Here is a 90,048-nt window from a genome sequence, read left to right on the forward strand (position 1 = left end):
TCTACTACATTATTAATAGGGCGTATGCCGATTAAGCGGAGCTTGTTTTGCAGCCATTCGGGGCTTTCGGCCACCGTTACTCCCTTCACCGTTACACCGGCATAGCGCGGACAGGCTTCGCTGTTCTCTACCGTTACGCGGATATCCAGGTCATGGTTTTCTACCTCAAAAGCATCTACCGATGGGCGATTCAACGTAGCCGAAACACCATTCTGCAATAAATAAGCATACAGATCGCGAGCCACACCATAGTGCGAGCAAGCATCGGCACGGTTGGGGGTAATGTCTACTTCAAGTACGTAATCGCTCTTTATGTTGTAATAATCCTTGGCCAATGTTCCGGGCACAGCCTCGGCAGGCAGTTCGATGATGCCTTCGTGACCGGTACCGATCCCAATTTCATCTTCGGCACAGATCATGCCGATAGACTCCACACCACGGATTTTTGATTTCTTGATGGTAAAACATTCGTCGCCATCGTAAAGTTTAGTGCCCAGTGTAGCTACGACTACCTTCTGTCCGGCAGCTACGTTGGCAGCTCCACATACGATTTGTGTTGGTTCACCGTTACCCAGATTAACCGTAGTAACGTGTAAATGGTCTGAATTCGGATGTTCCTCGCAGGTCAGCACTTCGCCAATCACAAGGCCTTCGAGTCCGCCTTTAATGGTTTGAACTTCTTCCACACCGCCCGTTTCCAGACCAATGGAAGTTAGCGCAGCCGCCACTTCATCGGGAGTCAAATCGAAGTCGACGTACTCTTTCAGCCAATTATAAGAGATATTCATATCATTAATTTTTTATTGTTTCTCAAAAAGACTCGCAAAGTTAATAAGTTTTTTTGGTTGGGGAGAAAACATTCACAATAAATCGGGATAAATCAAACAAATTCATTGGAAAACCCTACTTTTGCACAAGAACTAAAAAGCAATAGAATGAGAACAAAAGACTGGAAGGCTATTAAGCCTGCGAAACTACTGGTGATAGGCGAAGATTCTAACCTACAGTGGTCCGAAACCGTACCCGAATATGTGATGTTTGCCGATTACTACTTTCGCCGCTTCCCCGAAGATCATGGCGAGCGCAGTCGCAACGTAGAAGCCCGCAATCTGTTCAACTACATCACCAAGCTAACGGGCAACCGCGTTTCTCCGGAAGAGGTGTATATCACCAACCTGTGCAACGACGAAGTAGAGCCCTCGCCCAAAGGCAAACGGGTATTCATCCCCGAAGCAAAAGCACTCAAAGGTATCGAACACATTAAATGGATTTTGTCTGAAAATCCTACTATCGAATATGTATTGGCCATGTCACTGCAAACGAACTACTGGTTGCAGAAAGCCGGCTTTTACGAAGGCGATGCAGCCTTCTTAAAAGCTGCCGAACCTCGCCGTGTAGGGATGGAAAACGAGCAACCGTTTTACCAACCCGTAGATGGTAAGGCATTTATGGCCGTATGCGGCAAACTGTACGAGGCAAAGGACTTTCCGGTGAAGATCGTCCCCATCCTACCGGCAAAAGACTATCCTCTATCGATACAAAACATGGAGCGTTACGGAGAGGCATACGATCGGATAAGCGGATATTTCAGATAAATCACGAGAGGCAATCCGGTAGTATTTAATACGAATATTATCCATAATAAAAAGAGTACGTAATTAACAGCTAGTTAAATACGTACTCTTGGTGTATAACAGTACGTACTCTTGCATCCAATGAGTACGTACTCTTGCCCGGCTTGTTATTTGTTGGATTTTAACGAATGTAAAATTAGTCTATTTGAGAAAAGACACAACTGTTAAATGGCAATCTTTGCACCGTCGTAGCAAGCTTGAAAGAGTTGTGCCAACTCCTCTTTGCTAGGCTGACGAGGATTGAAACCCGTACAAGGATCTGCCAATGCATTAGTAGCAATATAGTCCAGGTTTTTCTCCCAAGTTGCTTTGTCTACACCATATGCCGAAACAGAATCAATAACTCCTATATTGAATCGCAATGACTCTATTTTTTGAGCAAATTCTTCAGCAGTATTCAGTCCGCAGGCTTCTGCCAACTTATTGTAACGATTGGTCACTTTACTATTGAAACGTATCACATTGGGTAGTACGATAGCATTGGCACAACCATGAGGAATGTGATACATACCACCTAATTGGTGAGCCAAAGAGTGGGCAATACCCAACCAAGAGTTGGTAAATGCGAAACCACCCATGGCAGATGCATCATGCATATTTTGACGAGCCACCAGATCGGTGGGGTTCATGACCACATTCTCCAGATTATCAAATATTAATTCCATTCCCCCTTTGGCCAATGCATCAGCGTAATTGTCGTCAATATTCGATACATAAGCTTCAATGCAGTGAGTGAGAGCATCTAAACCGGTATGAGCCGTAACACTTTTAGGCATTGTTTTACAAAGGTCACCATCAATAATAGCAATATCAGGAGTCAACTCATAAGAAACAACGGGGTATTTAACGCCTTTTTCGCGGTCGGTGATAACAGCCAATCCGGTCATTTCAGTTCCAGTACCGCTTGTCGTTGGAATGGCTACGAAACGTGCCTTGTCGCGCAAAGCAGGAATAGAAAAGGGCACTGCGGCTTCGGCAAATGTAAGTTCAGGATATTCATAAAACACCCACATCATCTTTGCCGCATCAATGCAAGAGCATCCGCCTAAACCAATAACCCAGTCGGGTTGAAATGCTTTAAACTCTTCAGCACCTTTCATTACCGTATCAACAGAAGGATCGTCTTCAACACCCGCAAATACGGTACTTTCAATGCCGGCTTCTTTTAAATAAGACAAAGCCCGATCAAGCACACCATTGCGCTGAACAGAACCTTTGCCACACACCACAATTGCCTTTTTACCTTTAATTTTTTTCAATTCTTCAAGAGAACCTATACCGTGATAGGTCTCGGCTGTAACATACAATTTGCTCATCACTTTAATTCTTTAAATTAATTTTTATGATGCAAAGGTACGCGACATGCGCTGTAGAGAAGTTATAAATTAGTGCCTATTACTTATAAATATGCGCCAACTGGTATTTTAATTCGGAAGGTGTGCAATTTGCTTTCGAAGCAATAAACTTATTGAGTGCCGACTGTGAGTCGAAACCTAAATCAAAAGCTATCTCTTTGATAGAATAATCAAAGAAAACAAGCAGGCGTTTGATTTCGAGCAAAGTACGTTCATGTATAACGGCCAAAGCCGTTTCGCCAGTGTATTGATTACATATCGAATTAAGCTTCTTGGTGGTTATTCCAAGTTGCCCGGCATAGTTTTGCACCGTGCGACATACACGAAATTGCTCCTCTACTAAATCTTTGAACTGCAGAAAAATAGTAGCTTCTTCTGTTTCGGACCGCGAAGGCTCACGATCTGTTCCCAACTCCATTAGTTGCAAAAGAATGATTTTTATATAGAACTTGATTTGCTCTTTCTTCGCGATAGAGAGATTCTCGTAAAGTTCCTTAATCTGTAAAACAACTTTACAAATAGATAAATAATCATCTGCCGAAGGACAAATATAATTAAGTCGCTGCTGAAGAGAAATAGTATAGGCACTCAGTTCTGTCTTCAGTACTGCCGAGCAAAACAACTCGTCGCAGAACATGATGACATATCCTTGTGCATCATCCGAAAAAGTGATTTGATGAAACTGCTTAGGAAATAAAACGGAAATAGTGCCGGCACTCATGTGATAAGTATCAAACTCGATACGATGGACTGCCGAACCTTTATCAAGAACAACTATCTGATAGTAATCGTGGCGATGAGGAAGTGTTTCGTCATTGGGCGATTCATGACAAAGCCTTTCTAAATTAAAGGCTATACAAGGTTTATGGGCCGCCTGAAAATAAGACTCTAACGTATACAAAGGTAAATCATTCATAAACAATAATTTGATAGACAATTACAATAAACAGCTACTTACTCAGGGGAAATCACTTCATTCTCTTCAGCTTTACAATTTCACCCAGGGCAGGAATGGCAACCTTCACATTACGCTCCTTGGCTTCGGCAGCAAATACTTTGGGGGGATCGTGCAGGGGTTCGTCCGAAAGATCGAACGTTCCATAATGCATGGGTATGGTTAATCCGGCTTGCATTTCCAAAGCAGCAGTCAGCGACTCGGAAGGCGAAATATGATTGGGGCGCATAAACCAGCGAGGTTTGTAGGCACCAATCCCTACCAATGCGTAATCGGGTGCACCAAAGTAATCGGGAACTTCAGAAAAATGGGGAGAATAACCCGTATCGCCACTATAATAGAGAGATAGCGATTCGGCTTGCAGCATGAAGGCACCCCACAAACGCTGTCCACCATCACGAAAAGATCGCTTACTCCAGTGCTGAGCAGGCAGAAAGGTAATTTTCAATTGTTCATCCTTGAGCTGCTGATACCAACTCGCCTCAATGACCTCGAGATCGGGAAACCAGCTTCGGATAAGCTGCCCGGTGCCCAAGCCGCAGAACAGTTTCATCTGCGGATTATTAAGCAATAGGCGAGCCACGCTTTTTCGGTTTAAATGATCAAAGTGATCGTGACTGATTAATAAATAATCAATATCGGTAAAGATGTCGGGATGGGCAGGAAATTGACTTTGCCGGCGCACAAAAGGAATGCTGCCAAAAACCGGATCGAACATAATCCGCTTGCCCGACAATTGCAGGAAGAACGAATTATGTCCGAGCCATATTAGTGAGTCGCCCACCACACCATCGAGCGATTGCAGGTAATTGACTTGAGGATTCCACTTCTCATCACGCTTCTCCTTGCGTTGCGGATTGGGAGAGAAACGCCACTTCAGTACGCTACCCATACCGGGGCGAAAACGATGCTGACGATTAAAAAAACGTCCGCGTACCGTCGGATTACCTCTCCAATGAGGATTGACTGTTGTCAACCGGTCATTTCTTCTAAAACAAATATGTTCGCCCATATAATTTATGTATCAAGAAACACCCGCAAAGATAACCGATTTATGTGTATCTGAAATGAAAAATAAATTAAACAGGGTGAATACCGTATAACGGGAGCTGCCAGCCTAAGCTAAACATATTGAGCAAGAAAACAACCAAGGCAACGACCCATACAATAAATAAAGTCCACTTGACACCGGTATTCATCGGAGACCAATGAAATGTTTGCTGCAAAGCCGTATAAAGAATACTCAAGATAGGAATAGCAAGTAGTGCAATACCGGCCATACTACCTCCTACCACCATCAGTGGAGAAACCGATTCCAAAGGAGCCCAGTCTACCAAAGGAAACATATGATACAGAACGGTTCCACCCCCGGCTAGCAGCATTACAAAAGCAACAAGCAAAAGCAGAAAAAGAAGAGCCATCACAAATAGCACCGGACTAAAAATGACCGCCAAAACAATCAGACAAGCCTTCAGTACAACGCCGGCTACCTGCACCAACGTATCACCCAGTTTCTGAAGAAAAGTACGCGGTTTGTCAGACTTCATATAATCGTTTACACCATTGGCCACCTTCTCAAAGCCATCGGTAACCGTTTTGCCGATATTCTCTACGGTAACCGCCTGCCCCCGCATATGAAGTTTATCGGTAGCCGTACGCGCCTCGGGTATTACAATCCAGGCAATGATGTACAGAAATAACATGGGGCAATAAGGCACAAAAAGCAAACAGATAAACAACACGCGCACCAAGGTGACATCCCAATCTAAATAGGCCGCTATGCCGGAAGCAACACCTCCCAAAATTCGATTGTCGGGGTTGCGAAACAAACGATGGCGGTAAGTGGTGTGAGTACCCTGTGCATTTGTATCGGACGCATTACCTTTCTGGTCGGATGAACTGTCTGAGGTCGGTTCGTCATCAAAATCTTCGGGCTTACCCACCCGCGAAATCACCTCTTCCACATCGGCAATATTGATAACTTGCGAACCCGCATTTATCTTCTCGCCGAAAAGCTCGGAAATACGATTTTCAATATCGTCGACTATTTCCTCGGCTCCTTCTTGTTTGCGAAAATGCACTTTGAGGTTGCACAGGTAATTGTCTAATAAACGGTAGGCGTCTTCATCAATATGAAAGACGGTTCCACCCAGGTTGACTGTTAATGTCTTTTTCATGGTTATATCTTTATTTATAGAATTATTTGTTAGCAATATGAGTCACAGTTTCATTCAATTCACGCCACGAGTTTTCGAGTTCGCAAAGAAACTCCTCTCCTTTCTCGGTGAGTGTATAATACTTTCGAGGAGGTCCCAGAGTCGATTCAACCCATTCATAACTCAAAAGATCGTCATTTTTAAGACGAGTAAGCAACGGGTATAGTGTGCCCTCGACTACAATCAGCTTTGCCTCTTTGAGCTTTTGAATAATATCAGAAGCATAGGCAGGCTCCTTGTGGAGCAATAGCATGATGCAATATTCGAGCATCCCTTTGCGCATTTGCGATTTTACATTATCAACATACATAAGCTTTTTCTTTAATACGCCACAAATATATGTATTATCATAGTACTATGTTATGCAAAGTACTATATTTTAATAAAAATTAATCTATTAACGTTCATTCGGTTTATTATCCATAGAAATAATACGTATCTTTGCTGCCTATAGATATAAACAAAAAAATATGTTGACTATTCGAAAAGCAAGTACAGACGATTGCAATTTTATCAACACGTTGGCTTCTATTGCATTTCCGGCTACCTATCGAGACATTCTATCGCCCCAACAGCTCGACTATATGATGGAGTGGATGTATGCTCCCCACCGGATAGAGAAACAAATGACAGAAGAAGGACATGTTTATTTCATAGCTTACCTAAATGACGAAGCTTGTGGCTATCTGTCGGTACAGCCGCAGGAGAATGCAATATTTCATTTGCAGAAAATCTACGTGCTGCCTTCTTTTCAAAAGAAAGGGATTGGGCAGTTTTTATTCGAACAAGCTGTTCGATACATCAAAGAGATACACCCCGAACCTTGTTTGATGGAGTTAAATGTGAATCGCAACAACAAAGCAGTATATTTCTATGAGCGAATGGGCATGAAGAAGCTGCGCGAAGGCGATTTTGACATTGGAAACGGGTATTATATGAACGATTATATCATGGGATTGGAATTATGGAATTAAGAAAGGAAACAGTTCGTGCAATAGTGAATTCCCGCTTGCCGGAAATGACAGAAGAGGGACGACTACTTCTAGAAAATATACTGATTTGCAAAGAGATACAGAAAGGCGAATTGGCTCTCAATGAAGGAGATATATGCCATGACATTATATTTGTAGGAAAGGGAATGTTGAGGCAATTTTACTACAAAAACGGAAAAGATGTAACAGAGCATTTCTCATACGAAGGATGCACGGTTATGTGTATCGAGAGTCTGTTGAAGCAAGAACCTACCCGGTTGATGGTAGAAGCCTTGGAGCCATCTACCATTTATCTGCTTCCCTATCGTACGTTGCTAAATCTGATCGAAAGATCGGCCGAAATCAATCTGCTGTATCGTCGGATATTGGAGTATTCGCTGATTGTATCGCAAGTCAAAGCCGATTCCTGGCGATTTGAAACAGCACGCGAACGCTATCATTTATTGCAAAAGAATCATCCGGAAATCATTAAACGGGCACCTCTGTCACACATTGCATCTTACCTGCTCATGACACCCGAAACGCTAAGCAGGGTACGCGCAGGGATACTTTAAAAGATGAAGTAAGGTGTTAAATGGATTTCTTATCGCTTGCGGTATTCGCGAGGCGAGAGTCCCACTGCATGCTTAAAATACTTACCAAAAAAGGATTGGTTGGCAAAATGCAAGGACTCGGCAATCTCTTGTATACTCATCTCGGACGACATAAGCAATGCCTTGGCTTCGAGAATCACAAAGTCATCAATCCATTTTCCAGCCGTTTTGCCACTCACCTCTTTCACAACACCCGACAGATGCTTGGCTGTGAGACAGAGTTTATCAGCGTAATAGCTAACGGATCGTTGGTTTCGGTAATTTTCGGCTACTTCACGTAGAAACTTCTCCATCAACTCCTCTTTCCGAGTCATGACCCTTAACTTTTGAGGCATGCAACGCTGATAAATATGATGAAGTTCGTAAAAAAGAGAAAGCAAAATATTTTGGATAATCTCTTTGCGGTAGATATTGTGAGACATGCGTACTCTACTCCAAAGAAAAGAATGATATTCCAACAAACAATCTACATCATCCTGAGCCAAGGCAAGTGTGGGGCTTTCTTTTACATCAAACATAAATGTGAGCATCTGTGTGATACGGGGAAACGTATCATCGACAAAGCCCTTGGAAACCACAATAAAAACTCCGGCAAAATCATCGCTCTTACTGATATTCTGAACAATCTGATCGGGAAGGGTAATTAACAACGTATGAGCCGTTAAGGTATATTCTTGTAGATTAATGCTAACCTTATAACTTCCCTTCAGGCAAAGGCTTACCACAGACGCATTCATACGACTGGGGTAGCCTCTTACCGGAAGTTCGGAAATATCATCGAAGATAGCAAAATCGTTATCAATAAAATCGATGTTTTGCAAACAGCGTACATGGTCTATCTCTACCAATGGGATGGCGTTTATATCCATATTTTATCTTTTTGCACAAAGATACATATTAATCGATTAATTCATAATCTTACATCCAATGAAAAAGGTACGAGGTTGTGTCGGTCCGTAAAAATAGCCCGAATCACGGAACTCTCCTTTATCGAGATCTTTCTGGAAACTATTGAATATATCCTCAAATCCGCAGCTAATTTATAACTGATTCAAATAGCGATTTAATTCACCTAATAGTTCCTACTCGTAGCTTTTCCCCCTGCTTTTCTCCTTGATTTCAGGTTATAGGGCATAGCTTCCCCTTTCCCCAGTTAGCTGAAGGCATAAGTAATCCCACGAAAAGTTGTTTTTACGGACTCCAAAGCAACTTGTATGGTTTGTCGGAATAAATATTGAGTACCCATTGTCTGCCTGTCTTTACCCATTTCGCAGGAACTGTAATGAATCGAAAGATAAATCGTTTGACTCGGCTTACCGGTTCAATATCTTCAAACACGGCTGCAACCTTCTCAATAAGGTAAGCATAAAAGTTTTTAGCCATGGCTGTAAGTAGCAGGAATACTGTATTCTCTTTGAGGAATGAACAGGGAAGATGACTCCACCCGAAATCGTTATTCATCATGTCGAATGTTCTTTCACAGGCTCCACGAGCATTGTAGAAGAGTACAATGTCTTTTTCAGAACTTTCATGGTCATTGGTTAAGATGCACCGATAGGTGTATTCACCATCAAATAGGTCCAATTGGTTGTCCTTACGCTTTTGCCTTTGAATAACAAGTCGGTAGTTTTCTTCTTGCAAAAAGGAAGTAAAAGGTATGGAGGTCACTTCATAATTCTCGAAGTTGATTTCTTCTTTTTTCCAATCTGTGATTTTCGTCATTTCTTCATACAGAGACTGACATTTGCCGGCTCGTATGTAGAACTTGTTGCAGTAGCCATGTGTCATACGGATAATCTCTTCCGAATAAGAACCACAGTCCATCCGGCAACGGTCTATGAATATTCCCCTATCGGCCAAACGACGAAAAGTCCGTTGGAGCGTATCCGCTTGACGAAAACGGACATTTGCGTTTGCGGCCCGATTTTCCACACCAACAATGTTACCACCAATAGTTGCCGTGCCGGGGAAATAACCACGTTTTTTCTTGTAAGAATACTGAGTGTCATACTTTTCTGTGGGAATAAACTGGTGGTCGAAGTCCAAGTTATAAAGCGTGTTTGGCTTGAGTTGTTCTGTTTGAAGGAGCATATCGAGCATCAAACTATTAAGCTGTTCCGCCTTATTGAAAGCATAGCTTGCTCCTTTTTGGGAAGTATAGTGGATATCCAATTCTGCGAGTTCTTTTATGCCTCTCAATAAAGTATCCGGACTGGGGATTTCAGTATCCGGGCGTAATTCAAGATGTTTGCCAAGGTGTTTGCCGATATCTTCGATGTGGTCACCGCCGCAATAGTAGATCCAAAATAGGCTCGAAATAATTTCGCTATATTGGTAACCGGCGTAGGAAGAACGTAATCCTAAAGATTTATCGATCACGGAATTCAGTCCTAAACGAGAAAATTCATCCATTGCGTAAAATATACCCCCAAAAGGAGTGATATTATCTGATTTTATGGCTATTTTTGTTGTCATATGCACAAGTACCTTTATGGTTTGTTTGGTAGCACTAATTTAGGTGAATCTTGTGACATAACCAAACCTTGAGGATGTTATTCATCCTCAAGTGTTTGGATTCTCTGAAAATAATATGACTGCGGATTTAAGGTATATTTTGTATTCCACCGTTTAGCTGTAGTTTAATGTGATCGTTAAGCAAAAAGGTATAATTCAGTTTCAGGTTCAAATCGCAAAATTGCGGAGTTGTTTCCATACGGTCTTCGGCAATATAGCCGGCCATATGAGGCACAATCATCTTACCGGTATACGTACCCGAGAGCGAGAAATCAAAGTGCTTTGTCGGCGCAGAGGTAAAGGTAAAGTAACCGTAATAGTCGGGCGTACGGGGCATACGCTTCGTGGTCAACGCAACACCGTCTATCTCTTCGCGCCAAACCACCTCTTGGGTGTAGTGACTGCGTTGAGCGGTAAAGCCCAATTGAAATTGAGCCTCGCGACCATGAGCCAACTTAGCATCGAGATTCACACCATACACACGGGCTCCGTGGGCGTTGCGACGCTCTTTAATCTCGTCACCATTTTTATCTTCGCCAATATTGGTCAACGTAAACACATGGCGCAGATCTGTATAAAATCCCTCGACAAGCAGGTTCGATTGCCAGTGTCCGATGGGCAACGTCCAATCTATCGAACCGCTGAAGCTGTTCGAACGCTCTTCGCGTAACCCGTCGGCCAATCTGATTTGTATCCCTTTCCCTCCAACGGCTGTCACATGCAAATCTTCATCATAGGCTTGCGGTGCACGAAAGCCGGTCGAATAGGTTAGCCGCGCTTGCAAATTATCGACAGGTTTATAAAGGAAGTTGATACGCGGACTCACAATAAGACGATCAATTAAGTTATGCTTATCCAGGCGCATACCGACCAGCGTGGTAAACTTATGCATACGCCACTCGTTCTGCAGAAAAGTACCGGCTATACGCACATCCTGCTTCATATCGCGGTGGTAACCGGTCATGACATCGTGAAGCGAGTTGCTCTGATACTCAACACCGGCGGTAAAGGTGGCAGGTGCAAAAAGGCAGCGATCCATATTACCTACATACATGGCACCGGCTACCCAAGTCAGATCGTCGGTTTTGCCATAAGCATTGAGATTCTTCCCTGCGCCATAATAACTATTGCGATCGGTATGCTGCACCGAACCGTAGACCGACATTTTATGCTTCGCTTCATTCCAGTAACGATCGTAGCTCAGACCACCGCTATTGATGACATGCTTTGTTTGTTCGGTTATATCCGACTCATGAGGTTGCAAATCAAACTTATTTCCACCCCGGCGAAACTCATTTGTAGTATGGTACTCAATGTTTATACGGCTGGAGTACGTAGGGCGATAATAGGCACGAAGTCCGAAGGTATTCATATTTAGTTTACCCAACTCTGAAAAGCCGTCACCATCAGCATCATAAGGGTTGCGATTGCGATAGGTTTCGTACAAAGCGATACCGTACGTATTGTCTTTAGAGACCAACGAAACATTGCCTCCCATGTACTGCTCCCACGATTTTCCGTTCATATTTGATAAGGTACTGGCTACCTGAAAAGAGTTGTTAATAGGATCTTTGGTGATAATATTGATCGTACCACCCACGGCATTGGCACCAAACAAGGCAGAGCCACCACCACGTACTACCTCGATACGCTCAACCATATTGACAGGGATCTGCTCCAGTCCATACACACCCGACAGAGCACTGATAACCGGACGGCTGTTGATAAGGATCTGCGAGTATGGACCTTCCAACCCGTTGATACGCACTTGTGGAAAACCGCAGTTCTGGCAGTTATTCTCTACGCGCAAACCACTCTGAAAGTTAAGCGACTTGGCCAAATCGGTAGAGTTAATGGCATCAAACAGTTTACTGCTCATTACATTGACTACCACCGGAGCTTCGCGCCGACTCACTTCATTGCGGTTGGCCGATACAACTACCTCGTCGGTAGTAAAAGCCTCCTCGATCATACGAAAATGGACTACGGTTGCAAACTCTTTGCTCACCGTCACTTTCTTATCTTGTGTTTTATACCCCATGGCTTGCACACGCAGCGTATAGTCGCCAACGGGAAGTTTGCGGAACTCGAATTGTCCCTGCTCATTGGTTACTGTTCCCCCATCGCGCCCAAGAATCTGAACCGTAGCAAACGGAATATTTTCATCGGTTCCTTTCACTATGACGTGTCCGGAAATCAAATTACCCTCTTTAATAGGGCTTACAGCAAGGAGGTTTATGCACACGAAGGTGAGCACAAACATAAATATGTAGTGTTTCATTAAAAGAAATACGTTAGAAATGAATAAAATGAAAAGTAAAAATTGGTTTATGAAACACTGTAATACGGAGGTGCACGAAGAGAGAGTACCCGGAGATGGGCTTTTGTAGCCACAGGCACCCGAACCGGCGTTTCAATATAAGCCAACAATGAAAGTATCGGCTTAAAATGAATAGGGGCATCGGCCTCTAATGTCTGGAAAACAGACAAACGGTCAAGAACCACCAATTCGGTTTTGCTGTGACTGTGTTTTTCTTTACTGGGGTGAGAGTGCGTGATCATCACACCGTTCACATAGTGAACGTGAGTAAACAAGGTAATCCCTACCTGATAGGTTGCAAACAAGGCAAGCAACAGAAGTGGATACAGAACTCTTTTTATACTTCTCACCGATGAATCGTTTTTTCTATTTTTGAGAATGCAAAGATACGTATAATTGTAACAGCAGCCTAAAGAGAGTACTTTATTTTTTAACAAATACCTATAAATAGGTAGTCAATTGCTCTAGATAAACCTGATCGATTTCGTCAAAACTGTTCAGTTGATCACTATCAACATCAAGCACTCCCCATATCACCCCATCTTTAAATAAAGGAATAACAATCTCGGAACGAGAACGAGAGCTGCAAGCAATATGACCCGGAAAAGCATCGACATCGGGTACAAGTTGTGTAGCAGCACTTTCCCAAGCTACTCCACAAACACCCCTACCCTTACGAATACGCGTACAAGCTACAGGACCCTGAAAAGGACCCAGTACTAATTCATCTTGATTGACAAGGTAAAAACCAACCCAAAAGAAATCGAATGCTTCTTTTAGAGCTGCCGCCACATTGGCGAGGTTCGCAATCAAATCTTCTTCTCCTTCAATTAGAGACTGAATTTGGGGTAGCAAAGAGCGGTATTGCTCCTCTTTACTACCCGATAAGAAGTGTAGGTCTTCAGACATAATTTTTACTTTTTATTAGAGTTTCTGCCGTACAGATAGATATAATCACGTTTGGCTGCGGGAGTAGTCCATTCTTCGGGGATAAACTTCCACTGGTTGAGCGCACGCGGATTCAGAACTTTCTTCTCCGAAATATACTGCATCATATAAAAACGAAGATCCTTATTGGTTGAAAAAAGAATCCGGTCTTTCAGTTGATCCTGAGGAATACCCGCGCCTTTGGTCAATAATTCACCCCCACCATTACCCCTATAGGAGTTAGTAACAACCTTGTATATCTTGTCCAAATAGAACGGAGAGCCATCGGCCATACTAATGATGTTTATCTTTTCGCCTTGCGGCTTTGTTACGTCTACTGTATAGATAATACCTGCTGCCGAGTCGAAATTAAAGCTAAAGTTTTGAAAAGCGGCCTGTTCACCCATCCCCTCGGTTGGAACTTCTTTGAACCAAAGCAGATGATCTTCGGGCGATTTCATTTGATTCGTCCAGATATAATAAGACATTTCAAGAAAACCTTTAATTTCTTTACCCGATAGCTTCATCACATAAAGCATATTCTCGTACTTGTAGAGATTGAACATATCACTCACCCGAACATCGCCCTTCTCAATGACAGCATCAAAAGCCAAGGGAGCCGAGAAAGAAATGTCGGCTTTCGACAGATCGAGTTGCAGGGAGTGAATAAAATCGACAAATCCCGACGGGCCAAAGAAAGCAGAACGAGTCTTAAGTTCTTCGGTGAAAGTGCCGATTTTCTTAGAAACAAACGCCTGCACTTTATTTTGCTGCTCGGCAAAACGGGTCATAAATGCTTCACTGACGCCATAGTCTTTGACATCAGTCAGTTTACCACTGATCTCCTTACTCTTTACTTTACCGTTTTTAAGTTTAAAGGTTACGTCTATATCAGCCACGACAATACCATTAAAAGCGGGATCTACGACCAATACAGAATCTCCGGCTATATTGGCAATCTTTTTACACTCACGGCTATGGTCATGCCCCATCATAACAACATCAAAACCGGGTACATTCCGGGCGACATCCAATGAAGCATTTTCATTATATCGGCCTCCGATAACTTGTGCTTCCTGCCCTGAATGAAAAAGACCGACTATTAAGTCAGGCTTCTCCTGCTCACGAATCACCTTCATCCAGTAGCGGGCTGTTTCCTCCATATCATCGAATTGTAAACCTTTCCAAAGATTCTCGGGCAGCCACACCGGAATACCGGAGGTAATCATTCCAAGTATAGCGACTTTAACCCCTTTGCGCTTCACTATCACATAAGGTTTTAAGTAAGGTTTGGCTGTGCTTCGATCAATAATGTTGGCTCCCAGAATAGGAAAATCGCAATCCTCGATCCAACGATTGAAAACAGAATGTCCGGTTTCTACATCATGGTTACCCATATTACCCGCTACATATCCCATATAGTTCATCATTGATGCACATACATGTGGTGAAATGGTATCTATGTAGTTGTAGTAATAAGCTGTAGGCTGACCTTGAAGAATATCTCCGTTGTCGACCAGCAAAAGATTATCCTTATATGTTTTACGTTGTTCCTCCACATAAGCATATACACGGGCTAAACTCCCTGCCCACTCTTCTTGGGTGATGAAGTTATATGAATAATAATTACCATGTATATCGGAAGTTTCTACGAGTTTCAGTTTTACTTCACGCTCTTGTGCAGGCAAAGCAAGCGCAGAACAGAGCAATAGGGCATAAATTGTCGTTAGTCTTTTCATCTGTTTTAATTGGCACATTGATTATTTAAAGGATACGAAAACACAAATCGAGCCCCTTCTGTATAATCCGGATCGATCCAGATTCTTCCTCCCCATTTTTCAACGGTTAGCTTGCAGATAGAGAGTCCCAATCCGGTACCTTGCGCATATTCATTTAATTTTTCAAATCGTTCGAACACTTGTTTTTGTTTCTCTTTCGGTATACCACAACCGGTATCAGATACAGAGAATAAAGCACTATGAGTATGTTCGTCTATCTCAAAGCGCAACGTAATAAAGCCGTTGGAAGTAAACTTACCGGCATTGGTTAGCAAATTAATAAGTACTTGCTGCAACCGCTGTATATCAACGGTTAGCATATAGGTATCAAAATCACTGGAAAACACAAACGTATTGTCTGCCGAATTTCGGGTTACATCCACCGAGGAGAGAATCTGTCGGCAAAGCAATACAATATCGCAACTCTCTTCCGACAGTTTCACACGATCGGCCTCCAAACGCGAAAGATCAAGAATATCATTAATTAAACGAAGCAATAAGTCGGAATTGGTCTGAATGATCTCAAAAAAACTACGTTGTTCCTCCTCCGAGTTTCCACCCACAGACAAGACATTAGAAAAACCCACGATAGCATTTAAGGGAGTACGTATTTCATGACTCATATTGGCAAGGAATGCGCTCTTCAAATGATTAGCCTCTTCGGCGCGTTCTTTGGCTTCGCGCAATTTTTTTTCAGAATTCAGCAATTCGTCTTTCAACCGTTTGGTTCGATAATAAAAGAACAAAGAAACACATAATCCGATAACCAACGTGAGGAGAATGCCGTAAACAGTCCATAACTGATAAGTATATTGTTGATAAAATGTAAGAGGCTCATTTACTATCGTTACAGGAAAAGGCAAATTCGTCAGGTTCAATTTCAACTCTGTTGCCTTATTATAATCGATCTCTGCTGCACTCTGAATCACTTTTATATGGTTGGCACTGTCGTTTCCATACATCTCTAATCGTATGGCTTCACGAGCCATGTCCTTACCCAAATCGCAATAAACAGGCATCACACCTCCCACTGCCCAATAGCCCATACTTACACTTGAAGGTGTAAATACGGGAAGCGTAGGATTAGCTTCCATCATAGCGTAAGTTGCATTACGCATAAAGTATCCTTCGTTCTTATCAACACGCCAGGTACCAACCATTACAACCGTATTGGGAGGCAATTGCCTGAATCGGTCAACAATAGTATAAATAGTATTGGAACGGCCATCTAGCAGGATTAACTCTAAATCAGGAAAATCACGCATGGACTTACGCACCAGTGCTTGCATAGAAACACCACCATACGTATTATCGGAAAGAAAAGCGATGTGACGTGTTTGAGGATAGAAATGTTTAATCATTCGGATATTGGCCGGTATGTCATACTCATACACAAAACCCGACTTCACTTCCTGATGCCCCATTTCGCCCGAAAGGATATCAAGAGACTCGGGCATCCAGGTTTCCAATGTATCATTCGGTGTAGGCAACATCACTGAGTTTCGACTAATTAGGCTACACATAACAGGCACCTTTCTGGCAACCGAGTCATCCTGCGACAAATAAGCCGCCCAAGCTTCCTGCCCTAACAGAATAATCAATTTAGGAGCTTGCTCTCCCGTGTGTTTAGACAGAATATCAGCCATCATGGATTTCCATTGAGGAGCCTCCGAAAAGCTTTTGCAGTTCATGTTTTCGGTCTCTACATTCCAATGTCCACCCAAACGAGTGTATTCGTCCATAAAATTGGAAATAGTTAGTGTCGTTTTGTGAGAAGCGGGATTATATGAACTAATAATCAGGACGGATTTATCGCTGACGATTGCTTGCCCCTGCAAAGGACAATAAGAACGAGCGATTATTAAAAGAAAAACGATAACAAACTTGCCCTTTATTGACATATTAAACTTCACTTTTTATATTTGCGATGTTATTTTCCGATTGGCAAATATACGGATTTTTAGTGATTTTGTGAGATTAAGTATGTACATTTGTCGATTATTTTAGTAGTATACGTATGGAATTATTTCACAAAATGATTTCCGTAGCTTTAGGCATAACGGAAAAACAGATTAAAAATACGCTAAGTCTTTTAAATGAAGGAGCAACAATACCCTTTATCAGCCGATATCGTAAAGAAGTTACGGGGGGACTTGACGAAGTACAAATCGAAAATATCAAAGTACAGAATGACAAATTATGCGATTTGGCCAAACGAAAAGAAACCATTGTAAATACCATTGGAGAACAGGGTAAATTGACTCCCGAACTGCAAAAACGAATCGAAAACAGTTGGGATGCAACCGAGCTGGAAGACATTTACCTACCCTATAAACCCAAACGCAAGACACGAGCCGAAGCTGCTCGTCAGAAAGGATTGGAACCTTTAGCTGTTACCCTGCTGCTTCAACGTGAGAGTAACCTGACTGCCAAAGCTGCAAGTTTCGTTAAAGGAGACGTGAAGGATGTAGACGACGCACTAAAAGGCGCACGCGACATCATAGCCGAACAAGTGAATGAGGATGAACGGGCACGTAATATGGTACGTAACCAGTTCAGCCGTCAGGCTCAAATAACGGCCAAATTAGTCAAAGGAAAAGAGGAAGAAGCGGCTAACTACAGAAATTATTTCGACTTTGCCGAACCGTTGAAGCGGTGTACATCGCATCGATTGCTTGCCATGCGCCGTGCCGAAGCAGAAGGTTTACTGAAAGTATCGATTACCCCCAATGACGACGAATGCGTAGAGCGTCTCGAACAGCAATTCGTACGAAGCCGCAACGCATGTGGAGAGCAAGTGGCCGAAGCGGTACAAGATGCTTATAAACGCTTGCTCAAACCCTCCATCGAAACCGAGTTTGCCGGAATGACCAAGGAGAAAGCCGACGAAGAAGCCATTCGCGTATTTGCCGAAAACCTCCGTCAGCTACTACTGGCAGCACCTTTGGGGCAGAAGCGCGTCTTAGGTATCGATCCCGGCTATCGAACCGGCTGCAAAGTAGTGTGTCTCGATGCACAAGGAAACCTGATTCACAATGAGAATATTTATCCCCATCCGCCTGTAAGCAAGAGTAAGGAGGCTGCGGCCAAACTACGTAAAATGGTAGAGGCTTATCAAATAGAAGCCATTGCCATTGGCAATGGAACAGCTAGTCGCGAAACAGAATCGTTTGTCACCAGCCAGCAATTTGATCGTCAGTTGCAGGTGTTTGTGGTAAGCGAACAAGGAGCCTCCATCTATTCGGCCTCTAAGATTGCCCGTGATGAATTTCCGGAATATGATGTCACCGTACGCGGTGCCGTTTCTATCGGTCGCCGACTGATGGACCCCTTGGCAGAGCTCGTGAAAATCGATGCCAAGTCTATCGGTGTAGGGCAATACCAACACGATGTGGATCAGCCTAAATTGAAGAAATCGCTCGACCAAACGGTAGAGAACTGTGTCAATCAGGTGGGCGTTAATCTCAATACTGCCAGTAGCCATTTATTAACCTATATATCCGGATTAGGGCCGCAACTGGCGCAAAACATCGTGAGCTACCGTAGCGAAAACGGAGCCTTTGAGTCGCGCAAAGAGCTAATGAAAGTACCCCGCATGGGTGCCAAGGCATTTGAGCAATGCGCCGGTTTTCTTCGTATACCCGCAGCTAAAAACCCGTTGGACAATACGGCGGTACACCCCGAAAGCTATTGCATCGTAGAGCAAATGGCGAAAGACCTGAAATGTAGTGTAGCCGAACTGATAGCAAGCAAAGAGCTACGTCAAAAGATAGACGTATCGGCCTATATCACCCCCCATGTAGGGCTACCCACACTGAAAGACATCATGCAGGAACTCGATAAGCCGGGACGCGATCCACGCAAAGAAATCAAAGTTTTTGAGTTCGATCGAAACGTACGCACCATCAACGACCTACACGAAGGGATGGTACTTCCCGGTATTGTGGGCAATATAACCAACTTCGGTGCCTTTGTAGACATCGGTATCAAAGAAAACGGATTGATTCACCTTTCTCAAATGGCCGAACGCTTCATTTCCGACCCTACGGAAGTGGTATCCATTCATCAGCAACTATTGGTTAAGGTGCTGAGTGTGGATATGGATCGAAAACGGATTCAGTTGACCTTAATTGGTGTTGAATAAGAAAAAAGATGCAGATCATTTATCTGTTGGTTTGGGCACGCCGCTCAAACCAACAGATCATGCATCCCACCAAGATAGAAAGGAGCACCGTACATACGATTGACCCTTCAAACCCAAACGAACCGCCACTCAACCAAGTATGCTCCGATAGCCTTAGATCGAGCAGCGATGAGGTAAACTGATTGCCACTGACCCCGTATCCCAGTATCGGTCCTTGAATCCAGTTCCAAAACAGATGAAGAGAAATGGGAAACCAAAGGTTGCGCGTATAAAGAAAAGAAACGCCCAACATCATCCCCGCCAATACAATATTGAGCATCGGCAATAGTGCCATATCGGGGTTGAACAAATGCATAGCACCAAATAGCACAGAAGAGAGTACAAGAGCTAAAAAACGGTTCATACGCAAGCGCAACAATCCACCCAAAACAAATCCACGCACAATGATTTCTTCCAATAATGCAACCAGAAAACAGTAGAAAAAATCGTTCAATAATTGCATCGGATAGAAATGGAATCCGACGATTGTGACTGCTCCCAGCAAAAGAGAAAGGGTAAAGCCAACACCATAAAGCGTAGTTGCCACTAATAAACCATATAAAAGATCCTTGCCACGTCCGTTCAAGCTTAACCACCATTTACGTTTCATTTCTATAACTTTGTTAATGATTTGACAAAAATAGGCATAAAATCCCTATATTTGCCCAAACGATTATCACAAATTATGAAACTGAACCATTTACTCATCAGTCTGGCGCTTGGTGCAAATAGCTTTTTTGTAACAGCACAAGTCAGCAAAAACTACTATGTGGCCAAACCCGGAACCTTGATTTCGATGATGACCGAAGCAGAGGCCAACGCTATAACAAATCTGACATTAACGGGAAAAATCAATGCGATTGATTTCAAACACCTCCGCAACGAATTCAAAAACCTTGAAGTACTCGACTTATCCAATGCCGATATTAAGATGTACGTAGGGAAAGACGGTACTTATCCGGAGAAGACCTATGTTTATATGCCAAACTTTATTCCTGCCTATGCCTTCTGCCGCATGGAAAACGGACAGCCCAAAGGTAAGTCCTCTCTAAAAAAGATCATTCTTTCCGATAAGACGAAGAGCATTGAAGATGCTGCCTTCAAAGGATGTGAGAATCTCAAGATATGCCAGCTCAGGAAGAAGACGGCTCCCAACCTCCTATCAGAGGGCTTAACCGATAGCATTACAGCCATCTTTATCCCGTTGGGTAGCAGTGATGAATATCGCCGGAAAAACAATTGGGAAACTTTTGCTTTCATCGAAGGCGAACCACTCGAAGCAAACATACAGGTAGGTTTGATGGGAAGCCTCGAGAGCGAAATCATCAAAGCAGGGATGCAGCCCAAAGACATCAATTTCCTCACAGTCGAAGGTAAATTGGACAATGCCGACTTTAAGCTCATCCGCGATTATATGCCCAACCTCGTTTCGATCGATCTGTCAAAGACAAATGCTACGACCATACCCGACTTCACATTTGCACAGAAGAAATACTTACTCCGGGCACAGTTACCCAACAACCTGAAGGTAATCGGTCAAAGAGTTTTCAGCAATTGCGGACGTCTATGCGGAACCATCGAGCTGCCTGCCAGCGTTACTGCCATTGAATACGGTGCTTTTATGGGTTGCGATAACTTGCGATATGTCGTGGCATTGGGCAATCAAATCACCACACTCGGAGATAATATTTTCGGAGAAGGAGGTAGCAATAAACTACTCTATAATAAATAATGTGAATCAATGATGGTATTTTGATACCATACATACCGCCCCTCGGCTCCGGGAAAGGCGCGAGGTTTGTAATCAGCATATATCGAAAAAACGAGGTTTCCGCCTCCAAACGCATCTTTTGGGATGATTGCATTTGGAGAGCGGAAACCTCGTTGGTTCGTCGAAGCATCTCTTTTTCAGGACGATGTTTGTTGCAAGAGAGATGAGAGGCGTGCCGGATTATTCGAACGGATTTTCGGGTTCTCCTTCGTCCCCATTCTCGCCTCCTCCGGGTATATTCGACTTGGCTTTCTGCTTGAGTACCTGTCGTTTGTAGCGAACGATTTCTGCGTTGGTCACGTCTATAAAGACCTGATAATCGGCCGCGCCTTCGAGCAGGGCGTAGGCATTGATGTATTTCACGATTTCGCGGTAGTATTCGTCCACCAACAGTCGGGCAGCTTTCATCATCCCTGTTTCCTTGGTCGAGGATTCTTTGGTACGGGCACTCAGGGAGGTGCGTACTTTTTCGTTGGCGGTTTTCATGCCCGCTACCATGGGTGCGAGCGAGAGGGCGGCTACCTGTGCACTGCATTTGCCTTCGAGGTCGGTGATGAGATTGGTCATCAATCCGGTTTGCCGGTCGAGCTGCATGGCGGGTTCAATCCTGTAGTCCTTGAGGAGTTGTGCAAGTATGCGTGCGGCCTCTTGCATGGTGGTGTCGGGTATGTTGAGAAAGGCTTTAACTGCATTTTTCAACCCCAGATAGAGGGCATCTCGTTGCGAATCGGCTGTGGCTATTTCGTCGGTGATGAAGCTCTTGCGCGAGGTAACCAGCGCGGCATCTTCCTTCTCGATAGCTGCCTGATAGGCGGAGAGTTGAGAGGTTAGTTTGGCTTTTACTTTGCTGTTGGCGTTGATGCGTGTCAGCATTTCGGTGTGGTAAGAAAAATGGGCACCGTTGTCCATTTTAGCAAGATAGATTTCAGAGATTTCAATCATAAGATTAGAATTTAAATGGTTAATAAATAAAGTTTTTATTTTATTAGAAACATCGAAATGAGCGTAATCAATGATAAAATGAGAGAAATGAGGAGCGCTATTTTTTTCTCTCTCCTGACGAAATAGCTGATAAAACAGTAAATCGTAATGGAGAGTTCCAATAATATAAACGGTATTGTTAGCAGTTCAACAAAGAATGAGATAAAAGATTTTGCTTCAACAAAATGATAGTTACCATTGAGAAAAAGAAATAGAAAATAGCTACTTACAATGACAGTAAGTATAAGTATATGCTTGGCATTGATCTTGTTTTTCATTGTTTTTATCTTTTAAGATTGAAGTTAGTTTTTCATAATTACCGTATTTGATAGTACAAATGGCTTTAGTTCATTGTGTTGCAATAAATATGAGGTTTTTTCTTGTAAAACATTAATTATCAGTATAATTTTATTTTTAATTAACTCTTCGCGAGCAGACGAAATACGTATTTAAATGAATTAAAGAGAAGAACGCGGCATTCTTATTCCTATTAAAAAAAAGAAGGCAAAAAACGCCGCGTTCTAATGTCTTTTTATTTTTTTTGAGCAAGGAACGCAGCATTCTCATGCGTTTTTATTTTTGGGGGATTAAGAATGCAGCATTCTCGGGTCTTTTATTTTTTTCTGAACTAAGAACGCTGCGTTCTAATACCTTTTTGTTTTTTTGGATCAAGAATGCAGCATTCTTAGCTTCACCGTTTAAGGACAAGCAAAAAGGTTACGATTTTCATAGCTATCACTTTTAACTAGATATTGGTGATTTAGCAAATTAAAGCATCACAGATTATTTTCTACAAGTTTGAAAAAGCAAGCAGAACAGAGTTAAATACATAGGTGTTAGCATATACAAAGAATGAACATCAAAATAAAGTGGGATAGCGTCGATTTTGATCGGAGCATATAACTATCGCCGATTTCCACCTTTTTCATTGAAGAAAACGGTGGAAACCGGCGATAGTTAATAGTAGAAAAACAGATGGTGCTTCGGTAAGAAGCGTTCTTATCTATTTCAGACGGAAACGAAGCGTGCCGCCATGTATCAATTCATCGTGTGTAATCCGGAAGCGATTGATCTTCTTATTGCCCAACCGAACCTCTTCGATATACAACGATTCGGGACGCTTGCGGTCTGTTTCGATGATTAATTCGGTTTCCTTATAGTATTCGGGGCTCAGGCGAATGGTTACCTTGTCGAACACAGGGGTAGTCAAGGTATACTCGGGCGAACCGGGACAGTCGGGATAGAAACCGATCATATTGAATATGGCCCAGGCGGACATGGTTCCGGTATCATCGTTGCCGGGGATACCGTCGGGCTTGGTCGTAAAGTGCTTGGCCAGCAATCGTTGGGTTTGTTGTTGCGTACGCCACTCCTCGCCTTTGAAATAGGAGAAGAGATAGGGATAGGCAATATCGGGCTCATTGGCAGGATCGTACAAACCTTCGTCGAATACCTTTTGAAGCTTATTGACAAAGGCTTTCTTGCCTCCCATCAGTTTGGCCAGACCGTACACATCGTGGGGCACGTAGAATGTATAATTCCACGCATTGCCTTCATGGAAACCGGGACTCGGCTCAAAATTCTCGCCTTGTTTCGGATCGAACGGTGTGTAGAACGATCCGTCGGGCAGAAGCGGACGAAGCATACCAAACTCCTTGCTGAAATAGTTGCGATAACCCAACGAACGATTGTAGAACAGCTTGGCATCGTCTTTCTTGCCCAGCGCGGCAGCGAAACGAGACAGGGCATTGTCGGCAATGTAATATTCGAGTGCATGAGAAACCGAATTGTCGAACGGCTCGCGCAGCGCAACATAGCCTTTTTGCAGGTAATCATCGTTGTCGGGACGCATCAAATTGTCCGCACCTGCGGCAGTGGCCGATTTGTACATGGCTTCGTAGGCCAGATCGACATCGAAATTGCGCAACCCTTTCAGGTACGTATCGACAATGACCGGAATGCTCGGATCGCCCTCCATGGTCAGTGTTTCGCGACCGTAAAGCTCCCATTTGGGCAACCAGCCGTGTTCGCGATACATATCGAGCATCGTGCGCACCATATCCATCTGACGCTCGGGATAAACCAGCGTGAGCAGTTGATGCACGTTGCGGTACGTATCCCAGAGCGAGAATACCGTATAGCGATTGCCCTCGGCGGTTAGAATCTCCCCACTCTCCATGGCGGGATACTGTCCGTTTACGTCTTGCAGAATATTGGGATGGATGAGCAGGTGATAGAGGGCGGTGTAAAACACAGTCTTCTGATCGTCCGTTCCTCCCTCTACGCGAATGCGAGAGAGATCATCGTTCCAATGAGCCACAGCTTCGGCATGCACCTGCTCGAAGTTCTTTTTGGACTGCTCCTGTTCCAGATTCAAGCGTGCATTCTCTATGCTGACAAACGAAACACCCATCTGCACTTCGATCTGTTCGCCCTCTTCGGTATCGAACGTGAAGAAGGCACCGATATCATCGCCTGCCAACTCTTTGCTGTACTTGGTGTAGAGTTTGAGCTTGCCGTTATCGGCATCCCACTGTGCTTCGACTCCGGTCATGGGGCGTTGTCTTTTCCAATAACCCGTACGCAGAGGTTTCTTGTTGACCCGCATCACAAAATAGATCGGGAATACCGCCTGCGGGTTGTAACAGAAAGTGCCCAGCACCTTCATGCCTTCTACCTCGTAGTCATTGACGCGTCGCAGCATTGCTCCCGTTTCATTGGTCAACCCCTCGCCCAGATTCAGCAAGATGTGGCTCTCTCCTTTGGGGAAGGTAAACCGTGAGATGCCGGTACGTGGGGTAGCCGATACTTCGGTTTTCACCTGATACTTGGTCAGGTAGTTGGTGTAATATCCGGGCGATGCCTGTTCGTCTTTGTAGCGGCTGCCGTACTCCTTGTAGTCTACATTCAGCTTCCCGGTGGTGGGCATCAACAGCAGCGAGCCCAGTTCGGGGCAGCCTACGCCACTGAGGTTTACGTGCGCATAGCCCGTAAAGAAACTGTTGTGATACTCGTAAGGAGTCGACCACCAACGGGCGTCCTTATCGTACTTATTGTCCGAAGAGCCCATCACGTTGAAGGGCACTACAGACATCATCCCATTGGGGCATACAGCTCCGGGATTGGTGGTTCCAAAGTTCGTGGTTCCGATAAACGGATTCACGTAATTGGTAGGAATAAACTCCCCTCCTCCCTGCCCAAAAACGGAGCAGAGAGAAGCAAGGAGGCAAAAAGGAAGTGTTAAGAAGAATCGTTTCATTAAATAATGCTGGTACGTTTCGTAAACTCAATAATTTCGGGGATGTAGCCAAAAGCAAGTCCCGTTACCGTATCGGCACAACCGTAATAGATAGCGATGCGCCCCGTTTCAGAGTCATGAAGGGCAGCACACGGGAAGCATACGTTGGGAACATCGCCCGTGCACTCGTAAATCTTTTGTGGAGAAATCAAATAAGGGCCCGAACGGTATTTCACCTTCCAAGGTTGTTCCAGATCGAGCAATGCCGAACCGAAGCTGTACACAAAACCATTGCACGAAGCCAACACACCGTGATAGATCAGCAACCAGCCTTCGGATGTTTCGATCGGAATCGGACCTGCACCAATCTTGGTACACTGCCAAGCACTCTGTTCAAACGGAGCAGGCGACATAACATGACGGTGATGCCCCCAGAACTCCATATCGGGCGATTCGCTATAGAAGATATCTCCGAAAGGTGTATGTCCGTTATCGCTCGGACGGCTCAACATGGCAAAGCGTCCGTTGATCTTACGGGGAAACATCACTCCGTTGCGGTTAAAGGGAATGAATGCATTTTCGAGCTGGTGGAAGGTTACGAAATCATACGTATAAGCTACACCAATCGTTGGACCGTGATAGCCGTTGCACCAGGTTACATAGTAGCGATCTTCGATAAAGCATACGCGCGGATCGTAGCCGTATACCCACTCGCCTATCTCGGCATCGTTGCACTCGAACTTCAACGGTTCTTCATTGATCTGCCAGTTGATGGCATCTTTACTAAAACCTACGTGCAAACGCATACGACGATTCGTATCATCGCAACGGAACACACCGGCATACGCACCGTTGAAGGTAACCACGGCACTGTTGAAGATACTATTCGATGTAGGCAACAAATCGCGAGGGATAATAGGGTTGGCAGAGCAACGCCATACTACTTCGTTCGAGCCTTCGGGACGATCTTCCCAAGGCATAGCGGGCAGGGCTTGGCCTGCAATTTTAATAGATTCAGTCATTTTTAATTAGTTTGTTTTTATAGGTTTATTTTTTTTCGTCTTTATACGTAAACGGAACCAGCCACGTGATAATAAAGGCCGGAATGGTAGCAATAAGCACATAGATGAAGAAGTCGCGATAGCCCAACCAGTCGCTCAGGTAACCACTCATCATACCGGGAATCATCACGCCCAGATTCATAATGCCCGAAGCAAAGGCGTAGTGTGCCATTTGGTGCTTGCCGGGAGCTACCTGCTGCATCATAAACAGGGTAAGTCCCACGAATCCGAAGCCGTAGCCGAAATACTCGAACGCAATGGCACTGCCGACGAGCACGATGCTATCGGGTTGATAGATGGCAAGTAGCGGATAAACGGCAAAAGGGATATTGAAGACGCAGCAAAGCGTAAAGAGTGTTTTCTTCAATCCGCGTCCGGCAATAAAGTAACCGGCCAAGAAAGAGCCTAACACAAATGCACCTGCACCAAACGAACCGTAGTAGATACCAATTTGCTGCTCGGTCAGTCCCAGTCCACCTTCGGCAACGGAGGCTTTGAGAAACAACGGCACAATCTTCATCACATACCCTTCGGCAAAACGATAGAGGATGATGAACGCAATGTACCACACAATGTATTTCTTGGCAAAGAACGTACAGATAACCTCCCACAGCGCGCGCATGGTATCACGAAAAGACTTCACCTCTTCGACCGCACCACCGCCCGAAGGAAGCATACGTATGTGATACAACCCCAGCAGCACCATGATAGCACCGCAACTGCCCATGATAATCATCCAGGCATTGGCTTCGCCTACGATACCGATCAGGTATCCGGCCAGGTAAACCAGTCCGCCGGTAGCCACAATCTTTGCCAGGTTATAGAAAGCCCCCTGCCAGCCGATATACTTCGCTTGATCGGCTTTGGAAAGCACACTCATATATACACCGTCGGTAGCCACATCGTGTGTGGCTCCACTAAAGGCAATTACTGCCAGTAGGGCAATGGAGTAACAGAAGAAATCGGGCAGATGCAACGAGAGCGCTACCAACCCAAACATCACACCGGTGGCAATCTGGGTAAGCACAACAAAGTACTTCTTGGTTTTGTACATTTCGAGGAAAGGACTCCATAGCGGTTTCAAAGTCCACGGAAGCATGATAAGCGATGTCCAGAAAGCAATCTGGGCATCTGACACGCCCATGCCTTTGTACATTAAAACAGCCACCATGTTGAGTACCACAAAGGGCAATCCCATGGCGAAATAAACAGTAGGTACCCAGGTTACCGGGCTTTGATTCAATTTATGTGTTGACATGTATTTATTATTGTTCATTGATAGTCTCTTAGCGAATCACAATCTCGTCGGTAAATATAAATCCACCTTTCTTGTCGGTATGAGCCACGTAGCGTACATAACGTGCATTAATCTCTCCTTTCCATCCAAACTCGCGGAAAATCAGCCTGTCGTACTCGCGCGATAAGTCATTATCGATGCGGCACAACGGTGCAAACGTCTTTCCATCTTCCGAGGTTTCGATCTCTACATATTCGGGCATCCATACCCACGGTCCGCTAATCTGCATCCAATCGGCACTGATGGAGTGTATGGGAGTAGCGGCACCCAGATCGATGGTCACGTCCATACCCTGCTCCAAGAAACCTTGCCAGCGCTGATCGCCATACGTCCATCCGCCTCTCAGTCCGTTCACCAAAGCCTGATTGCCTCCGGCGGGATATTGGGGCGAGAAGGGTGTGTTGTAGGTAACGGGCTTACCTACCGCCAAGTGTTCGACAGGTTGCAGGCTGACGGCTCTTTCGCCTTTTTCTTTCGACAGATCGAAAGGATGATATCCGCGCTCTTTCAAATCCTCTACGGCTACAAGCGCACGACGATGGAAATCGGGCCATGACTTCTGTTCGAGCGGTGTCCATGCCACCTCGGCCAATGCCAACAGGCGGGGATACAGCATGTATTCGGCATATTCGGGCGTACCGATGTATTCGGTCCACAGATTGGCTTGTACGCCCAGAATCAGTTTTTTCTGTTCCGTAGTCAGTGAATCGGGAACCGGGTTATAGCTGTACACCTTCTTCAAAGGCACATAGCCACCGATGCTTTCGGGTTCGCTCGTCGGGTCGTCTTGCGAATGGTCGAAATAGCAATATCCTCCCGGTGTCATGATGGCGCGATGTCCCGAACGGGCAGCAGCAATGCCTCCCCCTTCGCCACGCCATGACATCACGGTAGCATCGGGAGCCAATCCGCCTTCCATAATCTCGTCCCAGCCCAGCAACTTACGTCCGTTCGCGTTCAAGAATACTTCGATGCGGTGAATCAGGTAGCTTTGTAGTTCGTCTACATTTTGCAGTTTCTCGGCTTCCATCCGTGCCTTACACTTCGGACAGGTTTTCCAACCACCCTTGCCGGCTTCGTCTCCACCGATATGAATGTATTCCGAGGGGAAAAGTGCCATCACTTCCGTCAACACATCTTGCAGAAAGGTGAATGTCTGCTCGTTGCCGATGCAGAAGTCCGAATTGACATAAGGCTTCTCTGCACACGACAGCTCGGGATAAACCGCCAACACCTCTTCCGAGTGTCCGGGCATCTCTATTTCGGGAATCACCGTAATATGGCGGGCAGCCGCATAGGCTACCACCTCTTTGATATCTTCCTGTGTATAATAACCGCCTTGGGCTTTCGGATCGTCTTTCGAGCAGTATTTACTGCCTCCTTTCCACCACTCTTTCCAAGATTCGTAAGGACGCCAGGCAGCCACATCGGTGAGTAGCGGGTACTTCTTGATTTCGATACGCCACCCTGCCCCATCGGTGAGATGCCAATGAAAGCGATTCAATTTATAAGACGCCATGGCATCGAGCTGCTTCATCACAAACTCTTTGCTCCGGAAATGACGAGACACATCGAGATGCATACCGCGGTAGGCAAAACGAGGCGTATCACTTATCTCCATGGCAGGAACAACCGACGGAGTTTCGGCCAAACGAATGAGCTGCAACAACGATTGTACGCCATAAAACAGACCGGTTTCGGTAGGCGCGGCAATCGTTATCTTCGATGTGGTAACCGACAGTGTGTAGCTCTCTTCGGTCGGATAGGCATCCGACGGTTTAACAAGCAATAAACTGATGGTCTGCTCTTTTCGTTCCTTTTTCGTTTGAGGCAAGTCCAGTGCCGACCCTTTGAGCAACACAAGCAGATGCTCGCGTTGCTCTCCTGTTAGGTTGGTATACAGACGTGTTTTCTGACTCAACGAAAAACTGCCTTGCCGCCAGTCAACCTGCGAGGGTTGAGGAATGAGGTTCAATACCGGCTTCTGTCCCGAGGCATCCCATGCAAGGAAGCCGAAGAGCAGTGCCATAAAAATCGTACGACAGTGTTTCATAGATCTATCTGTGTTTTATGATGAGTTATTTTTTTATGGGTGTAGCTCCCATTACAAACTCCAGCGTACCTCCATTCACAATATCCTGATGGGTGAAGAAGGGAGTCTCCAACGGCTTACCGTTCAGGGTCATCGACTGAATGTATTTATGAGCGCGGCTGTTGTTTTTAGCGATCACGGTAAACTTCTTACCTCCTTTGAGGTTGACCGTTACCTTATCAAACAACGGACGACCGATCGAATACACCGGTTTTCCGGGGCATACCTGATAGAAACCCATTGCATTCAAGATGTACCAAGCCGACATCTGCCCGCAATCTTCGTTGCCCGACAATCCGTTGGGATCGTTAAAGTAAAGGGTCTGCAATACGCTATCTACCAATTGCTGTGTTCTCCAAGGTTGATCCACATAATTATACAGATGCGTAATGTGGTGGCTGGGTTCGTTACCGTGTGCATATTGTCCGATCAGTCCGGAGATATCGGCCGAGGTAGCGTCGCCTTCGAGAGCCGAATCGGCAGTAAACAAAGAGTCGAGTTTACTGATAAATCCCTCGCGGCCACCCATAAGCTGTACCAAACCGTCTACCTGATGAGGTACAAACCAAGTCCACTGCCAGGCAGTGCCCTCGCAGTAATCATCGTTACGGTGAGTCGATGCACGGGGACTGAACGGAGTACGCCAAGCACCTTTGCTATCGAGTCCGCGCATAAAGCGGGTTGAAGGGTCGAAGTAGGTTTTGTAACCTTCGGCAAATTTCATGTATTTATCGCGATTCGGTATATCGCCCAAACTGTCGGCCATGGCTGCAATACACCAGTCGTTGTACGCATATTCCAATGCTTTGGCTACCGCCTCATTGTCTTTATCGCATGGCACATAGCCTATTTTATTTTTCCAATATTTAGCCTGCGGCATCAGGTGGGGCAGTACCAATGGCGGACATTTGATACCGGTCGTATCGTATTCGGCCACGCGCAAACAGGCTTTATAAGCCTCGTCCACGTCAAAATTGCGATATCCTTTCATGTACGCATCGGCAATCACCGACACGGCATGGTATCCGATCATGGTTCCGGTATAGTTTCCGGCAAGCTCCCACATAGGCAGCACACCACCCTCGCGTTGTTTTTGAATCAACGAGCGAATGAACACCTCGTTCAAATCGGGGTCGATGATGGTCATGAGCGGATGATAGGCACGGAACGTATCCCACAAAGAGAAGATGGTGTACATCGGCTCGTTTACATCGCCTTGATGCGCTTTGAGATCCATGCCCAGATAGCGACCGTCGGCATCGGTAAATAAGTTAGGCTGCACACCTGTATGGTATAATGCCGTATAGAACATCGTCTTTTGATCCTTGTCGGCAGTCTCTACATCGATTTTCGATAAGTACTTGTTCCACGAATCTTTGGCTTGCTTGCGAACGCCCTCGAAATCCCATTCCGGAATTTCGGCCTCTACATTGCCTTTGGCACCTTCCATATCGACTGCCGAAATACCCACTTTCACCAATACCTCTTCGCCGGCTTTGGTGTTGAAATGCAGCAATACTTTGGCAGTGGGCAGTAACTTACCACCTTTGTCGAGTGCCACCGAATCGGTAAGCAACGTATAGGTAAAGGGTTTGGAGAATTTAGCATAGAAGTTGATATACTGATCGAACGCCCAGTAAACCGTTTTCTTATGACCGCGTATTTCGGTATCACTAATCACCTCGATTTCCATCTCTTCGTTCTTCTGACGTTGCAAGCTGTAATCGAAGTCGAGTATAAAGCCGGCCTCTTTGCTCTCGGGGAAGGTATAGCGGTGGATAGCCGCACGCTTGGTTGCCGTTAGCTCGGCTTTGACTCCATAGCGGTCGAGCAATACCGAGTAGTAGCCCGGAACGGCCACTTCGTTGGCATGCGAAAAGCCCGAAGCATAAGCCATCTGCTGACTCTCGCTTCCCATCGAATGTGTTTCTTGTTTGCCTACGGTGGGCATCAACAGCACATCGCCGTAATCGCCGCAACCGGTACCGCTCAGGTGGGTATGCGAAAACCCGTTGATCGTGCTATCGGCATAGTAATAGCCCGAGCAGGCATCCCACTGATAGATACGGGTATCGGGGCTGGGTTGAATCATCCCATTGGGAACAATAGCACCGGGAAACGTGTGTCCGTGTCCGCCTGTACCAATAAGCGGATTCACATAAGTCGTGTAGTCGGGAGAGCTTGACATCTGAGAGCAAGAAGCTGCCCCCAGTAACAATGAACATCCCAAAAGTGTAGTAATCAGTTTCATATATCTGTTTTAAGTTAGTACTAGACGCCCTACCACTATTTACAGAAAAAGTGGTATATATATAATACAACTGAAAGGAGAAATATACTATTCCTCTTCTTAAAAAAGTTAGAATGGTAACGGGCCATCATTCCCTATTCCGCCAAACGGACTAGCCGCTTGCGGTGCATAATCGGGGCTGGGAGGCGGTACGCTCGAAGCATTGTTCATGCGCGAACCGAGTACCGGTATTTCGCCTTCGGTAGGCATCGGAATCACCATGTCATCGTCGGGATTCTGGAAGCGTGCAAATTCGCCCTTAAAGCGCAACAGCACATCGCCCGTAGCACCGTTACGATGCTTGGCGATGATGATCTCGGCCATACCGCGCAAATCGTTTCCACGATCATCCTGATAGATTTTATAATACTCGGGACGGTGGATAAAGCACACCATATCGGCATCCTGCTCGATGGCTCCCGACTCACGAAGGTCGCTCAACTGCGGACGTTTGCCCTCCACCCCTTCTCGATTCTCAACACCACGATTCAACTGCGACAGGGCGATGATGGGAATATTCAACTCCTTGGCAAGCCCCTTGAGCGAACGCGAAATGGTACTTACCTCTTCCTGACGACTACCGAAAGCCATACCACTGGCATTCATCAACTGAAGGTAGTCAATGATGATGATCTTCACGCCATGCTCGCGTACCAGTCTGCGCGCTTTGGTTCGAAGCTCGAACACCGAGAGCGAAGGGGTATCATCGACATAGAGTGGTGCATCAATGAGGTCTTTTAGTTTGTAGTCGAGCTGTTGCCACTCGTACGAGGCCAACTGTCCGCTCTTGATTTTCTCACCGGGAATTTCGCACACGTTGACGATCAAACGATTCACCAACTGTACGTTGCTCATTTCAAGCGAGAACAGCGCTACGGGATGTTTAAAGTTCACAGCAATGTTTCGTGCCATCGATAGTACGAAGGCCGTTTTACCCATGGCGGGACGAGCGGCGATAATAACCAAGTCGGAATTTTGCCATCCGGCCGTCATCTTATCGAGCTTTGTAAAACCACTCTCCAAACCACTCAAACCATCGGTTCGGGCAGCTGCTTTCTGCAACAACTCATAAGCCTCGGCAATAACGGGATTAATCTGTGTATAATCCTTCTTCATGTTTTGTTGCGAAATCTCAAACAGCTTTCCTTCGGCCTCTTGCATGAGGTCGTCTACGTCGAGTGTTTCGTCAAAAGCTTTGCCTTGAATGTTGCTGGTAAAGGTAATCAGTTCGCGCGCCAGGTATTTCTGTGCAATGATACGCGCATGATATTCGATGTGAGCCGAAGAGGCTACCTTACTACTGAGTTGCGTGATATAGAAGGGGCCGCCCACTTCGTCGAGCTCGCCTCGTTTGGCCAGTTGCTCTTTCACCGTCAAGATATCGACCGGCTTTTGGTTTACTGCCAGATCGGTGATAGCCGAGTAAATCAGTTGATGCCTGCGTTCGTAAAAGGAGTCGGGACGCAGAATTTCGCTCACCTGCGAATATGCATCTTTTTCGATCATCAAAGCACCCAGCACAGCTTCTTCGAGTTCGGGAGCTTGCGGTTGTATGCGCCCGTAATCACTTACCGGTTGTGCCTTGGGTTTACTGTTACTGCGACTATTATATTTTCTTTGTTCGGCCATTGTCTATTTATTACGAATTACGAATGACAAAGATAGAACATAAAAATGAAGAATGAAGAATGAAGAATGAAGAATTTGTTAACTTTGCACCGACTATCTATCATTCACCCTTTAATTGCCCAACGAGCATGATTTCATTTCCGAATGCCAAAATAAATCTGGGACTACACATCACCGAAAAGCGTCCCGACGGATACCACAACCTCGAAACAGTTTTCTACCCCATCCCACTCGAAGATGCCTTAGAGATTCATCCGTTACTCAACGCCAACGGGCGCTCGTTCGCTTTTCATCCTTCGGGGCTCGAAATTGCCGGACGCGTAGAAGACAATCTCGTTGTCAAAGCCTATCTGCTGCTCAAAGATACATTTGAATTACCCCCCATCAACATTCACCTCTTTAAGCACATCCCGTCGGGTGCAGGGATGGGCGGTGGCTCTTCGGATGCTGCTTTCATGCTCAAACTACTCAACGAACGTTTTTCACTGCAACTCACCGTTGAGCAACTCGAAGACTATGCTGCTATATTGGGTGCCGATTGTGCTTTCTTTATCCGCAACAAACCGACCTTTGCTTCGGGTATCGGCAATGTATTCTCGCCCATCGATCTTTCGCTATCGGGCTATCAACTCATCGTAATCAAGCCCCACGTATTTGTTTCAACGCGCGATGCTTTTTCGAAAATCACCCCGCAACAACCTAAATTTGCATTGCAAGAGGTGATAAAACGCCCCGTGAATGAATGGAAAGAGTATTTAGTCAATGATTTTGAGGCGAGTGTATTTCCGCAGTTTCCGGTGATACGAGAGATTAAAGAAGAGTTGTATCGCCAAGGAGCCATCTATGCCGCCATGAGCGGATCGGGCTCTTCGGTATTCGGACTGTTTGCGCCGGAGGTAACATTGCCCGAAGGGAACACATGCTACCAACTTACATTGTAAAACACCTTTATCAGAAAGTCAAGTTTCAAATTCCTGCGTATAACAAACCTATTTTTCCCTGTTTGCAAGAGTAGTATATTAACGCAGCGTTAACTACGTACTTTTACCCACCAAGAGTACGTATTCATTGATACCAAAACTACGTACTCTTGCATACAAGGAGATAGTAAATTAACATTGTTAAAAATATCATGAAAAAAGGCTCCCATTCCATTATTCTCAATTGCTAAAGAATAATAGAATGGGAGCCTTATGATAGAACGGTTGTATTCGTTCGTTATTTTGCCAGTTCCGGATTGGCAGCTATCGCTTCTTTCGGAATGAGAATGGTATAACGATCATCGTCTTGCTCTAAAACAAACGTTTCGCCTTTCAATACCTTCTCGATACGCGGACGAGTAGTACGACGAAGATCGAACCAACGATGACCTTCGAAAGCCAATTCACGGGCACGTTCGTTAAGAATTTCAGCAATCAAGGCTTCTTGAGTCAATGCGTTCACTGCCGCTTCTTTAGCTGCATATGCCTCGGGGGTATAGCGTTTCTGCATCAGTTGCAGCAAGCGGGCACGGGCTTCGGGCAACTTATTCAGATGGGCAGCAGCTTCGGCAGCAGTCAGGTACAATTCGCCTACACGGAAGGTAGAGGAAAATTCGCTTGCACCTACCTTCAAGCTCTTACTTGCTCCATCGGCATTGGGAGCCGAGAAGCAAAGTGCCAAACGACGGTCGCCTTGCTCGTACATTGACAAGAAGTTGGCCGGTGCCAATGCAGCATTGTTATCGCTACTCTCCATTCGCTCCAAAGCAGTAATGTTCTCTACCGACTGGAAGTTATTTGGCAATACAGGAGATGCGGCATTCAAATCTTCCAACGCCGATTTATGACCGAGTACAGATTGAGCAGCATCGTAAGCCGACTGCCAGTCCGCCTTATACAAGGATATACGTGCCTGAAATGCTTCTACCGCGTCTTTGGTAAAGCGATACGAAAACTGAACTTCCCAACTCTCTTTATTCATCAAGGCACGGGCATTGTTTACATCCGACTGGATTGAGGCATACACCTCTTCGACCGTATTGCGGCTCAAAAGGCCTTCGAGGTCATTGTCCAACTTCAACGGAACCGATTTGGTGGTAAGTGCACCGGGCTTAGTGTAGGGTTGGCCATGTAGGTTTACCAGCATAAAATGCATATAGGCGCGAAGCAGGTAGGCCTCGGCAGCTAGTTGATCAATCTCGGCGGGAGTACCCTCGGTAATCTGCTTTTGATTTTCAATAACATGGTTAGCTACGAAGATGACATTATAAAACCCACCCCAGTCCAATTGATTGGTAGTAGGCGCAGGAGCTACGTCGTTCCAACGCTCCCAATCGGCATATCTTTGTTGATCCCAGTTATTGGCAACAACTTGCATCTCGTCGGAACGAAATCCAACAGTCCCTCTCTGCATCGGAACTCGTTTGTAGGCACGTGCCAGCAATGCCCGATATTCTTGTGCCGTAGTAGGGATAACACTCCCTACCGGCTTTATCTCCAGGTATTTCTCGCAACCCGAAAGTGCGAGCAAACAGCTAAGCAGTACAACTGTATATATTTTTCTCATATATATCTTTTATCCATTAAATAATTAAAAACTCAGGTTCAAGCTAAAAGTCACCGATTTGGGCATAGGCGCAGCATACGTATTGCCCATCGACTCGGGGTCGAGGAAGTTGTTATAGTTAGAACCAAATACAAACAGGTTACGTCCTTCGACTGCCAAAGAAGCAGTATTCATACCCAACATACGACTTACCTTCTCGGGTAGACGATAGCCCAGACGCAGATTTTGAAGGCGCATATAGTTCACCTTCTTGATCCAGATATCGAGGTTGCGATACGCGCTGTAGGCGTCTTGGCGGTCGTAGAACATATACTCATCCAAACGATCGTTGGATGTAATCATAGCCGGAAACTTGGTATCGGTATTCGTGGGTGTCCAGCGGTCGAGTACATCGCGATTGGAGTTTTGTCCTAAATCGTGATTGATGATATTGTACGAAGGTGTAGTGCGCACATATCCTCCGAAGTTGAAAGAAAGATTCGCACTCAGCTCCCAGTTCTTATAGGTAAAGGTATTGATCAATCCACCGGTATAAGGTGCATCGGTCGAACCTACATACGTGTACAAGTCGCGGTGCTCTTGCGTAGTCAGTTCCGACTCGCCAAAGCCCCACTCTACCAATTTGAAGAACTCTTTGCCCGATACGATTTCACCTTCTTTGTTGTAGTATCTCAGGTAGCCTTCGTCATCGAGTCCGGCCGTTTTGAGTGCATAAAGTGCACCTACGGGACGACCTTCGCGACCGGGTATCATCGAGTTCTCACTCAATGTCTCCTTCAGTACGGTGTTCTTGTTGTAAGCGAAGTTCAAGTTGGTGTACCACGAGAAATTCTTGGTGGTGATGTTGCGGGTAGTCATTGCCACCTCTATACCTTCATTGCTCATACTTGCCCAGTTGATGGCAGTAGAAACGAATCCGGTTTCGAGCGGAAGCATTTTCGATCCAATCAAATCGACACCTTTGCGATAATAGTAGTCAACACTTAAGTTGATCGCTTGATTCAATATAGCAAGGTCAAACCCGGCGTTGTACGAATGTGTCTTCTCCCAACGTAACTTGGCATTGGGGGCTCCATTGATATTGATCATATCTTCCGATCCACCAGGCAAGATACTTTCGACACTGTAATTACCCAATAAGAAAGGCGAAGTATTCTTATCGATATTTCCCTGCAAACCATACGACGTACGCAGCACGAAGTTATCGACCCAACGAACCTCTTTCATAAACGGCTCTTGAGAAACACGCCACAAAGCACTTACAGAGTAGAGAGGCAGAAAGCGGTATTTCTTATCGACACCAAAGAGATCGGAACCGTCGAAACGGATACTTCCACCCAAGGTATACCGATTCATCAACGAGTAAGAAGCGGTTGAGAAGAACGATGCGTATGCATTCTCCTTGTATGTGCGGCTATAAAGAGGAAACTTCTTAGCCTGTGTTTCGTCGGGGAAGATAACCGGTTTAGAAGTCAACGTCTTACGATCGAATCCATAGGTAGCAGCCATCAGTGTTTCGTACCATGTTTTGCGTAATTCGGAACCGACCATTACTTCGAGCTCGTGAATATCTTTGAAGCTATCGCGGTACTCTCCCATCGCTTTCCAAGTAATTTGAGAGTTGCTGTTTTCGTATGACTTCTGCTGACCACCTTCGGGCAGGAAGTATTTGTATCCACCGTTTACCTTATCGGTATACTTACTGCTCTTCATATCCGAACGCATCGTGTAACTATCCTTGTCGGCAATCTGCTGCTTAGAAGTTTTATCTAACTGCAAACCCAACTGAGAGATAAGCTTCAACTTATCATTGAAACGCAACTCGGCATCGAAAATAGAAGAGAACGAATTGATGGTTTCTTCGTTGGTTGTATTGCGTCGCTCTTCAAAAATATTGAAAGGCAAATCGTTATCCGTTGTATTCTGAATATCGAAATCGTATACATAGTTACCATCTGCATCGAAAGGCAATTGGTAAGGATTGGCCTTGCGCGAATACATCAATGGATTATTCAATCCGTATTTATCGGTCATATATGTAGAGTTGTTGCGTCGGTTGGCAAACAACGAAGCACCCAGTTTCAACATTCGGTTTACCTTATAAGAGGTTTTACCTACAATGTTGAAACGATCCATGCTTACACCCGGCACATTGCCGTTCTCTTTCATATAACCTACCGAGGTATAATAGGTCACCTTTTCGGTACCACCCGACAGATTCACGTTGTACTCTTGGTTGAATGCATCCTGAAACAGAATGTCATTCCAATCGGTATTGATACCTTTGAGGTTGTTGATATCACGTTGTGCATTGGCACTCAACGCATCCCAACCGTTCTTCTTAAAGGTATCCAATTCTTTGTAGCCTACAAGAATGTGGTTAACCCCTCCCTTTTTATTCTCCGGCGAATATCCACCTTGGATCATATCGAGTTCAAGACCGACTTTTTCTTCGGCAGTGAGTAGGTTCAAGCGGCTGATATCCAACGTAGGAGTATAAGTCATCTTGGCCGAGAAAGATATTTGAGGCTTGCCTGCTTTACCACTTTTAGTGGTAATAACGATCACACCATTGGCAGCACGAGCACCATAAATTGCAGTTGCAGCAGCATCTTTCAAGACAGTGATATTCTCAATATCGGCAGGGTTCAAGCCGGCGATAGAGGATTGACGCATATTGGTCACATCATTTAAATTGTCCATTTTAGGAATATCGGTACCTTCGAGTGGAATACCATCGAGTACCCACAAGGGGTCTTGTGTGCCGTTGAGCGAAGCCGTACCACGAATACGGATCTTTGCAGGAGCACCGGGAGCACCCGAGATACTATTCACCGAAAGTCCGGCTACTTGTCCGGCCAATGCCTGGTCAATGCTTTTCACACCACCCAATACATTGTCCGATATCTCCAGTTTCGATACGGCTGCCGTTAGCTTGCGACGCTCTACGGTTTGATAACCGGTTACCACTACCGCATCGAGCATATGAGCCGAGGGGTGTAGGGTAACCTGATAGCTATTCTTGCCCGGTATCAACTTTACTTCGAGGGCATCGAAACCAACATAGCTACAATAGAAACGGGTAATGCCATCGGGAAGGGTGATGGTAAACTTACCATCGATATCGGTGATAACGCCTGTTGCACTAGAGGCGCTTCCGGTTTTCTTTATATCATCGGCCAATACATAGACCGTAGCACCGATTAACGGCAGGTTATCCTCGGCCGAGAGAACTACTCCCTGCACAGTGCGACCAGCGGCCACGGCAGAGAAAAAGGTTCCCATAAGGGCGAGAAAAAGAAGGATGAAATGTTTTTTCATTCGTTAATATGGTTTATTAAGTGATTTTTACTTTAGACCCAACGCGGTATTGATGCGCAGAATCATATCTTTATAGTGGTACTTTGTAGCCACGTCTGTAGTACCAAGACGGCTTTGTAGCAAGTCCTTCACACGCAACAGCTCGCCACGTTTTACCGAAATGGCATCTGATACGCGGCTGATCTGTGAACCGTAGAAGTTCAGTTCTCGACGAGCTCCCATACGGTCGGCCGATGCAGAACGATGAGCGTGTTCGTCGCAACTACACAAAGGTGTCTGATGGTCGAGCAAGAAATGGCTATCGGCGAGTTTCTTGTTGATCTTCACCCCTTCGGTTTCTGCTGCGGCAGTAATGAGGGCATCAACAAAATTCTTTTGCAAGGCACGAGTCATCACATCGGGCAAGGCTCCACGTTCGGTAGTAGCGAAAATACGACGGTGCAAACCATCCATCAGTTCGACAGCAGTGAATGCTTTCTTACCGTTGACCGACTCGTTTTCGAGCATACGCATCAAACGGTTGTTGCCCAGCAAATCCCAAAGAATATACGATTGTGCATTCTTCAATACCTGCGTCGGTGCGTTTTCGATTACGCCTAGCGGAGTGTTGCGCAGCAAATAGGTGTATTCGCCTACCTCAGTATCGAACAACCAAGTAGGATAGGTCAATACCTCATCGAGCAAAAACTGCAAAGCAGCTTGCTGGCGTTCGCGCTCTACAAACGTATAGGTTTTGGTTCCATCGCCTACAACGGTATTCTCCAGATACATACCGCCAATGTTGGTCAGTACGTGGTAAAGGTAATTGTTCCACTGGTTGATAACGGCATAGTACAGGCGAGAAGCCTCTTCGTACGTTTGTCCCGGTTCGCCCGTGGTGGTCCATTGAATAATCTGAGGCACAATACGCTTAAGGTTGGCAATGCCCAGTTGCGAAGAGCGGATGGCATCATCACCCAAGTCTTCGTTTTGGGCACGGGGATCTACCGCATCGCGTACGTCCTGTGCTTCGCTATATTTATAAAGGCGATCCGTGTGACGGCTAAGCAAGTCATGCAATGCTTTCTTCTCGTCTTCGGGTGTCTCCTTACCGTACCAACGGTAACCGTACTCAATGGCAAACATATCGTAAGGACCGATGTTGGGCGAAAGGGCAGTAACCCCATCACCAGGCTGAGCCACATAATTGAAACGGGCGTAATCCATGATCGATGAAGACGTAGAGTTCATCTTATCGGTAAACGTCTTGGAACGGAGCGAGTCGGTAGGGAAAGCCCATGATCCCATCATGTTATGACGTAGACCCAGCGAATGCCCTACCTCATGGCAAGCGACGAAACGCATGGCATCTCCCATCAACTCATCGGGCAATTCCGTTTTACGGGCATCGGGACGCACCGTACCAGTTTGTACGGTAATCCATTCCTGAAGCATCGACAACACATTGTGCCACCACATAATGTCGGCTTCCAGTATCTCGCCCGAACGGGGATCGAGGATAGATGGGCCCATAGCATTGGCTTTGGCGGATGCTGCATAGGTTAGAACGGAGTAATTCACATCGTCCATATCAATGCTCATGCTGTCGGTTATTTCGCGTGCCTGAATGGCATTTTTAAAGCCTGCACGTTCGAAAGCTACCTGCCAATCTTCGATACCTTGTTTGATGTATTTACGCCAACGATAAGGTGTAGAGTTCTCAATATAGAACACAATGGGTTTCTGCGGTTCGACCAGTTCGCCACGCAAATAGGCTTCGCGATCTTCGGGTTTGGGTTCTAAACGCCAGCGGGTGATGAAGTCTTGCTTCTTCACGCGTTGCTGTCCGTCGCTAAAGCTAAGCAACGGATTGGTGAAATAACCCACACGAGGATTATCCAGTCGGCCGGCCATAGGATGCTCAGGCAACAACAACAGAGAAGAGCTTACCTCTACGGTAACGTATACACTGGTTGTGCCCTCAGTTACTTTCGTAGTGAGTTCCGAGGTGGCTACCACGTTGTTTTCGAATGTCTTAATGGAGAGAATGCGAGACAAGTTTTTAATAGACGACGTGCCCAGATTGATATTGGTAAAGACGTTGTTGATACTCGTTTCCGTACCATCGTAAATGTCGGTTACCTTAACGACCATTGCAGTCGAATCATTGTTCCATGCTTCGATCTTGAATCCGGCAATAAGCGGCGAGATAAAGTTATCTTTCACCGACCGGCTAATAGCGTCATTGGCAGGTGACAAAGGCAACGGACGGCTCTGACGAATAAGCAACTTACCCGTAGCACGATCCAGTTCAAAGCGCACCATCTGGTTTTCGTAGTTGGTACCACGATTCACACCGGCCTCATTCAACTCGGAAGGAACACGTTGCAGTTTGTTTACGACCAACATATCACGCCCAAGCAGACGAGCAGGAACCTCGAAGTAATAGTCATTCTTCTTCTGGTATATATTAAACATACCTTTTCGAAGAATGGCATCGCCTCCAGTCAATTTCTCATAGTCGGTCTTGGATGGAATACTGTCTTTTGAATCACTCTTTTTTTTCTTCTTACCGAACAAGCCCGCTGTGTGGGGTGTTGATTGTCCGGCATACAAATACACATTTGGTCCGCACATCATCGTGCCGGTAACCACTGTGGTAAGCAGGATTGTTTTAAATCTCATCAAATTGTTATCTTTTTACTCTAATACCTAAATTCTACACTATTGAACAAAATGTTCGCAAAGATAGTAAAACTATCGATATAAGTGGCAAATCGTTCGTCATTTTGACGTTTTTTCGATTTTATAGCGAGGTATTTGTGATAAATCGCTATCTTTGCATTAAAACAATTCTATATAAAACAGACTCCATATATGAGTGAACTTTTAGTTTATAAAGCCTCTGCCGGATCAGGTAAAACCTTTACATTGGCCGTAGAATATATCAAGTTATTGATCCTAAACCCACGTGCTTATCAACAAATACTGGCAGTAACCTTTACGAATAAAGCCACTGCCGAGATGAAAGAACGCATCCTTAGCCAGCTCTATGGAATACGAGTGGCAGACAAAGATTCGGAGGCTTATCTGGCACGCATCATGGACGAAACGGGAAAGAGTGCAGACGAGGTACGCCAAGCTGCCGGACTGGCCTTAAGCTATATGCTCCACGACTATAGCCGCTTTCGCGTAGAGACGATCGACTCGTTTTTTCAATCGGTCATGCGCAATCTTGCACGCGAACTCGAACTTAGCCCCAACCTCAACATCGAACTAAACAACACCGAGGTGTTGAGCGATGCGGTTGACAGTATGATCGAGAAACTTGGTCCGACCTCGCCCGTACTGGCTTGGTTGCTCGATTATATTGACGAACGCATAGCCGACGACAAACGTTGGAACGTATCGGACGAAGTAAAGAGTTTTGGACGAAACATATTCGATGAAGGGTATATAGAACAAGGAAACGAACTGCGGGAGCGTTTGCGCGACCCCAACACCATACGTAATTACCGCAAGGAACTGCGCGAACTCGAAGCGGCGGCTTTGGAGCAGATGCAAGGATTTAATGAGCAACTGGAAAGTATCCTGGCCAGCCAGCAACTGCAACCCGGTGATTTAAAGAATGGAAGCAGAGGCATTGCCAGCTATTTCAAAAAACTACAAAACGGACAGTTGAGCGATGATATTGTCAATGTAACCGTCGAGAAATGCCTCGAAGACGAAAGCAACTGGGCTGCCAAAAGCTCCAAACGCTATACTGACATTTTGTTGCTAGCCTCGTCGATCCTTATGCCTCTGCTACAAGATGCCGAAGAGTTGCGTCCGCGCAACAATAAGATCGTAAACAGTTGCCGACTCTCCTTGCAACACCTCAACAAGGTGCAACTATTGGCCAATATAGACGAAGAGGTACGCCAACTTAACAAAGAGAACAACCGCTTCCTGCTATCGGATACCAACGCGTTGCTGCACCAGTTGGTCAAGGATGGCGACTCCTCTTTCGTGTTCGAAAAGATCGGTGCCAATATTCACAACGTGATGATCGATGAGTTTCAAGACACCAGCCGCATGCAATGGGGAAACTTCAAGCTATTGCTGCTCGAAGGATTATCGCAAGGAGCCGACAGCCTGATTGTAGGCGATGTAAAACAGTCGATCTATCGATGGCGAAATGGCGACTGGGGTATCCTGAATGGGCTGAACGACCGGATAGAACATTTCCCCATCCGGGTGGAGACCCTCAAAACCAACCGACGAAGCGAAACGAACGTGATTCACTTCAACAACCAAGTATTTACGGAAGCGGTTCAGTACCTGAACGAGCTTTACCGCCAACAATTAGACACCGATTGCGAAGCACTGCAAAGGGCGTATGCCGATGTAGAGCAGGAGTCGCCCAAATCGGAAAGCAAAGGGTGTGTCAAAGTCTCTTTCCTCGAACCCGACGAAGAGCATGATTACACAGAGCAAACCTTGATCGCTTTGGGCAACGAGGTAGAACAACTACTCGAAGCGGGAGTGAAACTGAACGACATCGCCATATTGGTGCGTAAGAATAAGACTATTCCGCGTATTGCAGACTATTTCGATAAGGAGCTTCACTTCAAAATCGTGTCCGACGAAGCGTTCAGGCTGGATGCATCTTTGGCCATCTGCATGATGATGGATGGGTTGCGCTATTTGTCGAACCCCGAAAACCGGATTGCTAAAGCACAACTCATGCTCAACTACGAGCTAAAGATAAAAAGAACGCCTACAGATACCACTCCATCCGATATAGATACCATACTGACAGGAGCTACAGAGCATTATTTACCTGTCGCATTCACCGAGCAACTAAGCACTTTGCGCCTGATGCCGCTTTATGAACTACTCGAAGAGTTATTTACCCTTTTCGAGATGAACAGCATAGCCGATCAGGATGCGTATCTCTTTGCTTTCTTCGATGCAGTAACTGATTACCTGCAAAGCAATTCGTCGGATCTGGATAGCTTCATCCGCTTCTGGGACGAAACACTCTGCCGTAAAACCATTCCCAGCGGCGAACTGGAAGGTATCCGCATCTTCTCCATTCACAAATCGAAAGGGTTGGAGTTTCACACCGTCCTCCTACCCTTCTGCGACTGGAAGATGGAGAATGAAACGAATAATCAATTGGTGTGGTGCGTACCCACTCAGGCACCGTTTAATGAATTGGACATCGTTCCGGTAAACTATTCGGCACAGATGAACCAATCGGTGTATCACGATGACTACTTGCACGAACGCCTGCAACTGTGGGTCGATAACCTCAACCTGCTTTATGTAGCCTTTACACGAGCGGGTAAAAACCTGATTGTGTGGACGAAGAAGAATCAGAAAGGAACCATGTCCGAGCTTTTATCCAATGCCCTGTCGGCCATTGCCAGCAATGAACACCGCGAATATGACGAGGAGAAAACCTATGAACAAGGCACCATTTGCCCTTCCGAACCGGAGAAGGAAAACACCTCGACCAATAAGCTAACGCAGAAACAGCGGAAGCTACCGATCAGCATGGAGTCGATGCGCCACGATATTGAGTTCAGGCAGTCGAACCGATCGGCGGATTTCATTCAAGGAATTGACGAGGAGGAGTCTGACGACCGATTCATCAACGAGGGACGCTTGCTGCATACGCTCTTCTCGGTGATTGAAACCGAAGCGGATATCGATCCGGCCATTGACCGATTGGTGTTCGAGGGTATCATCGGTAATCAGGAAAAGGCCGATAAGATACGCAGTCTGACATACAAAGCCTTTGCACTGCCACAGGTGAAGCATTGGTATTCGGGCGAATGGCAGTTATTCAACGAATGTGCCATCATTTACCGCGAAAACGGACTCTTGCAAACCCGTCGCCCCGACCGGGTAATGATGAAAGACGATGAGGTCATAGTGGTCGACTTTAAGTTTGGAAAGCCAAACAAGAAGTACAACAAACAGGTGCAGGGATATATTGAACTGCTTCGACAAATGGGATATAAAAACATCACAGGACACTTGTGGTATGTGAAAGACGAAACAATAGAACAGGTATGAAAACATTTCTCCAACTGGTCGCCCACGACCTTTACAATAAGATAGGCAACGATTTATCACGTATAGCCATTGTGTTTCCCAACAAACGAGCGAGCCTGTTCTTTAACGAACACCTGGCAGGCGAGTCGGAACACCCTTTATGGTCGCCGGCATACGTCAGCATCAGTGATCTGTTTCAACAGTTATCGCAACAGAAATTAGGCGACCCTATCCGTCTGGTATGCGAACTATACACGGTATTTCGTGCAGAAACCGGGAGTGAAGAGTCGCTGGATGATTTCTACTTCTGGGGCGAATTGCTTATCAGCGATTTTGATGATGCCGATAAAAACCTGGTAGAGGCAGACAGACTGTTCAGCAACCTGCAAGAGCTAAAAAGCATCATGGAGGGATTCGACTTTCTCGATGAAGAACAAGAGGCTGCCATCCGTCAGTTCTTTCAGAATTTCTCTATCGAACGCCGTACGGAACTGAAAGAAAAATTCATCTCACTTTGGGATAAACTGGGCGATATCTATCACCGCTATCGCGAGAACCTCGCCGCTCGGGGTATTGCCTACGAAGGAATGCTGTATCGCAACGTAATTGAGCAGCTCGACACCGACACCTTGAAGTATGATAAATATGTCTTTGTCGGCTTCAATGTGTTGAATAAGGTAGAAACAGCTTTCTTTACACAACTGCGCGATGCGGGCAAAGCGATGTTTTACTGGGATTACGATGTGTTCTATACACACCGCAAGGAGTTTAGGCACGAGGCAGGCGAGTTCATCAACCGCAACCTGTTGTTATTTCCCAACGAGCTGCCCGGTAGTTATTTCGACAGCCTGCGTCACCCCAAGCAGGTACGGTTCATCTCTTCGCCAACCGAAAATGCACAGGCGCGTTACTTGCCGCAGTGGGTGCGCGAGCACCTCACGGACAATGAGAAGGAGAACGCTATCGTGCTTTGCAACGAAGCATTACTACTCCCCGTACTGCACTCCATTCCTTCCGAAGTGCAGAATGTCAATATCACAATGGGATTTCCACTGGCACAAACTCCAGTGTATAGCTTTGTCAATGCCGTACTGGAACTGCAAACCAATGGCTATCGCTCCGATACCGGACGGTATACGTACCAGGCGGTGCAGGCCGTTTTGAAGCATCCCTATACCCGCCAAATCTCTACTCAGGCAGAGGTATTGGAACGGGAACTGACCCTGACCAATCGCTTCTATCCGCTTCCGAGCGAACTGAAGAAGGATGATTTCCTAACGCTACTCTTCACTCCGCACAATGGTAACCGCCAACTATGTGCTTACCTCATCGACCTATTGAAAGAGGTATCGGTTCTGTACAGACAAAAAGAGGAGCACGACGACATATTCAATCAGCTTTACCGCGAGTCGCTCTTCAAGAGCTATACGATGGTAAACCGGTTGCTGAGCTTGATCGAAAGCGGAGAGTTGGAAATACGTATCGACACGCTCAAACGATTGCTGAATAAGATATTGACCGTAGCCAATATTCCGTTTCATGGTGAACCGGCTATCGGCATGCAAGTAATGGGAGTACTTGAAACACGTAACCTCGATTTCAAGAACCTGATTCTGCTATCGCTCAACGAAGGGCAACTGCCCAAGGGAAGCGGCGACTCGTCGTTCATCCCTTACAACCTGCGCAAAGCATTCGGTATGACTACCATCGAGCACAAAAACGCGGTGTATGCCTACTACTTCTATCGGTTGATTCAACGGGCAGAGAGTATTACACTGATGTATAATACCTCGTCCGACGGACTGAACCGCGGTGAATGGTCACGCTTTATGCTACAATTCTTATTGGAATGGGAGCATGACATCAGCCGTGAGTACCTCGAAGCAGGGCAGTCACCACAAAGCACTACCGAAATCCGTATCGAGAAGACACCAACAATTCTCGACCGTCTGCGTCGCTCATACGATATCACGTTGAACCCCGAAGCAGTGCTTTCTCCTTCGGCACTCAATGCGTATCTCGACTGCCGTTTACGGTTCTATTTCCGGTATGTAGCACGACTGAAAACGCCTGATGAGGTGAGTGCCGATATTGATTCGGCACTGTTTGGAACGATCTTTCACAAAGCAGCCGAATTGGCTTATACCGAGCTGACCGCCTATAATGAAGAGATAAGAAAAGAAGACCTCGAACGCTTATTGCGCAACGATGTGCAACTGCAAAGCTATGTAGACACTGCTTTTAAGAAAGAATTTTTTCATGTACCCCCACACGAGAAACCGGAATACAACGGGTTGCAACTCATCAATTCGAAGGTCATTACATCGTACCTGCGACAGCTGCTCCGCAATGATTTGCAGTATGCGCCATTCCGGATGATAGGTATGGAAGAACACGTTGAGGAGGAGATTTCGATCTCCACCCCGGAAGGTGATCTGCGCCTGAAGATAGGAGGTACTATCGACCGATTGGACAGCAAAAACGATACCCTGCGCATCGTAGACTATAAAACAGGAGGAAGTCCCAAAACTCCGGCCAACGTGGAGCAACTCTTCACTCCCGCCGAGGGACGACCTAATTACATCTTCCAGACGTTTCTGTATGCGGCCATCATGAGTAGCCAACAATCGCTAAAGGTAGCTCCTGCCCTACTCTATATTCATCGTGCCGCTTCCGAGAGCTACTCACCCGTAGTAGAGATGGGCGAACCGCGTCAGCCGAAACTACCGGTCGATAACTTTACCATACTGGAAACTGAGTTTAGAAACAGACTACACACACTACTGGAAGAAATATACAATCCGGAAGAACCTTTCACACAAACGGAGAATACGAAAGCGTGCGAGTATTGCGATTTCAAGGCACTGTGCCGGAAGTAGCGGTACGCATCTTCGACCAAGAAACAAAAAGCCCTTGTTCATAAAGAAGAATGAACAAGGGCTTTTTGTCTATTAAGTAGAAAGTACCTCTTCTCGGCTGGAGGTATTTATTTTTTCAAGGGAATAGAGAAATAGAAAGTAGACCCTTGTCCTTTCTCAGAAACAAACCACAGTGAGCCGCCATTCTTAATAACAAAATTCTGGCAAAGGAGTAAGCCTAGCCCCGATCCCTCTTCATTATTCGTTCCAAAAGTACTGAAGTGCGTATCTGTATGCAATAATTTCTTTTGATTTTGCTCATCAATACCACATCCATTATCCTTTACACTGACAATAGCCATTCCATCTTCCTCTTTCAGAGTCACTATTACTTCAGTTTCTTCGTTACTAAACTTAATTGCATTGCTCAGTAAGTTGCGAATAACTGTTTTAACCATATCAATATCAGCATATACCTGCAAATGATCGGGAGCATTAAGACGAATCTCAATTTTCTTTAATCCGGCCACCATAGTAAATATCTCGGTAACGCCCTCAAGCACCTCAACCATATCAATATCCTGATACACTACCTTTAGCTTGCCTATCTGACTCTTTGTCCACTTCAGTAAATTATCAAGTAGTGCAAAAACGTCTTCTGTCGTTTGATTGGCCATCGTTAGCAGTTCGTACATTTCACTACCAATAGTAGAACTAGGTAGATTAAGGATCAGCATATTCAAGACCATCTTGATAGAGCCTATCGGCGAGCGAAGATCGTGTGCAATGACCGAATAAAGTTTATCACGACCAATAATTGTTTTTTGAAGCTCTTCGGTTTGCGCCAAGATAATGCGTTTGGCTGCAACGAGCGAAATCTGATGCGTCACACGGATAATCAACTCCTCTTTATTGAATGGCTTGGAAATAAAATCATTTCCACCCACCTGAAACCCTTTTACAATATCAGCGGTACTATTAAGAGCAGTTAGAAAGATAATAGGTACCTCGGCTGTTAAGGGGTCATTTTTCAGCTTGGCAGCAACCTCAAATCCACTCATGTCGGGCATCATTACGTCCAACAGAACCAAATCGGGTTTATCTTCTCTTACGCGCTCTAGCGCTTCGTATCCATTGTTGGCTGTTATTGTCGCAAATTTCTCGTTTGTCAGTAGCACTTTAAGTAATAACACATTTGACATCACATCATCAACAATAAGAACCTTATATTCTGAGGGATTTATTTCCATGTTTATCTTTGTTTAGTATAGCTTTAATTTATTCCTATAAATTATTTTTAAAGAAGTCAATCATATGTACGAGTCCTTCATCAAGTTCAACCGTAGGTTTCCAGTTTAACTTTTCCATAGCCAATGCAATATCGGGCTTTCGTTGCTTAGGATCATCGTGTGGTAGTGGTTTGAATACGATATTTGATTGAGAATGAGTGAGCTTAATCACCTTTTCGGCCAGCTCCAAGATAGAAAACTCATGCGGGTTACCAATATTGACCGGTCCGATAAAATCATCACCGGTATTCATCATACGAATCATCCCTTCAATCAAATCGTCTATGTATTGGAAGCTTCGTGTTTGACCTCCTGTTCCATAGATCGTAATATCATTATTTTGTAATGCCTGAACAATTAAGTTGGAAACGACTCTTCCATCATCAGGCAACATTCGGGGGCCATAAGTGTTAAAAATACGAATAATCTTGATCCGAACATGGTTTTGGCGATAATAGTCCATAAATAAAGTTTCGGCACAGCGCTTACCTTCATCATAACAAGAACGAAAACCAATGGGGTTCACATTGCCCCAGTAGCTCTCAGGTTGCGGATGGATAATCGGGTCGCCGTATATCTCGCTAGTTGAGGCCTGCAATATCTTGGCATTCTGCCGTAAAGCCAGCCCCAACATATTCATAGCACCCAATACAGATGTTTTGATGGTTTTAATCGCATCATACTGATAATGAATTGGAGAAGCTGGACAAGCCAGATTATAGATTTCATCAACCTCTGTATGATAAGGCAATGTAACATCGTGATTAACAAACTCAAAACGTTCGCTTTCAATCAAGCTACTAATATTTCTCATTGATCCTGTAAAAAGATTATCAAGACAAATAACATAATGTCCTTCATCAATTAACCGCATACATAGATGCGAACCAATGAAACCAGCACCGCCACTTACTAAAATTCTCTTCATCATTCATCTATATTTATTAAGTCACACAAAGACCTTCCCAAATCATCTCACATATCTTTTGGCAAATGTAACCGATTTGCTTAAAATATCAAAACATCTGAATCAATTATTTCGAGGATAATACACAATTAGTCAAATTATCCAAAGAGCGGGAATCAAATAGAAAAAATCCGTTGTTCTACAGTTGTTGGCTATTCGTATCCGGTACGCTAAACTCGCAGTTAGAAAACAAATCGGCCAAACCGGATATTTGCTTTAATCTTAACAATTCATCGCGATCCATACCTATGTTTTTCATAATCCATTGGTCGGACATACCTGCCCTAGTTAATTCGGCAACAATGTGACACATCAACTCCACATTGTGAGTGCCCCGGGCTCTATTATGACGAATCGTCGAACTCATTCTATTCGATAAGTCCTTATCAATAACAACTACGGGAAGCAATCCATTTTCTCGATCGTAAAGACGCCTTGAATTTTTCAAAACGGTATAACGATGAAATCCGTCTACCAGAATATAGCGATCGGTTTCTTTATCATAGTAGCAAACACAAGGCATCGTGAAACCATCCGTCCAGATAGAAAGCTCCAGAAGCTTCATCTCGGTAGGAGCCACTACATTCGGATTGTATTCATTAGCAAATACTTTTTCGACCGGCACAGCCTTCACATTATACACCGGACTTTTCATTGGATTATTCATGTGTTATCTTTTTGTATTGTTTCATAATCTGATTCTGTATTTCTTTTTCTTCTTTCGTAAGTGAAAACCCCATGTATTTACAGACATGATCATTCTTCAGAATACAGATGCACATTCTATTATACGTAGGTAGTTCGCGAAACTCTGGAATATTAATATCATCTTGATACTCCATACAAACGGGCTTCTTCGTCGTTTTATAGTTACTTTCGCTCATTATCTTGATGGGGATTTGTGCTTCAACCAATTTCTGAATTGTATCATCACTTAAACATCCTCCCCTAGTTCGCCAAAAACGAATGCTAACTGATAATTTACGCAAGTATTTGTTGCGAATACTTTCGGGCAGTGTCGATAGTAAAAAGTACATAAACTCACGCCAGGAGTATCCTTCGGGAATTTTGACAGTTTGCCACCCCATAACATGAGTACCACCATAAATAGCCGTAAAGTTAACTCCATTGACCCGCCCTAGCATCCTTCCCCACGTATCAGGATCAATAGCCCGATATAGCGAGAGGCTTTCTTGCGCCTCGCCAATAAAAGGGCTGGCCACACGTTGGCGCTCAAGATTGACACCTGCCATATAATAGAGATCGTAAAGATGATTATAATCCCATTGAAACTTCCCGTTGGCAGTCCAGATATCAGTTGTCTTCCAGTCAAATATGGGATAAGCATTATAGATATCGAGTCCTATTTTTGACGTCCAGCGGTATGTATGATAGGTTTGGTATTTACGACCCAGATAAACGGCTCGCCAACGATTGAAACTCTCTTGCGTGCGAATACCGACCAGAAAACAAGTACGTACGGCACCATGTTTCTTATGCAACCATTCGGCAAAATGCTTTTGAAAGTCATAATCCCACATAGCCGGGGTATAAAAATCAAAATCAACCTTAGTCATACAGTTCCCGGGCATCTGACGCACCCAGAGATCTTGCTTACTATCTTCCCAAGGACGCCAAAATGTCTGATACATGGAAGTACAAGTGGGTACACGAAAAGGAACGCAGATACGATAAACATTCAGTATATCGCTATGCTCTTTCAAAATACGATCGATATAATCAATTGTCATTTTATACTGTATCTCATAATCCATATGAAACACATTAAGGCGTACATTCAACCGATGGCGGCGAATATAATCAATACATAAGTTCAACAATACTCCACTATCTTTTCCTCCCGAAAAAGAAACACATATATTATCAAACTCATTAAAGATGATACGCAACCTTTCTTGCGACAACTCATATACATTCTTATCTGTGTGGTTTTTCATTTTCATGCTTTTCTGCGTGTGTCAGATGTAGTTAATGCGCAACTTAGCTACACTGTTGTAGGCTACGAGGCAAAAATAACAAAAAAAGGAAGACTAACAGTTTTATATGAAGCAAATATTTCACCTAAAATCACTATTTGAAGAGTTATCGCAGAAAAAGAATAAATTATTGAACAACAAATAATTAGTAAAACCGATTCTATCTCTATCTGCTTCTGAATTTATTATAATAAAGTTCAATGCTTATACCTTTAAATTAGAGTCATATCAAGTAAGAATAAAAAAACAACTAATTTTATCAGCCATTACATTTCACGAAATGCGAAAGTTATTTAATTCTAACTTTGGTAAACAGATACTAGAAGCTATTTATTCAAACGTAAACGAGTGGAAAAGCAAGGCATGATGTAAGAAGTATATTACAAAAAAAAACGAGCAAATTCTTTTCACAAGAACTTCTCGCCGCTACATCAGAAAAGCCAAAAAGGCTTTTCTTTTTTTATCAATTTTCCTGAACTAAACAATCTTTTTTCTTACCTAAAAAACTTCAATAGACCTATTCTGTTATCCTTAATTGTATCTTTTACCTTAAAACTATTATTCCTTATTGAGGGAACCTAATACCACGTTTTTTTCTTAAATACCTTATAAATTCTAATTACCTTATTTTTTTTAAAACTTATACCTTAAATTTCTTTTTTACCTTTTAAACTAATAGCAATTTCTCAACTGCGATGCAAAGATACAACAACTTTTCGTGCACGCAAACGCTTTTAACTTTTATAACATTCTTTTATAGTTATAAATCCTTCACATCACTCAACTCAACTAGCTTATTTACAATAGCATAGATAGTCAATCCGGCCGCACTATGTATTTGTAATTTCTTCGAAATATTCCTTCGGTGGGTAATCACTGTATGGATGGATAGAAAAAGTTTTTCGGCTATTTCTTTATTCGTCATTCCTTTAACTACACACACCACAATCTCCTTTTCACGCTGGCTGATTACCTCTTGATTATCGTTTGGTTCGACAGGAGAAATATCTTGCAAGTGATTCATTTTCGTTCCCAACACCTCCAGGGTATCGAAAATGGAGATAGAATCGTCGTATTTGCTAAGCAAAGATGCGTCAATAAAAGAACTGACCAATGCCACTACACGAATACGTTTCGTACCAATTTCTTCGCGAAATCGAGCCACATCAAAGTAATCGCCAAAAGCAGGATTTACAATCAGTATATCGGGACAGTGCGACCGCAAACAATCACTCAATGCCTCAACAGAAACTAATTCAATAGTTTGTACTTTAAGATTGGGCAATCGCTTCAGCGCTGATGCCAATCCGCTACGAATAATGACAGAGTTTTCGGCTATCGCAATACGAATAGTTTCATTACTTTTCATCGTTGCGTACCCTCCTCTCCAATTTCAGAATAGCAGGAACAAACAAGAGGTCTTCTACCTGAGAATGTGATTCAAGTTCTTCTTCGCAAGCATAAATATCGAAGAGAGCCGCATGAAGCAGGTAGTTGGAAGCTGTCGAAGGGCAATATTTGATAATGATATTCTTCAGCTCCGTGAGTCTTTCGCCCACCTGATCGTGGTGTTGTGAGAATGTACTAATCTGAAAATTCTTAAGCACCTTGCCTTGCAATAACGCATCCACATAAGTGAATACCGTTTTATTCTCATACTCCATATGTTTACGTACTGCATGCATGTATTCATCAAAGAATTTAAGAATCAGAAAAGAAACATCATTCTCGGAATAATCGAGTGCTTCAAGCAATTTGCGTCGGATAGCGGGCAGGCAGAAGTCGAGAAAGTACGTATGCGCCTGACGCAGGTAATCGACCAATGCGGGAATAGAGATAGCATCGGGATCATCGGTATTCATACGCGAGAACCCCTCGGCCATAAAATTAACCACTACCAGAAAGGTACGGGAATCCACTCCATTCATTTCACACACTTCTTTCACCGTTTTATCACCAAAACCAAGCGATACCCCAAAGCGACTCATGACCTGCAACAGCGCATAATTATCGCTGATGAGATCCATCATCTTGTCGGTCGACTTATACTTCTGCAATTGATCCATCGATAGTCATTGTTTTAATTACGCATACAAAGGAACGAATTTATTGGGAAATCCGCAATCACTATAAGTAGGTATTATTTAAAAACGGATTGATATACCCTTTGTGCAGTCGATACGCAATCACCTTGCACAGCGGATGGATAGACGTTCGAAGCATTAGCCCACGTTTCCTCCATTATATAAAAGTCAATATCGTTTACAGATTTCCCGACCAGTTTCTGTTGCATCGAATCGAAGTATACTTTCCAGCGTTGATAGTAAAGGTCTTTGAGTATTCCACTCCATTCTTTGTGTGCATAGTCACGTAACTGTCCGTTGTTGGCTGCATGACGGTTGCCCCATGTTGTTATCTGCACACGGGCATTCCACTCGTAAAGTTTTTTCTCATCAGGAGTATTTCCTAAGGATCGTGCTTGGTTTATCCATTTACTTACACTAAATTCCGAGCGTGTTGCCAATAGCTCGTCTTGTAGCAGAATCAAATCCAGAAATCTATCGGAAGCAGCTTTAAAGACTTGCTTATCTCCTGCCCGATAGGCAGCTGCTACTGCTTTTTGTATCAATCGACCTTTTTCGGCAATCGCTTGTCGAAGGATATCAACAAGGTCGTATTCGAAATTATTGTTTCCCCTATATTGATCGGCAACCGATACCATAAGCCCGGCAGCTCGGATAACGTCTTGCGGATCGTAGTAGTCGGCCGTTTCGGCAAAACTCGAAACTTGATTCACTACTTCAGCAGGACGAGCACAAAACACCGACTCTTGTGTACCTTGTTGCGTGGAAGCTTTTGGACAATTATAAATAGATTGCCCTAACAGCTGCCATGCTTGTTGTAAAACCGAGTCAGAGCAACCATAGCGTGCCGTTACATAGTTTGACAACCACGTTTGCTTGTCAAAACGCTCGGCTCTCCAAGGCAACTCCATGACCAATTCGTACATCACCGGATTGTTTTCGATCCCTTCGGGAGTCATACCAACTCCTGATAATGTGCTACCTGCATGCTCATGCGCTTTAGCGTCATAGAAACCGTCAATAACATAATCCATTTTACCGTGCAAGCCCACATTGGCTCCGTAGTTAAGCAACATGCAATATACCCACTCGTGCTTACCATACCCTTGCTTACGATACCAACTTGAAGCAGGATCTCCCCATTGCGGACGACCTTCACTAAAAAGATCGAGGACTAACATATCTCCTTTTTTCAAATTATCAATCATAGCTGGTTGCGGATTAGCTTGCCATGCCTGTACCACCCATACAGCCCTAGAGTTAGCTGTCTTCATAGCTTTCATAATGGCTTTTCCTGCTGCATCCAGATCAACCCCAGATACACTACCTCCTTCGTGAAAGGGATCGATGGCATAGTAATTAGCCTTACCAAAGAGTTTCTCCATTTCTTTGTAATATAGGTTAGCTATTTCTTCAAAGCGTGGATCAGTGGGTTGTATAAAAGCCGGGCGAGTATATCCGCACCAAACACCTGGGTCGGATACCTGAATACCTAATTTTTCATGGGCATTGTTTGGAACCATCCCAGCATATCCGGGTAGTACGGGTTCGATGCCGTATTCGCGCATACGTTTCAATATTTTCTTTTGCAGTACCACCTGCTGTTTATACCAGCTATCTGGGTTGGGTCCGCCCCATCCTTCGAGGTTATTCATCAACCACCAGGCAAAAAAGCCTGGTCCGGAAATGAATTGATTAATTTCCGTCGGACTATACCCCAACTTCTTTAGTACGTTATACCATACGGTTTCTGCACCTGTAAGCGCCAGTGGCAAGTTGATGCCGTGCAGTGCCATCCAGTCTATCTCTTGCTCCCAACGCTCCCAGTCCCAGAAAGCCATAGAGTACGAAAAAGTACAGTAATTCAAATCATAACGATGCCGCAACGACGTTTCGTGTCGCTCTTTTTGAAGCACGGCAGGAAGAGTTTCGGGCAAACGGGCTTTCATTCCGTTCCACGATAAGTGAATGCCGGCATGATACTTTAAATACCAATTCAGACCGGTAGCCAGACTCACGGCGTTATTACCGCGAATCACCACTTTATCGCCACGTTGATCGAGTTCGAAGAAATCCGTATCGGATTTGACCTGTTCAATAATGAATTTTCTGGAAGCGCCCTTGTCTATACGCTCCAACAGTCCTGTAAGCGGTGATGCGGATGAATAAAAGAGGATACAGATGCATAGCGCAGCAAAGCAAATGAGTTTTTTCATAATCGTATGATGTGTTTGTTATTAAAAAGGCTTTTTCAAATCACAAAAATAACGATTATCTATCTATTTCTATTCTTTTTACCCCAAAAAAGAGCAGTATCACTTCACTTTTATGCCCCATAGTATCTGACATTTCATTTTTTGCACTTCACGCCAATAATAAAATCCCCCACAGGAAATTTTACATAAAATGACATATTCGCTTTTTCGCTTCTTTAAAAGTTTCAACAACGAAGTACATAAAAACTTATCCGGTTCCGATACCCGAACCCTAATAATTTCCTCTCCTACTGTAACAGAAGAAGGGAGCCAATCTATATCAACGATTCCCAGCAGAGAATAGCAGTAGAAAGCGGAACGCTCATATGCATACCATGCCCCCTCTTCCTGGTACAGAAAAATGCATCCAACATTTTGTTTTTCATTTTGCAGCATTTCTTCAAGATCCATTTCATACTAATATTAATTGGTGAGTGGTTCTAGAAATTGAGCTATTACTATCCTGCGTGATGAGGTTAACCCACTGTTAGAAGCCGTCATACGGAGTTGCACCAACTCCATTGATCGACCTGCAGTAGAATGGGTATTAGGATATTCAGCACCGTAGTTACGCACATGCAGATAAGCATGCGAGCTGTACTTACTGGTTAGTTCAAATACCCCTCCGCCTATCGCTCCCGGCAATGCACCGGGAGTCGATAATGTCGAATGCAGGATTGCTTTCGACAAGTCACGAGGAGAGAATATTTTTATTTCCCAATTTCGATCTTCGGTACGTAACAAATCAATTACAAATGAATTGGTGTTTTTCATGTTAGAGATCGACGGATTCCATCCTACACGAACTTCCTGCGATAGATTATCGCAGACAAGAGTCAGCGTGGTTTGTACCGATGTAACTACCGGACTGAAAATGCCCGTTATCTTATACTTATTTCCTCCCAACGAAGTAACCGAAGTCTGCAACCAGTTACAGTCTGCCGGAATACGAACCACCGGTTGCACTCCACGACTAGAAAAGACGGTTACCATATCCGCCGTTTCCGTTGCCGCACCATACAGGTCGAAACTATTGTTCGACAGTCCCATTAAGTATTGCCCATCGGCTACAAGGATAGGAAAATCTATATCCTCGTCGGTCAGCTCCACCTTTAGTGAGTTAGAGGGTGCCGAAGCTACAGCCGTCTGCACATCCGCATAACCCGGACCGGTTACTTGGGTAATTGTCACTATATATCGATGATTGCGCACGATATTTACCGGAGTTCCTTGTGCATCGGTCATTACTATCTTATAATAACCCAGTTGCCCTTTATATTGAGCGGAAAGAATCACACTCATATAATCAGTCTTTGTGCAGTTCCGTTCATAGATATATAGAATAGGCTCCGTGCCATTGCTCCACCCTTTTTGATAGTCAAGGTAAGGACCATCCGTAGCGGGGTGAGCGATGCCGGGAGTAGCAACATCGCCCGTACAGTCTGCAGGGGCAAGAAATCCGTGACACGCACCGTTGTGTACCGTGATGCCTTGGAGCGTCAGGTCGTTCAATCCATTTCCCGCCTGTGCAGTCCCCTTACGCACTTGCACACATGCGACAGCTCGCAATAGCTTGACTCCCTCCGCTTTAGTCACCACACTAATTCCATTAAGAACAGAGCGTCCCCACATAACTAGCGGCATCACATTAGATAATAGGGTTCCTGCACCTGTATTCACAGTGCTGAGCGAAGCTGTCTGCAACGAAGAGATAGCTGCAAGCTCAGATGCTCCCGGAACAAGGCTCGCAAAGTTCAGACGATCCGTCATACCGTCAGGCGTACGCCCATTTGCCACCAAGTGGATGATACGTTTATCGGGCGTGGCATCCAATCGTACTGAAAAGCTGACACCTCCTACAATTGTTCCCAGATCGGCCGTCTCTACTTTGTAGCGGTTCATAAATTTGCCGTCCTTATCAAACACCAGTACATCCATGTTTTTAATGTCAGTATCCGTATAAGGAGTACCCGTACGAGTATAGACATGTACCGGTTCGGGCTGAGGCAGATTCACAGAAAAGGCTACTTCAACCTTCCCATAAGAGGTTTTGCCGGTCTCATTGTCTTCGCTGCTTTTGCACGAAGTAAGCAGGAAACACACGATGCTTATTAGTATACTCAGTTTTATTTTCATGCTATATACCTGTTTCATTATTCAAATTTAATTCTATTTTCGCTCCCCCCTATAGTCATCCGAATAGGTATGCACAATAGTAGGCAACCAATAGGGTTTCACTTCCGGCCGAAGAGGTATGTTAACCGATTCTGCTGCGCGTGTACTCCGTGCAGCTATACCCGCCCATACACTGACAGAAGCAGAGTGTTTCACTCGGTCATAGGTAATGGTAGCCACTTTGGTATATCCTCCGGTAGCATAAGTACTATTTCCTTTGGTTGTTGTAATCATTACAGAATGTCCCTGATCATATAACTTCTCTCCACCATTATTATTGAAGTTGGTACCACTCTGCACCATTGTACCTCCTTTATAGGCAGTCATGGTGAAGGTCATTTTATCCGGAGCCCTTCCGGCGGTGTACCAAGTAGCATACACATCCAACTTAATCTTTCGGGGTGAATTGGCATCACCTTCGAGCACCGGCGCATTAAAGAAAGTCGTTTCTCCTTGTCCTCCAGTAGCATCACCACCCCATTGCAATAGCTGTCGGGCATTGTAAGTAACAGCTGAGGTAAAGCTCCAACCAACGGGATGCTTATCGTAAGTAGTATTGTTGGTACCATTTCCCGATAAGTTATTACCGGCAAACTCCACTGCAATGTCCACATCATCTCCGAGCCATTTAAACTTCAAGACAAAGAAATCAAATGCAGGAATGGTTACAATAATATCCTGATAAACCTTGGCAGTAACAGAATAGTCGGGACATTCGGCATGATGAAATGTCAGAAAGCCTTCACGCGGTTCATCATTAAGTTCCCGATCGGTAGTCATAGTCAGCGTCTGCGAAGCATTGCTCCAAACAATACCCGAATGTATCCAACTGCTCCATGAATCGAACACAAGATTACGATTACCACCATATACCGATATATCCTGCGAATTAGTCACGGCAGTCTGTGCAGTCCCTGTAGGTGAGGCTGCATTGATTGTATTCTGATCCATATAAATGAAGCAGTTGAGTAATGAAAGCGTATCCGTATCGAGTGTTGTCGTATTCTTGACTACCAACTGGGCATCTCCATAATACGTATCGAAATTGCTCACATTGGTCGTTGACGAACGAGTAAACGTCACAGGGGTTGTTCCTGCTACTCCATTTTGAACACTCGCACTTGCTTTAGGAGTAGTAGCCAAAAACTTCCATCCTCCTCCCACACTGGTTACATTGATTGAACCCGTTTGATGAAGATTAGGACACAATACGAGCTTGTGCACGTCGATCTTTATCGTTCCCTTATCTGGGCGCTGGGTTACCGGTATCTTTTTGGTTACATTATTTGCCTTAATAGTAATATAAGAGGTACGCGGGTTATTATCCACATAGGTGTTAATATCGGCCGTTATCTCAACTGCATTACCGTCCAGTTTCCTCACAGAGGTAATCCAAGCTGCATCCGGAGCTTTCGAAACCGTATAAGTCTCCGCATTCGTATTAACATGAAGCGTATCTTTGAAAGAAAGATTAATGGAGGTTTTATCCGTAAAAAGCTGTGTTTGCGATAAATCAGCGTTAATCTGCGTATCGACCCAATCAAGTATTTCGGTAGTCACATCAAGCTTCCCACCCAGAAACAGACGTACCAGTAAAATGCCATTTACACGAGGCACCCGGGGAATGATTACATCTGTTTTCTCAAAACGGGTTCCGCCATCACAAGCCAAATCCACACTCAGCCGTAAGTTATGCGTAGTCGTATCGATAGGCTGTGCACTCAAATAGTCGCTTCCCTTATGCGCCGGAATCACAAAACGCAGTGTATCGCTTAACTGATGACCCACTTGAGTCGGATTGTTTCGTACCTGAAAGGATCCGATCATGGGTTCGGTACTTACCGTTGGCTGATTCCGGTCGGGATATAAGCCACCATTCCAATTAAGCGTAGTGGGCACCTGCGTCAATTTGAATGTATGTGTTCCATTCACATCCAAGCCGCCGGCATCGGCTATTACTACTTTGACCAGTGCCACATTACGCGACAAAAGGGCTGTCTCGGATGATACATTCTCCTGTCCTGCCAAAATATGCTGTCCACTCAGGTAAGCCGTACGTAGCTCAGGCACAGCAGGCAATATACCGGAAACAGGAGTTGTCTCCCACATTTTCAATACATTACGATCTTGCCCTCTAATGGGAGATATAATCTGTCCGTTAATGTCTGCCTCGGCACTCACTAAAGCGATGTTCCAAGTACCTGCAGCAACAGGCATCTTCAAGCGATCCGGAGCATAAGTGATGTCGGGTATCTTTTGACGGAACTGGTTCACAGCTGCCCCCTCTCCATCGAATAGATAAACCTGCGTGTTATTGATAACAGCTTCCGGTGCTCTCGTCATATTGAAAGTCAGCGATGTATCCCATACCTTTTCGCCAGATACTTCTTTCTCGTCGGCACAAGCCCAGGCCAGTACAACAAGCAGAGACATGCTCCATAATGTTTTATATTTTCCTGTCATCGTTCTTTCTTTTTCATTCAAAACCGTTATTCTATGATTTGTCAGAACCTTCGATTACAAACGTTTCGACATTCTAACAGACTTATTTCCTAATGGTAAACTCGGCCGAACGCTCTGCCTCCGAGACTCCCACCGGTTGTGCACCAACAGGTTGATTAACCGACTTAATATTCAGTTTCACCTGTTTTTCAAGAGTATCCGTACTGAAAAGTACCACACCATTCACATTGGCAGAGCTATGATTTCCATCGCCACTGATACGCAGTTCGTGCAAATTCGTGAATACATAATCCTTACCCTCTTTGGCTGTTGCCTCAGATACCGGCACACAGTTAACAATCACGTCACTTCCAGTGGCATTCGTTTGCAAAGCCCCATCCGAAGCACGCAACAGTGAAACGGTAAAGAAGCCCGAAACCACATTGTTATTAACACGATGATCGCCCAGAGAAGCAATAGCTATCTTAGCCGGCTGATCAATTACCATGCCGCTACAACTCAATAACTCACCATCGAAAGAGACATTCGATCCGCTTAGGTTATGAATCTTATTGAAGTTGACCACCACCGTTTTAGGCAGTTCGTAGCGCGTGTCTTCGAGCGTTTTGGCATAGAACAAACCCTTTTGTCGACCATTTTCGAATACCACACGAGGGGTCAGCCCTTTGTCAAAGTCGAGTGCATCGGCAGTGCCTTCTCCATAGATTCCATCGACAACAATATGCGCTCCTGTGGCATTAGTCAATGGGGTTCCATCAGTCTTAAACAGTCCTAACTCATACAGAATATCTTGACCACCCTCTTCTCCTTTTTCAGTACGTATCAATTTAACCAATGACTGCTGGTCTTCGATCACAGCCTTACCCGCCGGTTTTACCAGATAGCTATACTGCACTGCCGATAGATTGAGTTCAAACTCCTTACTACCTTCAATCAAATCGTTTGCTTTTACGGGCACCTCAATATCTTGTTTAACCAAATACCGGTCTGCCGTTCCAGGCGAAGGCGTAAAGGAGAGTTTGCCCTTGACCGGCGTAAAGTTGGAAGCTGTAGTGGCCGACAACTCACGCGTGGTATAATCCACATTTACCGGTATGGGTGCTCCTTCTTTGGTAGTGGCATACCCTGTCAGTGTAACGGTAAATACAGCTGTAGCCGTACCGTTCACTGGTTTGGTGATCTTCACATCCGAAACATAAAGTCCATGTCCTAACTTTACTAACCGATTGCTTGCATCTACGAATACCACCTCTCCGGATGCTGCTGTCAATGCTTGTTTAAAAATAGTAGGTTTATTGTCTGTGATGTAACGGTCAAACTCCTTTTCGCCCTGAGCAGAATACATACTAATACGCCCTTCATCGGAAGAGAGCAGAAGTACCTCGCCGTTATTAAACACTTTCGCCTGATCAAAATTACCGTCTACGGTACGGTCGAACTCTGCTTTCCCAGTTGCAGAGATCCTCACAAACGTTCCACGACGTCCATTTACATCGTAGGTAGTCACTACCGACTCGCCCGTCACCGGGTTCATTCCCATACCACGCACACCACCATTGCTGCTGCCTGAGTAAAGAGATGTTCCATCATTGCGCAATAAGGCATAATGTCCCCTACTTCCGCTTCCTCCCACTAAAATATTGCCATTGCGCCCCACCATCAAGTGGTTAAGATTTGCCACCCCTTCTTGGGTAGTAGGTATCAATGTTTTCGCAAAAACGATATCTCCTTCGGGACGAAGTTTATAAACAATACCGCCATTTGCTGTAGCGTTGCCAATTACTATAACAGAACCATCGTTGATATTAGCCTGCATACCGGTTACTTTAAACTGACCGGAAGGAAGTGTCGTAATATAGAACGGTTTTCCTTTATCATCCAAACGAACGATGGCAGCTTTTTCCTTCTCCTTACCTGCCGAGAAAGCGGCACATACATATTCAGTACTATTGCCCAACACGTCAAACAGATCACAATATCCGCTCTCTGCATGCTTATATTCGTAGAGTACTTTGCCTGCTTTATCGACTTTCAAAATAACTCCTTGCCGGCCATTAGTACCCATAGGCTCTGTACCCGACAGCATCAGCGAGCCGCTTCGGAGCAATGCCCCATTCAACAGGTCGCTACCTTGCGAACCTATATATAGATTTAAAGCCATTTTACCACCACGGTCTATAATCACCGCTCTTCCGCTTAAGGTGATTCCTTTTCGTCCTTTGGCATTGTTCACAACAGACTGCCCCACCAGCAAAAGTTTATTATCATCCAATTCCTTCACTTGGTTCACCGTAGTGAATCCGATAAGCGGAAGCGAGAAAACAACCTCTCCCACACGATCGGCCCAGGTGAGATTATATTTCTGTCCCTCTTTGCCTATCATTGCTACTTCGTCACCGGCTAGCAGGCAAACTTGCTGTATTTTGTTGTTTGTGCCATAGCTCTTATCAAAAACTACCGGCATATACTGTGCTTTCATTGGCAAGTATGCCAAGATGCCCAATAAAAACAACATCAACACTCTATGAATTTTTGTATTCTCCATATATCGTTTACTTTTTAATTATCTATCGCTTATTATATATTTCAACGCGTCTTGCACGACGGTTTACCTGTATCCAATCAATGCCTCTCTCCATCCAATAAGAAGAACCAACCTCTTCTTTAATTTCATCGGTTGAGAGTTTTATACGTCCACGTCCGTAAATACTAAACTGTCCCGAAATTCCGTTGTTTCGTAAAAAATCGGATACCTTCCGGGCTCTGCGCTCAGACAGCGCATAATTATAGGCATCGCTACCTATTTCATCGGCGAAGCCATCGAATACTAACTCATTAAAACGATAACCGCCCATTTCCGATACAAAATTCTGCAATAACCGAAATGACTCGCTCGTTAGCTCGGCAGAATCAAAATCGAAATAAAGCGTCATCAGCAATCCTTCCGGTGCATACTCTTTCAATCCTACCGATTCGGGCTTAGCGGTTTCTGTCATTCCGCTTAATAGTAGCTGACCACCCAAAATGGCAGCCTGTTCACTCATACCATAAAACGGAAGCCCCTGCTGAATACCCAGTTCATCGGTTGTTTGCAGATAGTACAAATCGTCTTTGGAACCCTGTTCACGATCCGAGACGAAGTAAGCCGTACGCAAACTCAACGGACACATATAGTAATCATTGTAAACCGAATTGACCGGAGCAGGAAAATGGTTGATACTGCCGGGAACCACCCCTTCTTTATCATAAGCAGCACTGAAAAGATCGTAGCCACCGAATCCGGGCAAGCCGTTAGAAGCAAACAGCAATCGCCCTTTGTAAAGCACTGGAGAAATCTCATCTCCTTCGGTATTCACCTCAGGGCCTAAGTTAACCGGTACGCCCCATGAATTTGTGTACTCATCATAGCGAGATAAGTAAAGATCGAATCCACCATATCCACCCGGGCGATCGGAAGTAAATAGTAACGTTTTTCCATCCTCAAGCAGGAACGGATGTGCATAAGAAGCCGTGGCTTCCTGCGGAAAGATAGGTTCGTATTTAGTAAAGCGATGCTTATTGTTTTTTAAGGTAGAATAAAACAACTGGGTACAAAACGGACGAAGGTTCTTATCTGCCACCTCCACCGTTGCTCTTTTCTTATTATAGGTAATCACCGTAGCGACCATTTTCTGCATATCGGGTGTAAAGGCTACGGGACCATTCTGAAGATCGGCCGGGATGCGACGGAAATAGTCATAATAACGGGGAGTTTTCTGCGAAGATTCTCCCGGAGTATTACTTTCATGCAATTCATAATAGTGTGAGCGATGAAAGAATATTTTGCCCGGATCGTTTAATTGACTATAACTTGTAGCATAAAAGGGTTGTTCGCCATAATTTCCTACCCAGAACTCTGCGTTCGTCGTGTTAAGCCCCAGTCTAGTAGCCGAAAAGCCGGGATCATCTTTTATAAAATGCCTCATTGAAAGTGCCTCAAGCGTATTCTGGTAGCGCTGATAACGACTATATATATCTTTATAAGCATTGTTCAGACACACTGCTTCGGCTCTACGCATTTCTCCTTGAAAACGAAGCGCATCTACGTAATTACACACATCGTCTACCAATAGCAAATCGCCCCGAAGCTCCATTGCTTGGGCATAATGCTGCTCGGCAAAAGCATAGTCGCGTACCATAAAGTACAGACGCGCGGCCTTCAGATGCAGAGCTGCCCGGTGGTTGTTGTCTGTTTCTCGTTGGATAGCAGTTTCGTATTGCCCCATCGCTTTATCAAACTTTTGCCTGATAAAGTTGCGATCGGCTCGCCTTTCTATTCGGCTTAACTTCCGCTCCTGCGCTATGGAGAGAGTGCTTCCTCCTATAAACGAGATAAACAGAGTAGCCGCCAGTAGAATCTGTAACTTCTTCCTTATCATTTCAGCAACTTTTTTATCCATATCATTAACGGAATATATTATAGGTCATGCTCACACCAAACTTGGTGGGCCCGATCCAACTTTTTGTATTCTTTCGTTCCAACGGAAAATGTACATACTCTCCGCCCAAATTGAACTTATCGTATTGCAGATGAGCATATCCAAGACCAAGATTTAAGTCCAGTCCCCAGCGGTTGCCAAATGCAAACTTATAACCGGTGGATATACCTCCGGATACTCCCCATCCCTTGCGCCGATAACTTTGCAACGGATCGCCATGCTCCAAGAGTCCTATATTGAAGTTGCCATACATGGCATAGGGTCCCACGTAAAAACCATCCCACGAGTCGTTGGTGTAGAAGTTTCTCGGATTGACGTAGTAGCGCAGATCAACACTGGCCTGCAACGCCCGAAAGACCTCTTCATTTTTCTTAAACATATAAGGCATCCACAGCACCTCACCATTAATAGTCAGCTGACGTGTCAAGGTGTATTCTATACCTACATTGGGCGAACCTGTCAACCAAAAGGGAATGTTCACCTTTACACTCTGTGCCTCTGCTCTGAGGGCCAGACAGCCTAAAAAAGCAACAGCCAGAAGGTATCGTATCATTGATTTTATTTTCATTCTATTATTCATTCTATATATTATTCCAAGTCTGTATCTCCACTCTGAATATCTTCATTCCAACCAACAATCGACATCTTAACAATAGTATAAGAGTCGATTTCGATAATAATTCGTTGGCCATGAAGTAATCTCAGCGGGGTTCCGGTCTGTTTATCCGTCACCTCTACGGGCATACTGCTCACGATGCCTCCACCGGCATTCAAGAAAGTGAGGTTCAACCGTATATGCTCATCTTGAATACTGGGAAAATAACGATGATCTATTTCCAGAATACGAGGATCGGACTGCGATGGAATCTTGTCCGAATGGTACATCACATCGCTAGTCGATAAGCGTGTGGCGAGTGTATCGTCTTTCAGATGTTGTTTGGTGGCCACTCCTTCGGCCAATAGCTGAACATTAGTAATTTCAGACACATTACCGGGAAAGTTTTTAAAGCGTATCGTAATGCGCCCTGTATACCTTTGAGCGTGTAGGGTATCTACATAGAGATAGCCCGAGTGAACAATTGATGGAGTGAATTTCTGAAAGAACAGATCTGGGGGCTGGGCATAGGCCGACACACCGAACACACTTTCTTTCAGTGTAAAGGCAGACTGCTCCAAGGATGGTGAGTCTACAAACGAAAGACTGTCGGTGTTGGTGTAGCAATATACCTTATAACCGCCGGGAGGTAAACGAAAGCTGAATTGCCCCATAGCAATGCGGGGATCTTTGTCCCACGGAGAAGAAGCATAACGAGCCTTCACCAATACTCCTGCGTCGTTGTAAACCATCACACGGCAATCACTGATGGTTTTGTCTACAATTTCGGGCACAAAAACAATGTAGTTAGTTTCGTCCTCAAAATAATCATACGTACACGACGTGAACGAAAGGCAGACTGTAATATAGGTATATAATACAATGAGAAGCCTGTTTTGTCTCATGCGTTGTGGTTTATTCATTCGTGTTACCGGGGCATATAAGCAACACCCTACACACCCCGGAACTGAACATAAGTTACTTTATAATATGATGTTAGAATCAACAATGTTGCTATCCCATGGAGCAGGAGCGCTAACAGTGATAGTAAGACCACCATATTCGGTAGGATTCACCGGAACCTCCGTAGTACCTCCGGTTTGCAAAGTCAGGTTTACCTCGCGAATTACATTCGGAATAAAGTTCTCTTTCACTACACCCGACCAATACACAGTAGTTTCTGCTGTCAAAGCCGTACCATTGGCAAGAATATGTCCAACTTTACCTTTGCCCGATACAACAATGAAATACTGTTGTGCAGCAGTAGCCAAGCCTGTAGTAGCACTATTATTTGCACGACCTCCGTTGTTCGGAAATACAACAATATCTCTCCACATAGTGAAGTTGCCACCAAGAATGGTTGTAGGAGCATAACCCGTAGTAGGATCGGCTGTTTTAAATACATCGGCTCCGGAAATAGACAAGATGTTGTCAGTTGATGAAGTAGCACTTACACCACCGGCGTTGCCAGCAAGAATTTTCATATTATCGGGTAAGCGATGAAGCAAGATAGAGGCATCTTGTGCAAAGTCTACACCTTTGTCTACATTTTCATTTACTACGCCATCACCATCTTTGACATTCAAGCGCAAACGCATCAAAGAGACTTCTCTTTTCAAAGTGATAGCAGGTACTGTCGTAGTAGTGTTGGCGGTGATAGTCACACCGGTTGCTTCTCCCATAAACACTTCAGACGGTTCAACATAAGCTGTTTTCGCCGCTAGTGCACTCCCCAAAAAAGCAGGGAAAGTGCCGGTTTTCTGCTTAATCAGCATACCGGTAGCCAACTTCTGACGCACTGTCCATTTAGTCCACTCGGCAGCCGTAGCCCCATTATCCAGAGAGGTCACAACAGGATCTGTCGAACTCTTAGCATTGGCTACTAACACAACCGTATAGGTACCAACAGGTACATCGGTATAAGTAAATGTAGACTGAGTAGCGGATGGAGTAATCACATCCGAGAAACGGACCGTATTGGCAGCATCATACAAGAACAACTGTACCTGATGAATGTTGCTCCATGAAGTAGCCGGAATAGCCGTAGACTGCGGTGCCCTTGTGTTCGTGTTCGAATTTTGAAGTGCTAACTTAATGGTAAAACTAGACTTCTCACCATCTTCCGTACCGGGTACTTCGTTCTTGTCACTGCAGGCAGTCATTGACAAACCCACCAATAATAGAGACCACAATAAAAATGATTTCTTTTTCATAAAACTTTTTTTAATTGATACTTGTAACATAGTTCTCTCTTGTTTTTTTATATTTGTCTTAATCAACAATCACTGCTCTGCTAAGTGCTGCATCATCGTAGAACATATTATCAACTCCACCTTTGTACTCAATCCGTAACTGAGAAGGATTGACACCGAATTCTTTCACCAAAGTGTCACGAACAGCCTCTGCGCGTTCCTTGCTCAAACGCATATTAATGGCATCACTACCGGTCTTATTGTCGGCATAGCCCACGATCGTAAATACCTTATCGGCCGGAGCGTTCTTTATAGCCTTAGCATAATATTCCAGATTCACCCGTCCTTGCTTACTCAACGTGCTCTTACCCAATGGGAAGACGATAATGCGCGACGTGCCTACAAATTCTTTCTCCACAATTGTTTGAGCCGGCTTTCTGCGAGCTTCATCCAAAGCATTCTGTAGCGCCTGTTTTTCTCTATCGGCAGCTGCCAATTGCTCACGAACACGACGCATCTCTTCTTCGCTGATACCTGTGGATACCACCTTGCCGCCCGAAGTCCACCCACGTTGTTTGAAACGATAGGTAAGACCCGCAGTCACTGCAAGTAAGCCTTCCTTACCATTGCCACCTACTTCAGAATCGAAACGGTCGTGCAACAATGTACCTCTGGCCTCGAGGTTTAACGAAAAGGCCGACGAAAGGCGGAACTGATTGATTAAACCCACGGTAGCTGCCAGTTCATTCGTCTTAGGTTTGTCCCAAGAGTGCATCACGCCCACACCTACATAAGGAATGAAATTGTACACGCGCTTTTCATTATACCCAAAAAGCACATTGGAAACATTAAATAAGATATCGCCATGCATATGTGCTACATCCCACTGCTGGGCATACGCACCTTTGGCATTTCTGGCGCCTGTAGCATAACTACCCGGAATATAACCGAAACCTTTGATTTGTAAACCGCTATACTCCAAGCGAAGTCCTAATCCGGGAGTAAACCATTTACCAACAGCGATGTCAAGCGCAGGGGCAATACGCTTGCCGAAACTTCCTTGACTATCACCATCACCAAAATAAACCTGTCCGCCTCCGCCGACTTGTATAAACCAATTATCCCAAAAGGAATTGGTCTCTACTTTGTATTTATCGGATGTTGTCGATGTCTGAGCTTCTACAGCACCAGTTCCTATGCCCAATAAGGCCAGTAGTAAGTAAGTTGTCTTTGTTTTCAGTTTCATGTCTTTAATAGATTAATTATGAATACGTAATGGATAACATAAATCGCATTTTTTATTTTGTGAACCTCCGTTACTTTGTAGGTAACGGAGATTCGCAAAATAAAAGGCCATAATATGACCATAAATGCGACATATTACAATCATGGTACAGTACAAGTTATAGTCAACCTGTACGAAACCCAGTTTCACTCTCCTAAAAAAGAGGGTGACGCATCCCTTATTGTTTTTTTTTGATTATTTTTTGATCTTTTCGAAAAAAGTTGTTATCTTTGCCTGCGTATTAGATTATCCGTTACCTACAAAGTAACGCTGTTTTATAGTATTTAGAATCAGTCAATTAAGGTCGTGTCGACTGCTTCAAAATGAGCCTGTCAGAAAGTTAATAACCCCTTGATTAACTTTCTTTATTCTTGCGTCGCCTTGAGCTTTAAAATATGTTTCGGTAATTTTCAGCGACGAGTGTCCCATGCATTCACTAATTAACTTCTTATCAAAACCTAAGAAATTAGCTAATGACGCCCAAGTGTGTCTAGCTTTATAAGAGCTCAAACCAGTGTTCAGTCCCAGCAAGCTACTTAAAAAAGACAATGATTGATTAAATTCGCGTAATGCGTTCTGATACTGTCGGTATCCTTCCCAACCTGAAGCCGTTATAAACGGGAACAAATAAGGCGAATCCGGATTTACGCTCCGATATTTTTCAATAATCGCCATCGCTTCGGGATCTACAGTTACTGACAACTCACTGCCGGTCTTCTGCCTGCGATACAAAATCACCCCGTTCTTTAAATCACATTTTCTCAGATGGACCAAATCAACAAACGGCATGCCTTGCAGCATCAGCAGCAGAAGAAAAATAGAACGGGTTTCTTCCAAATTGCCCCGGAGCACACGCGAAGGAGCAATCAGTTTTCGCAATGCTTCAGGCTCTAAGCTGCGATCGCGCTTCGCATCGACTCCGGTATGCACATGCTTAAAAAGACGAGGCATATAAACCACCAACCCATGATCTACCGCCTGATTATAAACCGCTTTGAGCATGCGTAGATAAGTAGAGATGGTATTCTCTTTTAGCTGCTCGAACCGCAACTGCCTCTCGAAACCCTTTAACCACTCACGATTAAGTTTGCTAAAGGGCATCTTATTGCTGCGTTCGTACTTCCGAATACGGTTCAAAGTGCTCTGATAAACATGGGCAGTGCCAAATCGCTGCTCATTTCGTTGCGCTTGAATCAACAACTCCATAAAAGACATCAAATCTTTTGTTCTCATAAAGAAATCTATTAATCACCCGTTGGCGGAATTAATTCACTAAAAAATGTCAGGAAATAAGTTGTGCATATCATTGATTATTAGTATTTTAATGGTGATCAAACTATTAATATACAGCTCAATTATGCACAACTTATATGCAATATTCGCTAAATTTCTTGATATATGCAAGATGTTTTCTGCTGATTTAGTAAACGAAAAAGGGAATATACCTCGCAGAGGAGTCGTCCCGAAGTTCTCTGACTTAGAAGTGATCAGTTTAAGCCTTGCTGCCGAATCAATAGGCATAGATAGTGAAAGCTTTTTGTTTTCTAAATTAAATGAATACAAAGATGATTTTTCTTCTCTCATATCCCGTCGTCAATATAATGATCGCAGGAAGCTCACTATCGGCTTATGTAATCAGGTGCGTGAAAGAATTGCATCAAAAGTTGATGGTGGAGAAGCTATTTTCTGTATTGATTCTATGCCAATTGAAGTCTGTCGTCCCATAAGGTCAAAACGTTGTAAAATGGGAAAGAATAATTATGATAAAGCTCCCAATTATGGCTATTGTGCTTCACAGGGTAAACATTATTACGGATATAAATTACATTCTCTCTGTGGGTTGAGCGGTGTCATACACTCTTTTGACCTGACAAAGGCGAGTGTTCACGACATTCATTATTTGAAAGACGTAAAGTGTAACTTTCAGAATTGCACCATCATCGGTGATCGTGGATATATTGGAGCAGCCATACAACTTGATTTATTTGAAAAAGCTAATATCAAGTTGGAAGTTCCATATCGGTCGAATCAAAAAGATTGGAAACCTGTATTTAGTCCATTTGCTAAAGCAAGGAAAAGGGTTGAAACGCTTTTTGCACAATTATGCGATCAATTTATGATAATCAGAAATTACGCAAAACAAACAGAAGGATTGTTTACCAGAATTACGGGGAAAATTAGTGCACTTACAATCCTTCAATATATAAACAAGATTAATAACAAACCCATTGGACAAATTAAATATGCACTAATTTAATTCCGCCAACGGGTTATTAATCATATATTTAAACAAATTATCACTTAGATACAAGTACTCAAAATCACGCGTATACGCGAGGGATACTTGATATCAATGCAAAAATAGAATAAATTATGAACCAACATAGCCTATAAAAAATGTCCTTTTTTTCATTGTAACATAGTATAAACCATTTTTAGAGGCTAAAAAACGAACAAAAAACACAAGATAGAATAGCATTATTTAAATACTGAAGAACCCTATAATCAAACTCTTCAATACAAATCAAAAAGAATAGAATTGAACCGAAAAACATAAATAAACCATTTGGAAAATAAGAAAAGTAGTTAATATTTATTACAATAAAAATACTGAAAAATTATTCTGTAAAAGACCTAAAAACGGATATAATATGACAAATCGGCTATAGGTGTAAATAATGTTAATTATTTGCCCGAAAAAGAACTTTCCGAACAAATGGGGATGGAATTATTTACATGCAATCATGATATTTCAAAGAGATTTAAAATACGAATCCTTCAGCATATTTAAAAGACAAAAAAACCGACCAAGATTCATCTTTTAGTCCTCATTATCAACAGATTTAAATGGCACCTAAGCATTACCACAAACAACAATTAGGACTATCTTGTGTTATTACATAAAGACATGGCAAGCGTCGATATGCAAGAGAGAGAGTTTTAACCCTCAAATCAAATTTATGAAAACAAACAAAACAAGGACAATATCCTACATTTTATTTGCTTTATTTTTTATGTTTGCATGCATCAATAGAAAGCCTTCCTCTAACAAAATAGAGATGGGCAAGCAAACGAAAGAGTATACCAACCTCTATTCCAATAATCTACAACAACACCCCTCACGGATGAGACAAACGCATTCTCCTCCCCTATTTACAGAGAGACAGAAAAGAGTATAGGTTCAAAATTTCGTCTCTTCCCATACACCATGTAGATAACACCCACGTTACAAAAAAATAGAATGTATAGCTATATGATAAATACACAAATACGTTTAGAAACCCCGTCATGACACATAGTTATTAAGAAAAACAATAGATACAAACAAGACAAAATTTAAAATCAGGCACCTGAGCATTATGGTCAATACACAAAAAGTGATTTTGAGGCATATTCCTAAATCACTTAACAATAGAAATTTTATTGAATATTCGATTCCAACAAACGTTATTATGGCAGAAAAAGGTTATTATCTATTTTCTCGTCGTTTTAACATTGTTAATTGTTTCCCCTCTCTGTATTACCTAGTATATAAAACTACGTACTCTTAGCATAAATGACTACGTACTCTTGGTGCCCAAGAGTACGTAGTTAACACACACTTAAAATAGTTCTTTTGCAATGAACAAAAAGCAATAATCAGTGCCATTTAAGCAAAAGAGCCAAATAGCTAATAATCAACATGTTGATACAGAACAATGGATTGATTTGATACATCATACCTACGATTTTATAGACCTGCCTTGCCTGAATGTAAAATATCGTTTTATGATGAAAGTTATGAATTTATTAATTTCACCGCTCCTTTATCTTACGACTTCTCCTTTTCCATCGAGCTCTTATCAAGCATGTACTTTTACAAAAAGTAAGAAAGCACTTGCCCTTTTTCACAACAACTATGCTAATTATTAAGTAGTTAAAAGTACTTATATTATAAAAAACCTCTCTAATATAGCATTGCATTTTGATATTATTTCATACTTTTGTACCCCCATAAAAATGGATAATAATTTAAAGACTCTTTGAATAAAATGAAAAAAATCGTATTTGTAGCTGCCATGTTCGCATTAGTAAGTGCCTGCAGCAAAGATGACTCAATAGTAGATCTACCTACAACTCCTACAGAGAAACCCGATGCCGGAAGCGACGAAAAGGAATCGGCTATCATACCTCCTACTACGGAAGACTTGAAAGCCTACTTCAAAATAACCACCGACCAAACAGCCGCACAAGCAACACAATTTATAGCAACAACCACCGGAAAACAAACAGTGAACGGAAAGGTCGTCGATGTAACCAAAAGCAACGTACTGACTCGCAATGACGAAGAAGGCAAACTCACCGTAATGATAGAGGGAACAATAAGCGGCAAAGCCTTCAGTCAAGAATATTCTTTCGAAGAACTGGTGAAAAAACCGGGCAGTTACCACATGGCTTCACGGGCGCAGATCAAGTGGAAGAGCCCGTTTAGTAATGCCCCCGAAGCCACACCTATCGCTTTCGATGAGCTATATAGATTAAAGAATACGGATAAGTTCACCGCCCAATACCTCAGCCAATGGGCCGAATTCTACTCAAGCACTCCCGATGGAAACAATAGTTACACCTATACGGACGAAGACATCGCGAAGACACAACTCTCTGACGTGAAATACAGTGATGGAAAAATCTCTTTTATCCTCACTTACAATGGCGTAAAAGGCAATGCTTCGGCCAAAGAGCGTCCTGCCCTTAGTTTTGATAAAAATGAGTATTACAAACGGAAAGTAACTCTCAATACGGAGAACATCAAACAGTTCTACATGCAAGGTGTTTATGAAAACTTGGAATCGTTCTATGGAAACGCCATCCGGATAGAAGATTCGGGAACGTTTATAGCAGAGTTGGTTCCTGACAGCAAGCATTTCGACAGAAATAGCAATGCGATCAGTTGCCAACTTTCTATGTCGACCTACCAAAACAGCAATGATGAATTGGCCCGGTTCGAATATAGGTTCGAAGGTTTCAAACCTCTTTCGGATTTAAAAGAAGAGTGGCTGTTGGCTACGACAATAGATCTTAACGAGTATATGAAAAAGCGATTGGGCAATGTGTCTGATGGTAACGTACTGACAGAGATCAATAAGCTGCCTATCGCTTATTGGATTAAAATGGCACAAATGGCCGTGCGTCGCAATGATTCCCTACTTAAACTCTATGTCGGAAAAGGTGAACAGAATAATACTGAGGTCGAAGCATGGATGCCCGAAAGCCGTCGGGTGATACACTCGGATATTCTATTATTGGCTCCTTACTTCGAAGTCGTATCGGCCCGGAAGAGTGGTAATCGCCTTTATTTACAGGTTGCCATGACGAATGTCAACGAAGTCTCTTTGACCGATGTTGTTGCTCCGCTGGAAGTGATACTTTAACAATCATTGCCAATTTAACAATCATTGCCAATAATCTTTAAAAATAAAGTATCTTTGTCGTAAACCATTAAATTTTTATTGTAGATTTGCCCAATCTCAATGACAGATATTGATCTCGATGACAATGAAACGAACAACAACCATACTGACTCTCGTGCTTGTACTGCTCATCGCAGTGCATCCGGTTGTTGCGTTTCATTTTTGCTCGGATAGTTTAGCTTCCGTGCAACTCAGCCCACAAGACATTCACAATTGCTGCTCGAACAAGAAATCGGCTCATAGCGATAAGAAACAAAGCCATATCGACAGCAAATGCTGTCATACCTCTGTGGTGGAACTCTCGACAGATAGCTTTCTGACGCAGCACAATCAAGAACATACAGACATTGTAAAATCGTTCTCTTACACCTTCTTGATTGTAAAAAACATCTTCTTAGAAACGATAGACAGGGATTATCTTGCTTTGCGACACAAGCATCTGTCTGAGCATTTCTACGAAACGGGAAGAGTTCTTCTTACCCGTATTTGTGTGTATATTATTTAATTCACTCCCCTTATTCGGATTAATTTCCCGGCTGATAACATTTTCTTGTTATCAACAGAACAATGGCTATCAGCCAATCGTTTAATCATATAATTATACATACAGATATGCTAAATAGAATCATTAAATTCTTTTTAGACAATAGGTTAGTAACATTACTCTTGTTGCTTATCCTTATTGTCGGCGGACTATCGACCGCTCCGTTCAACTGGCATGGGGGCATCATTCCCCGCAACTCTATTGCCGTTGACGCCATACCGGATATTGGAGACAATCAGCAGATTGTAGCGACCGAATGGATGGGACGCTCTCCGAAAGATATACAGGAACAGATTACCTATCCGCTCACCACATCACTACTCGGTATTCCGGGAGTAAAAACCATCCGCAGCACTTCGATGTTCGGAATGTCGTTCATCTATATTGTTTTCGACGATGATGTAGAGTTTTACTGGAGTCGTTCGCGGGTATTGGAGAAACTCAACTCATTACCATCGGGCACACTCCCCAAAGACGTACAACCCTCGTTAGGGCCCGATGCTACGGCTTTAGGGCAAATATTCTGGTACACCCTCGAAGGTCGTGACCCCAAAACGAATAAACCTACCGGTGGTTGGGATCCCGATGAACTGCGTACCATTCAGGATTTCTATGTGAAGTATTCGCTTTCGACCGCCGAAGGGGTATCCGAAGTAGCCTCCATAGGCGGATACATCAAGGAGTATCAGGTAGAGCTCAATCCGGATGCCATGCGCTCGTTCAACGTTTCGATTATGGATGTGATGGGGGCTATTCAAAAGAGCAACATCGACATCGGTGCAGAAACGATTGAGATTAATAAAATCGAGTATCTCATTCGCGGATTGGGATATATAAAGAATACCAAAGACCTCGAAGCAGCCGTTATTACCGCCCGCAACGGGGTACCGGTTACGATAGGTGATGTGGCTTTCGTAACAACAGGTCCTGCCCCACGGCGTGGTGGACTTGATAAGGAGGGGGTTGAAGCCGTAGGTGCGGTTGTAGTAGCTCGTTATGGCTCTAATCCGCTCGATGTAATCGACCAGGTAAAAGCCAAAATCAAGGAGATAGAACCGGGACTTCCTCAAAAGGTATTGCCGGATGGAACGGTATCTAAAGTAACCGTAGTTCCGTTTTACGACCGCACAGGGTTGATTAAGGAGACCATCGGTACACTCGAAACAGCGCTTTCGCACGAGATCATCATTGTCATCATCGTTATCATCGTACTGGTATTTAACCTACGGGCCTCGGTTGTTATTTCGAGCTTACTCCCCATTGCGGTCTTGGCTACGTTTATACTGATGAAGTTTACCGGCATCAGTGCTAACATCGTAGCGCTGTCGGGTATTGCCATCGCCATAGGCGTAGTAGCCGATGTGGGAGTGGTCTTTGTCGAAAGTATCATCAGGCATAAAGAGATGCCTCAAAACCGGGATGTACATTCGGGCAAGCCATTGATGAAGCTCATCTACACCTCGGTAAGCGAAGTTTCTACAGCGATTGCTGTGGCCATGATTACAACTATCTTGAGTTTTATTCCGGTATTTGCCATGGAAGGTCAAGAGGGTAAACTGTTTGCTCCGCTCGCCTATACCAAAACGTTTGTACTCGGCTTTGCCTTTATCTTAGGCGTGGTTATATTGCCTACACTGGCTTATCTGGTCTTTTCGATACGGGTAAACTCGGATAAGGTCAAGAAAGTAGCCAACTACCTGTTGGTCATTGCAGGAGTGGTGCTATCGGTTGTCTTTGGTAGCGTCATTGCATTGGGTCTGACCGCTATCGGAGTCAACAACCTGACGGCTCATTTGTGGAAAAACAAACAGATGAGTACCTATCTCAATGTATGCATCACCCTCTTGATTGCTGTCTATTATCTCTCCGAAGAGTGGTTACCACTGGGGCCCGAGCATGGTTTCTTTAAGAATATTCTTTTTGTAGCCCTCGCCGTAGGTAGTATTCTGTTGATGCTCTGGGTGCTTGTACTGTATTACGAACGCATCCTACGGTGGTGTCTGGCACACCGGAAGGTGTTCTTGATGATTCCGGTGGCGACCATTGTGTTCGGACTGATGGCATGGATCGGATTTAATCGCACATTCGGCCTATTGGCATCGGGACTGGAAAGTCTCGGTTGGAAAGAGGTTCGGCAAACTACAGCCTGGCAAGGTGCCTCTCGGAAGTTTCCCGGTATCGGTCAGGAGTTTATGCCTACACTCAACGAAGGCTCGTTTCTGTTGATGCCTACCAGTATGCCTTATACCGGTGTGGAGCAGAATCTCGAACTGATCGGTACGCTCGATAAACGCATCTCTAATATTCCGGAAATAGATCAGACGGTAGGCAAATGGGGACGAGTAAACTCTGCCTTAGACCCCGCTCCGATTCAGATGTTCGAGAATACCATTAATTATCGTTCGGAATATGCTCTTAACGAAGATGGTAAGCGGGAACGCTTCAAAGTGGATTCCGACGGAGCCTTCGTACTCATCAACGGGAGCAAGTATCAACCTTCGGATGGATTCCGGCTGATACCTCCCGACAGCTTGATACCCGATAAAGGAGGCGACTACCTACGTCAATGGCGACCCGAGATACGCAGCACCAACGATATCTGGCAAGAGATTATCAACGTCAGCCACCTACCGGGACTTACCTCTTCGCCCAAGCTTCAACCCATCGAAGCTCGCTTGGTCATGCTATCGACAGGCATGCGTGCCCCCATGGGTATTAAGATATACGGCCCCGATCTGGATGCTATCGAAACGGCAGGAAAGGATATCGAACAAGCCCTGAAGGGAGTGACATCGATTATTCCATCATCCGTATTTTACGACCGTGCCGTAGGTGCACCTTATATTGAGATAGAACTCAACCGCCGCAACATGGCTCGCTACGGCATAACGATAGCCGACCTGCAAGAGGTTATCTCGGCAGCAATCGGAGGTATGACGCTTACCACGACCATCGAAGGGCGCGAACGTTTCCCCGTACGGCTTAGGTATCCTCGAGAACTCAGAGGCAATCCCGAACAGCTTGCCAAGTTGTTGGTAGCTACACCTGCGGGCATACAGATACCACTGGGCGAAGTAGCAGATATCAAATATGCCAAAGGTGCTCAGATGATTCAAAGTGAAAATACCTTCCTGATGGGCTATGTGATCTTTGACAAATTGCAGGGACATGCCGAGGTAGATGTGGTACACGAGGCACAACGGGTACTGGCACAAAAGGTTTCCGACGGCGAATTGGTACTCCCCAAAGGAGTCAGTTATAAGTTTGCGGGCAACTATGAGCAGCAAGAGCGTGCCACCAATCGGTTGATGATCATCGTTCCGTTGGTACTACTCACGGTATTGCTGGTGCTCTACTTCCAATTCCGAACGGTAACAGCCTCCTTGATTCACTTCTCGGGAGTATTTGTAGCGTTCGCCGGAGGCTTCATCATGCTATGGCTCTATGGACAGGATTGGTTTCTGAACGTCTCCTTTGCCGGAGTCAATCTGAGAGAGCTGTTCCAGATACACCCCATCAACCTGAGCATTGCCGTGTGGGTAGGTTTCATTGCCCTATTCGGCGTAGCTACCGACGACGGAGTACTGATGGGTTCGTATATTCACGATGTGTTTCTGGAACGTAATCCGCAAACCAAACAACAGATTCGGGAGGCGGTTGTACATGCCGGTCTTAAACGAGTACGTCCGGCAGCCATGACTACTGCCACCACACTGATCGCATTGCTACCCGTACTCACCTCGACAGGAAAGGGAGCCGAGATAATGATTCCTATGGCCATTCCGACCTTCGGAGGTATGCTTATTCAATCCATGACAATGTTCATTGTACCGGTGATGCAGTGTATGTGGAGAGAATCGGCACTAAAAAGAGAACAGAAAAAGGGAGTTAAACCAATAGATACAACCCAGGATGAAAAAGAAGAATAATTATATGAAATACATAGGCGTATGGTTCTTCGCTTTAGTTGCCATACACTCTACTGCCGCTGCACAAAGCGATTCGCTATCGCACTATTTGGAACTTGCAGCCCGCCATAACCAGCTCCTGCAATCGGACTTTACAACCTATAAAGCCTCTTTGGAGAAAATTCCTCAAGCAGGTGCGTATCCTGACCCGCAGTTGGAGATGGGCTTTTTCCTCAAACCGATGGAGATCATTGACGGCAAACAAGTAGCCGACTTTAAGCTGATGCAGATGTTCCCGTGGTTCGGAACCCGAAAAGCAGCCCGCAATGAAGCTACCGAGATGTCAAGAATGGCTTATCAGAAATTTCGCGAAACACGTGACAAGCTCTTCTTTGAGGTAAAGAGTCAATGGTATGCACTCACTACCATGCACCGAAACCTGCGTAATATCCAGGAGAACAAGGCATTGCTCACTACATTGAAAGAGTTGGCAACCAGTCGCTTTTCCGCCTCGGGTGGAAAGACGGCTACTACTCCGGCAGTTCCCTCTACTCCTGCCCCATCTACCCAACAAACCGCCTCTGCCATGGCAGGCATGGGTGGAGGAACGACGACTTCGATTCAGCCTCAGCAAACCACCGGATCGGGCATGGGTGCTTCTATGGGATCGGGTGGTTCGGGTATGGGAGGCTCGGCAATGGGCGGAAGTTCATCGGGCATGTCGGATGTATTAAGAGTACAACTGGAACTCAATGAACTGGACAACGAGCAGCAAATGGTACTGACTCAAATCACTGCTGCACAGGCTAAGTTTAATGCCTTGCTCAACCGGGAGCTAAGCACTCCCGTCAGCGTTCCCGAAGAGGTTGAACAACTGATTTTCCCATTCGACGACGAAGCCATTATGGAGACAATCATTCGTCAGAACCCTATGCTGGCAATGCTTGCTGCCGAGTCTGACGCATACAAAGCCAAACTATCCATGGATAAAAAGATGGGACTGCCCATGTTAGGCATCGGTTTACAATACTCCGTTATAAGCAAACGCATGGATATGGGAATACCCACGACCCAAATGAACGGCATGGATATGGTAATGCCCATGGTATCGGTTACCATACCGCTCTATCGCAAAAAGTACACTGCACTGCAAAACGAAAGCAGACTGATGAAGCAGGCGGCGGATGAGAAATACGCCAATACCCTCAACACCATTGCTTCGGAATATGTAACGGCCAAGCAACAGTTGCTGGATGCCGCGCGCAAAGTAACCTTGTATCAGCAACAGCGAAAACTGGCCGAAACTACGTACGACCTGGCTGTAAAGGAGTTTGCTTCCGGACAAAACAGCATGACAAACGTGCTCGATATACAACGGCAACTGCTGGACTATGAGTTCAAGCAATCCGAGTCTATTGCTACGTACAATACGGTTATTGCCATGCTCAACACACTAATTTCAGAACCTCAAACAGATTAAAAAGATGAAAAAGATAAAAGAACTCGCAAAAAATAAAATAGCTCAGGCAGCGTTATTCATTGTTATCGGTTTATTGGGAGGATGGTTGTTCTTCAGCTCTCCCACACCCGAAGCACACAACCACGACGTAGCCAAAGCATCCGCAGAGAAACAAGTTTGGACCTGCTCCATGCATCCACAGATTAGAAAAGATGAACCAGGCGACTGCCCTATTTGCGGCATGGATCTCATCCCGTTGCGTAACAGCGGAGGCGGTTCGGGTGGAGAAGTTCCCGAGAACGCCATGCAAATGTCCGAAGAGGCCATTGCACTGGCCAATGTGCAAACCTCTATGGTGAGTCGTAAAGACCCTGTCAAGGAGATCCTCCTATATGGAGTCGTTGCACCCGACGAACGAAACCTACAATCGCAAACAGCCCATGTAGGCGGACGCATTGAACGGTTGTTTGTCGATTTTACCGGCGAAACGGTACGCAAAGGCGAAACACTCGCCACCCTCTACTCGCCCGAAGTATTTACCGCACAACAAGAGTTGCTCGAAGCCCTCAAACTCAAAGCAACACAGCCTCAGCTGGTAGAAGCAGCCCGTGAGAAACTCCGCCTGTGGAAACTGACCGATGAACAGATTGCCAAGATAGAGACTTCGGGCATAGTGACACCCACCGTCGAGATTAAATCCAATACCAGTGGCATTGTCATGAGCAAGCGGGTGAGCCAAGGCGATTATGTATCATCGGGTAGCGTCTTATTTGATGTAGCCAATCTCTCGAAACTCTGGGTGATGTTTGAAGCCTATGAAGTGGATTTGGCCTTTCTGCGGACAGGCGACAAACTAAGTTTCTCGTTGCAAGCCATTCCCGGCAAGGTGTTTAACGGTACTATTTCATTTATAGACCCCATACTGGATAAAACTACCCGTACAGCTAAGGTGAGAGTCGAAATAGCCAATCCGAATCTTGAGATAAAACCCGAAATGTATGCCACAGCTACGGTAACAGCCCGGTTGAAGCAGTACAACAATCAGATTGTGATTCCCCAAAGTGCCGTACTCTGGACAGGCAAACGATCCATTGTCTACGTCAGTCTTTCGGGCTATGACACTCCGGTATTTCAGTTAAGAGAAGTAGAACTGGGCCCCTCGCTCGGCGACGCTTATGTAGTTCTTAGCGGCTTGCAAGATGGCGAAATGATTGTAAGCAACGGTGCCTTTGCCATAGATGCTTCGGCACAACTCGAAGGTAAGCGCAGCATGATGAACGACCACACGAGCAAGAAGATGACCGGACACGAAGGTCATGCCATGCACGGTATGGAGCAGTCAACGCAGGGTAAGGAAAAGCCAACCCAGGGCACAGAAAAGCCAATGCTCAGTACTGAATCTGCCCAACAAGGACACGCCATGCTCACCGTAGAAGGAAATTGCGAGATGTGCAAAGAGCGTATAGAGAAAGCTGCACTAAGTGTAAACGGTGTTTCGTCCGCTACATGGAATGCAACAGATAAGATGCTACATCTTAATTTCGCTTCCGGAAAAACCAATTTAAGTGCCATCAGCAAAGCCATAGCCAAGGCTGGTCACGATACGGAGAAAGACAAAGCCGACAAAAAGGTCTATGACGCTCTTCCGGGCTGTTGCAAATACAGGTAACTAACGTCGGAAACCTGCTAACCTGATCGTTTAACAATCGGTATGGTCTACCCTTCAAGCGCAATTCCTACTGCCTGCTTGATACGGTCGGCCATACCGATTCCTCCTTTTATATTCCCTGCCAGCACCAGACCGGGATATTGTTTTTGTAGGGCATCAATCGTGGTAAGCCTGTCGGCACTACTAGAATCGTATTGAGGAATCGCCCTCTCATGCCGAAAGATACGAATCAAATCGGGGGTTACATCAGTCGGATAATTCAGCATCTCGTGCAGAGTTGTACGAATCACTTCAGCTACTTCGGCATCACTCTTCTTCACCAGTTCGGGGTGTCTCATTCCACCCAAGAAGTAAGAATACAAAACTCCCCCTTGAGGAGTCCTTTCTTCGAAACAGGCCGATGGAAACAAGATACCTAAAACCGGTTTCTGCTCACAAGAAGGTACCAATCCGCCAAAGGCTTTGTATTCCTTTTCATACGTATGACGTAATCCTACACTGACTTGCATAACGGGGGCATACGTAAGATTACTGATCCGGCTCATCTGCTCAGTCGGTACAAAAGGCAACAGTGCAGGCAGTGCAAAGGCAGGCGTGGTGGTTATCACCTTTCGGCAGCGAATGTGATGAGCCACTCCATCTGCATCTGTAAAACGAACCAACCAACCTTGCTCACAAGGCATTAGGGAAGTTTCGGTAGCACCTAACGAGAAGCGTTGATTGCCAATAGCCTGCTCCAACGCATCGACCAAACGGCTAAGGCCTCCACGGGTAGAGAATACCTTCCGGGTAGCCAGTCGGTCGCGTTCGCTACGAGACGAAAAAGACTTTGCCACACCACCACGTATGAAACTTCCATAGGTCTGTTCGAGTTGATACAGTTTGGGTAAGGCATGACGGGTAACCAACCGCATGGGATCTCCGGCATAAACACCGGAAATAAACGGATCGACAGCATAGCGCAGATAAGAGACTCCTAAGCGGCGTTGAACTAACTCGCCGATGCTTTCGTCGGGATTGGTACCTTTCGCGCGAAAGGGCTCGCCCAATATACGCAGTTTATCTTTGGTACTGAACAAGGGAGTAGCAATGGCACTCAACAATCCCGAGGGAAGCAGATGAAAACGACTGCCCTTCCAGATAAGACGTTGCTTGGAGGCTTCGCATGCTGTCTCCAAACCGCAAATGGGAGAAAGATCCGCAAACAACTCGGCTACTTCGGGGTGAGAGATTACCCCCGTATTAGGACCACTTTCGAACGTAAATCCCGCTTCGTGGTACGTGCGTATCTGTCCGCCCGTACGCGATTGTTGCTCGATTACCTCGACATCACACCCTTTACGGTTGAGGTAATAGGCCGTAGTCAGTCCGGTAAGCCCCGCACCAATAATGACGGTATCTCGCAACCGGTGGATGTCTGTTGCTGTTTGATTCATTGTTATAAAGGTTTTGAATAAGAGTGAGGTGTATGAAGCATCAGTTTATCGAGCGAAGCAGCTACGTTGCGTACAAATGCAGAGCCTTCCGCCGTCATCTCCAGATAGGTATCGGTATAACGAATCAGTCCATCATGAGCAAAAGCCGACAGTTTCTGTTCATCATAGGCCGTAGCAGCCTTTAAGGCAGACACCGATACATGCAACCGCTCGGAAAGAGCCTTCCAATCGATACACTCATTGCACATCAACGCCTCAATCACCTCTCTGGTAAGCTGTTCGGTTGGAGAGAGCGCATAGCCTTTGGCAATGCATAGTTCGCCCCGACCCATGGTTTCGATATAGTGCGGAATATCTTTCGTATTTTGAGCATAAGCCGATTCGAGTTGGCTGATGCCCGTCACTCCTAACGCATATACCTGTGCGGTAGTGCGCCGGGTACAATATCCTTGAAAGTTACGATGCAACTGTCTGTTTTTCATAGCCAGACTCAGCTCGTCATCGGGACGTACAAAGTGATCCATCCCGATTGATTGATAGCCCGATGCGTGCAACAAGCCGGCAGCCGTATCAAACATCGCTCGTTTCTCCCGGCTATCGGGCAAACCCGATTTCTCCAGAATCAATTGTCGTTTGTTGACCCAAGGCACGTGCGCATAACCAAACGCAACCAGTCTGTCGGGCGATAAAGCAATGGCTTGCTCTATGCTCCGGGCAAAGCTATCCACTGTCTGTTTAGGCAAACCGTACAGCAGATCGAGATTGATACTTGCTCCCTTCTCGCGTAGTAACGCAAAGATATCTTCCATCGGCAACAGAGAGGGGCGACGGTTCACAATTTTCAGTACCTCGGTATTAAAATCTTGCACACCGATACTGAAACGATTGAAGCCACACCCGGTAAGTTGCTGCCAGTCTGCCTCCGAAAGATAGCCCGGATGGCACTCAATGGCTATCTCCGGACGATCAATCACCGGAAACGATGATAGCAGATGGTCATTCAACTCCTTAATCAAAGCAATGGGGATGGCTGTGGGGCTTCCTCCTCCATAGTGTATCTGTGCAATGGGGCGATTCTTATCCAACAAGGGAAGAATCAGCTCCATCTCTTGATGCAGGGCCTTTACGTACGACTCGACGACTTCAGTTCGTGCCATGGGATACGAGTTGCATCCACAATAATGACATAGATGCCGGCAGAAGGGGATATGCAGGTAAAACGACAAAGCACTGTCCGAAGCGTGGTTCGATTGTTCCACAGCTTCCAGATAGCGACTGTTGCTAAACGGTTCAAAGTAATTGGCCGGCGGATAGCTGGTGTATCGAGGCACCGGCACATTGTATTTATTAATTAGTTCGGTATGCATATACAGTTATGAATAAGTAGGTTGAGATTCTTTTTTAAAGAAACAGAAAATATAAAGCAACGAAACGAAAGCCAATACGACTTCGAAAATAAACAGGCCGTGATAACCCACTCTATCGGCTACCACCCCACTCAGGAAGGCCATCAACAAGCCGCTCAGGTGTGTAAGTACGGTTTGAATGGTAAAGTCGGTTCCCTCGCATCCCTTGCGCACACAATCCATGGCAGTGGTATATACCACAATAGTCGCCATTCCGTAAGCACTCCAAAGTAGCACAATGCCTACCGAAAGCATCGGCAAGGAAGGTTCCGTCCAAGAGATACACATAAAATAAATCGTGGTGAGCAGAATGAACACCGCAAAGAGTATTCTGGAACGGTATCTGCCTATTTTACGCACCAGCAAGCCTGCCAAGAAAGACGATACAAAAGCGGCTCCCGTACCTACGATACCTATCAGAAGTCCTATCTCCTTCATCGAATACCCCAGATCGACCATGTAAGAGCGCAATACCGATAAGATGCCGATAATGCTGGCATAATAAAGCAGCAAGAATCCGATCTGCTTCCAGATACTGCGACGGGCAAAGAACCAGATAAAATCGGTAAGTTGTGCCCTCTTGGCAGGCTCTTTGGCAGCTATGTTCATACGCTTATTGCTCAGTAGGGGGATAAGCGCCAATAGAACAAACACACCCAGGCAGGGCATCACCGACTGCCAACCATAGCGTTGAAGCACCAGAAGCAGTACTCCTCCTCCGATGAGCGTTCCACCGAAACTACCCATCGATTGCATACTATTGACCAAGCTTTTATCTCGTTTGCCAAACGAAAGCACGGCAAGTGTATCCGTACCGATGTCTTGTGTAGCCGAGGCGATAAGCGATAGAAACACCAACCCGATGATGAGGTATAGGTCTGTCTTGATATCGAGTAGCCCCACCGAAAGGATCAATAAGGCATACACTATTTCGGACGTAATGATACAGCGTTTATAGTCTTTCATCGTGATGCACTGCCGGTCGATAATCGGTGCCCAGAGAAACTTCAATATCCACGGAAGCTTGATAAGCTGCAACAGAGCAATGGACGAAAGCGAGTAATCGGCTTGCCTCATCAATACCTGTATGGCAGTAGAAAAGAAGCTCATGGGGATGGCTTGCGCAATATATAAACAGAAAAACGTACTAAGATTCAATGCTTTTTCGGGTAGTGATGAAGGGGTGTTTTCTTCCATTTTATTCGTGTTGTGTAGTTATAGACGGATGCTGACCGATGTGCCCAAAGTAATCGGTTTACCTTTTTGTGCGTAGGCTTTTCTGGTTACGAAATAGTAGCTCAGATAGTCGGTATTGGTGAGATTCTTGCTCCATACCTCCCACGTAAAGCGTCCTTTGCTTGCCCCAATCTTGAGGTTAACCAAAGCATACAGGTTTTGTTTAGCCTGATTGTCCTCGTACCAATAGATAGGTCCTGTGGCCGATACACCTCCATTAAAGGAAAGGCGATCGATCCAAGAGCAAACGCCATAGAGCGTATATCCGGCTGTTAACGAAAAAGTGTGTCGAGGTACCATAGGCAGGTAATTGCCTCCATAATCAGTCACCCCGCCACGCTCCTCTTTCTCGTAGCGAATAAACCGGGCGTCGGTATATCCATAATTCAGATGTATCACCAACGACTCTGCCGGGCGAGCCTGCAAACTTACCTCAACGCCTTTGTTGTGAGAGCGACCTGCATTTCGAATGATATTGCCCAAATCCGGAATCGTATTGGTAATCTGCTGATTGCGCCAATCAATATAGAACAGCCCCAGATCGGCTATCAACTTGTCGTTCAGGAAAGAGAGCTTCGCTCCTATCTCGTAGTTCCAGTTGTATTCGGGCGAATAGAGATAATCCGCATCGTTTTGAATAGAGACATTAAATCCTCCCGTTTTGTAGCCTCTCGCCACAGAAGCATAGAGCAACTGCTGATGCGAAGAAAGATACTGCAAACTAAACTTGGGAGTAAACTGGCTGAAGTGTAGCGAACGGTCGAACTGCCCGAGAGACTTCGTTGCGCCCTTGCCCTCTAACGGCTGCCGTACTTTAGAGAAATCGCACCGGGCATGTTCGTAATCATAACGCAAGCCCACAGAGCAAGAGAGCCCTCCATATAAATCGAGTGTAGATTGATGATAAAAGGCAATTCCCTGAGTGGGAATCTCGCTATTGGTCAGGTCGCGGGTTGCATTTGTGAAACGACTGAGGTTGACCTCCCTATCTACGGTTTGGCGAAAAGCAAAAGCCCCCGTTATCCACTGATAGCGGCTATCGCCAACCGACTTAACAGTAAACTCCTGACTGTACATATGCTGTTGAATGCGATTTTGGACATAGGATTCACTCCTAGGCGAGAAATCCTGATCAATCCCCATCTTATCGTGTATATACTGATAAGACGTTTGGCTGTTGAAGCTAACGCGAGCACCATCATAGCGTACATTGGCTCCGGAGGTTAACAGGTTTCGGCGATACAACCCTTCTTGATTGTAATTTACCGCTTCTGTTGTTCCGTTGTCGGCATTGTAGAGCCCGTACGGGTATCCTCCCTGATTCAAGTGCTCATAGGAAGCTATAAAGCGAGTAGTCCAACGGTTTGCAGGTTTCCATACCAACCCGATGCGCCCCGATCCGTTGTCGAGTTTATCCGCCTTCTTTCCGGTATACAGGTTGGTAAAAAAGCCATCGTTGTGGTGATAATTACCACTGAAAGACAGTCCCAAACGTTCATTCACCTTTGTATAATTTGAAGCCATCAACCGTATATCATTGTAGCTGCCATACCCCAACCGAAAGCGTGTGCCTTGATAATCGAGCGGCGAATGCGTGTACACATTAATAATACCACCGATAGAGTTGCGCCCATAAAGTGTTCCCTGCGGTCCACGAAGCACCTCGACGCTACTGATATCCGACAGATCGATATCGAAAGCCGACGTTTCAAAGTGAGGAATGCCATCGACATAAAAGCCCACCGAAGGAGCATCTTTTTTAGCCCCGATACCTCGGATATAAACGGGAGAGTTCTGCTTCGATCCATAATCGGGCATATAGAAGTTGGGCAGCAGAGAGCTTAAGTCCTTGGCTCCCAATATTTCATTTTCTTTAAGAAAACGATTATCCAATGTAGAGATAGAAAGAGGCTCGCGGTTTGGCTTTTTTTGTTTAAAACCCACTATCGTTACTTCATCGAGATTAACACGTTTCACCAGTACTGTATCGGGTTCGCCGGCTGCGACCATCGTAGAAAAAGGTAAGAGAAAGAATAGTATTTTTATCATATATTTAGAATTTGCGGCAAAGGTAGCCCATGTTTGCAGAGAAATCAATCCTCATTTCTTAGGATTTTGTCTATTTACTCCCCCTTTGCCCATACCAACTTTTTCTCCCTTTATTTTGAAGGTTGTTATTTGCTTTTTGCCGTATCAAATAGGGATTCAATGCGAATATTCTATACAATAATAGGAGTACGTATTTAACGATGTGTTAAGTACGTACTCTTGGTATATAACAATACGTACTCTTTGAGTGCAAAAGTACGTACTCTTGCAATGCATGTTATTTTAGGGGTCTTAACGATTGTGAAAAAGGGAACAAACTTGTCTGTTATACTAAAAGGCTGGTAAGCTATTGTTGGCTGCACAAAAACAAGACCAAGTTCTTCATGAACTTGGCGTATTACAAGAAAACAGAACTATATAAAATAAACATTGTGAGTGAATTATATTTCTATAATATAACATATTGAAATGCAAATATAATAGTTTCTTTTAAAAACTAGTAATATATACTAAATATTTTTCTAAAATATAGAAG

General features: G+C 44.7%; 58 protein-coding genes and 1 pseudogene (1 of these 59 cut by a window edge). 14 read left to right on the forward strand and 45 right to left on the reverse strand.

Annotated elements, in window-relative coordinates; all coding sequences use genetic code 11:
• A protein-coding gene (gene pheT / locus TY03_RS08470) for a phenylalanine--tRNA ligase subunit beta (protein ID WP_042368893.1) crosses the window boundary here: on the reverse strand, positions 1–788 show its start. The gene continues 1,675 nt to the left of window position 1, outside the view; only the first 788 of its 2,463 coding nucleotides appear in the window; the start codon lies at positions 786–788; its stop codon lies beyond the left edge, outside the window.
• Positions 789–935: 147 nt separating this feature from the next.
• On the opposite strand from pheT, the gene TY03_RS08475 reads away from it, so the two are divergent.
• Positions 936–1,595 (forward strand): hypothetical protein, encoded by a 660-nt coding sequence (locus tag TY03_RS08475; protein WP_042368894.1) that lies wholly within the window; start codon positions 936–938, stop codon positions 1,593–1,595.
• Positions 1,596–1,798: 203 nt separating this feature from the next.
• Here TY03_RS08475 and TY03_RS08480 read toward each other — a convergent pair whose 3' ends face one another.
• From TY03_RS08480 to TY03_RS08500, 5 genes are all read right to left on the reverse strand, one after another.
• The gene (locus tag TY03_RS08480) at positions 1,799–2,950 is read right to left on the reverse strand and encodes an iron-containing alcohol dehydrogenase (protein ID WP_042368896.1); all 1,152 of its coding nucleotides are present in this window, start codon (positions 2,948–2,950) and stop codon (positions 1,799–1,801) included.
• A gap of 79 nt (positions 2,951–3,029) precedes the next feature.
• Positions 3,030–3,905 carry an AraC family transcriptional regulator gene (locus TY03_RS08485; RefSeq protein ID WP_052332429.1) on the reverse strand — a complete coding sequence of 292 codons (876 nt, stop codon included), beginning with the start codon at positions 3,903–3,905 and terminating at the stop codon, positions 3,030–3,032.
• Positions 3,906–3,957: 52 nt separating this feature from the next.
• On the reverse strand, positions 3,958–4,956 hold the full coding sequence (locus TY03_RS08490; RefSeq protein ID WP_042368898.1) for an MBL fold metallo-hydrolase: 999 nt from the start codon (positions 4,954–4,956) through the stop codon (positions 3,958–3,960).
• A 67-nt stretch (positions 4,957–5,023) separates the two neighbouring features.
• Complete coding sequence (locus TY03_RS08495; protein WP_042368901.1) at positions 5,024–6,121, reverse strand: PspC domain-containing protein; 1,098 nt, start codon at positions 6,119–6,121, stop codon at positions 5,024–5,026.
• Positions 6,122–6,143: 22 nt separating this feature from the next.
• Positions 6,144–6,470, reverse strand: a complete 327-nt coding sequence (locus TY03_RS08500; RefSeq protein ID WP_042368903.1) for a PadR family transcriptional regulator — start codon at positions 6,468–6,470, stop codon at positions 6,144–6,146.
• Between the two features lie 160 nt (positions 6,471–6,630).
• Between TY03_RS08500 and TY03_RS08505 the strand changes: the two genes are divergently transcribed.
• On the forward strand, positions 6,631–7,134 hold the full coding sequence (locus TY03_RS08505; protein WP_042368906.1) for a GNAT family N-acetyltransferase: 504 nt from the start codon (positions 6,631–6,633) through the stop codon (positions 7,132–7,134).
• Positions 7,125–7,706: a Crp/Fnr family transcriptional regulator gene (locus TY03_RS08510; RefSeq protein ID WP_042368908.1), complete on the forward strand. Its 582-nt coding sequence runs from the start codon at positions 7,125–7,127 to the stop codon at positions 7,704–7,706. Before TY03_RS08505 ends, TY03_RS08510 begins: the two co-directional genes overlap by 10 nt.
• Before the next feature lie 29 nt (positions 7,707–7,735).
• Here TY03_RS08510 and TY03_RS08515 read toward each other — a convergent pair whose 3' ends face one another.
• The 7 genes and pseudogenes from TY03_RS08515 to TY03_RS08545 form a co-directional block, all read right to left on the reverse strand.
• On the reverse strand, positions 7,736–8,614 hold the full coding sequence (locus TY03_RS08515) for a helix-turn-helix domain-containing protein (protein ID WP_042368911.1): 879 nt from the start codon (positions 8,612–8,614) through the stop codon (positions 7,736–7,738).
• Positions 8,615–8,936: 322 nt separating this feature from the next.
• Positions 8,937–10,220, reverse strand: coding sequence for an IS1380 family transposase (locus tag TY03_RS08520; protein WP_042366226.1), 1,284 nt, complete (start codon positions 10,218–10,220; stop codon positions 8,937–8,939).
• A 133-nt stretch (positions 10,221–10,353) separates the two neighbouring features.
• A pseudogene (locus tag TY03_RS08525) lies at positions 10,354–12,540 on the reverse strand (TonB-dependent receptor); the annotation flags it as partial.
• 47 nt (positions 12,541–12,587) lie between these two features.
• Entirely contained in the window at positions 12,588–12,929 is a 342-nt protein-coding gene (locus TY03_RS08530; protein WP_042368913.1) for a hypothetical protein, read from the reverse strand.
• A 91-nt stretch (positions 12,930–13,020) separates the two neighbouring features.
• The gene (locus tag TY03_RS08535; protein WP_042368915.1) at positions 13,021–13,488 is read right to left on the reverse strand and encodes a GAF domain-containing protein; all 468 of its coding nucleotides are present in this window, start codon (positions 13,486–13,488) and stop codon (positions 13,021–13,023) included.
• 5 nt (positions 13,489–13,493) lie between these two features.
• A complete protein-coding gene (locus TY03_RS08540) occupies positions 13,494–15,245 on the reverse strand; it encodes a bifunctional metallophosphatase/5'-nucleotidase (RefSeq protein WP_042369340.1) in 1,752 nt (583 codons plus the stop codon).
• Between the two features lie 5 nt (positions 15,246–15,250).
• Positions 15,251–17,185 (reverse strand): sensor histidine kinase, encoded by a 1,935-nt coding sequence (locus TY03_RS08545; RefSeq protein ID WP_052332446.1) that lies wholly within the window; start codon positions 17,183–17,185, stop codon positions 15,251–15,253.
• Positions 17,186–17,301: 116 nt separating this feature from the next.
• Here TY03_RS08545 and TY03_RS08550 point away from each other — a divergent pair, with 116 nt between their 5' ends.
• The gene (locus TY03_RS08550; RefSeq protein WP_042368917.1) at positions 17,302–19,428 is read left to right on the forward strand and encodes a Tex family protein; all 2,127 of its coding nucleotides are present in this window, start codon (positions 17,302–17,304) and stop codon (positions 19,426–19,428) included.
• A gap of 19 nt (positions 19,429–19,447) precedes the next feature.
• On the opposite strand, the gene TY03_RS08555 is transcribed toward TY03_RS08550, so the two are convergent.
• Complete coding sequence (locus tag TY03_RS08555) at positions 19,448–20,077, reverse strand: CPBP family intramembrane glutamic endopeptidase (protein ID WP_052332430.1); 630 nt, start codon at positions 20,075–20,077, stop codon at positions 19,448–19,450.
• Between the two features lie 75 nt (positions 20,078–20,152).
• Between TY03_RS08555 and TY03_RS08560 the strand changes: the two genes are divergently transcribed.
• The gene (locus TY03_RS08560; protein ID WP_042368919.1) at positions 20,153–21,199 is read left to right on the forward strand and encodes a leucine-rich repeat domain-containing protein; all 1,047 of its coding nucleotides are present in this window, start codon (positions 20,153–20,155) and stop codon (positions 21,197–21,199) included.
• A gap of 219 nt (positions 21,200–21,418) precedes the next feature.
• On the opposite strand, the gene TY03_RS08565 is transcribed toward TY03_RS08560, so the two are convergent.
• The 7 genes from TY03_RS08565 to dnaB form a co-directional block, all read right to left on the reverse strand.
• Positions 21,419–22,180, reverse strand: a complete 762-nt coding sequence (locus tag TY03_RS08565) for a DUF6261 family protein (RefSeq protein WP_074434147.1) — start codon at positions 22,178–22,180, stop codon at positions 21,419–21,421.
• 1,042 nt (positions 22,181–23,222) lie between these two features.
• Positions 23,223–25,478 (reverse strand): GH92 family glycosyl hydrolase, encoded by a 2,256-nt coding sequence (locus TY03_RS08580; RefSeq protein WP_042368926.1) that lies wholly within the window; start codon positions 25,476–25,478, stop codon positions 23,223–23,225.
• Positions 25,478–26,479 (reverse strand): glycoside hydrolase family 130 protein, encoded by a 1,002-nt coding sequence (locus TY03_RS08585; RefSeq protein ID WP_042368929.1) that lies wholly within the window; start codon positions 26,477–26,479, stop codon positions 25,478–25,480. Before TY03_RS08585 ends, TY03_RS08580 begins: the two co-directional genes overlap by 1 nt.
• A gap of 25 nt (positions 26,480–26,504) precedes the next feature.
• Positions 26,505–27,776, reverse strand: coding sequence for an MFS transporter (locus tag TY03_RS08590; RefSeq protein WP_042369348.1), 1,272 nt, complete (start codon positions 27,774–27,776; stop codon positions 26,505–26,507).
• A 28-nt stretch (positions 27,777–27,804) separates the two neighbouring features.
• Positions 27,805–29,844: a glycoside hydrolase family 20 protein gene (locus tag TY03_RS08595; protein ID WP_042368930.1), complete on the reverse strand. Its 2,040-nt coding sequence runs from the start codon at positions 29,842–29,844 to the stop codon at positions 27,805–27,807.
• 49 nt (positions 29,845–29,893) lie between these two features.
• The gene (locus TY03_RS08600) at positions 29,894–32,158 is read right to left on the reverse strand and encodes a GH92 family glycosyl hydrolase (protein WP_042368932.1); all 2,265 of its coding nucleotides are present in this window, start codon (positions 32,156–32,158) and stop codon (positions 29,894–29,896) included.
• A gap of 108 nt (positions 32,159–32,266) precedes the next feature.
• Complete coding sequence (gene dnaB / locus TY03_RS08605; protein WP_042368934.1) at positions 32,267–33,826, reverse strand: replicative DNA helicase; 1,560 nt, start codon at positions 33,824–33,826, stop codon at positions 32,267–32,269.
• A 128-nt stretch (positions 33,827–33,954) separates the two neighbouring features.
• On the opposite strand from dnaB, the gene ispE reads away from it, so the two are divergent.
• Positions 33,955–34,767, forward strand: coding sequence for a 4-(cytidine 5'-diphospho)-2-C-methyl-D-erythritol kinase (ispE, locus tag TY03_RS08610; protein ID WP_042368936.1), 813 nt, complete (start codon positions 33,955–33,957; stop codon positions 34,765–34,767).
• A 277-nt stretch (positions 34,768–35,044) separates the two neighbouring features.
• Here ispE and TY03_RS08615 read toward each other — a convergent pair whose 3' ends face one another.
• Genes TY03_RS08615 through TY03_RS08625 form a run of 3 tightly spaced genes read right to left on the reverse strand, consistent with a single transcriptional unit; the run spans position 35,045 to position 42,358 of the window.
• The gene (locus tag TY03_RS08615; RefSeq protein ID WP_042368938.1) at positions 35,045–36,373 is read right to left on the reverse strand and encodes a RagB/SusD family nutrient uptake outer membrane protein; all 1,329 of its coding nucleotides are present in this window, start codon (positions 36,371–36,373) and stop codon (positions 35,045–35,047) included.
• 24 nt (positions 36,374–36,397) lie between these two features.
• Complete coding sequence (locus tag TY03_RS08620) at positions 36,398–39,694, reverse strand: SusC/RagA family TonB-linked outer membrane protein (RefSeq protein WP_042368940.1); 3,297 nt, start codon at positions 39,692–39,694, stop codon at positions 36,398–36,400.
• Between the two features lie 27 nt (positions 39,695–39,721).
• The gene (locus TY03_RS08625) at positions 39,722–42,358 is read right to left on the reverse strand and encodes a zinc-dependent metalloprotease (RefSeq protein WP_042368942.1); all 2,637 of its coding nucleotides are present in this window, start codon (positions 42,356–42,358) and stop codon (positions 39,722–39,724) included.
• Positions 42,359–42,550: 192 nt separating this feature from the next.
• On the opposite strand from TY03_RS08625, the gene TY03_RS08630 reads away from it, so the two are divergent.
• Both TY03_RS08630 and TY03_RS08635 read left to right on the forward strand, forming a co-directional pair.
• Positions 42,551–45,739 carry a UvrD-helicase domain-containing protein gene (locus tag TY03_RS08630; protein WP_042368944.1) on the forward strand — a complete coding sequence of 1,063 codons (3,189 nt, stop codon included), beginning with the start codon at positions 42,551–42,553 and terminating at the stop codon, positions 45,737–45,739.
• Complete coding sequence (locus TY03_RS08635) at positions 45,736–48,597, forward strand: PD-(D/E)XK nuclease family protein (RefSeq protein ID WP_042368946.1); 2,862 nt, start codon at positions 45,736–45,738, stop codon at positions 48,595–48,597. Before TY03_RS08630 ends, TY03_RS08635 begins: the two co-directional genes overlap by 4 nt.
• A 107-nt stretch (positions 48,598–48,704) precedes the next feature.
• Here the strand turns inward: TY03_RS08635 and TY03_RS08640 are convergent, their stop codons facing one another.
• The 17 genes from TY03_RS08640 to TY03_RS08720 form a co-directional block, all read right to left on the reverse strand.
• Positions 48,705–49,832, reverse strand: coding sequence for an ATP-binding response regulator (locus tag TY03_RS08640; protein ID WP_042368947.1), 1,128 nt, complete (start codon positions 49,830–49,832; stop codon positions 48,705–48,707).
• 28 nt (positions 49,833–49,860) lie between these two features.
• Complete coding sequence (locus TY03_RS08645; RefSeq protein WP_042369349.1) at positions 49,861–50,793, reverse strand: UDP-glucuronic acid decarboxylase family protein; 933 nt, start codon at positions 50,791–50,793, stop codon at positions 49,861–49,863.
• A gap of 178 nt (positions 50,794–50,971) precedes the next feature.
• Positions 50,972–51,499 (reverse strand): IbrB-like domain-containing protein, encoded by a 528-nt coding sequence (locus TY03_RS08650; protein ID WP_042368948.1) that lies wholly within the window; start codon positions 51,497–51,499, stop codon positions 50,972–50,974.
• A complete protein-coding gene (locus TY03_RS08655; protein ID WP_230201927.1) occupies positions 51,492–52,790 on the reverse strand; it encodes a DUF3440 domain-containing protein in 1,299 nt (432 codons plus the stop codon). Before TY03_RS08655 ends, TY03_RS08650 begins: the two co-directional genes overlap by 8 nt.
• A gap of 799 nt (positions 52,791–53,589) precedes the next feature.
• A complete protein-coding gene (locus TY03_RS08660) occupies positions 53,590–54,198 on the reverse strand; it encodes a response regulator transcription factor (RefSeq protein ID WP_042368950.1) in 609 nt (202 codons plus the stop codon).
• Positions 54,188–54,895 carry a hemerythrin domain-containing protein gene (locus TY03_RS08665; RefSeq protein ID WP_042368951.1) on the reverse strand — a complete coding sequence of 236 codons (708 nt, stop codon included), beginning with the start codon at positions 54,893–54,895 and terminating at the stop codon, positions 54,188–54,190. Before TY03_RS08665 ends, TY03_RS08660 begins: the two co-directional genes overlap by 11 nt.
• Before the next feature lie 74 nt (positions 54,896–54,969).
• Positions 54,970–57,129 carry an alpha-N-acetylglucosaminidase gene (locus tag TY03_RS08670; protein ID WP_042368952.1) on the reverse strand — a complete coding sequence of 720 codons (2,160 nt, stop codon included), beginning with the start codon at positions 57,127–57,129 and terminating at the stop codon, positions 54,970–54,972.
• 99 nt (positions 57,130–57,228) lie between these two features.
• Positions 57,229–57,579 carry a hypothetical protein gene (locus tag TY03_RS08675; RefSeq protein ID WP_042368954.1) on the reverse strand — a complete coding sequence of 117 codons (351 nt, stop codon included), beginning with the start codon at positions 57,577–57,579 and terminating at the stop codon, positions 57,229–57,231.
• A gap of 12 nt (positions 57,580–57,591) precedes the next feature.
• The gene (locus TY03_RS08680) at positions 57,592–59,304 is read right to left on the reverse strand and encodes a FimB/Mfa2 family fimbrial subunit (protein WP_042369351.1); all 1,713 of its coding nucleotides are present in this window, start codon (positions 59,302–59,304) and stop codon (positions 57,592–57,594) included.
• 33 nt (positions 59,305–59,337) lie between these two features.
• A complete protein-coding gene (locus TY03_RS08685; protein WP_042368956.1) occupies positions 59,338–61,806 on the reverse strand; it encodes a BACON domain-containing protein in 2,469 nt (822 codons plus the stop codon).
• 82 nt (positions 61,807–61,888) lie between these two features.
• A complete protein-coding gene (locus TY03_RS08690) occupies positions 61,889–64,351 on the reverse strand; it encodes a Calx-beta domain-containing protein (RefSeq protein WP_042368958.1) in 2,463 nt (820 codons plus the stop codon).
• 22 nt (positions 64,352–64,373) lie between these two features.
• Positions 64,374–66,245: an OmpA family protein gene (locus TY03_RS08695; RefSeq protein WP_230201928.1), complete on the reverse strand. Its 1,872-nt coding sequence runs from the start codon at positions 66,243–66,245 to the stop codon at positions 64,374–64,376.
• A 4-nt stretch (positions 66,246–66,249) separates the two neighbouring features.
• Positions 66,250–66,846: a DUF3575 domain-containing protein gene (locus TY03_RS08700; protein WP_042369354.1), complete on the reverse strand. Its 597-nt coding sequence runs from the start codon at positions 66,844–66,846 to the stop codon at positions 66,250–66,252.
• A gap of 26 nt (positions 66,847–66,872) precedes the next feature.
• Positions 66,873–67,784, reverse strand: coding sequence for a FimB/Mfa2 family fimbrial subunit (locus tag TY03_RS08705; RefSeq protein WP_042369356.1), 912 nt, complete (start codon positions 67,782–67,784; stop codon positions 66,873–66,875).
• A 78-nt stretch (positions 67,785–67,862) separates the two neighbouring features.
• Positions 67,863–69,092, reverse strand: coding sequence for a FimB/Mfa2 family fimbrial subunit (locus tag TY03_RS08710; RefSeq protein ID WP_042369358.1), 1,230 nt, complete (start codon positions 69,090–69,092; stop codon positions 67,863–67,865).
• A 58-nt stretch (positions 69,093–69,150) separates the two neighbouring features.
• The gene (locus tag TY03_RS08715; protein WP_394330883.1) at positions 69,151–70,311 is read right to left on the reverse strand and encodes an OmpA family protein; all 1,161 of its coding nucleotides are present in this window, start codon (positions 70,309–70,311) and stop codon (positions 69,151–69,153) included.
• A gap of 363 nt (positions 70,312–70,674) precedes the next feature.
• On the reverse strand, positions 70,675–71,589 hold the full coding sequence (locus TY03_RS08720; protein ID WP_042368963.1) for a tyrosine-type recombinase/integrase: 915 nt from the start codon (positions 71,587–71,589) through the stop codon (positions 70,675–70,677).
• A gap of 46 nt (positions 71,590–71,635) precedes the next feature.
• On the opposite strand from TY03_RS08720, the gene TY03_RS08725 reads away from it, so the two are divergent.
• The 6 genes from TY03_RS08725 to TY03_RS08755 all read left to right on the forward strand — a co-directional run bounded on the left by TY03_RS08725 (position 71,636) and on the right by TY03_RS08755 (position 83,386).
• Positions 71,636–72,613 carry an IS982 family transposase gene (locus TY03_RS08725; RefSeq protein ID WP_034753041.1) on the forward strand — a complete coding sequence of 326 codons (978 nt, stop codon included), beginning with the start codon at positions 71,636–71,638 and terminating at the stop codon, positions 72,611–72,613.
• Positions 72,614–74,387: 1,774 nt separating this feature from the next.
• Positions 74,388–75,767 (forward strand): hypothetical protein, encoded by a 1,380-nt coding sequence (locus tag TY03_RS08735; protein ID WP_042368968.1) that lies wholly within the window; start codon positions 74,388–74,390, stop codon positions 75,765–75,767.
• A 124-nt stretch (positions 75,768–75,891) separates the two neighbouring features.
• The gene (locus tag TY03_RS08740) at positions 75,892–76,311 is read left to right on the forward strand and encodes an HYC_CC_PP family protein (protein ID WP_148335604.1); all 420 of its coding nucleotides are present in this window, start codon (positions 75,892–75,894) and stop codon (positions 76,309–76,311) included.
• A 107-nt stretch (positions 76,312–76,418) separates the two neighbouring features.
• The gene (locus tag TY03_RS08745) at positions 76,419–80,279 is read left to right on the forward strand and encodes an efflux RND transporter permease subunit (protein WP_042369359.1); all 3,861 of its coding nucleotides are present in this window, start codon (positions 76,419–76,421) and stop codon (positions 80,277–80,279) included.
• Complete coding sequence (locus TY03_RS08750; protein WP_230201929.1) at positions 80,263–81,738, forward strand: TolC family protein; 1,476 nt, start codon at positions 80,263–80,265, stop codon at positions 81,736–81,738. The genes TY03_RS08745 and TY03_RS08750 overlap by 17 nt, the downstream gene beginning before the upstream one ends.
• 4 nt (positions 81,739–81,742) lie before the next feature.
• Positions 81,743–83,386, forward strand: a complete 1,644-nt coding sequence (locus TY03_RS08755) for an efflux RND transporter periplasmic adaptor subunit (RefSeq protein ID WP_042368972.1) — start codon at positions 81,743–81,745, stop codon at positions 83,384–83,386.
• Between the two features lie 47 nt (positions 83,387–83,433).
• On the opposite strand, the gene hemG is transcribed toward TY03_RS08755, so the two are convergent.
• Genes hemG through TY03_RS08775 form a run of 4 tightly spaced genes read right to left on the reverse strand, consistent with a single transcriptional unit; the run spans position 83,434 to position 89,513 of the window.
• A complete protein-coding gene (gene hemG, locus TY03_RS08760; protein WP_042368974.1) occupies positions 83,434–84,822 on the reverse strand; it encodes a protoporphyrinogen oxidase in 1,389 nt (462 codons plus the stop codon).
• Positions 84,823–84,824: 2 nt separating this feature from the next.
• Positions 84,825–86,189 (reverse strand): oxygen-independent coproporphyrinogen III oxidase, encoded by a 1,365-nt coding sequence (gene hemN / locus TY03_RS08765; RefSeq protein ID WP_042368976.1) that lies wholly within the window; start codon positions 86,187–86,189, stop codon positions 84,825–84,827.
• Positions 86,190–86,195: 6 nt separating this feature from the next.
• On the reverse strand, positions 86,196–87,425 hold the full coding sequence (locus TY03_RS08770) for an MFS transporter (protein ID WP_042368978.1): 1,230 nt from the start codon (positions 87,423–87,425) through the stop codon (positions 86,196–86,198).
• A gap of 18 nt (positions 87,426–87,443) precedes the next feature.
• Positions 87,444–89,513 (reverse strand): TonB-dependent receptor, encoded by a 2,070-nt coding sequence (locus TY03_RS08775; protein ID WP_042368980.1) that lies wholly within the window; start codon positions 89,511–89,513, stop codon positions 87,444–87,446.
• Positions 89,514–90,048: the final 535 nt, after the last annotated feature.

The organism is Bacteroides neonati (assembly GCF_000499785.1).
GTDB classification, from domain to species: domain Bacteria; phylum Bacteroidota; class Bacteroidia; order Bacteroidales; family Bacteroidaceae; genus Bacteroides; species Bacteroides neonati.

What these genes read in the sequence shown, in the direction of transcription:
- TY03_RS08475 (WP_042368894.1), top strand. Translation starts at nt 936, where the DNA reads ATGAGAACAAAAGACTGGAAGGCTATTAAGCCTGCGAAACTACTGGTG.
- TY03_RS08480 (WP_042368896.1), bottom strand. Translation starts at nt 2,950, where the DNA reads ATGAGCAAATTGTATGTTACAGCCGAGACCTATCACGGTATAGGTTCT.
- TY03_RS08485 (WP_052332429.1), bottom strand. Translation starts at nt 3,905, where the DNA reads ATGAATGATTTACCTTTGTATACGTTAGAGTCTTATTTTCAGGCGGCC.
- TY03_RS08490 (WP_042368898.1), bottom strand. Translation starts at nt 4,956, where the DNA reads ATGGGCGAACATATTTGTTTTAGAAGAAATGACCGGTTGACAACAGTC.
- TY03_RS08495 (WP_042368901.1), bottom strand. Translation starts at nt 6,121, where the DNA reads ATGAAAAAGACATTAACAGTCAACCTGGGTGGAACCGTCTTTCATATT.
- TY03_RS08500 (WP_042368903.1), bottom strand. Translation starts at nt 6,470, where the DNA reads ATGTATGTTGATAATGTAAAATCGCAAATGCGCAAAGGGATGCTCGAA.
- TY03_RS08505 (WP_042368906.1), top strand. Translation starts at nt 6,631, where the DNA reads ATGTTGACTATTCGAAAAGCAAGTACAGACGATTGCAATTTTATCAAC.
- TY03_RS08510 (WP_042368908.1), top strand. Translation starts at nt 7,125, where the DNA reads ATGGAATTAAGAAAGGAAACAGTTCGTGCAATAGTGAATTCCCGCTTG.
- TY03_RS08515 (WP_042368911.1), bottom strand. Translation starts at nt 8,614, where the DNA reads ATGGATATAAACGCCATCCCATTGGTAGAGATAGACCATGTACGCTGT.
- TY03_RS08520 (WP_042366226.1), bottom strand. Translation starts at nt 10,220, where the DNA reads ATGACAACAAAAATAGCCATAAAATCAGATAATATCACTCCTTTTGGG.
- TY03_RS08535 (WP_042368915.1), bottom strand. Translation starts at nt 13,488, where the DNA reads ATGTCTGAAGACCTACACTTCTTATCGGGTAGTAAAGAGGAGCAATAC.
- TY03_RS08540 (WP_042369340.1), bottom strand. Translation starts at nt 15,245, where the DNA reads ATGAAAAGACTAACGACAATTTATGCCCTATTGCTCTGTTCTGCGCTT.
- TY03_RS08545 (WP_052332446.1), bottom strand. Translation starts at nt 17,185, where the DNA reads ATGTCAATAAAGGGCAAGTTTGTTATCGTTTTTCTTTTAATAATCGCT.
- TY03_RS08550 (WP_042368917.1), top strand. Translation starts at nt 17,302, where the DNA reads ATGGAATTATTTCACAAAATGATTTCCGTAGCTTTAGGCATAACGGAA.
- TY03_RS08555 (WP_052332430.1), bottom strand. Translation starts at nt 20,077, where the DNA reads ATGAAACGTAAATGGTGGTTAAGCTTGAACGGACGTGGCAAGGATCTT.
- TY03_RS08560 (WP_042368919.1), top strand. Translation starts at nt 20,153, where the DNA reads ATGAAACTGAACCATTTACTCATCAGTCTGGCGCTTGGTGCAAATAGC.
- TY03_RS08565 (WP_074434147.1), bottom strand. Translation starts at nt 22,180, where the DNA reads ATGATTGAAATCTCTGAAATCTATCTTGCTAAAATGGACAACGGTGCC.
- TY03_RS08580 (WP_042368926.1), bottom strand. Translation starts at nt 25,478, where the DNA reads ATGAAACGATTCTTCTTAACACTTCCTTTTTGCCTCCTTGCTTCTCTC.
- TY03_RS08585 (WP_042368929.1), bottom strand. Translation starts at nt 26,479, where the DNA reads ATGACTGAATCTATTAAAATTGCAGGCCAAGCCCTGCCCGCTATGCCT.
- TY03_RS08590 (WP_042369348.1), bottom strand. Translation starts at nt 27,776, where the DNA reads ATGTCAACACATAAATTGAATCAAAGCCCGGTAACCTGGGTACCTACT.
- TY03_RS08595 (WP_042368930.1), bottom strand. Translation starts at nt 29,844, where the DNA reads ATGGCACTGCTCTTCGGCTTCCTTGCATGGGATGCCTCGGGACAGAAG.
- TY03_RS08600 (WP_042368932.1), bottom strand. Translation starts at nt 32,158, where the DNA reads ATGAAACTGATTACTACACTTTTGGGATGTTCATTGTTACTGGGGGCA.
- dnaB (WP_042368934.1), bottom strand. Translation starts at nt 33,826, where the DNA reads ATGGCCGAACAAAGAAAATATAATAGTCGCAGTAACAGTAAACCCAAG.
- ispE (WP_042368936.1), top strand. Translation starts at nt 33,955, where the DNA reads ATGATTTCATTTCCGAATGCCAAAATAAATCTGGGACTACACATCACC.
- TY03_RS08615 (WP_042368938.1), bottom strand. Translation starts at nt 36,373, where the DNA reads ATGAGAAAAATATATACAGTTGTACTGCTTAGCTGTTTGCTCGCACTT.
- TY03_RS08620 (WP_042368940.1), bottom strand. Translation starts at nt 39,694, where the DNA reads ATGAAAAAACATTTCATCCTTCTTTTTCTCGCCCTTATGGGAACCTTT.
- TY03_RS08625 (WP_042368942.1), bottom strand. Translation starts at nt 42,358, where the DNA reads ATGAGATTTAAAACAATCCTGCTTACCACAGTGGTTACCGGCACGATG.
- TY03_RS08630 (WP_042368944.1), top strand. Translation starts at nt 42,551, where the DNA reads ATGAGTGAACTTTTAGTTTATAAAGCCTCTGCCGGATCAGGTAAAACC.
- TY03_RS08635 (WP_042368946.1), top strand. Translation starts at nt 45,736, where the DNA reads ATGAAAACATTTCTCCAACTGGTCGCCCACGACCTTTACAATAAGATA.
- TY03_RS08645 (WP_042369349.1), bottom strand. Translation starts at nt 50,793, where the DNA reads ATGAAGAGAATTTTAGTAAGTGGCGGTGCTGGTTTCATTGGTTCGCAT.
- TY03_RS08650 (WP_042368948.1), bottom strand. Translation starts at nt 51,499, where the DNA reads ATGAATAATCCAATGAAAAGTCCGGTGTATAATGTGAAGGCTGTGCCG.
- TY03_RS08655 (WP_230201927.1), bottom strand. Translation starts at nt 52,790, where the DNA reads ATGAAAAACCACACAGATAAGAATGTATATGAGTTGTCGCAAGAAAGG.
- TY03_RS08660 (WP_042368950.1), bottom strand. Translation starts at nt 54,198, where the DNA reads ATGAAAAGTAATGAAACTATTCGTATTGCGATAGCCGAAAACTCTGTC.
- TY03_RS08665 (WP_042368951.1), bottom strand. Translation starts at nt 54,895, where the DNA reads ATGGATCAATTGCAGAAGTATAAGTCGACCGACAAGATGATGGATCTC.
- TY03_RS08670 (WP_042368952.1), bottom strand. Translation starts at nt 57,129, where the DNA reads ATGAAAAAACTCATTTGCTTTGCTGCGCTATGCATCTGTATCCTCTTT.
- TY03_RS08675 (WP_042368954.1), bottom strand. Translation starts at nt 57,579, where the DNA reads ATGGATCTTGAAGAAATGCTGCAAAATGAAAAACAAAATGTTGGATGC.
- TY03_RS08680 (WP_042369351.1), bottom strand. Translation starts at nt 59,304, where the DNA reads ATGAAAATAAAACTGAGTATACTAATAAGCATCGTGTGTTTCCTGCTT.
- TY03_RS08685 (WP_042368956.1), bottom strand. Translation starts at nt 61,806, where the DNA reads ATGACAGGAAAATATAAAACATTATGGAGCATGTCTCTGCTTGTTGTA.
- TY03_RS08690 (WP_042368958.1), bottom strand. Translation starts at nt 64,351, where the DNA reads ATGGAGAATACAAAAATTCATAGAGTGTTGATGTTGTTTTTATTGGGC.
- TY03_RS08695 (WP_230201928.1), bottom strand. Translation starts at nt 66,245, where the DNA reads ATGGATAAAAAAGTTGCTGAAATGATAAGGAAGAAGTTACAGATTCTA.
- TY03_RS08705 (WP_042369356.1), bottom strand. Translation starts at nt 67,784, where the DNA reads ATGAGACAAAACAGGCTTCTCATTGTATTATATACCTATATTACAGTC.
- TY03_RS08710 (WP_042369358.1), bottom strand. Translation starts at nt 69,092, where the DNA reads ATGAAAAAGAAATCATTTTTATTGTGGTCTCTATTATTGGTGGGTTTG.
- TY03_RS08720 (WP_042368963.1), bottom strand. Translation starts at nt 71,589, where the DNA reads ATGAGAACAAAAGATTTGATGTCTTTTATGGAGTTGTTGATTCAAGCG.
- TY03_RS08725 (WP_034753041.1), top strand. Translation starts at nt 71,636, where the DNA reads ATGTCAGGAAATAAGTTGTGCATATCATTGATTATTAGTATTTTAATG.
- TY03_RS08735 (WP_042368968.1), top strand. Translation starts at nt 74,388, where the DNA reads ATGAAAAAAATCGTATTTGTAGCTGCCATGTTCGCATTAGTAAGTGCC.
- TY03_RS08740 (WP_148335604.1), top strand. Translation starts at nt 75,892, where the DNA reads ATGAAACGAACAACAACCATACTGACTCTCGTGCTTGTACTGCTCATC.
- TY03_RS08745 (WP_042369359.1), top strand. Translation starts at nt 76,419, where the DNA reads ATGCTAAATAGAATCATTAAATTCTTTTTAGACAATAGGTTAGTAACA.
- TY03_RS08750 (WP_230201929.1), top strand. Translation starts at nt 80,263, where the DNA reads ATGAAAAAGAAGAATAATTATATGAAATACATAGGCGTATGGTTCTTC.
- TY03_RS08755 (WP_042368972.1), top strand. Translation starts at nt 81,743, where the DNA reads ATGAAAAAGATAAAAGAACTCGCAAAAAATAAAATAGCTCAGGCAGCG.
- hemG (WP_042368974.1), bottom strand. Translation starts at nt 84,822, where the DNA reads ATGAATCAAACAGCAACAGACATCCACCGGTTGCGAGATACCGTCATT.
- hemN (WP_042368976.1), bottom strand. Translation starts at nt 86,189, where the DNA reads ATGCATACCGAACTAATTAATAAATACAATGTGCCGGTGCCTCGATAC.
- TY03_RS08770 (WP_042368978.1), bottom strand. Translation starts at nt 87,425, where the DNA reads ATGGAAGAAAACACCCCTTCATCACTACCCGAAAAAGCATTGAATCTT.
- TY03_RS08775 (WP_042368980.1), bottom strand. Translation starts at nt 89,513, where the DNA reads ATGATAAAAATACTATTCTTTCTCTTACCTTTTTCTACGATGGTCGCA.